We start from the raw sequence: 115,343 nt of genomic DNA on the forward strand, positions 1-115,343 counted from the left end.
ACTACTCTCGATTAGCCGGTGTATCTGATATCGATTCAACCGATGATACGATATTACAGACTGCACTAAAACGTCTACCGTGGTTGATGATTTTAACAGTACTTGGAATGATTACAGCATCTATTTTAGGGTCATTTGAAGAAACTTTAGAAAAAGTAGCGCTTCTTGCAGCATTTATTCCTATTATTAGTGGCATGTCTGGAAATTCTGGGACACAATCACTCGCCGTTTCGGTACGTAATATTTCAACTGGAGATATTAAAGAGAAAAGTAAAATTAAGCTTGCTTTACGTGAGTCCGGAAGTGGGTTTTTGACAGGGATAACGTGTGCTTTTTGTTTATGTATGATTATTATTTTAATTTACAATCAACCTTTTCTAGCGCTTATTGTCGGTACAAGTTTAACAATCGCGATGACTGTCGGGACAACAATAGGTTCAGTTATTCCACTGTTAATGAATAAAATAGGTATCGATCCTGCAGTCGCAAGTGGGCCATTTATTACAACAATCAATGATATTGTCAGTATGTTAATTTATTTTGGATTAGCTACTTCATTTATGACATATCTCATGTAAGGGGGACATTTATGGAATTTGTATCACTCGTTATCGTAATAATAGCGGCTGTTTTAACACCTATTATTATCAATCGTTTGAAAATTAGTTTTTTACCGGTAGTTGTAGCCGAAATATTGATGGGTATCGTAATCGGACATTCATTTTTAAACATCGTTCATGCTGATGAAACACTTAAAATTTTGTCTACATTAGGATTTATATTTTTAATGTTCTTAAGTGGACTTGAAATTGACTTTAATGCCTTTAAAAAAGAGAAAACGAATAAAAAGCAAGATGATACATCGGCACCTGGCCATTTTTCATTAGCTTTAGTCGTTTTTATATTCATTATGATTGTTTCAACGCTTTTAGCTTATATGTTCAAATGGATAGGGCTAATTGATGATGTTTTATTAATGGTTATTATTATTTCAACGATTTCACTAGGTGTTGTTGTCCCAACACTTAAAGAGATGAACATTATGCGTACACGTATCGGTCAGTTTATTTTATTAGTAGCTGTGTTAGCTGATTTAGCAACAATGATACTATTGACGGTATACGGCGCATTAAATGCGACAGGTAGTAGTACGATATGGTTAATTGGGATTTTAGCGATTTTTCCAATAGTCTTTTACTTTTTAGGTGTATTTCTTAAAAAAGCACCTATTTTTGAAAAGTTAATGAATGGGACAACGCAAATCGGTATACGTGCGGTTTTTGCACTGATTATTTTATTAGTAGCGCTTGCTGAAGGTGTCGGTGCAGAAAATATTTTAGGTGCATTTTTAGCAGGGGTTGTTGTATCGCTTCTCAAACCTAATCCAGACTTAATCGAAAAGTTAGATTCATTTGGATATGGCTTTTTTATACCGATATTCTTTATTATGGTAGGCGTGGAGTTAGACATCCCATCGCTTATCAAAAATCCATCATTACTCATTATTATACCGATTTTAATACTAGCTTTTATCATATCAAAGCTTATTCCAGTCTTGTTTATACGAAAATGGTTTGATAGTAAAACGACTATCGCGTCAGCCTTTTTGCTAACGTCTACTTTATCACTTGTTATTGCGGCAGCTAAAATTGCTGAAAAGTTAGGTACAATCAGTGATGAAACATCGGGAATATTGATATTAAGTGCAGTGATTACATGCGTTTTTGTACCGATTGTATTTAAAAAACTGATACCTGTTCCTGACGAAATGCAACGCTCAGTTAAAGTCGCGATGATCGGAAAAAATCAATTGTCAATTCCAATCGCTCAAGGGTTAAGCTCACATTTGTATCAAGTCACACTATATTATCGTGAGGATTTGTCAGATCAACGTAAATTATCAGACGATATAACCATGGTTGAGTTTCCTGATTATAATGAAGATATGCTCGAACGACTGGGTCTATTCGATAGCGATATAGTCGTATGTTCGACAAACGATGATAATATCAATCGTCGCGTTGCATTAATGGCAAAAGATCATGGTGTTGAACGTGTCATATGCCGTTTAGAAACAAATGATGAAGAGCATGAGTTATCAAGTAAAGGAATCGAGTTATTTAGTAACTTCCAAAGTAATCAAATCTTACTTAAAGGTATGATTGAAACACCAAATATGTTGAACTTATTGAGTAACGTCGAAACGTCCTTGTATGAAATTGGTATGTATAACTATGCTTTTGATCAGATGCAATTGCGTGATTTTCCATTTGGAGGGGACGTCATCTTTGTGCGAATTATTCGCAATAACGAATCTATTATTCCGCATGGCGATACTTATTTACAATATGGAGATCGTCTCATCGTCACAGGTACCAAAGAATACGTAGATCAACTAAAAATTGAGCTGGAAATGTTTTAAGAAAAACTGTTATTGAAAGCTTACACAAGTTATCAATAATATTTGTATAAAATTAAGACCTGATGTTAAAATGAATTAAACATTTATTTATTCATAAAGGAGTTATTAAAAGTGATGAATCTTGAGAATAAAACGTTTGTAATCATGGGGATTGCAAATAAAAGAAGTATTGGATTTGGTGTAGCTAAAGTTTTAGATGAACTTGGCGCAAAACTTGTTTTCACATATCGTAAAGAAAGAAGCTTTAAAGAACTTGATAAACTCATCGATCAGTTGAACCAAAGCGAAAAACATGTATATCAAATTGATGTGCAAAGTGATGAAGATGTGATTAATGGTTTTGAAAAAATCGGACAAGATGTTGGGAAAATTGATGGTGTCTTCCATTCGGTTGCTTTTGCACGTGTAGAAGAACTACGTGGACGCTATTCAGAAACATCACGTGATGGTTTCTTACTAGCTCAAGATATTAGTTCATATTCATTAACGATTGTAGCACGTGAAGCTAGAAAAATTATGAGTGAAAGTGGTGGAAGTATTGTAACTTCAACATATATTGGTGGTGAATTTGCAGTACCGAACTACAATGTAATGGGTATCGCGAAAGCAAGTCTCGAGGCGTCTGTTAAATACCTAGCAGCTGATTTAGGACAAGATAACATTCGTGTCAATGCGATTTCAGCAGGACCTATTCGCACATTAAGTGCACGTGGTGTTGGTAATTTCACATCAATATTGAAAGAAATTGAAGAGCGTGCCCCATTACAGCGAAATGTTGATCAAGAAGAAGTCGGTAAAACAGCAGCCTACTTATTAAGTGATTTTTCATCAGGCGTTACAGGTGAAAACATTCATGTTGATGCAGGTTTTCATGCGATACGTTAATTTCACAACGCATAAATGAGGTTAATAAAATAAATAGCGCTAAGATGTTTTTTAATAAAAATGCGTCTTAGCGCTTCCTTTTATGATAAAACTTGGTTCTATAGTAAATCGGACTGGTGTATAAATAATTTCATTTATTTGATTGTTCCATAAAGCCTAGCTTTTCTAGATGCCTCAGAAGTCTCGGCTTAGGAATCAATCAAATGTGCTATATTTATTCACACCCCTAAGTTATAAAGTATGTTTTACCAACTCAATTTTACTGATTTATGTCGTATTAAAAGAGGCATTAATGTTCAAGACTTTATGATCACACAACGAAAAAGGCGTTAAGCAATCCATTATTGCATAACGCCTTAATTTAATGCGACCAGTCCAATTTGACTGAGAGCCTAAAACTTTGTATGATAAGACTTCGCTTTCTGACGGAACAACTTCAGGAGTCTCGTCATCAATACTTTTTTATGCATAAAGATTGACTCAATTAATACTACTAATAGAAGCTCCCATTTGATTCCTAATCGTGATTGATCACGACATATACAATACCTGAGCATAAATTCAATGCATTTAAATACTATCGTGGTACGACTAAACGTATCATTAAAGTAAAAACTTCGAGATTTTTCGTAAATTCTTACAAAAACCTCGAAGTTTTTCGATTACTGAAATATTTATGTTCTAGCCTCGTTATTATGGATGTTTATAATTTGCTTTTATCATTAACATCGCTTTGTGCCGTTAGTATAATTTGATGTCTGTATTTAAAGACATTACGTACTAATGTTTTAATGACAGCATACAAAGGAACAGCTACCAAAATTAAAACAAATCCACCCAAACTGCCAGATGCTAAGATTACAATAATAATTGTTAACGGATGAATATTGAGCGATTTGCCCATTACATTAGGTGTAATTACATTTCCTTCAAGTTGTTGTGCAATTAAAGTGACGATACAGACCCAAACAAACGTAGTAGGGCTTTGGATTAATCCTAAAATACCAGCGGGTAAAAATGCCATCCATGGTCCCAAAAATGGAATCATATTGGCAACACAAGCAAACATAACGAGTAAAACCGTATACTCAAGTCCGATAATTGAATATCCAATGAATAGGATAACGCCTAAAATCAAACTGACAGTCACTTGACCTTGAATATAAGATTTTAATGTATGGTTTAAGTCTTTTAATAAGTTTACAACAAAAATTTTACGCTCCCCATTAAAAACTTGAGCAATCGCAGGGATAAAACGCTCATGATCTTTTAACATATAAATTAAGAAGAAAGGGACTAGAATTAATAAGAACAATGTCGAAATAATACTTGTAATAATATTAAGTGAATTTGATAAAATATCAGAAGTCATCGTACCGAAGTTATTGATCACTTCATTAATTTTATCAGTTACTTGTTCTGGTAAACGATCGCGTTGATCTAGTGCAAAATTAATAAAATCTTGCGTTTGATTTTGAATATATGGAAGCTGGTTAATTAAATTTTCAATTTGCGATGCAATAATCGGACCTACTAAACCAATCACAACAGCAACCATGCCTGTTAACCCTAACAAAATAATTGTAATACTTGCCCATCTTGGAAAATGCCATTTTTCAAGTAAATTTTGAAATGGTAAACATATGTAGAATAAAAAGCCACTTAATAGTAATGGTAAAAGAACAGATCCAACAATTGTAATAATTGGGGCAAATAAGTGATCAATGTCTAAAAATAGTTTGATCAGTAGAAATAAAATAAGTAAAGCAATACCTGTTCGAAACCAGACTTTATTTGTCATAAGTTGAACCTCCTTTTTCAATAAATACACATATTACAGTATAGACTAACTTAGTAGATGTTAAAAGAAATAATTATAATAAGCAATTACAATATTAATTTTGAAAGTTTTGTGAAAAAATTTTAATTTACAAGAGTAGCGCTATAAGGGTATACTAAAAGCATATTTATCAGAAAATTTTCAATATTGTAGTTTGGGATAGGGGAGATGTTTATGTTGGAGTCAATTGTTGGGTGGCTTAATGAAATTGTTTGGAGTAAGCCGCTTGTTTTTGGACTATTAATTACAGGTATAGCATTTAGTTTAATAACGCGATTTTTACAGTTAAGGCATTTTAAAGAAATGATACGGTTGATGTTTCAAGGTGAAAAGTCACCAACGGGTATTTCAAGTTTTCAAGCAATTGCATTATCTTTAGCAGGTCGTGTTGGAACAGGGAATATCGTTGGTGTTTCTACGGCTATATTTATTGGGGGACCGGGTGCTGTATTTTGGATGTGGGCGACAGCATTTTTAGGTGCTGGCACAGCTTTTATCGAATCAACATTAGGTCAGATTTATAAAAAAGAAGAAGATGGTGAATATCGTGGGGGGCCTGCTTACTATATTGAGCGAGGAATTAAAGGTCAATTTGGTAAGATTTATGGTCTTATCTTTGCGATTGTAACGATTATCTCTGTAGGGTTGCTTTTACCTGGTGTTCAATCAAATGCCATTGCGAGTTCAATGCAAAATGCGTTTGGTATACCGCCATGGGTGATTGCTTCTGTATTAATTGTGATTTTAGCATTGATTATTTTTGGAGGCGTTAAGTCTATTGCTAAAGTTGCTACAGCAGTGGTACCGTTTATGGCTATTATTTATATTGTTATGGCATTGATTATTATTATATTGAATATTGAGCAAATACCTGGGTTGTTTGCATTAATATTTAAGTCTGCGTTCGGCATGGAAGCGGCATTCGGGGGGATATTTGGTGCGATGATTGAGATTGGAGTGAAACGAGGTCTTTACTCTAATGAAGCGGGTCAAGGAACAGGGCCACACGCTGCAGCTGCTGCAGAAGTATCGCATCCAGCTAAGCAAGGTTTAGTACAAGCATTTTCAGTTTATGTTGATACACTGTTTGTATGTACAGCGACTGCTTTAATCATTTTAATTTCAGGAACGTACAATACAACTAATGGACAAACAGCAGCAAATGGTATGCCTCATTTAATTAAAGATGGTGGCATTTACGTTCAATCGGCTGACGGTGGAAAAGATTACTCAGGTACAGCAATGTATGCACAAGCAGGTATAGACAAAGCGCTCCAAGGATCTACTTATCACTTTGATCCTAATTTCTCAGGCTTTGGCTCATATTTTATTGCTATTGCGCTATTTTTCTTCGCATTTACGACTATACTAGCATATTACTATATCGCTGAAACGAATGTCAGCTTTATGACAAATCGCATAGCTAAGAAACAAAATAAGTTATGGCGTAATGTGACTCGTGTTGTACTCATTGCAGCGACAGCGTATGGTGCCATTAAAACTGCGGATGTAGCATGGGCAATGGGTGACTTAGGTGTAGGTATGATGGCATGGTTAAACTTAATTGCCATATGGATTTTATTTAAACCTGCTCTGAATGCACTACATGATTTTGAAAAGCATAAAAAACAATATGGATCGGGTAAAACAGCAATATACCGTCCTGATCCAGAAAAGTTTCCGACAGCCACATTCTGGTTGGAAGATTATCCAAAACGATTAAAAGAAGAAAATTATATCCAAAATAACGAATAAATAGAATATAAGCTTGATATATTAACAGCTTTCGCGTCTCTTGATACAATAAGGTTAATTCGTATAAGGGGGCGCTTTTTTAATGACAGAGTTTAAACCAGGTCAATTAACGCAAACACAATTTAAAAGTGAAATACTTGATAGGGAAATTACATTATCTGTATATCTTCCAGAAGACTATTCTGATTTATATAAATCTAAAGTTGTATTTTGTTTCGATGGTCGAGATTTTTTTAAATTTGGTCAAATCCATCGTCTATATGAAAGACTTCGAAAGCATAATGAAGTTGAACGTGTGATTATGATTGGATTTCATTATGAGAGTGTGACGAAACGACGTCAAGAATTCCATCCACAAGGTGAATTTGCATCGAAAACAGTTCAAGCTGTAGCAAAAGAAATTTTTCCTTGGATTGATCAGACTTTCCCAACTTATAAAGTGGGACATGCACGCATCGTGTTAGGAGATAGTTTGGCGGGAAGCATTGCGCTGCTCACGGCTTTATCTTATCCACGAATTATCAGTCAGGTAGGAATGTTGAGCCCGCACGTTGATGAGGTTGTAGAAATGTTATTGCACCGATGCCAATTCAAAGAAAACTTATCAATTTGGCATGTCATTGGTAAAGAAGAAATTGACTTTAAGTTGCCTACAAGTGGAGAGCAAGCAGACTTTCTAACACCGAACCGTACATTGAAAAAATTAATTGAGCCGACTGTATTATCTTATTATTACGAGGAATTAGAAGGAGGACATAATTGGAAAACATGGCGAAAAGAGCTGCCAAAATTACTGCAATATTTTTTAAGTAACCAATAATTCGAAATTTTGCTATAATATAGATAAATAAAACAAAGGAGGAATTTCAATGATTTTAGGATTAGCGTTAATTCCATCACAAAATTTCCAAGATGATATCAATGCATATCGTAAACGTTATGATAAGCATTACACTAAAATTCAGCCACATATTACCATTAAAAGTTCATTTGAAGTCGATGACAGTGAATTAGAAAAAGTAAAGTCAGAAATTCGCACTCGATTAGAAGGGAGCGAACCTGTAGAAGTACATGCGACGAAAGCATCTAACTTTGCACCAACAACGAATGTAATATATTTTAAAGTTGAAAAAACACCAGGTTTAGAGTCGCTATTTAGTGCATTTGATACTGAAGATTTCTATGGTGTAGCAGAACATCCATTTGTACCACATTTCACGATTGCTCAAGGTCTAACAAGTCAAGAGTTTGAAGATATTTACGGTCAAGTTCGACTAGCAGGTATTGACTACAAAGAAACCATTTCTACATTATCATTAATGCAATTTAATCAAGAAGAAGATAGATGGGAAGAAATCGAAACGTATCATTTAGGTTAATCAACGTAAATAAAACGAGTCTAGGGCATCAATCCCAAAATATAGCGTAGAGATGATTAAATCACCTCTACGCTTTACTTTTATCAATCATTCGTATTGTTTGGCTCGCATTTCCTAGTAGGATGGGTCGAGCCCTGGTCTCGACGCTCATCCTATTCCCTCAGGCGTCTCGCCAACAATACGACGTGATATACATGTAATTTTATATCAAAATACTTTTAAAAAAAGACGCTTTCGTATCATTGAATGAATCATCTCATTATAAGAAAACTTCGAGATATTTATGTTTTGTAAGCTCAATTGAATAATGGAGATTAGATTTTTTCCATAATACCTAAACTTGAAAAGATAATGGCGATGATAATAACGATGAATATTGCTCGGGTAGAGTTCATATTTTTACGTCCTAGTAACCAGTAAACTCCAAAAACAACACCTAAAGGTAATAATTTTGGCAAAATCATATCTGCATTATCTCTAAAATTAATTGTGACATCGCCTAGTGTTGGTTCAAAAGCAAATTGAACACGAATCATTGTGGCAACGAGTGCACCTACCATAAATACACCCATTAAAGTTGCTGCATTTGTCAGTGATTCTAAGCGATGTTGCATTGTTGTAACAAGAGAGACGCCCTCTTTGTAAGCAAAAGGTAACTGCTTCCATCTAAAACCGATAATGAATAATATAGCTACAAACCAGAGTACAATACCAAACGGATTCCCATCGGCAGCCATGTTTGCTGCGATGGCACCGAATATGGTTGGAATGAGGGAGCCAAATATAGCATCACCTACTGCAGCAAATGGCCCCATAAGACCAACTTTAATCCCTTTAACGGATTCTTTCGCTTTGTATCCTTCTTCTTCCTCCATCGCAAGATCTATCCCTGTAACGATAGTATTAAAGTAGTTACTTGTATTAAAAAATTGAACATGAGTACGCATCATCTCTTTTAGTTCTGGTGTATCATCACCGTATATTTTACGTAATTGAGGTAAAATTGTGAATAAATATCCAGATCCTTGCATACGCTCATAGTTCCATCCCCATTGGAAAAAGAACAAACTTCTTAAGTTAATTTGACGAAAATCCTTTTTTGTAAGTTCGTATGGCGTTTGAGGTGCAACACCATTGAGAGAATCATCTTTGAATGGATCGCTTAAAGCTAATGGTTCTTTTGGATTGGTCTTATTAGAGTTCGTCATCTTCAATTTCCCCCTCATCTAAATGATCTTGATGTGTTTGATTTTGACTATTGGACACTTTGACACTTGTTTGCTGATTGCGTTGATAGGCCATTGCAGCAAAGCTAAAACCGATTAAAGCGACAGCTAACATAGGTAGTGGGCTAAAAACAGTTGTGAAGTTATCATCTAGTCCTGCAACAGAAGTACCTATACTTGATAAGCCGCCATAAATAGTCGCAAATAAAGCTGTAATGATAAAGCCTAATATAAAGTACGGATAATGACGTTTAAGCGGTAGGTATTTTAATAAAATTGCAAAACCTACTGCAGGAAGTAAAGCGCCAGCAAGTGTTAAACCATCACCCAGCCATTTCAGATCAGAATTCAAATAATCAACGACAGGTTTCACAATGCTGCTTCCAAATGTAAGTGCTAAAAATACAGGTAAAGCACGAGATAATGACCAAGGGATCATACCGTATAAAAAGTTTCGTTCAATTCCTTTGTAATCCATTTGCTCGATTTTACTGTCAATACGATGTGCAAAAAACGTATTTGTAAAGCGAGCTAAAATGTCTGTCTGTATCATCAAGCTAGCCACAGGAACACCTAACGTCGCGAGTGCTTGTTGAGGGTTCATGCCGATTGCTACTGAAAATGCAACAGCTAAAACTGTGCCTGAGTTTGCGTCAATATGTGAGGCACCACCGAAAGTTCCTACACCTAAAATAGTTAATTGCATACCGCCCCCAATCATCAAACCGGTTGTAACATCTCCCATTACAAGACCAGTTATTAAACCTGCCATAACAGGTTGGGCTAAAAATCCAAATGATAAATTATCTAATATTTGAACACCAGCATAAATTGTTAATATGGCTATTTGCCACCATAGAATATCCATTGTAAATCCACCCCTTCATTTATTGATAACGCTTACATTATTAAGTATTAAAAAAGCGTATAAGACCATTAAAACTGACAAATAATTAAACGATGGTCCCCACGCTTTGATAAGTCAATTAAAGTATGTAAGCTATGACTTATTAACTTTTGCTTTTAAGTGGTCTAATGTTGGTTTTGTTGATGAAACAGTCTGGAGTTGTCCGTTTTTCACAAAACCTTCCTCTCGATTTGCCAAAACTTTAATGAGTTGGTTTTTGAGTTGTGTTTTAATATGTTGATAATCTTGCTCATCAATTAAATTATGTTTTTCATGTGGATCGTTTTGATAATTGAATAGTTGTTCAATTCCTCTTACGGGATACCACGTGTATTTCCACTCATCATTTAAAATAAATTGATTCGAATCTTTTCCAAAACTATGCTCTCCATGTAAAAAGTCACGTGTTTTGTAGTCTGATTGATAGAGTGCAGGTTTTAAACTTACGCCATCGATATTTTGTGGTATATCGATATTAGCTAAATCTAATAATGTCGGTAAAATATCTCTTAATTCTGCAATTTGATTTAAATTTTTGTGCTCACCTTTAAGTATATCCCCTTTGTCATAAATCATCATTGGAATATGAATGCTCCCTTGGTAGGGGTACGCTTTTCTGAAAAGGTTATGTTCTCCTAATTGATCGCCATGGTCTGAGACGAATAAAATAAGTGTATTTTTAGCAATACGTTGTTCATTTAAAGCAATCATGAAGCGTCCAATTTGATGATCAATATGAGTGATGTTTCCATAGTATCCTGCGCGCATTCGATCTAAATCATGTTGATGATAGTGACCTTTTTTCGCTGTAATACTAAAAGGTAATGTCTCCTCTATCTCTTTCCAATCTCCAATAATAATCTCAGGAAATTCATCCTTTAAATCCATATACATATCAAAATAATATTGAGGCGGATTTAATGGAGGATGCGGTCTTGTGAATGATAAATTCAAAAAAAAGGGCTTTTCAGGATCTCGACGTTGTAGGAAACGGATTCCTTCATGAACGACCCAATTTGTCGGATGGTACTTTTCCTCATACATCCAAGGGCGAGCGACCCAAGAATTTGGTTCGATACCGTCATCCATCAAATCTGCATGATGACCTAATTGCGCTTTTAACCACACGAGATAATCATCCACAAATTCAAAATTGCGTCCATAAGCTTGGGTGTATTTGCGTGCTTCATGTAGATATCCATCGTGAAGCATAACGTGATCAAAGCCGATACGCTTACGTTCAGGTGTCACATGAAGTTTGCCAATAGCCTCTGTTTGATAACCAGCTTCTCTAAAATAATCAGCCATAAATTGATCATATGCCCAGTCCACATTATCTTCATAACCCACTCGACCGTGGTTCACTTGATTAAGTCCTGTCATTAATGATGCACGTGAAGCGATACAGCTTGGAACGGCTGTATACATCTGCTTAAAGTGATAACCTTGATCAGCTAACATATCCAAATGGGGTGTTGAAACAACTGGGTGGTGATGATGTCCTAATGTATCATAACGTAATTGGTCAACACATATGAGTATGACATTTGGTTTTTCAGGTGATTGCATAGAACGACTCCTTTCTTATTTATATTAATTAAAAAATATCATGACTCACTTATTGTAACAATATAACCAATTTGAGCGATAATGGCTATTCATATTAGAATATTAAAAAAATAATGCTATTTTTTAAGGTGATAAAGCTTGTTATAAATATTTATAACAAGTGAAAAAATAATAAGATGGGATACTGTGAATTGTGTTTTCAATAGAAAATGGCTTTATTTGGAGGGGGAATTATGTAGAAAGTCGGAAGTACAAAAAAGAAAGAATAACTTATTCTTTCTAAAAAACAACTTTTAGGTGAGAAAAAAACAAACCTAAAAGTTGTAGGAAATTAACTATTAATATTGATTCATTTATGCTATATTTTGGCACGAGATTTGATGAAGTAGATACCGTAAAACAATGCGAGAAAAAGTATCAACGCTGATGCAAAATAAAATGAGAAAATAGGGTTACTGGTTACTTGTGAAATCTGACCTCCTAAAAATGCACCAATCATTGCACCAAAGCCTTGAATACTATTGATTACACCCCAAGTTTCTTCTTGTTCACTCGAATGGATAAATCCAGCCATAAATGTATTCCAAGCAGGTAATAATAGTCCGTATAACAAACCAATTAAAAATGCAATGACCCAAACAACTTCAATATGATTAATCATCGTGAGTCCTAATATAGACGTTCCGTATAGTATAAATCCGATAAATATGACCCAGTACATAAAGCGGATAGAGTGTTTATCAATTAACTTAGATAAGAATAACATTGAGATGGTGCAACCTATTGCTCCGATAACAATAGCGAGTGTATATTCAATAGTTGAAACGCCAACGATATTTAATGCATATTGTGGTAAAACAGGAACGAGCGCACTTATAGCGATGCCTTGTATTAATATCCCAGGAAATAATATAAGATGACGCTGAGTAACACTTACGATTTGTTTTAATTGCTGTTTGACATTTTTGGTATTGTAATCGGTTAATTTTACTTTGACAAAACAATAAAGTACGAGTGCAACAGCAATACATAGTGCCATTAAAAAGTTATAATGTGTTGGATGTGCTTTGAAGATTAAATTCATACTTATCATTCCGACTAATAAACCAGATAACCATGAAAAATAAACATATCCCATTTGTTTGCCACGTGTTGATTCATCTACACTTGCAAGCATAATAACCCAAATTGGACAGACAGCTATACCTAACATAATAGAACTACTTATTAAGACGATGGGAGATAAAGGAAAAAGAATAACCAATGTCAAACTCACTAAAGCAAGTATAAAACCCAATGTGAGTACAATACGAGGACCTAACCTTTTTAATACAAATCCAATCACAAAATTAGAAATTGAATCTGCAACAAAATGGATTGAAATCGCAGCAGAAGTAATACCGACAGCAATAGAAGTCACTGTCGGTAGAATTGTTAAATAACTTAAAACATACATACCTCTTGCAAGTTCCATTAAAAATAATATAATGAGCAAAATATAAAAGTTTTTATGATAATTGTAGCTATTTGACGAGTAATTTTGCATATAAAGGAACCTTTCCATAAATGTTTTCGCAATGAGACGCATTATGTAGCAAATCTAAAAGATCGAGACATAATCGTTGTGTCGAATATGTGATTCTTTCTTGTGATAGGTTATCTATCATAGATTGTATGCGTGCAGGATGTTGTGTCAGTTGGGTTACAATATCGATCGCTTCAGATGGTGTGCTTGCAATTTTGCCAAACCCTTTCATCTCAAAATAATGTGCGTTTTCAAGTTCTTGACCAGGTGCGGGGTTTAAAAATATCATTGGAACTTTACGTATAAATGCCTCTGAAATTGTAATACCGCCTGGTTTTGTAAGCATTAAATGACTTGATGCCATCCATTCATTCATATGTTGTGTATAACCTAGAATGAGAACGTTATGTTGATGTTTAAATGTAGCTGATAGTTGGCGTTTAAGTGTTTTGTTACGGCCGCAAATCATCACAACTTGTGCGTTTGGGCTTTCGTCAACTATGCGCTGTATCATGGTGTCAAATCCTTTTGATACACCAAATGCCCCTGCAGACATTAAAATAGTTTGTGCCTCTGGATTCAAACCTTGAGAACGAAGCCACGATTCACGGTCAATATCCATTTCGAACTTTTCTGATATCGGAATGCCCGTTACTTTAAGTTTTTCCTCAGGGATACCGATTGATTTGAATGATTCTTTTAAATCTTCAGTTGCAAGATAATAGCGCTCGGAAAAAGGTGTAATCCAGTTTTTATGCATACGATAATCAGTCATGACTGTAGCAATAGGAATATTCATATTAAACTGCTCAGTTAAAACCGACATTACCGGTGTAGGAAATGTCAACAAAATAAGGTCAGGCTTTTCTTTAAGTAATAAGTTAACTAATTTATTTAGACCATAATACTTATAAAAGCATTTATCTAATTGATCGGGGCGACTATAATAAAATGATTTATACATACCACGAAAATATTTAAAGCTATTAATATACCATTTTTTACATATTGTCGTTAAAATAGGATGTGCTTCAAGAAATAAGTCATGTTGGATGACTGTTAGGTTATTCAAGTTCATGTTATTGAGTTGTTCGATTATACTGTTTGTAACTTGAATATGGCCATTACCAAATGAGCCGGTAATAATCAAGATTTTCTTCTTTTGAGACACCATGTAGGCCACCCTCCATATCAATTTGAACATTGTCTATTCAGCATTAGTGTAACGTAATTCGATCCATTTGTAAGCGATTTTCCTAATATCTTACATAAAAGAAAATATTATGAAGATTCGGTAATGTTTGTAAAGATGTCAACTCAATTGTCTAACAGCCTGTCAACAGCTATGTGAAAGAATGGTGATATACATTCAATGCATTTCGAGAAGACTATTATTAATTTTACAATCATTAATCATTATAACATCTTAATATAATATAGGTTTGGATACAACAAATAAGTTAAAGAATCTTTATATTAATTTAAAGAACTGGTTATAATGTAGCATAACAAGGATGAGTGAGTATCATTTTAAGTGAAAGCATTGTTATGTTTTAGTCGAATCATGAGGGAGACGTCATATATTTACCCTTAATAATAGAAAGACAACCAATAAGTGGTTTAAACTATAGGTATTATTTATAGTAAAAAAGTTTGTCGACTTATATCATTTAAATGTAAAAAGTGTATAATACATGAGTGGATAATAAAGGAGAGATATGTGTGAACGCTCAAGAACTATTCGAACATATTTTAATTAAAGAAGTTAGCGGAAATTTAAATATAGAAATTGATGATATTACAACTGATTCACGTACTGCTAGAAATGGGAGTATTTTTGTTGCTTCTGTAGGCTATACTGTTGATAGTCATCGCTTTGCGCAAAGTGTTGTAGCACAAGGCTGTCAATTGATTGTAGTCAATCGTAAACTCGAAATTGAAGGCGATGTAACTCAAGTCATTGTACCCGATACGTTAAGAGTAGCGAGTCATATTGCACATAAGTTATATCATTATCCGAGTCAACAGTTAACGACAATAGGTGTGACTGGCACTAATGGTAAAACATCTATCGCAACAATGATTCACCATATTTTTCGTCACCTCGGAAAAGGGAGTGCCTATCTTGGGACGAATGGGTTTCAATTAAATGAAGATATTACGAAAGGTGCGAATACAACTCCAGAAACAGTATCCTTAATTAAAAAGTTACATCAAGCTGTTCAAGCTAATGCAGAAGCAATGACATTAGAAGTCTCTTCTCATGGATTGAGTTTAGGGCGATTGAATGGTGTTGAATTTGATGTAGCTATATTTTCAAATCTAACCCAAGATCATTTGGATTTTCACGGCACTATGGAAGCATATGGCCATGCTAAATCTTTATTATTTAGCCAGCTTGGTCAAGATTTGACACAAGATAAATACGCTATTGTGAACAATGATGATGCATTTTCTAAATATTTATGTACGGTGACACCATACGAAACGTTAACGTACGCTATTGAAAAAGAGGCACAGTTTACAGCGCAGAATATTCGCGAATCACTTCAAGGTGTTGAATTTGATTTTGTGACACCATTTGGAACATTTCCAGTAAAGTCTCCTTACGTGGGACGTTTTAACATATCGAATATTATGGCGGCTATTTTAGGTGTTTGGGTAAAAGGGACAGATATGCAACAAATTATAGATGTTATTTCAGAGTTAGAACCTGTGGAAGGGCGTTTAGAGGTACTGGATCCATCATTACCGATAGATTTGATTATTGATTATGCGCATACAGCTGACGGTATGACTAAATTGATTGATGCAGTAGCACCATTTGTAAAGCAAAAGCTCATCTTCTTAGTAGGAATGGCCGGAGAGCGCGACTTAACGAAAACGCCTGAGATGGGGCGAGTGGCTTCACGAGCAGATTATGTCATTTTTACACCTGATAATCCTGCAAATGATGATCCGAAAATGCTAACAGCCGAACTTGCTAAAGGGGCGACACATTCAAACTATGTTGAATTTACAGATCGTGCTGAAGGTATTCGCCATGCGATAGAAGTTGCTGAACCTGGAGATACAGTAGTGCTTGCTTCCAAAGGGCGCGAACCATACCAAATTATGCCGGGACATGTCAAAGTTCCCCATCGAGATGACTTGATTGGATTGGAAGCAGCGTATCAGAAATTTGGAGGTGGTCATCATGAAAATTAGAGAGAGTCATAGTGAGCACTATTCAGCCAAAGTATTTATATACCAAAATAAAAAAGAGGATTACTTTGTAGTCTCGATTCCAGACTTATTTTGGTCAATTCAAATTGATTATGATATTTACGGAGAGGCTTTAACCGAACATGTTATGGTGCATTTATTTAATATACTACCTGAAGACGAAGCCCATACATTAGCACTGAGAATTACAAATTGGATTCAAGAAGTATAAATTTTAAAGGAGTTTGTATATGAGTATTAAAAAAGAAGTCGAATCTCGAAAAACTTTTGCGATTATTTCCCATCCAGATGCAGGAAAAACGACATTGACTGAAAAGTTACTGTACTTTAGTGGTGCAATTAGAGAAGCGGGTACAGTTAAAGGTAAAAAAACAGGTAAATTTGCGACAAGTGACTGGATGAAAGTCGAACAAGAACGTGGTATTTCTGTGACAAGTTCAGTCATGCAATTTGACTATGATCATTATAAAATTAATATTTTAGATACACCAGGACATGAGGATTTCTCTGAAGATACATATCGTACGTTAATGGCTGTTGATAGTGCGGTCATGGTGATTGACTGTGCTAAAGGGATTGAGCCTCAAACGCTCAAGTTATTTAAAGTTTGTAAAATGAGAGGCATTCCTATTTTTACATTCATTAACAAATTAGACCGTGTTGGTAAAGAACCGTTTGAATTACTTGACGAGATAGAATCTACACTTGGAATTGAAACGTATCCTATGAATTGGCCTGTCGGTATGGGACAAAACTTCTTTGGAATTATTGATCGTAAGTCACGTACAATCGAGCCATTTCGTGATGAAGAAAATATATTACACATTAATGAAGACTTTGAGCTAGAGGAATCACACCCTATTTCAAATGATAGTGCGTTTGAGCAAGCAATTGAAGAATTGATGCTTGTTGAAGAAGCAGGAGAAAGTTTTGATAAGGACGCATTGATGCGTGGCGATTTGACACCTGTCTTTTTCGGATCTGCGCTGGCAAACTTTGGTGTACAAAACTTCTTGAATGCATATGTTGACTTTGCGCCAATGCCACACTCTCGTCAAACTGAGGAAGAAATCGAAGTGAGTCCATTTGATGAATCATTTTCAGGATTCATCTTTAAAATACAAGCAAATATGGACCCAAGACACCGCGATCGCATCGCGTTTATGCGTGTCGTAAGTGGTGCATTTGAACGCGGTATGAATGTTAAATTGCAACGGACAGGTAAAAGTCAAAAAATCACAAGGTCGACAAGCTTTATGGCTGATGATAAAGAAACGGTGAACCATGCGGTCAGTGGAGATATCATTGGCTTATATGATACAGGCAATTATCAAATTGGAGACACGTTAGTCGGTGGGACACAAAAATTTAACTTCAAAGCATTACCACAATTCACACCTGAAATTTTTATGAAAGTATCTCCTAAAAATGTGATGAAACAAAAACATTTTCATAAGGGGATTGAACAATTAGTTCAAGAAGGAGCGATTCAATTTTATAAGTCTCCACATACCAATCAAATTATTTTAGGTGCTGTCGGCCAATTGCAATTTGAAGTGTTCGAACATCGAATGAAAAATGAATATAACGTGGATGTTATTATGGAGCCAATCGGTAAAAAAATTGCACGTTGGATTGAAAATGAGGAAGATATTCAAGAGAAAATGAATACGAGTCGTTCGATACTCGTTCATGATCGTTACGACAATAAAGTCTTCTTATTTGAAAATGACTTTGCGACGCGTTGGTTTGAAGAGAAGTTTCCAGATATTCATTTATACAGTTTATTGTAAATCAATCAAATTAAGCGAAAGTACTGTTATTTTTTGACAGAGATGGGTATAATGGCTATATCATAATTAAATACCTATGACATTTTGTCAGAGGGGAGTAACTTGGTTAGCGTTTAATACGTTAATAGCGCTTTGTCGTCATTACGAAGAAGGATAGATTCTTCCGGTGAAGCGGGCATCAATCATGCTAAGTGAGACCTTTGCTAGTTTATTTAGCATAGGTCTCTTTAATTGTGTCCATATTATGATGTGACAATATATCTATGTCGTCATCAAAACAAGGAGTTGTTTCATTCATGGATCCAAGTTTAATCTTATCCTATGGTTGGGTTGTTTTAGTGCTAGTATTCTTAGAAGGTTTACTCGCAGCTGACAATGCAATCGTTATGGCTGTAATGGTCAAACATTTACCGCCTAAACAACGTAAGAAAGCGTTGTTTTATGGCTTGCTAGGTGCTTTTGTTTTTCGTTTTCTAGCGTTATTTTTAATTAGTATTTTAGCGAACTTCTGGTGGATTCAAGCTTTAGGTGCGCTCTATTTGCTATACATGTCTGCTAAAAACTTATATAGCTTTTTTAAACATAAGGATGAAGCACATGAGTACCCTGATAACGATGACCATCACTTTGATGAGTCTGGTGTTGAAAAAGAAGTCAGTGCAAAAGAATTTTGGGGTACTGTCGCAAAAGTTGAATTTGCTGATATAGCTTTTGCCATTGATTCGATGTTAGCAGCTTTAGCGATTGCGGTAACTTTACCGGCAGTTGGCGTCCATTTTGGTGGTATGGATTTAGGTCAATTTTTAGTCATGTTAACAGGTGGCTTAATCGGTGTTATTCTCATGCGTTTTGCTGCAACGTTCTTTGTAGAGCTATTGAATAAATATCCAGGTCTAGAAGTTGCGGCATTTGCTATTGTGGGATGGGTAGGTATTAAGTTAATAGTCTTAGTACTCGCTCATGACGATATCGGACTGATTCCACATGAATTCCCTCATTCAGCAACATGGCAAATTATCTTCTGGGTCGTTATGATTGGCTTAGTTGTAGCAGGATGGTTTACATCTGTAGTGCGTAACAAAAAAGATCAATCTAAACTATAAGTATAAGTAGACTGAAATTTTTCAGTAATAAATCGTACGACATAGGAATGGTACAACACAATCTAGACGAGAATTTAGATGTATGTACCATTCCTTCTTTTTTAAATTTTTTAAAATGTCATAATAAATATTACAGAAATTTAGTGAATGATATGTCATAATAGTAAGAAAGATAGTATAGGAGGGGCATGCCATGAAGAATGATGAAAAGCATGTGATTCCACGACGTAAATATAAAAGACAGCGCCGTGAATTTTTCCATAATGAGGAGCGCGAGCAGCGAATCAAAGAACAAGAACAAGCAAACGCATTAAAAGCACAAAAAGAAAAAGAGCAGATGAAAAATAATGAAGAACGTGTGAAAGATAATTTGAGGAAAGCACGTGTTGAAAAAATCACACACGAAGATTACGATAAATCACATTCTTCTCAAAAAATAGAATCCAATGATTTAAAAGCTCAAGCAAAATCATCGACTGAGCAAGCTCTTAATACAGAAGAGGCTCAAAAACAACAAAATCTCTATAAGCAACAAGCTAAAAATATTCAAAAAGCGCATAGTCCACATCATCAAGATACGAATGCCTCATCAGAAAAATATACAGATGGAGCGAGTCGTGAAGAGAATCAAGCAGAATCATCGAATTCAATTCATCACTATTCGACTCGAAAAGATTGGACTGAGAAAGTGACAGCGTTTATTTCTAAAGAATGGGCTAAAATACTTGTCGTTTTGGCTGTGATTTTAATCATTATATTACTTTTTGCTATTTTTAATAATGTCAATAAAAGTGGCCATGATACAGACGAATCCGTACAAGCTCAAAATAAAACAGTGACAAGTACGATGAAAAATGCAAAGGCAGCTACACACTCGGTCGTTTCAATCGAAAACAATCATATTCAAACACCTCCTGATACAGTTGGAGATGTTGAGGCGCAATCCCAAATAGAAAATGAAAGTGGGTCAGGTGTCGTCTACAAAAAAGTAGACGACATTCTTTATGTATTAACGAATGCACATGTTGTTGGAGATAGAGAAGAGCATGAATTAACATATGGTCAAAATCGGACTGTTAAAGGGAAAGTCATCGGAAAAGATAAATGGAGTGACTTAGCTGTCATAAAGGTTGAAGCCCCTAAAAATCACTTCTTAAAACCACTCCCAATTGGGGATTCGAAACAACTTATCTTAGGAGAGCCTATTATCGTTGTTGGAAACCCGTTGAGTATTGATTTTCAAAATACAGTAGGTGAAGGAATTGTTTCTGGATTAAATCGTAACGTTCCTGTTGATATTGATAAAGATAATCAGTATGATATGTTAATGCATGCATTTCAAGTAGATGCCCCAATTAACCCGGGAGATTCGGGTGGAGCGATTATAGATCAAAATGGAAATTTAATCGGCATTGCATCGCTGAAAATTAGTATGCCAAATGTAGAGAATATGGCGTTTGGAATTCCAATTAATGATGCAATCAAAGTAGCGGATACATTAGAAGAAAAAGGGAAAATTGACTATCCTAATACATCAATTAAACTTGAAAATGTTGAAGAGTTAACTAGCGCTACACGTCAAAAATTTAATACTAGCAATGACATACAACAAGGTGTGATGGTGAAAGAAATCAGCAAAGACAGCCCGACACAGCACAGTGGATTAAAAGTTGGGGATGTTATTATAGCCGTAGATGGCAAATCGGTTCAAAACACATTAGAATATAGACAGAAAATATTTCAACATACTGATGAAAAGAAAGCATTTAAATTAAAAGTATCAAGAGAAGGTGAGGTTAAAGAAATCTCATTCAAATTGAAATCATGATAGGGTGAGGAAATTGTCGATTGTTAAGCAATTATTAAAGAAGTCAAGCCCACAACAAGGTATAGTGATGTACTATATTGTAGCGATTATCGGTGCATTTTTATTATTAAATTTACCAGGGATACATAAGTCGGGTGTTTCAGTAAAGCCTATTGATACATTGTTTGTAGCAGTCTCTGGCGTCAGCGTAACAGGGTTAACACCTGTAAATATTTCTGAAACGTATAACGCATTCGGATATATTATTATTCTCATCATATTGAATATTGGTGGTATCGGTGTGATGGCGATAGGGACGTTACTTTGGGTTGTCTTAGGTAAGCGAATTGGCATTAGAGAAAGACAATTGATTATGCTAGATAATAATAGAGATTCGATGAGTGGAACGGTCAAGTTAATTTTGGATATTGTGCGTACGATTTTAGCGATTGAAGTTGTGGGTGCACTGTTTCTAACTTTTTATTTTTATCAAGACTTACACGATATGAAAGATGCTATTTTGCAAGGTGTTTTCGTATCCATTTCAGCCACTACAAATGGAGGTCTTGATATTACTGGAGAATCACTCATTCCATATGCAAATGATTACTTTGTTCAAACGATTGTCATGTTTTTAATTGTGCTGGGGTCGATTGGATTTCCAGTGCTATTAGAAATTAAAGCTTATATCAAAAATCGAATTCCTAACTTTAGATTTACATTATTCACTAAAGTAACAACCGTCACGTATCTTGCTATTTTAATTATTGGAACAGTAGGGATTTTATTTATCGAAGGACAAGGTGTTTTTGCCAATCAATCGTGGCATAAGACATTATTCTACGGCATGTTTCAATCTGTGACGACTAGAAGTGCTGGATTACAAACGTTTGATGTGTCCCAATTTTCAGATGCAACGAATTTATTTATGGGTGCGTTAATGTTTATTGGATCGTCGCCAAGTTCTGTTGGTGGTGGTATACGTACAACAACTTTTGCAATTCTTGTACTTTTTGTGATCAACTACAAACCGAATGCGGAAAGATCAGCGATTAAAGTTTTTAATCGAGAAATTCATTCTCAAGATTTGCAACGTTCTTTTGCTGTATTTACAATCGCCATTTTATTGGTCTTTTTAGGGACTTTCATTATTATGATTAATGAAGGTTCAACTGTACCGTTTATTCAAATATACTTTGAAGTGATGTCTGCTTTTGGAACATGTGGATTATCGACAGGTATTACATCCGACTTGACCCCTGTCTCTAAATGTGTACTGATGGTGCTTATGTTTATAGGACGTGTCGGACTGATATCATTTATTATTATGATAAGTGGTAACCGTGAACCTGCTAAATATCATTATCCAAAAGAGAGTATACAAATTGGTTAGTAGACCAATTCCACAAAATGCAAATGTTTCTTTTAACTTGAGTTCAATTCAGTTAGACAGAGGCATTTGCGTTTATATTTTAAACGGTTAAGGTGTGAAAGTAACAGCAAAGCAAAAAGAGAATGTTAAAGATTTGAAGTTGCCTTTGATGTGCAGATGTATTTAAATGATATCGCATATGGTAGAATGGACATATTAAATCGTTGAGGTGAGGGATATATGGTACAACATGATAATATACATATCCATATATTAGCAACATCTGATATGCATAGTCATGTACTGAACGAAACGAATGGCCCTAATATTTACCGGGCTGGAACATATATTGAGTACATTCGAAATCAATATCAAAATGTGCTTTTATTAGACAATGGCAGTAGTTTGGCCGGCAGCATCACCGCGTTTTATTATGCCGTTATAGCACCATACAAACGGCATCCAATGATTAAGCTAATGAATGAAATGGAGTACGATGCAAGTGGATTAAGTGCTAATGAGTTTAAATTTGGTCTAAATTTTTTGAATCGTTCTATTGCATTAGCTCGTTTTCCTTGGCTATCTGCTAATATTGAGTATGCTATGACGAAAGAGCCTTATTTTTCTACACCGTATATGATTAAAAATATTGAAGGTGTTAGTATTGCAGTTGTAGGATTAACATCTGAAGGGCTAATGCGAAATGAACATATTGAAATGGAAAGTGATGTTTCAATCGAAAGAGCAACACTTTCAGCGAAGCGGTGGATACGATATATATACGAAAAAGAAGAACCGGATTTTTTAATTGTGCTATATCACGGTTGTTTGTCAAAGATAAGCCGTGGGGCGGAAATGGAGGACATGAATCAGGCTGAAGAAATTATCAATCAAGTAGGTATAGCAGACTTGTTAATCACAGGACATCAACACGAAACAACAGTAGAGCATGATGGGCAAACATTATTTGTACAAGCTGGGCAAAATGCTGAAAAGATTGTCCATGTCGAAGCGATATTCAAAAAGCGTCGAAATAGCTATGAATTACTTGATTTGAAGCCTGAGATTGTGGAACTATCTGATTATGAAGAACATCCAAAATTACTTGAGATGACACATTATGATAGAAAAGCCATACGTAATTGGAAAAATGAATGTATCACTGATGAATACATTCAGGCGAGCTTTGACACATTACATGAAGTTTTATCGAAGCCACATCCGTTTACGCAATTGTTACACGCCAATTTAGCACAGGCGACACAGCTGGATATTACGTGTGTGCATATTCCTTTGCCAAATTCAAAAGGATTAAAGGGACCATTAAAAAATAAAACCATTTATCAAGCATACCCACACCCAGATAAACCCATTGATGTTACTTTAACTGGGAGTCAAATTAAAGCTTTAATTGAAGCAAGCGTAGCCCATCTCGAAGTCGTGAATAAGGAACTGACTATACAAAATATGGATCCTACCCTTTATTTATTTTGGAATGGGTTTGATTATACGATTGATTTATCTAGACCGATATATGAGCGAGTGACACAAATAGGCTTGCGACAAGACTATAGTTATCGTATCGCGATGACAGATTACAGTTACCGTCATTATCGTTATCTATTACAAGACGTTGCGATACATCAATGCTATCAACAATCAATACCTGAATTAATTTCAAATTATCTATCTAAGCATATACATTGTCCTGAACTGAAACATACTATGACAGTCAAAGGGTACGAAATATAAAAATAAAGGTAACACGAAAATTCACAGAATCGTGAATTGACTGTTACCTTTATGTGTGAGAAAACGCATCGTTTAGCCGTGAAAAATTAACAAGATAACAACTGCAACAATTTGTGCAACTGAAGTGGTAATAATACGACGTGTATACGCATAACTCAATCCTAAAATAATTTGACAAATAAAAATAAATATGACAATCCACCAACGATCAAGATAGATAAAAAATGAACTTGATAATAATGCACTTACAATAATACCAATCCATGGTTTATGAGTAATGGAAGTCAACTGTTTTTGTAAAATTGTGCGAATATATAACTCGTGACATGGCATCACAATGAGTAAAGTGACTAACATTTGCCACTTAAAGTATACACCAGTTCGTGAGAGTTGTTTGATTAGGGATGGATACGTTATATCACTTGTAAGCAATGTGAATATAACTTGGACGAGTACAAGTGCAACGCCCGTTCCTAGACCTATTGCAATTGATGTGAGTAAACGTTTAGACGTGAGGTCTCTTTGGTAAAAGACATAACTAATTGCAGCGATAAGCATAATACCAGTGTATAATTGCCAATAAACACCATGTTCACCCCACATAATAAGTAAAATGATATGAAAAGCTATAAAACTTAAAATAAACCATAAAAGTGGCTTGTTCATCTTTTTCATATGATCTTATCCTTTTTGTTCCACAATTTTATAGCGCTTGTGATTAATAACAGTTTTTTCTGGCAGATCTAAACTATTAAAGTTTTCCATAATAGTTAAATCTACAATGACAGAATTGTCATTAATTTTTTCAACTTTACCACGTATACCATCATGAAATTCTACGATATCTCCTATTTCAGCTATTGTCATCTACAATACCCCCTTAAGAAAATTAACTAGCATTTATTGTACTAAAATTTACAATTCAAATAAACAATTTATGCTTTATTTTGCTATTTAGACACATTATTTTGAAAGTATAAGCCGAAATATTGGAAAAAATACTATAAATATAGCATAACTGAAATGGGAATATGATAAAAAGGAGCGTTATAAAATGAAATTTATTGATAATAATAACAACAATGATCCAACACTGAATCTAGCAATGGAAGAGTATGTACTCAAAAATATGCCAATGGATGATGGTGAAAGCTATTTTCTATTTTATATCAATAGACCCTCTATCATTGTAGGAAAAAACCAAAATACGATAGAAGAGGTGCATCAATCGTATATTGATGAGCATGGTATCGATGTTGTGAGACGTATTTCTGGAGGAGGAGCCGTTTATCATGATTTCGGTAATTTGAATTTCAGTTTTGTGACTAAGGACGATGGAGAGAGTTTTCATAATTTCAAAAAATTTACTGAACCTATTGTGAAAGCATTAAATCAACTCGGAGTGGAAGCGGAATTATCTGGTCGAAATGATATTCAAGTCGGACAAGCCAAAATTTCAGGAAATGCGATGGTTAAAGTTAAAGATCGCATGTTTAGTCATGGGACTTTAATGTTGAACAGTGAGTTAGATGAAGTTCAAAATGCATTACGTGTTAATCCAGCTAAAATACAATCAAAAGGAATCAAATCTGTCAGAAAACGTGTCGCAAATATCCAAGAGTTTTTAGATATGCCAATGGATATTGAAACATTCAAAAAAATCATCCTCAAACAAATATTTGGGGATAAAGAAGTAGAAGTTTATCAATTAACTGATGAAGATTGGCAGCGTATTGAAAAATTAAGTAATGACAAATATCGAACATGGGATTGGAATTATGGAAAAAATCCTAAATATAATTTTGAGCGTGAGCAAAAATTTGACAAAGGTTTCGTTCAAATTAAATTAGATGTCAAAAAAGGACGCATTCAACATGCTAAAATTTTTGGCGACTTCTTTGGAGAAGGTGATGTAACGGAAATTGAGCGAGCATTAGAAAATGTTTTACACCAAAAAGAGTCCATTCAAAAAGCTTTAAAAGATTTTGATTTATATCATTACTTTGGAGATATTGATAGAGCGTCAATTATTAGTCTACTCGTGTAAAAAAAATAAGTAGGACTTTTATTCTTTATTTTAGAATTAAAGTCCTACTTATTTTAATCTGGAATGACTACAGGAATTAATCAACGTCTTGAACCTCCAATTTCAGATATTCGTCTGTGTACATTTGGAAAGCCTGTTCATTCTTGTTCATTAAGGCTTGATCGATTAGTGCTTCTAATTCAAGTTTACGTTGGTTTTTTAATGCTTCTTCAATAATCATTTCAGCACCTAACTGATTGACAATTTGCATAGGGTTAGTTGGAAGAGTGCTTTTCAAATTTGTCTGATGTTTCATGGTTCATCGCTCCTTTGTGTTTTTTAATTTGATGAGTGATAAGTTATTAAATAGTATAACGAAAGGGCAAAAAAAATGCAATAAGTTTTCTGAATTTTTTAAGTTTTTTAGACGAGAGAGGATAATTTATCACTTAATTACTAAATTTTATAAACATTATTGTTGACTAATACATAATTTCGTTTATAATCAAGTTTAGATAAAGAAAAATTATTACGAAAGGAGGAGTTAGAGGATGTCGCATCAGATAAAATGTAAAAGATCTATAAAGTCATCAGACATGCTTCTACGTCCTATTAAACAAGAAAACAATCATTTTATAACGGAGATCTGGGAATTTGATGGAAATAAAACGCTTATCGAATTGCCAGTTCAAAAAGTGATTGATTGGAGTTGTAGATTTTACGGTGATTCCTATATTAACCGGAAGAACCAAACAAAATATATAAGTGGAATAGCGAATAAATCTCCTATCTTACTGACTCCAATTTTTTCACTCTACTTTTTCCCTACGCATTCGGATAGAGTCCCAGAAAATTGCTGGATTAATCCCTTTTATGTGGACAAGATTAAGCCACTTAAAGGGACGCGATGTAAAATAATATTTGTGAATGATCAATCAATTATACTAAATGTGTCATATCATAGTTTGAAGCATCAAATGTTAAATTGTGCTTATTTACATTTTTTAATGCATCGTGAACTAGCAATTAAAACTGGGGACCCTGAAAAACCAATTGACTATGAAAAGTCAAATTTTAAGATTTTTGAAACACTAGCACAATATGCTCTAATCGAGAGAGCTAAAAATGCAAAACTCGATAAAGAATATGAAAGAAATTATCTTTCATCAAACAAAATGTTTTTCTAAGACAAATATTAATTTGGGTTAGGAATAACATTTTGAAAATTTAATTGAAATTCTCATTTTTCTAATCCTAAGATTCGTGTATAGATTTTACATTTTCAATTTTGTAACAGTGTATTAAGTTTTATAACAATATGTTTATGTGATCGTTGTTGAAAAAGTAACAGATTAACAGATCGAAGTGTTGTAGTTAAGGTAGTCACTTTTAGGGATATGCATTCATTATCGTTATTTAGACGCTTCATTTTTACTATCAAGTTTTTCTGACTCCTACTCGATAGTGGGAAAATAGTATCTATATAAGATATATGTAAATGTTATTGGGTGGGTAGGGGATGGGATAGGAAGTAGCATCAGATATAATATTTCGGGGAAGGAACCTTTTTATAGGTAAAAAGAGGCTGAGATAAGCGCATTGAAAATTTGAAAAAACGCACTATAGTATATGAGTGTTTATTGTTGGTTCAAATTTTAAAAAGTGCATGTTGTATCATCTCAGCCTTTCCCTATTTTAAATTAAATATAGTGATAAATGTATAGATTAGGAAACGTTATGTTGCTTAATCTTTTTTAGTGTGCGTGTATAAAACTTAAACAGAGAAGACTACGATTGTATAAGAGCTTCTATTGATAAAATTTCCTTACTTAAAATAGAAAGGGAGTGATTTAAATCATGACCTTTCTGACACAAGTAAAACAAAACGCCTTATAACAACAAGTGTTAGAGGAGAAATGATAGAAATAACCGTAGTAAATGCAGATAAGGTAAATACACCTAATGAAAATTTATGGATTAGTAAATACGTATTATAGAATTTAAATAACACGTACTTTGGGGCAGCCATTCGTAGTCGCCCTGTTTTATATAACATTTATGCAACTTAAATGATAGTTGTATAATAAAGGTGCGTAGTGGCAACCAATGCCTTTCCCCGATGTTGGTTGTTTTTTTAATATTTCCTATTTTTGTTGCGCTAAATCTATTGTATAATTATACTATTATATATAAAAAGAGGAATAGGGGAATGAATGAAGTGGAAAATAAATCAGATTATATTAATGATGAGAATTCAATAATACAAAAATTTTTAAATAATTCTAATGATATTACAATTGAATTTTACTTATTACGAATACTTAAAAATCAAAACAAAGTATATGAAACGCTAGAGTTATCTCTAGAAGACGATGTTATCGAATTTCTAAGAAATATATTATCGAAAAATTTAAATGAACTTATACAAAATGGCAAGTTTTCGATATCTTCTTATAATGATGAATTTCATATAAACGATTCATTAGCAAATATAAAGTTAGAAGAAAACAGAGAATTGCATGAAAAATTTAATAAAATGAAGGATAGTTTTTCTGAAAATGGTTTGACTGTAAAAAACGCCAAATTTCAAGCGATAAAATTGGTTGACCAAACAAAAGACAAGAGTTGCTATGTATTTTATTATCAAGCATTAAAGAAAACTTTAACTAATAAGAAATTAGGATTCATTAATTCTGAAAATTATAAATTAGTAAATAAAGATTTAATAAAGATAGGTGGTTTTTTTGACTTTATTATTGACGAAAATAAAGTACTATATATACATGCTCCAAGACCTTTTGAATGGGCGTTTGATTATGAAGATCATATAAATAAAAAAAGGGATGAAAATATTAAAAAGATACTAGAAAAGAAAATTTTTCTAAATGATGAAAGTGAAAAATTATTTAAAGAAGAAGCGAGTAAATATCTTAGATCAAGAGCTATGGCTACTATTAACGAAAATTTAATATTAAATTTAGAAAAGCATTTTAATGAGAGAATTAAAGAATTAGAACTATTAAAAAAAGAAAGAAATAATAATTTAGGGATTATAGATGACTTGTTCAATTTTATTGATTTTAAGGAACAGAAAATTAGTATAACAGTTGATAATAAAGAAAAAATGAACGCATTATTTTATTTATTACAAAATAAAATAGTTGAGTCTTTTTTGACAAAAGAATATAAAGCTAGCATCGGTTATTTAGAAAAAGGTGATTGAAATCAGCACAAATAAAATAAAGCAGTTTTTTTTATGGTTTTTAGCTTACTTGCCGATATTTATGATTATTGTATTTAGAGCTTTAAATAATTCATGGATATACTCAATTTTATTTTTATTTTCATCGATATTGATATATTTTGTTGTGGGTAAAGTTTATTTATATTTTGAAAAATGTAATGTGAACGAAAATACAAAAAAAGTTGGTATTGTAAAATCAAATAAACCACTATCGATAAGCGAATATAGTTACTTTATCTTAACATTGTTTATGCCATTACTCTTTGAAGATATTAACACAAAATTAGATTATACAGTTTTTTTAACATTACTAGTACTTATTATAATTATATTTATTAAAAATGATTATATAATTATAAATCCGTTATTTTTACTAGGGAATTTTAAAGTTTATAAAATTAGCATGGAAAGTGCTGAGATACCAATTGATGGTTATGGTATTGTTTGTAAAAATATAGATTTAGACAAAAAAATTTACTACAAAAAAATTTTCAATAATGCATATTTCATTTTTGATGAATACAGCAAAAGTGAAACTAAATGTTAAAAAGTAGAAGGATATATTCAAGGGTTAGCTAATTAACTATAAATACTTACTTTATTTATGAAAATCAAGATTAATTAAGTTAATAAGTGAGTTAATTATATATATGTTTTTTAGGAAGAAAAAAGTATAATTTTGAAACTAAGGGCAAGGTATGTAATTATTAATAATATAATATGCTGAGAAACACCTTGTGTGGCAGTGGCTTTACCAATTTTAGTGTTTATGAAGAAATAGGACCATTATGTTTGAGATATGTATTTGGAATGACATAATGGAATGTAGAAACTAAAAATAACTGTAATAAGAAAAATTAAATATGTTGAGTTACTAAGTTTTTAGCATGTATTTATGGCATTTCTTATTACGACATAATACCAGGTATGATCTCACACGTTACAAGTATTGAATACTTAAGTAGTTACCCACCACACCATTAGGGTGTGGTATTTTTTTATGTGTAAAGTCATAAAAAATCGTTGGCTATATTCCGTTTGGGTAGTATAATGGTATATGTAAGTTGGTTAGCAACTTACGAGTTTTGTGTAAGGAGGTGAAAGCCTTATGCAAGAGATAATAAAAATGCTCCTAGAGTATCCAGTATTAGCGGTACTGGTAATTCCAGGAACATTAAAACAACTTAGAATGTGGCATCTCGGTTACCTAGACCGAAAGCCAAACAACAAAGATTAATTTATCTGGAGCCTCTTGGCTCCTCCTTACACTTGAAGTATATAATAAATTTTGGAGGTTTTCAAATATGACAGGTCAAATGTATTTATCATTATTTATACTAAGCCTACCATTATTATTGTTTATAGGAAGAAAAACGCATTTCTATTACTTAGATAAAAAGAATGTGAAGAAAAATGACTGAGTTTAAAAAAACGATCAAAAAACTATTAGATAGTAATGTGTCAGGATATAGAATATTTAAAGATACCGGCATATCACAAGCGCGCATTTCTGATTTAAGACGAGGTGTTAGAGAATTAGGCGGTATCAGTTTAGATACTGCTGAAAAACTTTACAACTATCAAAAACAAATCGAGAAAGAGAATGAATAAAACGAACCCCGCCTGTAATAGGTGGGGGTTAATTAATGACTTCAGTCAGTTGATCACGTAAAACGTGCGAAACAATAAATCACCTGCTACGCGGGTGGCAACAAGAGCTATACTAAAAAATCCCTGCTTAGCGTTATAATTAAGGTGTTCAAGCCAAATTAATAACGAAAGTAGGGATTTTGTTATGGTTAATAAAGCCAAGAGTTTAACACATACAAAATGGATGTGTAAATATCATATTGTATTTACTCCAAAGTATAGAAGAAAAATCATATACAATCAACACAGACCATCAATTAATTGAAATGATAAAGTTGCTATGTAAATACAAAGCCGTAAAAATTATAGAAGGATATATGATGTCAGATCATATTCATCTATGAGTAAGTATTCCACCCAAAATAAACTTTTCAATTTTCATGGGATATTTAAAAGATAAAAGTGCACTAATGATATTTGATGACACGCGAATTTGAAATATAAATTTGAAAATTGTCACTTTTAGGCAGAAGAATATTATGTGAGTACAGTTGTATTAATACAGCAACAACAAGAAAGTATATACAAAACCAAGAAAAAAATGGTAAGATATTTGTAAATTGAGCAAAATATAATATTAAACGTTATTAAAATGAGTAAAATTCTTATTTAGAGGCTATCTAAAGAGACAATGGAGTATAGCCCAAGAGAAAACTACCTATTTTACAGGTGGTTTGCTCTTGGGCAATTTTAAAAATAAAAGATGTAAAGCTATTTCTATAACAATTTATATAATATTTATTTTTAGGAGGTTTTTAAATGAAAGTGAATTTTAAAAAGACTGCAGTGAGCATACTTACTATAAGCATGTTATCTAGCGCAAGTGCTGGTTTTATAGAAGCCAATGAATTGAGGAACGTTAATAGTAGTGATGTACAAGAAAATGTAAGTGAGGGGTTGATCCTATATGACAGAAATCCTACATATGAAGAATTAAAAAATGCTAAAGGTGACACTACCGTTTATTATAGTAATAGTGATGTTCTTCCATATACGGAAGAACGAGGCATAAGTTTTTATAAAGCTAAGAGCCCTATAACTAATAGGAAGAAACATACAAAAACTATTGACTTAGCAGCGTTAGCAGGCGGAGCAGGCAGTTCTGCAACAATAGTAGGGTTTATTAAACAATCTTTAGGAAAAAGTGTTAGGCTAGGACCGTTAGCTGCTATTTCAGCTACAGCAGGAGGTTTAAGAGCTTTAGGTTATAAAAAACTGATTATACATTATGAAACAATGTATACAAGTATTGCTCCTGATACTGGAGCAAAACTGAAGAAAAAACGAAAGATAACTAGGGTAACAAGTTATCAACTTAAGAAATAATAGTTAAAATTTAGAATTGAATCTCTTTGAACCTTAAAAGAACTGAACGAATTTATGGAAACGACTTCCTTTATTTCGTTCAGTTCTTTGTAATAGATAAGATTATTTTATTTTTTTATTGACATGATAAAAGTAAATACCTAGTAATAAAATATTAAATATATTAAACCAACCATACCAATATCCATCGAATTCGACCAATCTAAAAACAACTAGTAAATTAATTACTAAAGCTAAGATTAAAATAATAAATATAACGCGCAATAAAATATTCCCAATCATACTGATCCCCCTTAGTCTTATGGTGTTAAAAGTGATGATTACTTATACTTAATTTTAATTGATTTTATAACAATTGTTAAGTTATTTTGCAAAATATGAAGAAATGATTAATCGTGATGTAACGTAACATATACAGAAAGTTTAGAACGATATTTTATCGACATTGAAAATGACGTGGATATTCATTTCGATGTCAAATATACTTTACTTAATAAAGTAGGACATAGCAATAATAAAGTGTATTTTGAAATCGAAATCCACAGAACAAAAGAATTTTCGTCTGTGGATAAAATCGCAGAAAACGATATTGAAGAGTTTGAAATAAAATGGTTTGAGCTAGATTAATCAGCTGAAACTTATATCGAAAGTATATCTTTTTTCGAAAATGAGGAAGATGCGAAAGATGATATCAAGTTTGTTTTGAAAGGGGATGAAAATTTTGAAGCAGTAGCCGAAGCAATCGGTTTAATTGAATAAAATGAACCCTACTTGCAATAGGTGGGGACTGGTTTTGTTTGATAACGAATAAGCTTTGGTCAATGAGAGATATAAAAGACAAAAAAATTTTAATTTGACCACTTTATTTTCAAACAGATATTTACAAAAAATAAAAAGAACGCCGTCATAACAGCGTTCTTAGTAGTTTTGAGAAAACGAATATTAACCATTGTTCTCTATCTAGCGGAAACGAATGGAGAATATTTTGCGTCACCTTTAGCGAAACAATGGAATTCAAGTGCATTCATGAAAGTAGGTACACCAGAAAATGCGCACAAGTTTCAAGATAAAGCAGCAGCACAAAAAATGGCAAACTTGCAAAATATGATGAATGAAGCTTTTGGTTCAACAAGTCGTGTGTATGTAGTTGAAGGTGCAACGACTAACACATTGTATAACGACAAAGGCAATGCGATTGATTCAATAAATAACTATTTTGGTAACTATGCTACAATTTACAGAAACACTCCAGATTTTATTCCCCAGTTAGGAGATTTAGCGGTATGGACAACTGGTAGTTATAGTGTGTATGGTCATATTTCGATTGTTTATAGTGCAAATATGCAATCTTTTGTTTCTCTAGATCAAAACTGGAATGCAATAGGAAGTATGGGGAATCCAGCACATTTTGTAACACATTCTTATGATAATGTAACTCATTTTATTCGTCCTAATTTTACAAGTAGTATTGACGACGGTAACAATAATACAAGTGATAAAGATATTTCGTATTCAGAATTATATGGAAGGTTTACTGCAAATACTACATTAAAAGTGAGACGATTATCTCCTTCTACTAGCGCTCCAGAAACTAATGAAAGTAATTATTTAAACCCTGGAGATACGGTATATTTTGATAGAATTTATTCAAACGAAGGATATTGGTGGATTAGATTTCAAATTAATGGTGCAAATGTATATGCATATGTGGGAGATAAGACGAATGGAGCTACATTTAATCAAGATTTAAAAAATGGTAAAATTTATGGTTCAATTCCTTACATTGACGATGGTTCAAAACCAAGCGGAGAAGCTGAAATACCTGATCGTATTCCTAGACAAAACACTTATATATTTAAAGGTAACGCATCATCTTATAAAAACGTTCAAGTGATTAGATACGGTTCATTACAAGAAGGCTTTAAATTTGTACCAACAGCCAACACATTTTATGTTACTCAACCTTTAAACATATATGAAGTTCATAATGGTTTTTGTAGAGTACATCCTAGTGACAACTTGTGGATTAGTAAGTACTCATTAAAAAATGTAGAATTTAAATAACTAAGTATTTTGGGGCGGTCATTACGACTGCCCTGTTTTTTTTATAACAATTTATGCAACTTAAATATAGATGTAAATATTTGAGTAGCTTTGTTTATTGTTGTATAATAAAGGTGTGTAGTAGCAATCAATGTTGTACTGAACCCCAAAAGTTGTACTTTGGTTTAGTATACAATTTCAAAGGTTTGTTTCCTATATTGTGTAGGAGACAAGCCTTTTAATTTTGCTTTAATTCTTGTATTGTTATAAAAATTGATATATTTATGAATTGATTGTTCTAATTCTTGGAATGTTTCAAATGATTGTCCATAATACATTTCTTGTTTTAATAACCCAAAGAAGTTTTCCATTGAGGCATTATCTAAGCAATTACCTTTTCTAGACATACTTTGAAATACATCATGTTCTTTTAATGACTCAATATAGTTTCTATTTTGATAATGCCATCCTTGATCTGAATGAATTGTCATTCGATAAAAAAGTTGCGGTCTCATTGTTAGTAATTCAGTTAAAGGTTCAATAACAATATCTATAGTAGGACGCTTTGATATACGATAACTTAAGATTTCCAAGTTATATAAGTCCATAAAAGGTGATAAATAGGCCTTTGTTCCATCGCGTAATTTAAATTCTGTAATGTCTGTAACCACTTTTTGATAAGGTCGATCTGTATTAAAACGACGTTTTAATATATTTTTAGCTACTTTACCTATAGTTCCTCTATAAGAATTGTATTTTCTTGTTTTATGCTTAAATTTCGTACATGTTAAATGGTGTTCTTTCATAATTCGTCTTACTTTCTTATGATTGACTGTCATTCCTTTATTAGCCAATGCTTGAGTAACTCGACGATAACCATAAGTATAATCACTTTCTTTACAAATTTGCTTAATAGATTCAACTATATCTATATCTTTTTTAGGTTTTTTGAAACGTTCAAGCCAGTAGTAGTACACGGATTTAGCTATTTCTGTAACTTCAAACAGAAGGCTTAACCCAAATTGATACATTTCATGTAATTCTTTAATGACCTTTACTTTTTCGGATGTTTGCTTCCGTAATGTTGGGTCAAGCGTTGTAACTTTTTTTGATAAGCGATACCTGCTTTCAACATTTCATTTTCATTTCTAAGTCTTTCTAATTCTTCGCGTTCATCTTCTTTTAATGGTAAATGATTATCTGGTTTAACTTTTGTCTGCTTTCTTTTCATTTTAGAAGGACGTCCTCTCTGTTTATTGTCTAAACCGAGAATACCTTCTTCATTAAATTTACGCTGCCAAACGGCTAACATAGCTGGATTAGAAATTTTAAAGTGATTGGCTGTTTCTCGATAAGACAATTTATTTTCTTGTCTAAATCTTAAAACAGATACTTTAAAATCTCTAGTATATTCTTTATTCTGCAATTTTTTATCTAATCCTTTTGGTCCAAATTCCAAATACTGGTTAACCCATCTTTGGAGTATAGAATAATGAGATAGACTATATTTTTTAGCTAATTTCTCATATCCTAAACTACTATTTAAATATTCCTGAACTATTTTTAACTTGATTTCAAATTTATAATGTTTACCCATAAAAATGCACCCCATAAAGTTATATTTTTTAGTCCAACTTTTGGGGTGCACATCATGTTTTCCCCGATGTTGATTGCGTTTTTTTATATTTCCTGTTTTTGTTGTGTTAAATGTATTGTATAATTACATTACTACACATAGAAAGAGGTTAAGGGGAATGGCGAAGACTAAAGTAGTAAACTTTAATTTGTTTTTCGTATGTAGCGCGTTTCAAGAAGATTTACATGAGTATTTTCCATTAAATGATTTATTAGATACTTTAATTAATGACTATAGTAATGAACCTGAATACAAGGTGGTAAAAAATTATAATTTTGATCCTATTAGAATTAAATCAATTAGCCCACCTCAACAGAACGGCTACTACCACATCATAATGGAAAGATTAGACGATACTAAGCTTCAAAAGACTACAATTTACGGAGAATCGATTGACGTAGATTTAGAAGAAAATGAATACATCGGACATGAAGTAAGTATACTTTACGATCCACATAATAATACAATGCTTATTCAAAGAAATATAAGTTCATTAAGCCCTAGTGGAATAGAAAAGTTTTTTGATAGTGTTTTATTTGATTATACAGAAGAATACTGTAACTTAAAATTGGTTCCTGCTATTGACCAAAATGCTTATGGTAAAGCAAAAAGTAGTAATATATTTAGACAATTTTCTATAAAGGTTAAAGGTAACGAAGTAGATGACTTAATAAGGGGACTTAGTTCAAACAGTATATATGGGACTGAATATGTTGAAATAATTGTTTCTACCGATAGATCGAAAAATAGTGAACTAGATAATTTTGAAGTAAAAAAATTAATAGATGATTGGTCAGATAGTACCAGTGTCGAAAAACTATCTGTTAAAGTTAAGGAGAACTTTAATTCGAATATAGAAGTTATTGACTTAATGCATCAAGCAATAAAACGGTCTTTGATTTATGAATACAGAGAATCTAGTGAACTAAATGCTCAAAATATATTTTTAGATATGGTACGTATATATAGAGATGATGATAATGCACTTTCATTAATGATTTAAGAAGGTGAAAACAAAGTGATAAAAAAATACTTTACATGGGGGCTATTTGTTCTTTTTTTTATTATTGCAATAGTGATTTTTGCACTTTTATTTATCGTAGATTTAAATAGCGAAGGTAATATTAAACTTATTGAAATAGTTTTGAGCTCAATTAGTATAAGTATCGGTTTTTTTGGTACAATATTCACTTTTATATTTGGATTGAAAGATAATAATATCTTCAAAATAATTATGAAAAGCAAGAATAGTAAGTCACAGTTTAAATTTCTGAATAGGGTTTTAATATTTCTTGGTTTTGCTATTATCATTTTATGTATAACAACGATAGCATTTTTCTATATTCAGGATTTTGATATATACTATTATTTAAATGTGGCAGTTAAACTTATATTTTCTCTATTAATTTTGTATTATTTGTTCTTTGGAACGTATTTATTTATAATTAGTAGGTTGATTTTCAATAACGAAAAAAATGACCTTACTACAGCAAAAAGTCCGAAAATAAAAGAAGGGGTTGCGAAGAAAAAACTGAAAGCGCGTAATGATAATTCCAAACCCATGTAGTGATTACGTGTTGGTATTTTCATTTGTTTATTTACAACTGGGTTTAAGTAATCACCCACCACACCCCATCGGTGTGGTATTTTTTATGCGAAAAAATTTAAAAAAGTTAGTGAAAAGGGGTTGATATTATAGTTCATATGAGCTATAATATAATTAGGAGGTGAGGGGAATGAAGCGAAAACAACGAATAAAAAAAGAACACCGAGAAGATGTTGAGTACAAATTAAAGATTGCGACCTTTATCCTGTTACTCTTAACATTCATCTACAAGGTGTTCTAAGGTAAGACCCCGATAAGGGGTTCCTTACCTCTCATTATACAAAGGAGTGGTAAAAATGAAAAGAGAAACAAAACAGAAAATTTCTTTTGCATTATCTGTAGGAATCTTAATTTTAGTTATTTTGATTATATTTTTATAATAAAAAAATCGCTTCATTCCCATTATATGAATAGTTACAAGGATTTATATGAAACAATTGAAAAACTAATAAACAACAGAAGTATTTCAAGTTACCAAGTGAACAAAGATACAGGGGTAAGTTACGGAAATATTAATGCGATGCGTCGAGGTGAAAGAGCTATTGATAATTTAACGCTCAAAAATGCCGAAAAACTTTACAACTACCAAAAACAAATCGAGAAAGAGAATGAATAAAACGAACCCCGCCTGACACTAGTTGTGGCGGGGGTTTATTAACTGTTGAGAAGTTAGTTTGGTCAAAATTTGGTCAACGAAAGGGCAAAAAAATGAAAAAGCCTTTTATTTGACCATAATTTGACCACTTTATTTTCAAACAGATATTTACAGATATTTACAAAAAATAAAAAGAACGCCGTCATAACAGCGTTCTTAGTAGTTTTGAGAAAACGAATATTAACCATTGTTCTCTATCTAGCGGAAACGGAGGGATTCGAACCCTCGCGCCGCTTTCGCGACCTACACCCTTAGCAGGGGCGCCTCTTCAGCCAACTTGAGTACGTTTCCATGGCTCCACAGGTAGGACTCGAACCTACGACCGATCGGTTAACAGCCGATAGCTCTACCACTGAGCTACTGTGGAATAATGCATAATATTTTTTCAAGCACAAATATTATTATAGCAACATCATGAAAAAAATCAAGAGAAAGTTAAAAAAAGATAACAGAATATTTACATGATATGAATAAAAATCCTGTTATCTTTACACATTGTATCTTCCTTTTCATATTATTCAACATTGTAAAGTTCATTTAAATAAATAATGAGTTGATCTGTACATCGTTCATTTGTCACTAACATTTCGTGTGTCAATGTATCAATGCGATTGATATAACCTTGAATAGTATGAATGTGGCCGTTACGCCAATATTGAATAGATGCTAACGCATTCTTTGTTAGCTTAATATAAAGCATATAGTTGATATCTTGTATTTGACTGTCACTGAGTTCGGGTTGTTTGATTTTGAGTTGATCTTTTTCAAATTGTTTAAGTGCTTCAAATTGTTCAGGAAGTGTCGCAAAAGGAGCCCATTTTACAATGCCACGCCCGATAGGAATATTTGAATCAAGATATTGTTTGGGTATTTTTCGGTAGTCTGTTTCATAACGATAAGCTTCTGGAGCCTGTGGATTAATAATCATCAAAATCACCTCATCTCCATAATAGAACATATGTTCTGTTTGTGCAATAGGTTTTTCAAGTCTTAAGTAAATATAGTGTTAAAAATAATATGATATCAAGTATATTCATATTGATTACAAATATTTATGTAAGAGATGATTTGTTGTTTTACAGATATCTTGCAAACAGCGAATATATGAAAGAACGTGTGTTCCTTTTAGTTTTAATCTATTTCAAGTTGAGCTACAATATAAAGTAAATCATAAAAAAGGAAGATTATAAATGATTAGAAAAGCTATAAAAGAAGATTGTGATTCAATTGCGGAACTTATCTATATGATATGGAAAGATATGGAACTAGAAATCGTTCAAAAATATAGTCAAGCTCAAGTGATGGATGCTATTCGAAAAAGTCAAATAGATAGCCACTATCGTAATCATTTGAGTCATATTTGGGTATATGAAGTTAATGAACAAGTTGCAGCTATAATTGTCGTATATGATGGTAATCGTGAGAATGATTATGAACAACAATGGCATCATTTAGATCTACCAGATATCGTACTGACTCAAGGAACGCCTCTACCTGTAATGGAATCAAATCAAGGAGATATGTATATTGAATCGGTGGCGACATTCCCTGAGTTTCGAGGGAAAGGTATTGCGACACAATTAATAAGGCATGTTTTAGAGATGAATGATCAAGTGACATGGGGGTTAAATTGCGATGTTACAAATGAAAAAGCATTTTTATTATATAAAAAATTAGGATTTTCGACGGAAGAAGAAAAAGCATTATATGGACATCGATATTATTATATGACTTATCAAAAATAGGAGGTTCAATATGCTTCATTTACATAATATAGGTTATAGTGTTGAGAATCGGCGTATACTGAATGATATCAATATAACGTTTTCAAAAGGAGAGGCAGTTGCAGTGGTAGGGCCTTCAGGTAGTGGGAAAAGCACGCTTCTTCGTCTGATTGCTGACTTAATCAGTCCTACAGAAGGTGACATTACTTTTAAGGGACAGTTTTACAAAGATTATCCTCCTGAGAAATTAAGGCAAAACATTAGTTATTTGCCGCAAAGTGTAGAATTATTTGGTCAGACAATCGCCGATAATTTATCTTTTCCCGCACGGACGAGAGGAGAGTCGTTTGATCAAAAAAGAGCAAAGTCATTATTAAAACAAATGGGTCTTCAAAAGTATAAGTTGTCTGATTATGTACAATACATGTCAGGTGGCGAACAACAACGTGTTACAATAGCACGACAACTCATGTATGTTCCCGATGTATTACTCTTAGATGAAGCTACAAGCGCTTTAGATGCTAAAAATAGTCAATCTATTGAGAAACTCATCTTTCAAATGGTTAAAGAAGGAACAACTGTATTGTGGATTACACACAATCAAGAGCAGAGTCAAAGTCAGTTTGACCGCAAGATTACAATTAAAAATGGTGAGATTGTAAAGGAGGTCCAATTGACATGATGAGTACAACATCTCTACTTTTGACTTCACTGCTACTATTGATTCCTATTCTAATATCTTTTAAAGAACGCTTACATATTGCTAAGGATTTAATGATTGCTGCGGTTCGAGCAGTGATACAACTCATGATAATCGGTTATTTACTTGAGTTTGTTTTTAGATTAGAAGAGGTATGGATTGTATTGATACTTATTGTTGTCATTATGATTAATGCAGCATTAAACACAAGACGTCGAGCATCGCCAGTGATGAACCATGTGTTTTTAATTTCTTTTGCAGGTATTGCAACGGGAGCAGTATTGTCTTTAGGTGGTGTTTTATTGACGGGAGCAATCAGTTTTAAGCCCAATGAAATAATCCCAATAGCGGGTATGGTAGGAAGTAATGGTATGATAGCGATTAATTTAAGTTATCAAAACCTAAATCGTATTTTTACAAAGGAAACGGACTCAATCGAATCCAAACTCTCATTAGGTGCAACACCTTCCCTTGCAGCTAAAGATGCGATTCGTGAGAGTATCAAAGTCGCTATCGTCCCAACGATTGATTCGGTGAAAACATATGGATTAGTATCAATACCAGGTATGATGACAGGGTTAATTATTGCAGGTGTTCCACCTTTACAAGCGATTAAATTTCAGTTAATGGTCGTATTTATTCATACAACGGCAACAATTATTTCAGCGCTTGTCGCGACGTATTTAAGCTATAAACAATTTTTTAATCAGCGGCATCAATTGATTCAAATTAACCAAGGCGAGTAAATAAAACACCATTGTAAAATGAAAAAACTAGGAGAAACATTTGTGCATTGAGACACTGATTAAGTGTATCATTAGCACGTTTCTCCTAGTCTTTGAATTAAATACCACCTAATAAGGCACTAATATAAATACCTAATGCATACAGTAAGCCGAAAATCGTATTAGTTTTTCCAGACGCGGCCATTGCAGGCATCATTGTTTGAGGTGTGTCTGCACGTTTGAAACGGCGATATACTTTAATAGGTAAAGGGAAGCTTAGTAAAACCAATAAATAGAATAAAGAACCTCCATCTTTAAATAAAGCAGTAAAAATGACGAATAAGTATGCAAACGCGTAACATGATATTAAAAAGATAAGGGCGCCATTTTTGCCTAGCAGTATCGGAAGTGTACGTCTACCACTTTGTTGATCTTTGACGCGGTCTCGAATGTTGTTAGACATATTGATTAAACCAATTGTAAATACGATTGGAATGCTTATCCATACAGCATAGCCTTGGACATTGCCAGTTTGAATAAAGAAGGCAATCAAAATGATAAACATCCCCATAAATACGCCTGAGAATAATTCACCTAATGGCGTCCATGAAATAGGGAAAGGACCGCCAGTATAGAGGTATCCAACTGCCATACATATAATGCCAACTGGAATAAGCCAAAATGATGTTTGAATTGCTAAGAACAGCCCTAACAATGCAGCAAGACCATAAAAGATAATTGCTAAATTTAGAACAGATTGAGGTGTCATGCCATTACGAACAATAGCACCACCAATTCCAACTGATTCATGATCGTCTAGCCCTTTTCTGAAATCATAATATTCATTAAACATATTTGTTGCGCCTTGAATGAGTAGGCAAGCAAGTAACATAGCAATAAATAAAGTTAGGCTCAAGCGATCTTCACTGCCAAGTAAAAATAACTTAGCTGTAGCTGTCCCGACTAAAACAGGAACGACAGAAGCAGTTAAAGTATGCGGGCGCATAAGTGACCAATACTTATGAATTGTAGAATGTTGTTTGAATTGTTTTGTCATATATAAAGTAACTCCTGTTTTATAAAATTTTAATACAAAAATATTGTATTAAATATCGAAAAATAAAGCAATGAAAAATAGGTAAAAAATAAAGACATTTATACTTAATGACTGAGGGTGTTATGCAATCATTTGTAGTCCTATTTACACCACCATTTGCATTACTTGTTGTTAAAGCTATACCTAATAATTTAATACTAAAAGTAAAGAAATACAAGCTTGCCACTATAAATATCACATCAAAACAGAATAGATAAGTGAGAAAAATGAATAACGTATTTATTGAAAAATAAACGTGCAATTCTGAAGTTCGAAATTAAAATAATAACAACTCAAAACAAACACTCACACAATTTGCTACAAAAATGTTAAAATAACTTAATGGAGGCTGTAAATTTTTCTTGACTAAAATGTTTATTTTCGGGTAGTTTATGATGAAAAGCCTCAAAACTAGGCCTTATGACTATTGTATTTTAGAATATGAATATTAAGGGATTATGAACCTTATATGAACATACATTCATAAAATTGATAAAGGTTTGGACCATCACAGTGGATATGTTAATCAGTTCATTCACTGTGCTCCAACCTTCAACGATAAATAGTCTAGACATGATTATGATGAAAGAAGTGAGAGATAGATGACTGTTGACGTAGGTGAACAGGCAATCGTAGAAGCGGTCAATCAAACAAAGTTACAATGGGTTTCAGTCGAAGTTAAACTTGAACGTATATTGGATCCTATTACTTTATTTGAAATGACAAAAGAAGATGCAGGGAATCGTTTTTATTTTCGATTAAATGATAACCAAACATCTTTTTTTGGATATCGCGTTGCAACAGAAATAAAAAATGATTTTACAAATAAGCGTTCAATTTTTAAAGAATGGGAGAAATTTAAAAATAATATTGCATTAATTCATCCTGATTCTGAACGTCATCATTTGCGCATTTGTGGGGGATTTCAGTTTTCTTCTAAACGTATGGGGGATGAATGGCGTCGCTTTGGCGTGAATCATTTCGTTTTGCCTGAAATCTTAATATCACAAGTAAATGAAGAGACTTTTTTAACATATACGGTACCGAAAGCGCAATTTTCAATAAATGATTTAAATCGTTTAATCGAGCAATTGGACGAAGAGGAAGTATCTGTTTTTAATTTGACACCATCACCTCCTCCTATTAAGCGAATTGAAGATATTTATCAAGATGAATGGAAAACGTTAGTCAGTGAAACGATTGAGCGGTTGAGCGATGATGAAAAAGTAGTTTTATCAAGAAGACGTATGATTCAGTTTGACGAAAATTTAAATATTGCTAACGTATTGAAAAGAGCGTTAGAAAATGAAAAAAATAGTTATTTATTCGTTTTAGAGTCGGGTGAAGATATTTTTGTGTCTCAAACACCAGAACAATTATTTCATGTTGAAAATGGTAACTTGTATACAAAAGCTGTTGCAGGAACTATTCAACGAACACATGATGAAGTGCAAGATGATTTTCGAGTTAAAGCTTTTTTAAATGACGAAAAAAACTTAAGTGAACACCAAATTGTTGTCGAAAGTATCTTAGAAGATATACGCCCATTTGTAGAGTATGTTCATTACGACCGGAATCCTAAAATTTTAAAAAATGATCATTTATATCATTTGTTTACAGAGATTAAAGGGCCACTGTCTCACGAATCATATATTGAATTAATAGATGATTTACATCCAACGCCGGCATTGGGGGGCTATCCAAAAGATAAAGCGATGGCGTATATTGAGCATTATGAGTTTGGTGCGCGGGGATTATATGGTGCGCCTGTTGGCATGATTGATATGTATGATGATTGCGAATTTATCGTAGCTATTCGTTCAATGTTAATGAATCAAAACCAAGCCTTATTGTTTGCTGGAGCAGGTATAGTCAAAGAATCTGACCCTGCTGAAGAGTTGGCAGAAACGGCATTAAAATTTCGTCCGATGATGGGCGCACTTGGAGTGAAAGATGATGACTAATTCACAACATTATTTAACAGAACAAGTATTTCATTTTGTATCTGAGTTATATGCATATGGGGTACGCGAAGCTGTTGTTAGTCCTGGTTCACGTTCAACACCTCTAGCGCTTGCGTTTGAATGTCATCCGAATATTAAAACATGGATTCACCCAGATGAGAGAAGTGCTGCGTTTTTTGCGTTGGGTTTAATTAAGGGAAGCGAACGACCTGTTGCGATTTTGTGCACTTCTGGAACAGCAGCAGCAAACTATGTGCCAGCGATTGTTGAGAGCGATATTAGTCGCTTGCCATTGATTGTACTTACGAGTGATCGACCACATGAATTAAGACAAATCGGAGCACCGCAAGCTATCAACCAAATGAATATGTTTCAAAATTATGTGCGCTTTCAATTTGATTTTCCTGTTGCTGATGGCACATTTCATACAATTGAAACGACGCAATACCAATTGCAAAAAGCAAGTCAATATTTCGATGGTTTAAATCAAGGGCCAGTACATTTTAATATGCCATTCAGAGAACCACTCACACCCGACTTGTCACGCACAGATTTGTTAACATCTCATACTTATCATATCTCTCAGTACCAAAAAACGATGGATACGTCAAAGATTGAAGATGTTTTAAGAGATATGAGAGGTCTTATTGTTGTGGGAGATATGCAGCATCAAGATATTTCGCAAATATTAACATTCTCAACGATATATGATTTGCCTGTTTTAGCTGATCCTCTTAATGATATTAGACGTACGAAACATCCCAATGTGATTGCAACGTATGATTTACTTTTACGTTCTGGATTGGAAATAGAAGCGGATTTTGTCATACGAGTGGGTAAGCCAGTAGTGTCTAAAAAGTTAAATCAATGGTTAAAAACAACAAATGCAACTCAAATTTTAGTTCAAAATAGTATTAATGTAGATGCTTTTCCAAAAAGACCGGACTATTTCTTTGAGATGTCAGCGAATGATTTTTTTAGATCTTTGGATCATATTCCAAACGCATATCGCAAAGTATGGTTAAAGCATTGGCAAATGATGGAACAACAAGCACGTGTAGAAATCCAAAGCTATCAGAAAAATGTCAGTGATGAATCTGGATACATTAGTCGATTACTTACAAAATTAGCATCAGATGATTGCTTATTCGTAAGTAATAGTATGCCAATACGTGATATCGATAATTTGTATTTTGATAATGAAGCGCGCATCTTTGCAAATCGAGGCGCAAACGGAATAGATGGTGTTGTTTCGACAGCTTTAGGTATGGCCGTTCATCGTAAAGTGACTTTATTAATAGGTGATTTGGCATTTTATCATGATATGAATGGTTTATTAATGTCAAAACTGAATGATATCCAAATGAATATTATATTGATGAATAATGACGGGGGAGGTATCTTTTCATATTTGCCTCAAAAAGAGAGTCCTCCTGAATTATTTGAGCGTTTATTTGGGACGCCCACAGGACTTGATTTTGAACACGCAGCTTTACTGTATAATTTAAATTTTAAGCGATTCTCTGATATAGAGACTTTTGAGTACGTTAATTTACCTATGATGTCTTCAGCGTTATTTGAAGTGATGACCAACCGCGAAGAGAATTATCATGCACATCAGAACTTATATCAAAAGTTAGGAGCAATTGTAAATGCTACAATATAATTTCCATTCTTCGTGTCAAGAAACTGATCAATTGTTAGTGATGTTACACGGTTTTATTAGTGATCAGCGGACGTATGATTCGCATATTGAAAAATTATCTCAAACTGCGCATATCATCACTATTGACTTGCCCGGTCATGGTCAAGACAATTCATCGATGAATGCGACGTGGGACTTTAAATGGATAGCATCTCAAATTCATCAAATTTTAGAGCAATTTTCGCACTATCAAATCTATTTACATGGATATTCGATGGGGGCGCGTATTGCGCTGTATTATGCTTTACAATATCAAAAAATGTTAGCGGGATTGATTTTAGAAAGTGGCTCGCCGGGTATACAAGATGTGGAAGCGCGAACAAGAAGAATACAAGTTGATGAAGCGAGAGCGAAAGTGTTAGAGATTGCGGATCTTACAGTGTTTGTGAATGATTGGGAAAAGTTGCCGTTATTTAAATCACAGTATCGCTTATCAGATAGTGTTCGAAAATCCATACGTCAATTGAGATTAGCACAGCAACCTAAAAGGTTAGCTAAAGCATTGCGAGACTACGGAACAGGGAATATGCCTAATCTTTGGTCAAAGTTAAATACTTTAACATTACCTGTTCATATCATAGTAGGCGCATTAGATCAGAAGTTTATAGATATCGCAAAGACGATGTTAAACTATTTGCCGCATGCCCAATTGAACGAAGTCGATAATGTAGGGCATACAGTTCATGTGGAAGATAGTGATAAATTTGATACAATAGTAAGGGATGTTTTATTAGATAGTTAGAGGAGGATAACCATGTCAAGACAATGGGAAACACTTAAAGAATATAAAGAGATTAAATATGAATTTTTTGAAGGTATTGCAAAAGTGACGATTAATCGTCCTGAAGTGCATAATGCATTTACACCTAACACTGTTCAAGAAATGATTGATGCTTTTTCACGCGCGAGAGATGATGAGCGTATTGGCGTAATTATCTTAACAGGTGAAGGAGATAAAGCATTCTGTTCAGGTGGTGATCAAAAAGTTCGTGGACATGGTGGGTATGTTGGTGACGATCAAATACCTCGTCTTAATGTTTTGGATTTACAGCGTTTAATTCGTGTGATACCAAAACCTGTTATCGCGATGGTTAAAGGTTATGCTATCGGTGGTGGTAATGTACTCCAAGTTGTATGTGACTTAACAATTGCTGCTGATAATGCCCGATTTGGTCAAACTGGGCCAAAAGTAGGCTCATTTGATGCTGGATACGGTTCTGGTTATTTAGCACGTATCGTTGGTCACAAAAAAGCACGTGAAATTTGGTACTTATGTCGTCAATATGATGCGCAACAAGCATTAGAAATGGGTATGGCGAATACGGTTGTACCATTAGATAAAGTTGAAGATGAAACTGTTCAATGGTGTAAAGAAATCATGCAACATTCGCCAACTGCATTAAGATTCTTAAAAGCGGCTATGAACGCGGATACTGACGGTTTAGCAGGGTTACAACAATTTGCAGGGGATGCAACGTTGCTCTATTATACAACAGATGAAGCTAAAGAAGGTCGTGATGCGTTTAAAGAAAAACGTTCACCAGACTTTGATCAATTTCCAAAATTCCCATAAGCCTTATGCATTCAATTCACTATAGATAATAGAGCTATGAAAAGATCTTTGATGAAAGATTTTTTCATAGCTGTTTTTATATTCATAAAATGATAGAAAGCTTGGTTTAAAGTTGATAATCCATTCAACGACTACTATTTTGATAACTGCTTAAGATGAATATAACGTTTGAGTCGAGACATGCCTTCTTTTAAAGTTGCCATATCATATGCATACGATATACGTACAAAGCCTCTTCCAAATTCAGTAAAAGAAGATCCAGGCACCATTGCGACGCCCACTGTTTCAAGCACATCAACGCAAAATTGAAAGTCATCCACTTCAAACTTTTGAATATTTGGGAAGATATAAAATGCACCTTGTGGAATTGCCTCTATTTCAAACCCCATATCTGTTAAAGATTTAATTAAATAATCGCGTCTTTCGATGTAGGCCGCATTCATCGTTGTTGGAGCATCAATACCTTCATTTAGAGCCGCAATTGTCGCAATTTGAGCAGGCACGTTAGCACATATACAATTGTAAGCATGCATAAAAGTAAGCTGATTAATTAAATATTGAGGGCCTGAAAGGTAACCAATACGTAATCCAGTGGCTGAGTGTGATTTGCTCAATCCATTAATGAGTAAAAGTTGATCTTTGATACTCTGATAGCGCGCAAAAGAAACATGACGACTATGGAATGTGTTTTCTGCGTATATTTCATCACTAATAATAAAAATGGGTAATGTTTGTAGCACATTGACAAGTGATTCGACTTCATCTTGGTTCAGTGTCATACCTGTTGGATTTGATGGATAGTTTAATAATATTGCACGCGTTTTATTCGTCATATGCTTCTGAATTAAATCTGGAGTCACTTTAAATTGAGTCGCAGTCGTATCCATATAGACTGGTTGACCACCTAATGTTTGAATTAACGGGATATAACCGGCATAGACTGGACCAGGCACCAATATTTCATCTCCTGGATTGATAATACAACGTAAAGCAGTATCAAGTGCTTCAGAAGCGCCATTAGTTATAATAATTTCTTCAGGATGATAATCTACGTCAAATTGTTTGCGATAATAATCAGAAACTGCTTGGCGTGTTTCAAGTAAACCTTTGTTATGAGAATATGTTGTTTGATTATTTTGTATTGCTTGATGATAAGCTTCTTTCACTACAGATGGCATATCAAAGTCAGGCTGTCCTATAGTGAGATTAATGACATCATTCATCTTTTGAATTCTATTTGAGAATTGCCGAATACTCGGTGCTTTTAGGAAGCGAGATTGTGAGTTGAGTTCGAGTTTCATAAACACACATCCTTAACTGAGAATTATCTTTAAGCTTATCACAAAATTAGACCCTCTGCGCGAATTTTTAGAAAAATAATCTAAGTCAAGTATACCCTCCAAACAAAAAATACCCTTCAAAGTTGACATTGTAAAAATGAAAACTTTGAAGGGGTGACAGATACTTTATTTTATCAAGTGCTTTACGGTTGATAAGGTTTAAATGATGAAGGAGACTGCAAGTTAACGAATGGATTCGTCCATTTTGCGACAAAATTAGATGACCATAACAATACAATAATCAGGGACAATATAAAATTATAGATAAGGCTTAATAAAGGATGGTCCATAAATGGATAAATTTCATTTCCGCGAATAATGCCGATAAAAATACCATGTAGTAGGTAAACATACATCGTCCGAGATCCGATATAGGTAAATTTGTATTGCTTTTCTGGCATAAGATTTAGGAAAGCCATCATAGTAGCCAAAATAATTCCATATAAAATCAAGCGTTTGAGTGGACTTAATATAAGGTTTATACCTTGAATATTATCGTAAGAAGAGCTTGCTAATAACCATGATGAACTAATCGGATGAATATAATAAATGATGAAAAGTGTAACTAATATGATTATAGAAATAGGTACAAACTTTTTAAGACGTATATAATAGCTAAAATGATCATTTAATAAATACCCGATGTAGAAAATGGGAAAGAAAACAAGCGTTCGAGACCAACTTAAATAGCCACCCACATCAGTAGAGAACCCAGCTAATACAGCAATAAGAATGGCAATAGGTAATACGATATAAGGCTTGAAAGACCTAACAATGATGATAAAAACATTAAAAAAGAATAAAGATAGTAAAAACCATAACGCAAACACAGGATCAAAAGGATCTAAATCTAAAGAACTGTTTTTTCCAGTTATAAAGTAATAAGCAGAAAAAAAGGCAAAAAAGATAAGATATGGACCTAGTAATTTTTTCCCAACTTTTTCAATATAACCTGCTCGCCCTACATTATGTGCAAAGTAACCTGAAATGAGTATAAATGCAGGCATATGAAAACTATAAATTAATAAATAAAGAGCATTAATAAAAGGACTTGAATCGACGTAAGGCCTGATTAAATGTCCAAAGACAACTAAAAATATTAATCCGGCTCTTGCGTTATCAAAAAATGCATCTCTTTTTTTTATCTGCATCATAAAAGTGTAACTCCTTTTTTATACTTAAAATAAATGTAGTATAAACACTGTTATGAATGCAACGAAAAGCCACTTATGATAATGTATTGTTATATTTATGTAATATTAGAACAATATAAAAGATTTGTTCACTATATAAAAGGCACAGTAAAAGATAAAATTAAATGTAAAATATTAGCAAATATTCTCATTTTAGTCGATTTATGATAAATTGAAAGCTATATAGTACAAAAAAGAATTACATTTAAATTAATAGTAAGGGATATGAGGTTATGGCAAATAAAAGTTTTACTGGGCTAAAGAGACTTAAGAACCCTCCAAGATACTTGCCTGGTTTAGATGGACTGCGTGCCATTTCAGTGATAGGGATAATCATTTATCACCTTAACGCACAATGGCTATCAGGAGGTTTTCTTGGAGTTGATACATTTTTTGTCATTTCAGGCTATTTAATAACATCCTTATTAATGTTTGAATTTGAAAATTATGGACGCATCAATTTAGTGAATTTTTGGATTAAGCGATTTAAACGCTTAATTCCAGCAATGTTATTTGTGACAGCTTTTGCAGTAGTATATGTTTTAGCTTTTGAACATACATTATTAGAATCGATTAAAGGCGACGCTAAAGCGGCATTGCTTTACTATTCAAACTGGTGGTATATTTTTCAAGATGTTGATTATTTCGAACAGTTTAAACCGATGCCTTTAAAGCATTTATGGTCGCTTGCTGTAGAGGAACAATTTTATATTTTATATCCAATTATACTTATACTTATCTTAAAAATATTTAAATCACGTCAAAAAGTAATAATGACATTATTGATATTATCTATGATGTCAGCTATTTGGATGATAGTTGTATCGATGCTAGATACAAACCTTTCACGAGCATATTTTGGTACGGATACACGTTTGCAAACGTTATTATTAGGAGCAATATTTGCCTTTGTATGGCCTGCATTTAAGCTGAAAGCGAATCCCCCAAAGCTAGGACGAGCTTTTATAGATATGGTTGGAACTATAGCACTTACAGGTTTAATCGCTATATTTTGGTTTGTTAATGAAGAACAACAATGGCTCTACATGGGAGGATTTTATGTCATCTCACTCATTACATTAATAGTGATTGCGAGTAGTGTTCAGCCCAAAGGACTATTGGCCAAAGTATTATCAAATCCACTATTTGCGTATATTGGCAAAAGATCTTATAGTTTGTATTTATGGCACTATGTTATAGTAACGTTTATACATAAAAATTTTGTAGCTGGTCAATATCCATTTTATATGTACATGTTAGATGTCATGCTAACCTTTGTTATGGCTGAAATATCTTATCGGTATATCGAAACACCATTTAGACATTATGGCTGGCGTACTTTCTTTCAAAATCGTACATCAATGACATCTATGATTAGAACACCTGTGATTTTAATAGGCTTATCTTTATTGACGTTAACATTACTAGGGCAATTCGATAGTTTAGCTAAAACAGAACAAAAACAAACAGCTTATAAAACTGGAAAACATGAAAAAACAAATCCACCAAGTGATAAGAATGTATCAAGTAAAGAGAAAGAACGCTCTGCAAATGATTTTAAGCCTGAGGGTGAATCACCATTATTCATAGGAGACTCCCTTACAGTAGGGATGGGAAATTACTTGGATGAACACTATGATACCCCAACAATAGACGCGCGAGTAGGGCGGTCGATAGAGGAAGCGATTCAAGTAGCACCTCAATATGCCTCTTATAACCGAAAAGGTCAAGCTATTGTAATTCAAATAGGAACAAATGGGGATTTTAATGAAGAAGCGCTTCAAACGTTATTAAGCTATTTTGATAAAGCGAATGTTTATCTTATCAATACAACGGTACCACGATCATATCAAAGCCATGTGAATAAATTATTAGCAAAAGCTGCTAAAAAACATCAACATGTCGTTTTAGTGGATTGGCATCAAGTTGGTATTGGTCATACAGAATATTTTGCTTATGATGGTATACATCTAGAATATCCAGGTATTCAAAAATTAGTAGCAACTTTGGACGAGAAGATGTCAGAGCATCAAGGTCCAAAAGCGGAATAAGCCATATTGAAAAGTGCAAAAAAGAGTAGATGTGTATCAGAGATAATAGTAATGAATGTTTCATTTTAAAGGTTTGTTTTCTGCAATGATAGAAGGCAAGCCTTTTAATTTGGTTCTATAGTAAATCGGACTGGTGTATAAATATTTCATTTATTTGATTGTTCCATAAAGCCTCGCTTTTCTAGGCGCCTCACCTCAACTCATTTTAAGATTGAACTTACCCAATCTTAAAATGGATTTTCGGTTACGGCAAGATGCCTCAGAAGTCTTGGCTTAGGAAACAATCAAATTTGCTATATTTATTCACACCCCTAAGTTATAAAGTATGTTTTACCAACTCAATTTTACTGATTTATGTCGTATTAAAAGAGGCATTAATGTTCAAGACTTTATGATCACACAACGAAAAAGGAGTTAAGTAACCCATTATTGCATAACGCCTTAATTTAATGCGACCAGTCCAATTTGACTGAGCGCCTTTAATTTTATTTTGGCGACAATGCGTCTTTGAGGATTTGATAACGATGTTTATCATCATAGTAGGGCAAGGGGGCTATGAGGAGGTGTTGTTTACATGCATTGATGCATTTTTATCATTATTTAATCAAAAACCAGGCTGGGATACAAATATCTCGAAGTTTTCTTATAATGAGATGATTCATTCAATGACATGTATATAACGTAGTATTGTTGGCGAGACGCCTGAGGGAATAGGATGAGCGTCGAGACCAAGGCTCGACCCATCCCCTAGGAAATGCGAGCCAAACAATACGAATGATTGATAACAGAAAAGCGTAGAGGTGATTCATGATTGAACCATCTCTACGCTATTATTTTGGGATTGATATCCCAGACTCTTCCACTATACAAAAAGTTATTTATTTTTTGTAATTATCGATGTCAAAGTATTTACCTTTTTCACCAATTAAATCGTAAAATCCTTTAATTCGAGTTGCATTACTCTTTGCCCAGCTAATATCTGTAGCATATTGATGTGTAGCAGGATTTTGAGGGTTCCATCTCATACGGTATAGTGTGTTTTGTCCAACATCGATATAGCGCTCTCTAATAAACTGAGCTCCTCCGATAATTGCCTTACTTACTGTGTCCCAACCGTATCTTTCCGCTGCTTTAAAACCATTACGTAACGCATCTTGATCGTAAGCACCGATACCAAACATATTATAATATTTAACCTTGCCATTAGTGATAATATTATTGTTTTTATCAACATAGCCACCATTTGCTAACTTAGATGTTCCGTTACCTGTTTCTAAAAATGCATGTGAAATCAAGTAGATTTCGTTAATATTGTATTTTGAGGAAGCTTGTCTGAATGCTTCTCCTTGACCGGCAAGGATACCTTTACCTGCTAATAGTTTATTTAACTGACTAGCACTTAGTCCTTGAGATTGATCGAGTTTTAAAAATTGATACATTTGTGTTGGATCTTTAGCAGATTTTGTAGTATCCATAGCTTGGCGTGTTTCGTCAAGTGTTGCATCTTCCCATGTCCCTGGTGTGTGTTGTGTTTGTGGCTTTGGTGTAAGCGCATATTGTTTTTTCAATGCTTCATTCAATGTAAGTGGTGATTGATAATAGTGAACTAAAATTGAACGTAAGTCACTTGCTTTAAGCCACGCATTCCTACCATCATTGAAATGGCCATAGTACCAAGTAATACCTTGAGCTAATTTACTTTGTTGAATTGTAAAAAGCGTTTCAAAATAACTCGATAATGAACCAAGTTTTGTTTTGTTATCTGGTTTAGCGTAATAATAACCTTTTTTATTTGTTACAAAGTAATCTTCTTTAAGATTTGATTTTGCCGTTGTATTGCTAGGTGTAGTAGCAGTACGTAATGATGATGGTTTTGATGCTGTTGATTTTGGTGATACATCTTTTGCATTAATCCAGCCTGTTTTTTTGTTTACATTACCGAATAAGTATGTCATATCGCCTACGTTTACTTTTTTCGTTGCTGTAAACAAATTGTTGGTTAAGTTACGTAGAGTATCAATACGTTGTTTAGATGTACCCCAAGGTACTGCATATAAGCCACCATTTTGAGAATGAACCGTATATTGACCACTGATTTTTTGTTCTTTACTTAATGATTTTGTGTTAACATCGCTCGCTTTAAACCATCCAAGTGGTGTGTTGCCACTTTGCAATAATACATAGTTATCATTGTTCAGTGAAGCTTCTTTAACAACTTTATAGGCTTTGTCATTGTATCGAGATGTATCTTTAGATTGTTGATCATAAACAGATGTTTTCATTCCAGATGTTGACGGATGAACTTGTCCCATTTTTGATACTGCTTTTGTTACAAGTGATGAAGCAGTTGATGCTGAAAGTTTATTTTGATTAACCCAGCCAGATATATTTTTCACTTTACCAAACACATAAATAGCATTACCTATTTGTCTTTGTTGACTTGCTGTAAATATTTGAGAACCTTGACCAGACACAGTTCCAGCGACTTGTCTAGATGTGCCCCAAGGAACTTGATAAAGTTTTGTGCCACTTGGGATTGTGTACACTTTATGATGCGCTGTTGCTGGTTTAGTTGTGCGATAATCAACGTCAGACTGTTTTACCCATCCAATATTTGTACCTGTCGCATAGTCGGAAACTAAATAAAACGCTTTATCGTCTAACTTCGCTTTTTTACTTACGTTTAAAGTGAGGTTAGTTGAACGTGTTGTTTTACCTGCTTGATCATAAACTGACGCGTAAAGGCCACCATTTGTTGATTTAATTCGACCTACACCAGTATCTGTTGTAACCTTCAAAGCACTTGATTGCGGTGTCGTTTTTTGTACAGTATTAGCTGAATTAATCCAACCTGTTAATTTACCAACTGTTCCGTATAACCACTGAGTGCCACCAACGACTTGAGATTTGGTTGCTTTCAATGTTTGATTTGACGTTGCGTGAGTTGTACCAAGAACTTGAGATTTTGTCCCCCAAGGCACACTATAGACAACTGTTTTCGGCTTTACTTGATAGCTATGATTGATACTTTTCACGCCTTGAGCTACTTGATATGTTGCGTCTCCAGTTTTCACCCAACCGAGTAAAGCATTTGTCTTTGCATCAGATGCAAGATAAAAGTTTTGGCCATTTAGGCTTGCTTTTTTAGTGACTTTTAAAGTTTGATTAGTTGCGCGGGTTGATTTACCTGCTTGATCATATACAGTTGTATATAAGCCACTATTTTTAGTATTAATACGTAAATAGCCAGTATTAGCACTCACTGACAACTTGCTTTGAGATGACCCAGTCGATGGTGTGCTAGGCGTTGTTGAGCCAGTAGAGTAAGCAGGGGAAGCTAACCCCATTTTAACTTGATATTTTTCATTAATAAGATCGTATAATTCATCATAACTATAACCATGTGCACGTAAATAGCCATGTGGATCAACATGATCTGTACCACCAAGCCATTGAGAAACAGCATTATGTGTCCATACTGTACCACGACCATCGTTTTCAGCACTATCCGGCTTAAGTCCATAATATTGTAAGTTTGTGGCAGCATAATCAGCCATGTTATTCATTTGGCGTGCAAATGAATTAGAATCATGAACGTGTACAAGTTCAATATGAATATAGCGTTCATTAGCAATAGGTCCTGCACCCCAAGCTAGATAGTCAGTTGGCTGTGTTTCGACAATGCGTTGACCATCAATAAAGCCATGAACAAATGCACTTTGATAATTCCTTTTCATATAACTAATTTCATCGTTAATTGTGGAACGATCATTTGCTGTATCATGAATAATGATGCCTTCAGGTTTGCCCACTCCATTACGGTACCCGTATTTAGGGAAGTAAGATGAATAGTCTTCTTCATAACGAGGTACACTGAACTTCTGTTTACGGATGTAATCATTAATTTTAGACTTTACTTTAGGTTGATAAGCTGCAGGTCGATTTGAATTCATAGCATAAGCTACTGGTTTGCTTGTCGTTGCTGAACGAAAAGCAGTCCCGCTTGTTGGTATTCTTTTTTCAGCTGCAGTTTCTGTTGTTTTAGCTTGATTACTTGAGATGTTTTTGGGTTGTTGTACTGACTTTGCAACAGGTTGTTGAGTTGATTGAACTTGTTTTGTTGATGTAGGTTGAGTTGCTTTAGATTGTTCGACTGCTTGAGCACTGTCTTTAAGTTGAGCATCAGTATTTTGATTCACAGCTTGAGCTGCATCGGTTTGAGTATTGTCTTTAGACTGAGTGTCTGCATTTTGATTTACAACTTGAGCTGCATCGGTTTGAGTATTGTCTTTAGACTGAGTGTCTGCATTTTGATTTACAACTTGAGCTGCATCAGTTTGAGTGTTGTCTTTAGATTGAGTATCTGCATTTTGATTCACAGCTTGAGTTGCATCGGATTGAGTATTGTCTTCAGATTGAGAATCAGTATTTTGATTAGTAACTGGAGTTGTATTTGCTTTAGTATTATCAGTAGCTTGATTTTCTTGAAGGCTATTATACTCAGCTTCAGGAACTTCTGCTTCACTATGTGTGTCTATTGAATTTGTTTGTTCCTGAGATGTATTGTCATTGACTGATGAATCCTCTGTATCAAACAGTACGATTTCATCAGGTGTACTTTGTCCAGATGGAGAATCTTGGTCAAGTGTTTGAACTTGAGTTGGGTCTTTGTATTGCTGTGTACTCACGACACCTTGTTGTGAAGACGTGACATCACTTTTTGTTTGTTCAGCTTGATCTAATGATGTTTGGTCATCTAGAACGTTTTGTGGTGTTGCTTGTGATGTTGAGTTTTGTTCAGCTGCATCAGCATTGTGTGCTGTAATACCTGCACCTGCTAATGTTAAGGCAATGATAGAGGATGTCTTATACCCGATTTTTTTAGCCATTTCATTTCTCCTTTAAATTATAATATTATAAGTTGATTACTATAAGTATAATATTTAAGGAAGTAAAAATGGGTAATTTAATTAGATTGTAATTTAACTTTAATAATCGTTTGCTGTATAGTTATCTATTATGCATTAAAAGTTTAATTATTAATTTATAATTTTACTGATTTTTTTCATGTGATAATGCGGAATGCCTGCATCTATAAAAATATCTCCATCAATATGATATCCCAACTTCTCATAAAATGGTACGGCATGTAATTGTGCGCCTAATTTAAAATGATGATAGCCTTTTGCGGTAGCATCCTTTTCGAGTGTTTGCATGAGTAATTGACCTATATTTTGTCTACGTTGAGCTGGCATAACAGCGACGCGTTCAACTTTAACGATATTATTTACAAGTCGGTAGCGCGCAGTGGCAATAGGTGAGTGGTTATCATCATAACCGACAATATATTGACATTTATCTTCATATTGATCAATTTCTTCTGCTTTGCTGACGCCTTGTTCTTCAATAAATACTTTTTTTCTGATGTATAGTGCATCACGATAAATGGAGCGGTTAGTGCCTACTTTGAACATTGAAATCCCTCATTTATATTGTTGATTTTAATGGAAAATTTATAAAAAAAGAGTGATTGGGAGATAAAGCAAGTTGTATTTGGAAAAACCGATAAACGGTGTCCCAAATACTTTAATGCTTTAAACCAAGGTCACTCGAGTGAAAATATATTTGTTATTAAAATGCATTTTGGCGAACAATTGCAGTATATTGCCAGAAAATACGCATTTGCACCAAATTCCAGTTATTAAGTCCCATCGCATACCCAGAAGGTGTGAAAATATTGACATTAGTAACTTCTAATGCGGCAGCAACAAGGTATTGAATAGGTACACTTAATTTTTGCATTTCTTCAGTTAATCCCTTTTCATCGTAGACCCATGAAAAGGGTAAAGGTGATTTGAAAACATCAATAGCATCGAATATTTCAGGTAATGCTACAATGTAACAAGCCCCATTTAAAACAGGGTTTGTTTCGCTGTCGTTGTAAAAGAGGAGTAGCGCTTCATAATTTTCACGATGCTGATGATTAACATAAAAAAGCTCACCACGAAAGTGTGCCATATCTTTACTGTGGATGATTTGCTGTTCGAGCATTGAAAACATTCCATTAATGCGCTTAATCTTTTCAACTGTCAATGACATAGTAAGCCTCCTTTAAAAGCTAATAAAATTCATTAGTATTTGTTTCTGGATACGAATTAGGTTCTACGGTACTATTTTGAGATTGTTCAGGAATCGTATTTGGATTTTGAGTCGTATTTATATCTGGGTTAGAGGTGTCTTGACCATTGTCCAAAGATTCTTCACTTGATATACTACCAGGCTCTGACTCACCTTCATTTGATGTATCAGGTTGATGTGTGTCATCTAAAAGAAAAGATGGAATATCAACAAGTGGTGGGATTTCACCATAAGTTGTTTTGATCCGTTCAGTTAAATACTCATTATTATTTGTAATAGGACTTAAACCTAAATCTTTTCGTAATAAATTTGATGTTTTGATTAAATCGTCAATATTAGGATTAATATAGTATATACCGTTTAATAATTCATTATCTCCTTTAAGTTGTTGAGATTCAATATCTACATCACTAACTAAATACTGAATGGCTAGAGTGCGTATTTCTTTAAATGATAAATTATGCCTAGCGTTATCTCCTACAATTTCAATAATATCATCTAGTTTATGAAGGGATTCTGTTTTTTGAGCTTTTTGGAACAGTGCTTTTAAAATTTCCATTTGCCTTTGACCACGTTTTAAATCAGAGTCTTGCTTACGTGTTCTAGCGACAGCTAACACTTCGTCTCCATTAAGTTGTTGTCTTCCTTTTTTGAGTTTAATTCTTCCTTCGTCCATTGTATTTGGCTCATTTAGATCATAAGGAACATCAAATTCAATGCCTCCCAATTCATCAACAGCAGCAGCAAAAGCTTCCATATTAATGCGGATATAGTAATCAACCGGTACATTTAAAGTAGATTCGACGCTATCCATTGAAGCTTCTGGTCCACCGTATGCATGTGCGTGTGTAATTTTATCGTAGTAGTTAACTTGTGGAATGTAACTTAATGTGTCACGCGGTATACTTAATAAGCGTATTTTTTTAGTATCGGGATTCAATGTTGATAAAATCATAGCATCAGTTCTAGCATTTTCTACACTTTGACCATTTTGACGACGCGATTCATTATCATCAATCCCTAAAAATAAAATAGAGACAGGATCTTTGGAAATATCTACATTTGCATTGCGTAAGTGTGATTGGCGATGTTCAGTATCAGAAAATGAATGGTCAAAAGCAGACTTTGATGAATTAAACAAGATTATTACATAAATTGCAGGAACAATAACTAACATGAGTGACAGTAGGTATAATGATGCTTTAAACGCCTTATTCATGATTCATTGCTCCTCAGTATGGTTCTTTAGAATGAAATCAAATGAGACCTAAAAATGAATGAAATAGAGTTAAAACATTAAGTGGAATAAATAAAAAAACAAAAATCACCTTTCTTTATCATGTAGTAGAAAAATGACAAATGATTTTTGTAAACTCTATAACTTTGTCTCGATTTCAACTTATTGCTAGTCTCCAATATTATAGTGCTTGCTTGCATGAAATTATAGCTTAATTATTTTGGTATTGTCAATTTTTTAACAGTATAAAGTGTCTATAATAAGTTACACGAAACACTATTGATACATCGACAAAAATCTCCCAATTTATATGATTATAATGAAGAAAGTATGACAAAAAGAACAATATCAAATAAATATAAATGCATAGATATGTTTGATACGAATGAATCATGTATAATAAGAGGTGAATCGGGGCTAAGACATTTTACAAATTGAATATAAAATATACTGTTTTGTCGAGCCCATAGCTTTTACCTGAGAATTAAGATTATAACTATTGTTTTCATACGAACTAAAAAGCCAGACAAATCTTAAACTCAGTGACAGTTGATAAGGAAGGTGTTATAAATATGGAAGAAAATTGGAAAGCTTATTTAGAAGAGAGTTTAGTTAAAGACTTTTATGATTTGCAAAATGAAGAAGAACGTAAAGCAGCGTTTCAAGATACGTTAAAGTTTGGTACGGCAGGAATACGAAGTACATTTGGATTAGGACCAGGGCGTTTAAATAAATTTACAATACGCAAAGTGGCATTAGGTTTAGCTAGATATCTAAAAGCAGAGCATGCGCATCCAACTGTTGTGATTCACTTTGATACTAGATTCCTTTCTCAGGAATTTGCCTATGAAATTGCAAGTGTACTGGCTACGAATGAGGTAAAGGCGATCGTATCAGAAAGTTATAAATCTACTCCTGAACTTTCTTTTGCAGTACGCTATTTGAAAGCTGATGCGGGTGTAATGATTACTGCAAGCCACAATCCAAGCCACTATAATGGTATCAAAGTTTACGGAAGAGATGGCGGGCAACTACTTACTGACCCTTCAGAAATTTTAAGTAAATATATTAATGAAATAGAATCTCCCCTTACTATTGAAGTGGATGAGATCGAAGTGTTAAAAGATCGAGGATATATCCAAACTTTAAGTAGTGAAGTAACAGAAGCATACAAGGAAGGGGTTAAGGCTCTCGTAGGACCTATTACGGATTATGGTGAAAAGGTCGTCTTAACCAGTCTACATGGTACGAGCTTACCTATAGGGGCACAATTACTTGATGAACTAGGCTTTGAGAATTATGTCATTGAAGAAGAACAATCACGTCCAGACGGGCGCTTTCCTACAGTTAAAAGTGCTAATCCTGAGGAAGAGGAAGCATTTTCGTATAGTCAGCGTCTAGCCGAAGAAGTGGATGCATCATTGATGATTGCGACTGATCCAGATGCCGATCGATTTGGATTTGTCGAGCGTTATGCAGATGGTACAACACGTTATTTTACTGGTAACGAAATAGGGCTACTTTTAATGAAATTACGCTTTCAAGAGTTACAACAGCAAGCAACAAATCAATTTTTTATGATTAAATCGATTGTAACAGGTGCATTAGGAGAGGCGCTTGCACGTGCATTAAATATTGAAGTAGTAAATGTACTTACTGGATTTAAATATATATCTGAACAATTGAAATTGCGTGAAGCAAAAGATCAACAACTTATATTGGCTTATGAAGAAAGCCATGGTTATCTTGTGAAAGATTTATCAAGAGACAAAGATGCAATTCAGTTTATACCGCTTTTAGTAAAATACAAACAAACGCTAAGTCAAAATGGTTTGACATTTAAAGATGTACTTGAAGATATTTACCAGCAAATCGGTCGCTATCGAGATGTTACATTATCGCCAACATATGAAGGTGCAGCAGGCCAACAGAAGATTATTGAAATTATGAATCATTTTAGAAATGACACAAGTGATTCACTTTTAGGCTTAAAGATAAAAACGAAAGAAGATTATTTATCTAGTAGCATAAAAGATTATGAAAATAACTGTGAAAGAAAATTAGAATTACCCCAAGCAGACGTTTTGAGATTTACATTTGAAGAAGGTTTTATTGCTTTAAGACCATCAGGTACGGAGCCGAAAATTAAAGTATATTTCTCTTTAAATGCAGATCAATTTGATGAGATTGTTGCAGCATTTCAAACTCAATTTTTGTCATAGTAGCTTTAGAGAACACACAGAATAAATGAAGAAACGATAAAGAGCAGATACCCTAGATGATGATAGTCAGGGTGTCTGCTTTTTAATGTTCTATCAACTTCAGATAAAAGCAAAACATTAAAAAAATGTAAATTTTATTAAGTGATTGTATAACAAAGCATAAGAATATGTAAATGATATAATAATTAGCTGTTTTTAATTGAAATTTCAAAAGATATACTTAAAAATTAATATAGACTTAACAATAACTGAATTCAAAGTGAGTGATATTGTTTTTAATGATACTCAAAGTATCAATAAGTCAGATGGGTTTTATGAGCATCTCATAACAGTGAATTCAAGTAAAAAATTTTTAAAGTGTGTGTGAATGGTTTAATAATTTTTGAAAATCAATGAACTGTCTGATGTTTGAAAAGATGTTGTCATAAAACGAAAGTTGATATTTAGCTAAGTGTAAAACAAATAAAGAAAAGGGTGTATCAAAGTGAAATTAACTACGGTAGGATTAGGTTATATTGGTTTACCAACTTCAATTATGTTCGCTAAACATGGCGTAGATGTTCATGGTGTGGATGTGAATCAAAAAGCAGTTGAAAGGCTTAATGCAGGACATATACATATAGAAGAACCTGGTCTACAAGAAATGTATGAAGAGGTTATTGAAACAGGTAAATTTAAAGCCTCGTTAGAACCAGCCGAAGCGGATGCATTTATTATCGCAGTACCGACTCCAAACAATGATGATCAATATGAATCGTGTGATATTTCAATTGTGATGGCTGCAACAAAAAGTATTATACCTTATTTGAAAAAAGGCAATACTGTTATCGTAGAATCAACAATAGCCCCACGTACAATGGATGATCATGTCAAGCCGTTTATTGAGTCTCAAGGTTTTACAGTAGGAGAAGATATCTATTTAGTACATTGTCCAGAGCGTGTACTCCCTGGAAAAATTTTAGATGAATTAATCAATAACAATCGTATTATTGGAGGCATTACTCAAAATTGCGTCGAAGCAGGTAAGCGTGTCTATAGTACATTTGTTAAAGGAGAAATGATTGAAACGGATGCAAGAACAGCTGAAATGAGTAAATTGATGGAGAACACATATCGTGATTTGAATATTGCATTAGCAAATGAAATCGCAAAAATTAGCAATAACCTCAATATCAATGTACTAGATGTTATTGAGATGGCGAACAAGCATCCTCGTGTTAACATCCATCTTCCAGGACCAGGTGTAGGGGGGCATTGCTTAGCAGTGGATCCTTATTTTATTATTGCTAAAGATCCAGAGCATTCTCCATTAATCCAAACTGGACGCCAAGTGAACCGTTCTATGCCGGCATATGTAGTTGAAAAAACCAAAAACATATTAAAAGACTTAGATGCACATAAAGTCACTGTATTTGGACTCACATATAAAGGAGACGTAGATGATATACGCGAATCACCAGCATTCGATATATATGAATTACTAAAGCAAGAAGAACATCTTGAAGTTGTAGCGTACGATCCACACGTTGATATGGATTTTGTTGAAAAAGACATTAAAAAAGCTGTCGACAATTCATCGCTTGTTTTAGTTTTGAGCGATCATTCAGAATTTAAAACATTAACAGACCAACATTTTGAAACGATGCAAGATCCAATTGTTTTTGATACTAAAAATATCATGCGAAATGATTTTAACAAGGTAAAATATTATAATTATGGTAACTTATACGAGTTTGACAATAAGTGAGAAATATTTATAGATAGTAGGTCATAATGTGAAATCTTTATTTGTAATTTTACATGAGCAAATATCAAACTGGAAAACAATTATTCAACTTGCTGTATATAATATGAAAAGTCAATATTCCAACCACTATTTAGGAGTTTTTTGGAATATTCTACAACCTCTAATGCAAGTAGGCGTCTATTATTTAATATTTGGCTTAGGGCTAAGAGGTGGTGGAGATAGATTAGTAGATGGGGCTCCGTTTATTATTCACTTGATATCAGGTTTGTTTCCTTGGCTGTTTATTTCTCAAAGTATTAATCAAGGAGCTAACGCAATACAAGCTAATTTAGGCTTAGTGACTAAAATGAAATTTCCTTCATCAGTACTATTGTCGATATCTTTTACGAATACACTATTTAATTTATGTTTTATGACGAGTATTTTATTTGTAATATCACTTATTCAAGGATATGTACCTTTATGGAAATATTTATTATTTATTTATTTTATTATAGCTGCATTTCCAGCAATTTTTGGTATTTCACTTTTAATGAGCTCGCTCGTCATTGTAGTGAGGGATACTAAAAATTTACTGCAAAACATTTTAAGATTAGGTTTTTTTATGACACCTATCTTCTGGGGGATTCAATCCGTGCAACCTGTTTTGCAACATATTGCACGTCTTAATCCATTCACATATTTAGTTGAAATATATCGAAGTGTTTTTGTGCATTCATCACCAATCTTATATGGAAGCTTTGCAGATCACTTTTATTATTGGATGTTTACATTATTCATATTAACTTTAGGAGCTATGGTACATGAAAGGTTTAAAAATAGATTGTTAGATTTCTTATAGAAAAGAGGATTTTATGAAAGGTAGCGTATTATTAATTAGCCAAAACTTTTATCCAGAACTTGGATCAGCTGCTAATAGAATGAAAAAACTATTTGAACAACTTGATCAAAATGGATACAGCCCAGTTATTGTAACTACAGAGCCTTCATATCCAAATATAGAGTTATTTAAATCAGATCAGTACTTTAATGATGAATACTTAAATAGCTTAGAAAACCATAGAATCCATCGTATTAAGATGAGGTTTCAAAAACAGCATCCTAGTTTACTATTTCGATTGCTATATTATATAGAATTAATGATTAAAATAAGATTCTATTTGAAAAAAGCTCAAAAATTTCAAAATATAATTGTAACAAGCCCCAATATATTTTTGGCATGGGCAACGTTATTTTTAAAAAAGAACCGAAATGCGAAATATTTTTTAGAGATTAGAGATTTGTGGCCAGATAGTTTTTTAGATTTAACAAAGAATAAACTCAATGGAATTCGTCCTATCTTAAAATGGCTTGAAAAAAAGATGTACAAACAAGCTGATGAAATTATAATCAATAATCCATACTTTGAAACACATATCAATCAACTATTGGGTAAACAAAAGCAATATTTATATTTGCCGAATGCATTTACAAAAGACGAATGCAGATGTAATGAAAAGTTAGAAGATTTTTCAGTCATTTACACTGGCAACATAGGTTATGCTCAAGATGTAAATCAGCTTATAGATATAGCCAAACATTTAAATCAAAAAGGAATTCAATTTTCAGCTGTTGTATATGGTGTTCATGCGAATCGTTTTCGTAAATTTGTTAAGGATGAAAACTTAAAATATGTACATCTCATTCCACCTATGAAGAGGGAAGAATGCCTCAATTTAATTTCAAAGCATCACGTTTCTCTATCAATCTTGAAGCAAACACGCGTCTTTATGAATGTTATGCCTGGTAAAGTGATAGACAGTATATCTTGTTATACACCGATTGTTGCAAATTTAGGTGGTGATACATGTCAGTTAATTAATGACAACCATATTGGGTATTCCAAAGAAAATGCGACTACAGATGAAATTGTGAATTATATTGAGCTATTAAAAAAGGATAAAAAACGATTATCAGAGACTATAAAAAATACAAAGGGTGTAAGTGAGAATCAATTTATTTGGGAAAAAAACATTACAAAGTTAATCAAAGTTTTAAGAGGTGGTTAGTTGCTAATGCAAGTGAAAGAATTTTTAGCCACAGTCAGTTATGAGTGTATGTATGTCAAGGTTTATAGCGATAATGGGAATTTGTATATTGATAAAAATATGCAAAAAAAATATATTTTAGATGACCATCATGAAGGTATATTCGAAGTGATATACGAATTCGATTATAAAGAAAAACTAGCTATAAAAAATCAAAATCAAATATTGTATGCCAATAAACATGAAGTGATTCCTATGTTATTTTCAGACTATGACATTCGTACCAATAAGTGGACATTGTTTTTTTATCATAAGCAATGGATTAAATATAATAATGAAGAAAATAAATATTGTGAAGTCAATATATCTAATTTATGGGAATTACTAGCTAAACATTTAAAAATTTTAAATGAATTGCAAAATCAGAAATATGTCCTTTCAATGAAGAAACTACTTGGAGATAATATCAAAAAAAGAGAAGACATAATAAAACTTTCAAATGGGAAAGACAGTATTTTAAAAAGATATTTAAAGTTAAGACAATCAAAATTGGGTAGAATTCAAGTTAAACTATGGGAGTCGCGCTCATGAATTTTAAAGATTTAAAATATATTTTATTTGGAAAAATCAAACCGTTTCAAATGACCGAAGAACAAATAGAAATTAATCCTGAAGAGTTAGCTAAGTTAAAAAATCTTTCTGAATTGATAGATTCAAACCCTGGTCAAGTATCATATGAAATAAATGATTTAAGATTTTTATCAGAATATGTTGATTATCTTAAACAATTTCATCAGGTTGGTAAGGGTGACTTAAGTAAACTGTATAAACATCAATCAATGCATGATGCTATCACACGTGAAGATTTATTTCAGAATTATAAAGTTGGAATTATAGCAGATACGTTTTTATATAACGCATTAGAAGGTAGTTGTCATTTAAAATATATCGGTCAAGAGGGACAAAATGAAAATTATGATTTTGTAATTATTGCGTCAACATGGAGAGGGATTGATGGTTATTGGGAAGGAATTACGAATAGTAATAGTTCTAAATTTAAAGAGTTTAAAAATTTAGTTCATCATTTAAAAAGTAAGAAAATTCCCGTTATCTTTTTTAATAAAGAAGATCCAGTCAATTTTGATGTTTTCAAAGAGCATGCAAAAGAAGTTGATCACGTCATTACAACTGAAGTCGATTGTATTGAACAATATCACCACATAGGTATATCTAAAGTCCATCATTTGAAATTTCCAATTAATCCTAAAATCCATCATCCTATTGATGGATTATATTTTAAGAATAATCGCGGCATTATCTTTGCTGGATCTTGGATTGAAAAATATCGAGAACGCAATAAAGATGCAACGATATTATTGGATGGTGTAATTGAAAGTGATTATGATTTAACAATCTTTGATAGAAATCTGTGGTTAAATCAGTCGAAATATCAATTCCCAGCAAAATATTTAAACTATATTGCTGCGCCACTTTCGCATAAAACTACGATGAAAATGCACAAAATTCATCCGATTGCTTTAAATCTAAATACCATCAAATATTCAAAAAGTATGTGTGCAAATAGAGTCTTCGAGTTACAAGCAATGGGTAATTTTTTATTTTCAAATTATAATACTTTTGTCAATATGACAATGCCTCAAGTTCAAATGATATTTCACTCGAAGGATATCGAGCAAACACTAAAAATAGATGATATTTTAATCGAACGTGCTACAGCGTCAAGTATTCGAAGTATGATGCTTAATTTTAATCATTATCAATGGTTAGTGAAAGTTGCAAATTTCTTAGGATTAGCAGAAGACATAGAGTATCAACCTACTATAACCGTAATCATTGAGGAACATGATCAAAAAGCACTTCAACAATTAAAAATCCAGAACTATCATCATTACATCATAAAAAGACCTAATCAAAAAGTCGAAACAGAATATTACACATACTTTAGTAGTCAGCATAGTTATGAAGCAGAGTATTTAGAAAATATGGTTGCTGCAACAATTTATGCGAATGCTGATTTTATTACAAATAGCAAAGTATATCATCAATATGTTAATGACTATGATTCGAAAAATGTTACGCTATTTAAAAATAATAAAACGACATATGAGCACGGTTATTCATTAGGGTTAACGTATTTAGATAATGAAATAATAAGCAGAGCATTTAAGACACCAAAGCTAAGTGTGGTTATACCAGTTCACAACAATGGTAGACACTTAGAGCACAAATGTTTAAGATCAATTATTCGAAATAAAGATTTTGAACAATTCGAGATAGTCTTAGTAAATGATGGTTCGACTGATAAAGAGACTATAAATATTTTAAATTTCTTTAATAAAATGTATAGCAACATTAAACTTATCAATCTTGACACAGCTTCAGGTAGTGCATCAACACCAAGAAATGTAGGCGTTAAAAAAGCTAAAAGTGACTTAATCACTTTCTTAGATCCTGATAATGAATGGATTGGAGAAGGTATCAATGAATTATATGAGAAAATTGCTACCAATCAACAAATTGATATCATAATAGGGAATATGTTGAAAGTTGATAATCATAGAACGAAAACCCATCGTTATTACAGTCATTTTGTTGGCGCAACAAACGCTACATTTACAAAAGATACTCACACTTTATTAAAAAATACAAAACTTAAAACAGCCAGTATTCAAGCTTTAATTGTAAGAAAATCCTTAATTTTGAAGAATCAAATTGAAATGGTACCAGGTGCACTCGGTCAAGACTCATTATTTTTTTTAGAAATCATGAATAAAGCGAAGTATGTTGAAGTTCTAAATACGACTGTACATATATATTATGCTGCTGTTTCAAATTCTATGACCAATTCAATCACAACATCTTTTTTTGATAAGTATATGCTAATTGAAAAAGAAAGAATTAAATTTTTAAAAAAATATGGATATTTAGATATATACATGAGATTTCGCTTCAATTACTATATGAAAAATTGGTATTTATCTAGAATGGGTAAAGAAAATAGGAACAATAAAGAAATTATACTAAAATTTCTGGAAATTTGGAGTCTATACGATGGAATCTCAAGACCAGTGGATAATTCATTAAAACTTGAAATTGAAAAATTAAAAAGTGAGGTTTAAGAATGGAATATTTACTCATCACTAATGCGTATCCTAATAAAAATAAAATTTATGCAAATGCATTTATTCATAGACGTGTTAAAGAGTATTTAACACATCATCTTAAAATCACTGTTGTTGTTTTTACTACAAAAATTAAGAGAGATGAGTATTATGATGGTGTCTGGATAAAATATATGGATACATCACAACTGTATAATCATTTATTATATCATCACTATGATAAGTTATTATTTCATTTTATTAATTATAAAATGTTTAGCGCTGTAGAAATGCTTCAAACTAAACCTGACATTGTGGTTTGGTTACATGGTTTTGAAGCAGAAAATTGGTATACAAGGTATTATAACTATTTATCTTCTGCTGCATCACTAAAAGCACAATTAAGAAAAAAAGATGAGCACTATCCTTATCAGAAGTCTTTTTTAAAAAAACTTATGGAAAGAAAGGATATGAGGGTGCAATTTGTATATGTTTCACGAGGTTTAAAGGAATATTATGTTGACCCTTTTGTAGGTATTGAGCCAGACGAATTCTCAATTATTCCGAACATTATTGACAGAAAATTATTCCCTTACAGGCAAAAAAATGTAAATAATCGTTATCATATTTTAACTATTAGACCTTTTACCGCAAAAAATTACGCGAATGATTTAACTGTACGTGTAATACAGGAATTATCAAAAAAAAGATATTTCAAGAAGTTAACATTTTCAATATATGGAGACGGTCCTTTATTCGATGAACTTACAAAGCCATTGAAAAAAATGAAAAATGTACACCTTTATAAAATGTTTGTGCCACAACATGAAATACCTCAAATTCATGCTAAACATGGTATTTATCTAGGGCCTAGTCGTCATGATTCTCAAGGTGTTTCATTAAATGAAGCAATGAGTTCAGGTCTAGTACCAATTTCTAATGCAATAGGGGGCATTCCCGATTTCATTCACCACGGTAAAACAGGTTTTCTAGCTGAACGTAACAATGTAGAAGAAATGGTTGAATATATTGATAATTTAATAAAGAATCCTAATCTTTTTTTAAGAATAAGTCAGAATGCATCAAAATCTATTCAAGAGGTTACTGGAACAGATACCGTTATTAATAAAGAAATTGAGGTGATTACAGATGGGAAGTATCGATTATAAAAAAGCATATGAATATTTGGAAGCACAATTAGAAGATATTATGATAGAAACTGAAACACTTTTGGATCATAATCCTGCGACTTTAAAAATTGATAAAATAGCGACTAACCAAGAATCTGAAGGTCAAATTGATATTATCGTTTGTAGTTCAGGTGAAATGATGGAATATGCACTCTATATTTATAAAAAAGGTGAATCTACAGCTTTAGAAAAATTAATGTATCAACTTCCCAATGTGTTTACATTGAATTTGGAACCAGGTCGCTATAAAGTGAAAGCGTTTGTCAAGCAGAATAACGATCAAAAAGTATCAATGGATAAAGAGATTAGAGTTTATTAAAAGGAAGAAGGCAATGTTATGAATCAATATATCATTTCAAGAAACTTGTCTAATTTAAGAAAAAATCTCAAAGTTGTTTACGAAACGAAATATAATGAATCAATGGATTTAAATAATGTTTTTTCTGAGTTAGAGGATATTGATAAAGCGAGTTTGATTTTTAATGATACCATTAGCAATCAATCTATAAAAGAACTTCAAAGTATCATTAATCATCTAGGCAATCAAACTGTCATAGTAACTACTTTTAACTTTATTCAAATTAATGAGAATATATTATTTGAAATTCTAAATTTGATAGGCTCAACGCGAAGAATTAATTTATTTAATATCGAAAATGGGAAGTTAGTTGTTGAATTTCTCAGTAATAAACAAATTCAGTCTAACATGCAACACAATGAACATGTCCTTAAAATGATTAATAAAGAGATTCATAATCAATATCAAAAGCCATTATATAATGAAAAAAAGTTAATGCAAGAACTAGTGCGCTTAAAAGAAGATTATGAGGAATTGTATGAAAAATATCTAAATACGCATCAACGCATGCAGTATGCCTTTAGAGAATTACATAAATTTAAACGTAGTGCATGGACTTATAAAAGAAAATATTTACAGTATGAATTGATTTTAAGTAATTTAGATAGAATTAATATTTATAAAAGTAAAATTACAAAGAAGAACTTAAAAAAAATGCTAAAAGTTATTTTGAAGAAGGTGAAATAATTGACGCAATATGATGAATATACACCTGAACAATTAGAGGCAATGCAAGAACCTTTCAAAAAGAAAGAGCATACATTTGTAAATGAGTTATTTAATCAAACGAGTTCTTTTTACCCACAAGATCTACATAAAGGTATTGCATATTTAGGTTTTATGCAAAGTTTAGATTTAAGATATATTGAAAAGCTCATTAATTATTATGATCAAGTTATATTAATTTTTAAGAATATTGAAGATATGTCTGAATTCATGAATAATGAGTTAAGTGTGTATCAGTCAGTTGCTATCTACTTTGATAACGGAAGCTTTGATCAAATGTTTAGATTTGTTATAAAACAAATTAAATATACGCATTGTGTTATTAAGTTATATATTGACCAAGAACAAACAGTTTTAGATTTAGATAAGCGCTATTTAAAATCAAGTATTGTTTATCATTACAATGCGCTTACCATTTATCCTAGTTATATTATTCAAACGATGAATTTAAATTATACTATTAATCAATTTATTAGAGTTTATATTAACGAAATGTGCAATCATAGTATTGGTTTATCACATGCTAGTATAGGCATGAAAAGTAATGATCAAAATTTTGCAATAGATTCATTTAACGACATCATTGATGCAGTGGAAACTATAAATGCTGTTTATACAGAAACATTAACAGTAAACCCAATCATAGAAACAAAAGTTGAAGTTAACAGTCTCATTTATGGGATTAAATCGTATATAAACAAAGTGAATAAAAAGGAAAAGCAAAAAGTAAAATCATATATTATGAAACAGTGTCATTATTTTAATTATTCTCTTTTAAATAAGGATGACGCTGAAACTTTAGTGATTGCGTATTGTTTCCCGCCTTTTATAGATACAAGCGGAAATGTAATGGCTAAAAGAATTAGAGACAGAGATGAAGTTGTTGATATCATTTCTAATAATATGTCAAAAATCCGTAAAACAGATTTGAAATTGAATAGCTTGTCTGAACATTTAGTTGATAAACATTATTTGCTTGATGCGAAACAAGCATTCTCAAGTTGGGAAAGTATCTCTGGGTTTACTGAAAAAGGGCTCGAGGTATTAAAAATTCAAAACAAGAATTACGAAAAGCTTTATTCAAGGGCAATGTTTCCACAATCACATTTTTTAGCATTTGAGATTAAAATTTTAAACCCTAATATGTATTGGAGAGCAGAGTTTTCAGACCCGCTACATTCAACAGTAACAAGCGATATACGTTATGCACCTATTACTGACGAACAATATATACAAAAAATAAAGCATCAGTTGAAACCAAATCTTAGTCACTTAGTTGATGATAATGTATTTAATGTATGTGAGTTATTAGCATTATCACATGCTGATGAATTAATTTTCACAAATGAGAATCAGTTAGAGTACATGATTGAACGCTTTGATGATCAGTTAAAACAATCCATTAGAAATAGAGCAATCATTTCTCGCCATCCTATTCCGCATAAAGCTGATTACAATAAGGTGATTTCAAATTATCATGTTTCTCCAGATTATATTAATTTAGGTTATTTTGGAAATTTTTATGCTACTAGAGGCTTTAATGAAATTGAACTCGTTTGTAAATATTTAGAAGCAGCGGGGGAAAAAGATTTTCGAATCCATTGTTTTACCAATATCAATGGCAATGTGAAGAGAATGTATCAAGCAAGTGATTTTCAAGAATATATCGTATTACATCCACTCGTAGGGTATTTTGAGTTTTTAAATATTACAACTATGTTAGATGCATTATTATTATTTGATGCACATACAATTGGCATTAAACCGATTAACCCTTATATACCTTCGAAGTTAAGTGATTATAAAGGAAGTGGCAAATTAGTTTGGGCCTTTACCGAAGAAAATAGTGTTATGGATCGTGAATCAGATATATTACACACACATATGACAGACTATGAAGATTATAAAGTAAACTTTGAGAAGATTAAAAAGTCTGTTTCGCGCTTTAGTCATTAATAGTGGATACGAGGTGATGAAATGACATATAAAGTTAAAGTGAATAATGTTTCTAAAATTTATGATTTAAATAACAGTAAGTTTGATAAAATCATTTCCTTATTATCTTTTGGATATTTTTATAAACCCAAACCATACTATGCTTTGCATAACATTTCATTTGAAGTAGAGGAAGGGATGTCAGTTGGATTAATAGGGCTTAATGGATCTGGTAAATCAACGCTTTCAAACATTTTAGCTGAAGTATTATTACCATCAGAGGGTAATGTAGATATCAAAGGTAAATCCTCTTTGATAGCTATATCGGCAGGATTAAAAAACGATTTTACTGGTGAAGAAAATATTCGATACAAATGTTTAATGCACGGTATGTCTTCTCAAGAAATAAAGGACGTCTTTGAAGATATTGTTGCTTTTTCAGAATTAGATGAATTTATTTATCAACCAATTAAGAATTACTCAAGTGGTATGAAGGCAAGACTGGGTTTTTCAATTGCGATTCACACTAATCCAGATGTTTTAATTGTTGATGAAGCTTTATCAGTAGGTGATGAAACTTTTGCAAATAAATGTATTGATAAGATGAAAGATTTGCAAAAAGAAGGCAAGACTATATTTTTTGTATCACATTCAGCAGCACAAATTAGAAATATGTGTGATAAAGCGATATGGATTCACTATGGTGAAATGATAGAGTATGGTGATGTGAATTTTGTTGTAAACAGGTACAATACTTTGATTAGAGGATTTAAAGCCAGAAATAAAGAAGGCCAATTAGCCTATAAGAAAAAAATGTTAAAATTACAACAACAAAGAAGCGATTCGATTACTGATTCAGAATTTGATAAAGTGCATTGGACATCGTTCATACCAGTTTTAGGCACATTTGCGTTATTCTTATTAAGTATCTTTTGGCAATTAGGTGTTTTTTAAATAGATTTAATCAATGTAAAAAGGGGGAAAGGCTATGAAAAAAGTGGGGATGTTTGTATGGAATCATTTTACAAATGACGCACGTGTAAACCGAGAATGTACCGCCTTAGCTGAAGCGGGATATGATGTAGATTTAATTGCAATTAATGATCCTAAAAACCCTGCAATTCAAGCTTATGAAAAAATACAAGAGCGTTTTAGAGTACATCGAGTCAAAAGATATCCATGGATATTACAAGCATATTCGGATTATGGAAAGCGATTTCTATTAGTCGTTGGTGGTGTATCTGTAAGTATTGCGATTGGTTTATTTTATGTCAATTTTATGATTTTAAGCAGTTACCTCATATTATTATTAGTGGGGGCTGCAACTATTAAAATACGTAAGATCCGAAAGTTCCTCGTCAACAGTGCAATTATTACTAAAATGATTATAAAAGGTTACCTTATCAATCCAGATGTATACCACTCTAATGATTTGAATACATTACCCCAAGGTATTGTGTGCGCAAAACTACGCCTCAGACCGAAACCACTAGTATATGATAGTCATGAGGTACAGACAGATCGGACAGGCTATAATCCGAAAAAAATTAAATGGATTGAAAAGTTTTTATTACATTTTGTCGATGAGATGATGGTTGAAAATCATACACGTGCGAAACATAATGAATCCTTATATGGTTTTTACCCCAAAACACTTTATAATTATTCAGAGCTTTATGATATCAATCAACGTCAAAAAGTGAATTTGCATCGTAAGTTAGGTTTGTCCCCAAACGAAAAGATTTTATTGTATCAAGGGGGATTACAACAAGGTAGAGGTCTTGAGAAATTAATAGAAGCAATGCCTAAAATTAAAGAAGGCGTATTAGTTTTTATTGGTGCAGGTAAATTAACTGAGACTTTGAAAAAACAAGCAAGTCAATCTAGTGCACGAGATCGTATTTATTTCTTAGATAAAGTTCCATTTCAAGAGTTGCCCAGTATAACGCGAGAAGCTTATTTAGGCTTCCAAGTTTTGCAGAATATATGTTTTAATCATTATTCTGCTAGTTCAAACAAGTTATTTGAATATATCATGGCTCATGTGCCAGTTGTTGCGAGTGAGTTTCCTGAAATTAAACAAGTTGTCCAAGAGAATCAAATTGGCGTCACTATAGATCCACATGATTCTCAAAATATTGCAAATGCTGTAAATACATTATTGTTGGATAAAGAATTATATCGAAAATATAAAAATAATACATTAGAAGCTAAAAAAATATATAACTGGCAAAATGAAAAGGTCAAATTACTCGATGTATATCATAATTTGGAAGAGCGCTCTCTATTTATGGGTAAAATGAGTGCACTGTTAAAGTAAAGCGTACAACTTTTGTATGATATTTTAAAAAAATAAGGGTTTTGAATAGATATTCTATTGTAAAGCGGGTATAAATATATTGTAAAGAATTTGTTAATTCGGAGGGTATATTTATGAAATTTAAAATTTTAGGAATGCTGTTATCAGCAGGGGTTATATTAGCCGCTTGTGGTAACGATGATGACGATAACAATCAATCTAATAATAACCAAAATCAGAATCAAACTGAACAAACAAACAGCACAAATGATTCAGATGATGCTCAAGATAGTGATGATCAAACACAACAAAATTCAAATAGTCAACAAACGCGTCATGTTAGTGATATCCAAACTTCACCAGATCAAGCCATTGAAACAGCTAAAAAATCATTCGATGGTGATCTCAAAAGTATAGAGTATAAACAAGAGAATGGTGAATGGATTTATGAAGTAAACTTAGTAAACGGTAACGAAGAAGGAGAAGTTAAGGTTTCTGATTCGGACAACAAAGTGATTAACGTTCACAAAGAGCAAGATAATGATAATGAACAAAATGAAACAATTAATGAGAAAGATGCAATTAAATACGAGGATGCTGTGAAAAAAGCACAAGACGAAGTGTCTGGAGAGTTGAAACAGTGGACACTCAATGATGACGATGGCCAATTAGTGTATGAAGTTGAATTAATGGACGGTACACAAGAAAAAGAAGTTCAACTTGACGCAAAATCAGGAGATATTATCTCAACAGATCAATAATGCACTCATTAATTAAGATAAGCTATGAAGACAACAATAAATGGAAGTCTTCATAGCGCTTTTTTGTATCTATAAGAAGAGTTTAGATTTGAGATAACAAATGAGGTCATTAAAAAAACTTCGAGATTTTTCGTAAATTCGTACGAAAATCTCGAAGTTTTTCGATTACTGATATATATATCAGACTCTTTTTATTAGAAAGATTATAAGTGTGAACCGTGTCCACCTTGCATTACCCAGTACGTTCCAACGACAATGACTATTGTAATAATAATCGCAAAAATAACTTTCGCCAATTGTAAACGACCGTCTTTACCTTCAGTTAAATGCATGAACATTAAAAGTTGAAGGAACGCTTGAATAAATGCAAATCCAAAAATAATTGTAATTTTAGCATTTAATGCTAAAGATGTGTAAAGTGTCACGAATACGGCGAGTAACGTTAAAATGATTGAGGCGATAAAGCCTATTGTATGTTTAACTATTGTATTCATCCGCTATACACCATCCCTATCATATATACGGCAGTAAAGATGAAAACCCAAACGACATCTAAGAAGTGCCAGTATAAACTTACTATAAATAATTTAGGTGCATTAAATTTATTTAAACCACGCATTGCAACTTGGATTAATAAACAGATAATCCAAACAATACCGAGCGATACGTGGGCTCCATGTGTACCTAGTAAGATAAAGAAACTAGACCAGTAAGAACCAATTGTTGGATTAGCACCTTCATGAGCATAATGAGCAAATTCAAAGATTTCGAAACCTACGAAACCAATACCAAGTAAGATCGTAATGATCATCCAAATCATTAATAAATTTTTCTTTTCTTTACGCATGTAATAAATCGCAATACCACAAGTGTACGAACTTGCTAAAAGTAAGAAAGTCATTATTAATACAAGTGGTAGCTCGAATAATTCGGTAGTCAGCATACCACCGTAACCACCACCGTGTTGTAGTGTTAATAATGTTGCGAAAAGCGTACCGAAAAGGGCAAATTCAGCTGTAAGGAAGATCCAGAAACCGAGCTTATTTAAATTACCTTCATGCGTACGTGAATCAATAGTATCGACCTTATGACTCATGATTCATTGCCTCCCTTTCTTCTTGACGTGCTTTTCTCAAACGAGCTTCTGTTTCAGCAACTTCACTTGCTGGAATATGGTAGCCATGATCTTGTTGGAAACTTCTCCAAATCATAAGAGCAAAGATACCTACTAATGAAAGGATAGCTGGTAAGATTGTCTCAAATACTAAGAAGAAACCTCCAATTAAGAAGAAGAGACCCATCCAGAATCCAATATGAGTATTGTTAGGCATGTGGATATCACTATAATTATGATTATCTAAATAGTGACGACCTTGTGCTTTCATTTCAACAAATGAATCAATATCATCCCAATCTGGTGTAATGGCAAAGTTATATTTAGGTGGGATTGCTGAAGCAGTTGACCACTCTAGACCACGGCCTAAACCATCCCAGTTATCACCAGTTGCTTCACGTGGTGCTTTAATATGGCTATAGACAATATTACCAACAAAGATTAAGAAACCAATTGCCATTAATGCTGCACCGATTGATGAGATGAAGTTTAATAGCCACCAACCATCTTCTGGCATATAAGTGTACAAACGACGTGGCATTCCATCAAGACCTAAGATGAATTGAGGTAAGAATGTCACATTGAATCCAATCATAAAGATCCAGAAGAACCATTTGTTTGGTTTTTCGAATAATTTGTATCCCATTGCTTTTGGATACCAGAAAATCATAGCTGCAAAAGCTGCGAATACAACACCCGCTACAATTGTGTAGTGGAAGTGGGAAACTAAGAAATAAGTGTTGTGATATTGGAAGTCGGCTGATGCCATCGCCAACATAACACCTGTAACCCCACCGATAACAAAGTTAGGTATAAATGCTAATGAGAATAACATAGGTGACTCAAACGAAATGCGACCTTTGTGTAATGTAAATAACCAGTTAAAGATTTTTACACCAGTTGGTACGGCAATTAACATTGTTGTAATAGAGAAGAATGAGTTAACAAGTGCGCCGTTACCCATAGTATAGAAATGGTGAACCCAAACTAAGAAACTTAAGAATGCGATACCACCAGTAGCCCATACCATGCTTTGGTGTCCAAATAAACGTTTACGTGCAAAAGTCGGAATAATTTCCGAATAAATACCGAATGCTGGCAAGATAAGAATATAAACTTCAGGGTGCCCCCATACCCAGAAGAAGTTTGCCCATAACATTGGCATACCACCATTAGATAAAGTAAAGAATGCTGTATCAAAGATTCTGTCAGTAGTCATAAGCGCTAAAGCTACTGTTAATGGTGGGAAAGCTAAGATAATAATTAACATCGTAACAAATGTTGTTACAACGAACATCGGCATTTGCATGAATGTCATGCTAGGTGTTTTTAATCGCATAATTGTAACGAAAAAGTTAACACCAGTAGCTAATGTACCGAGCCCAGAAATCTGGATTGCAATTAAGTAGTAGTTTACACCTGGTCCTGGACTAAATTCACCAGCAAGTGGCGCATAGTTTGTCCATCCAGCAGCAGGAGATCCACCAATGATAAATGAAACGTTAAATAGTAACATACCTGCTACAAATAACCAGAAACTAACATTGTTTAATAACGGGAAAGCAACATCACGTGCACCGATTTGTAAAGGAATAATGATGTTCATTAAACCGATAACCAGTGGCATTGCCATGAAAATAATCATGATTACACCGTGAGTTGAGAAAATCTCATTATAGTGATGTGAGCTTAAGAACGGATTATCTGGTATAGCAAGTTGTAAACGAATAAGTAGTGCGTCAATACCACCACGTACAAACATTAAAACTGCGCAAATTAAGTACATAAACCCAATTTTTTTGTGGTCGACCGACGTGAACCATTCCTTATATAAATATCCCCAAAGCTTAAAGTAAGTAATGGCAGCGATGACACCAATTACTAGGAAAGGCGCACCAATTTGAGCCATTGTAATCATCCAATTACCTTTTACTAAAAGCTCATTCCATGGAAAGTCCAACATTAATGTCCACCTCCACTTTTGTGATCTTCTTGTGCATCTTCTTTAGCACCTTTTTGCATAGACTCCATTTCGTCCATCGTATGCTTTTCTTCTTTTTTGAACTCATTATCATAAGGTTCATCATTCTTTAGAAGATTGATAGCCATACCATGACGTTCGTAGTTAACATTAGTAATTTGTGGTTTACGTGCTGGTTTGTTTGGTTGATCTAACACACCTTTAGTTTCATCATAGAAGTTTGGATCTTTAGGTTCGTAATTGAAACGATCATATGCGTAGAAGATATAATCAGGATCAGCCGCTGGATCAACGAAATTCATATGTGTACCACTAAATGTCAACTCTTTGTTTTCAGTGATTGGTAAAAGTTGCTTATCAAAAGTATCTTGAGTCAATGTTGGTTTTGATTGAGCTTCTTTTACCCATTGGTCGTATTCACTTTGACTTACAGCGTCAACGTTAAATGTTTGACGAGAGAAGCCTTCACCGTTGAAGTTTGAGTTACGACCACGATATGTTCCTTCTTCATGAGCTTCATAAGTCCATTGCATTGTCATAGCAGTCATAGCATATTTTTGACCACCAAGTTGTGGGACCCAGAAACTTGTCATAGTATCCATAGATTGAAGTTTAAAGGTAACCGGACGATCAGTAGGAATTGTTAAATGATTGACCGTTTCGATTTTTTCTTCAGGATAAGCGAAGAACCATTTAAAGCCACCACTTACTGCATAAATGACGATAGGGTCATCTTCAGATTTTGGTGGTTCTTCATAAAGATACAATGATCTAACAGTAGGAATCATTAATGCAATTAAGATAACTACAGGGATGACGAACCATACTGTTTCAAGTAAAACGCTGTGATGCATTTTACCCGATTCGTTGTTTTTCGTATAACGATACTTATAAGTAAAAACAGCGAATAAAATACATACTACGACAACAATGACAACCATAAAGATAATTGAATAGATAATCAAAAATCTTGAATCATTTGCCATTGGCCCTTTTGGGTTAAGAACTTCCATGTTAGAACAGCCCGCAAGTAAAAATAGTGTTCCAACTGCAAGAAGTATAGACTTAAATTTTGACACTTTTTTGACCTCCTAATACTACAATTGTAGGGCTTATATCAATTTTAAAATAATATGTAATATTTACAAGGGGCATTTTAATATTTTATAACAACAAATTAAAGAAAACCCTTGTGACTCTAAGGATAGCAAGGGTTTTGGCGAATATAAAAAATATGTGTACATTTTGTGAAAAAGCAGGAAGTGGTTATATTAATGAAGAAATACGATTCAAAATGCTCTTATTAATGGAGTAATAAAGGGAGTTTTAAGATGTTTTATAGGGAATGTACCCATTTAAGAATGAATGATTAAGATGTATACTTCAAATGTAAGTTTGAAAAGATAGGTGAGAAAATCAGTGGACAATTGTATTTCTGGTAGTACTGAAAACCATATACTTTAATAACCATTATTTGGATATAAAGTAATTGATTGTTCACAACTACCAAAAATACAATAATTAAGAGGTTTCAAAGTCCGATTTGAATTGATAATAGGACTAGAACATGATTTAAGCATTAGTATTAAAAAGCTGAATCCGAAAGAGAATCAACAACTTTGATTGTACGCTGAGATTTTTGCATAGCCCCATTTGAATCGGTAACTTGATACTCAAGTTCATATACACCTTGTTTGGAAGTATCAACATATCCATTGACTTTTATCTTATCAGTAAGATCACCATCTTCTTTATCATATGCTGACACGCCTTCAAGTGGATTGCATGTTTGTCCTACTTGTAATACGGTGTAGTCAGGACCTTTAATTGAAGGAATGGTGTTAGTCGTAGCTTCGGCACTAAGGTTAGGTGTAACAAGTGTGGCAGAAACACCGATAGCTGATAAAGATTGAAGTAGTTTTTTCATAGGATTATTTATCCTCCATTCTATGTATCATCAATAATGATTATATATTGAATGCATATGAAAAAAATCATTCGTAAGACCTATAAACTTTAAAAATTTTGTAAATGTATGTATTATTTTATAACTTGTTTAAAAAATCAGGTGAAGCTTTTAATAAAGTTGTAAGATGGTATACGAACAATTATACGGGAGTGATTGTATGTTAACTCAAGAAGAAAAACAAATCATTTTAGAAACAGTTCCAGTATTAAAAGAAAAAGGGACAGAAATTACTTCAAAGTTCTACAATAGAATGTTCACACAACACCCTGAATTACGTAATATGTTTAACCAAACAAATCAAAAGAAAGGATTCCAATCAACTGCTTTAGCACAATCTGTTTTAGCGGCAGCAGTTAATATTGAAGATTTTGCACCAATCATCCCTATTGTTAAGGAGATTGGATATAAACACTGTGCTTTAGATGTACGTGAAGCACATTATCCAATTGTTGGTGAGAACTTACTTTTAGCAATTCAAGAAGTTGTCGGTATTGAAGCGGATCATCCAATTATTCAAGCGTGGGCGAAAGCATATGGCATTATTGCAGATGCGTTTATTTCAATTGAAAAAGATATTTATGCTAATATGCTATGGCAAGGATTTAAGCCTTTCAAAGTTGAAAAAATAGAAGTAATTACCCACAATATTAAAGCATTTACAGTTACTTCTAATGCGTTTGACTTAAGTCAATATGAGGCGGGGCAATATATTACTGTAGATGTTGAAAGTGAAAAACTTCCGTATCGTGCAAAGCGTCATTACTCTATTGTTGATGGAGGAAAGGACTTTTTGACATTTGGTGTTCGTAGAGAAACAAGTGAGAATCATGAAGGGGAAGTATCAACGATTTTACATGATGAGTTTAAAGTAGGAGATATGTTAAACCTTTCGGCACCAGTCGGTGGTTTTAAAGTACAAAATCTTGATAAGCCCCAATTATTCATAGGATCAGGCGTGGGTGTCACGCCATTAGTATCAATGTACAGAAAAGCAGCTCTTGAAGGTTCAAAATCTCAATTTATCAATGTAGCGGCTACAAAAGAAGATGTAGCGTTTGATAATGTTTTACAAAAAGTGACAGATGAAAATGCAAACGCTTCATTACATGTTCATTTACGTGACCAAGAAGGATATTTAAAAGCAGATGAATTGAAAAACTATTTATCAGAAGGTACAGAGATTTATATTTGTGGTGGTACGCCATTTTTACAATCAATGATTAAAGAACTTGAAACATTAAATGTAGGTGATGAAAGCATTCATTATGAAACATTTGTGCCACGTTTAAGTGTTGAGGTGTAAAAATTGCATAACTTGTTGAAAATAGCGATGAAGCATGACTATCAAAGTTAATGCTTCATCGCTATTTTTAATAAAAATGTATTGAACTTTTCATTTAAATGATTCTCTTAAGGATACATATAATTAGTATTTTGATAGTATTAAAAGAGCAGGATTTAAATGATATGTTTTTTCTAGATATTAGAGAGTAAAAGCAAGTTTTGAATAGATTATTTAGTTTTATTAAGCTCTTTAATGACATCATCTTTAATGATTGGACCGAGTGATCTTGAGTATGAGTCGGTGATATGTTGTGAATCAAAGTAGACGAATATATTTCCTCTCACCGCTTTAAATTCATGATTAGGAGCAAAGTATTTTGTGTAATCGTAATATGCTGTTTTTTGTAATTGATCGCTTTTCCATGAACTATCATTTAAAATTTGAGAAACATCATAGGTCCAGGTTTTATTTTTTTCATATTCTTCTATTGGATTGACTTTCAATCTCGGTGTATCTCTTACAGCGAATATAGGTATATCTAAAGATTCTACAAATTTGAATTCCTCTATAAATCCTTTGGGAACTTCTTTACTATTCACATCAGATACATTAGCAGTTGTAAACACCATATCAATTGTAGAACTATTTTCCTTTATGTACTGATTGACATTTTTCATCCATGCAGTAGATAATGCGTCTTCATTGTTTGTACTGAACCTGGCGTTTGCTTTGCCAAGATGAATAATTCGTATATGTTCGTCAGATGCAAAACTTTGAAGAGCTCCTAACCAATGACTTGAATGTGAACCACCTACTAGTAATATTGTCTTTTTATAATTTTGAGTATCTCCATAAGACTTTGGTTTTACTTGACTACCTTGATATATCATAACGCCGTCAGCATATGCTTGAGATTTATCATCTTTTACATTCGTGATAGATTGAGCTGTTGCATTTGAATTTTGACTAGTGTTGTAGGCTAATGCCCCTGGAAATTTATTATTTGGAATGTCATGATGTGAAGTGCTTAATGATGAGATAAAATAAACCGAAAGTAATCCAACTATTAATAGTATATTGGCTATAAAAGGGTATAATAATTTTTTTGTAGGAAATATTTTAGAGTGTCGGATAGGTTTTTCGATAAATTGAGTCATCAACCAACTTAAAATAATAGAGAATAAAATAATGAGTATTCCGGAAAAAAATGACGGTGTGTCAGAAATTTTATACTTATAAAATGATAGAATAACCCAGTGCCAAAGATAGATACCAAATGAAATACTTCCTAAAAAGACGAGTAATTTACTTGCTAATAACTTTTCTACGCCAAATTTGGAAGGATGGTTACCTGAAATTAAAATAAATGTAGCACATAACATTGGCCATAATGAAATATAACCTGGGAACATTTTTGAAACATCAAAAAGAGCTCCAGTCAATATCAAACCAATCAAGCCCAACCAACCTAATACATTGGATAATAAAGAGCTTATTTTGAGTTTGTTTAAATTTAGACAAAGCAGTCCACCTAATGCAAATTGCCATACTCGTGCTAGAGGATTAAAATATGCAAAAGGTTGATTAACATGAGTTTGATAAATTGAGAATGTAAAAGAAATAATAAATAATAATAATAAAATTGTATTAGTTAATTTAAAACCGTTTTTAATTTCAATTTTATGACATAAATAAACAATGAGTGTAAAAATAAGAAACCATACGATATAAAATTGTCCTTGAATAGACATAGCCCAAAAATGTTCTACGGGTGTTTTCATTTGTTCTGAGTCTAGATAATTAGTATTAGAGAAAGCAAGTTGTATATTTTCGAAATAAAATAAAGATGCGAATATTTCTTTTGAAGTCTTCATTAGAATATTTCTAGGTAGTATAAAAAAAGAAAATATACTAACAAAGAATAAAACAGTTAGCACGCCTGGAAGTAATCGTTTAAGTAAATTACCGAAGTAAATGGATGGTGAAAGGTAACCATTTTTATTTACTTTCGAAATAATTGACGTCGTAATAAGAAATCCAGAAATAACGAAAAAAACATCTACGCCTCCTGAGACTCTCCCAAACCATATATGATATATTGCTACTAATAGAGCGGCAACGATACGAAGGCCTTCAATTTCTGGTCTGAAATTTTTTTCTATTGAAATAAATTGGTTTTGATACATGACAATATCTCCTGTTGTTATAGTTTTTATAATATTTGTTATTATAAAATTTAGCATACCAATATTTAAGATTTGTAAATTGATTGTAAATATTGTAAATATTACTATCACTATAAAAACCGACTTTATCTATGTTTCAGTATGTCATATTAAAATCAGGCTAGGATATCAACCCCAAAATAAATAGCGCTAAGATGATTTATAATAAAATGCGTCTTAGCGCTTCCTTTTATGATAAAACTGTGTATGGTATGACTTCACTTATGCATGTAATTATTCAGTATTATCCTTTAAAAAATATACACTTTTGTATCAATCAATTAATCACAATAAAAACTAAATGAACGAGGATTTTTATATATAAAGGTTATAACATGACGTAATTAACCTTCCCAATAGAAGCCCCTTTTTGATTCCCAATCATGATTTATCACAGCATTTAAATAATATGGTTGAAACAATACTCGAGCATGAATTCAATGAACTTAAACACCGTGTCATACGACTAAACATATCATTAAAGGCAAAACTTCGAGATTTTTCGTGAATTCGTACGAAAACCTCGAAGTTTTTCGATTACTGATATATCAGACACATACATATATTTAATAAATAATCCAATGAGTCTTTCAATCTTTATTCAAGTCCTCGACGCATTTTTTCAGCAATGAGTGTGTTGTTGAGTACCATCGTAATAGTCATTGGGCCAACGCCACCCGGAACTGGTGTAATAGCCCCTGCAATATCTTTAACTTCGTCGTATTCAACGTCTCCTTTAAGTTTACCGTTTTCATCAGGTGTATTTCCGACATCAATCACGACCGCGCCCTCTTTGACATCGTTTTTTGTTACCATACCTGGGCGACCTACTGCACTAACGATGACATCAGCATTTTTAAGATGTTCACTTATATTCTGACTACGTGAATGCAATACAGTAACAGTTGCATTTTTTTGAGTGAGTAGTTTGGCAACGGGTTGGCCAACAATGTGACTACGGCCAATCACGACCGCGTTCTTTCCTTCTAAATCAATGTCAGCATGTTTTAGTAATTCCATCACACCTAATGGCGTACATGGAATCAGTTTAGCTTGATCTAAATATAAGCGTCCAATGTTAATCGGGTGAAATCCATCTACATCTTTAGCAGGATCAATAGCATCTAATACTTTTTGTTCATCAACTTGATCAGGTAGGGGCACTTGAACTAATATGCCGCTAACGCTTTCATCTTTATTTAAACGCTCTAACTCTTTTAATACGTCTTTTTCAGGTGTATCTTCATCTAAATGAATGACTTCTGAAATCATTCCAATTTTTTCTGCTGCTTTCTTTTTAGAACGAACGTAGCTTTGGCTTGCACCGTCATTACCTACAAGTATAACTGAAAGCTTAGGTGTATAACCTTGTTTTGTTAATTTCTCCACTTCATCTTGTAACCCTTGACGGTAATCCTTAGCGATTTGTTTACCATCTAAAATTTTTACACTCATAATGAAATTATCCTCCTTTGATTAGAACGAACTTTACGAATGGTACATTTTGAATTATACCAATTTTACGCCAAAATACGAAATATAATATCATTTTATGGAATAAAGTTCGATTTTTGCGTTGAAAAAAGCATGCAACCTTGTTATGCTATACCTGTAATATACATCGAGTAATCATGAAATTTCAAATTTTTGAAAGGGTGTTCATAAGTGAAGGTAGCAGTCATTATGGGAAGTTCTTCAGATTGGGATGTGATGCGTGAAGCTTGTGAAATGTTAGATGAGCTAAGGGTTGATTACGATAAAAAAGTCGTATCTGCCCACCGAACGCCACATATGATGGTTTCGTTTGCCACTGAAGCACGTCAAAATGAATATTCTATTATCATTGCAGGAGCAGGAGGAGCAGCGCATTTGCCTGGTATGGTAGCCTCAATGACGACATTACCTGTAATAGGGGTGCCGATTGAATCTAAAAGTTTAAAAGGACTTGATTCGTTATTATCTATAGTACAAATGCCAGGTGGTATTCCAGTAGCTACCACAGCAATTGGTAAAGCAGGTGCTAAAAATGCAGGCATTTTAGCTGCTCGTATGATAGGTATGACAGACCAAACTGTACAACGCAACTTAGAAACTTACGAAGCATCATTAGTAGATAAGGTGGAGGCTATGCAAGATGAACTTCGATAAACTAAAATTCGGACAAACGATTGGCATTATTGGAGGGGGACAACTCGGCAAAATGATGGCACAATCAGCTCAAAAAATGGGTTTTCGTGTCATTGTTTTAGATCCGGATCCAGATTGTCCGTGCCAATATGTTGCACATCAGTTTATAGAAGCGGCGTATGATGATATAGAGGCGCTAAATCAGTTAGGTGAATTGTCTGATGTCATTACTTATGAATTTGAAAATATTGCAGCAGAACAGCTTAAACATTTAGTTGAGGCATACAATGTGCCTCAAGGTTCTCAGGCTATACAACTTTTGCAAGATCGTTTAACAGAAAAACAATCACTCCAAGATGCGGGGGCTCATGTCGTACCATTTGAACAAGTGACTAGTCAACAAGATTTAGAACAAGTGATTCAAAATCTTGGATATCCATTTATGATTAAAACGCGATTTGGTGGATATGATGGTAAAGGACAAATATTAGTACGTTCTGAAGCAGAATTGGAAGAAGCAACTCAATTGGTTATGCGTGAAGAATGTGTTGCTGAACAATTTTTAGAGTTACATCAAGAAGTTTCGCTTACAGTTACCGTTGGACAAAATCAACAAACGGTATTTTTCCCATTGCAAGAAAATGAACATCGTGATCAAATTCTATTTAAAACAATCGTGCCAGCACGTTCTAATCAAGAAAAGCGTGCTCGTCAAGAAGTTGAGAAAATTATCAATGCGATTCATTTTATAGGAACATTTACGGTAGAATTCTTTATTGATCAAAATCAAAATCTCTATGTGAATGAGATAGCACCTAGACCACACAATTCCGGACATTATTCTATAGAAGCTTGTGATTATTCACAATTTGATACTCATATTTTAGCAGTCACAGGACAGCAATTACCTACGCAAATCGAATTACTCAAGCCTGCTGTTATGATGAATTTACTTGGCAAAGACTTGGATTTACTTGAAGATGTGTTTCATGAACATCCAGAATGGCATATCCATATTTATGGTAAACATGAGCGTAAAGCGTCAAGAAAAATGGGACATATGACCATTCTTACTCATAATGTTGAACAAACTGAACAACTGATGCTAGAAACGTTTGAAGGGAGAGACTAATAAATGAGCTTATTGTATGAAGGCAAAGCAAAACGTGTTTATACAACAGATGAATCTCACCAATTAAGAATAGAGTATAAAGATGAAGTAACAGCTGGCAATGGCGCCAAAAAAGATCAAATGGTTGGAAAAGGACGATTAAATAACCAAATCACATCTAAGATTTTTGAATATATTAAAAATGAAGGTGTTAGCAGTCATTTTATTAAGCAGCTATCTGAAACAGAACAGCTTGTAAAGGCGGTTGAGATTATACCTTTAGAAGTTGTAGTGAGAAATGTTGCGGCTGGATCAATTACAAAACGTCTAGGTTTTCAAAAAGGCGAAACTTTCGAACAACCGCTTGTAGAGTTCTTTTATAAAAATGATGATTTAAATGATCCACTGATTACAGAAGACCATATTAAATTGCTTAATATTGCAACTGACAAAGAAATTGTAACGATTAAAGAAAAGGCTTTACAAGTGAATACTGCGTTAGTGAAATTAATGGATGAAATGGGGCTATTACTAGTTGATTACAAAATCGAATTTGGCAAAGACGAACAAGGTCAAATTTTATTAGCTGATGAAATTTCACCTGATACATGTCGTATTTGGGATCGACAAACAAAAGAAAATTTTGATAAAGACGTATACCGAGAAGAAACAGGTTCATTAATCGAAACATACCAAACATTTTTAAATAAATTGGAGGCACTTTAATTATGAAAACGATTGAATTACATGTCACTTTACAACCACAAGTATTAGATACACAAGGTCAAGCGCTAAACAGAGCTGTACATGACTTAGGATATAAACAAGTGAATGATATTCGCGTTGGGAAAGTTCTGTATATGACTATTGATGAAGCAACAGACGAAGCTGTTCATAACGTTGTGACAACTTTGAGTGAAAAATTATTTGCGAATACTGTTATCGAAGAGTATAGTTACAAAGTTTTGGATGAAAAGGAGAATGCATAAAATGAAATTTGCTGTCCTTAGATTCCCTGGATCTAACTGTGACCGTGATATGTATAATGCTGCAGTTAAATCAGGTGTAGAAGCAGAATATGTTGATTATAGAACTGAATCTTTAAAAGGTTTTGATGGTGTTCTTATTCCAGGAGGATTCTCTTTTGGGGATTACTTGCGCTCTGGTGCTGTTGCTAGCGTAGCCCCAGTAATAAAAGAAGTCAAACGTTTGGCAGATGAAGGTAAGCCGGTATTAGGTGTATGCAATGGGTTCCAAATTTTAACGGAAATTGGTTTATTGCCAGGTGCTTTGCTTCATAATGATTCTCATTTATTTGTAAGCCGAAATGAAGTCCTAAGTATAGTCAATAACCAAACGCCTTTTACAAGATTATATGATGAAGGCGAAAAAGTTGTATATCCTGTTGCCCATGGTGAAGGGCATTATTATTGTACCGATGAAATATACGACCATTTGGTAAAAAACAATCAAATTATTTTGAAATATACAGACAACCCGAATGGTTCATATGATGATATTGCTGGTATTGTCAATGAAAAAGGAAATGTATGTGGGATGATGCCACATCCAGAGCGTGCTTTAGAGAAAATTTTAGGAACTGATAGTGGTGTTAAACTATTTGAATCAATGGTGAAAAGCTGGAGGGAACAAAATGCCTAAATTTTTAGAACCGACTGCAGAAGAGGTCAAAATCGAGAAACTTTATCGTGATATGGGATTGAGCGATTCGGAATTTGAAAAAGTACAAGCGATTTTAGGTCGAGATCCAAATTTTACTGAAATTGGTATTTTTTCGGTAATGTGGAGTGAGCATTGTTCGTATAAACACTCTAAGCCTTTTTTGAAACAATTTCCAACTACTGGTGAACATGTTTTGATGGGACCTGGTGAAGGTGCAGGCGTTGTCGATATTGGCGATCAACAAGCGGTAGTATTTAAAGTTGAATCTCACAATCATCCGTCAGCAATTGAGCCATATCAAGGTGCGGCAACAGGTGTAGGTGGTATTATTCGCGATATCGTATCAATTGGTGCTAGACCTATTAATTTATTAAATAGTTTGCGTTTTGGTGAGTTAACAGAAAAGACGAATCGTCGTTTATTACGTGGTGTAGTTGCGGGTATCGGTGGTTATGGCAATTGTATTGGTATTCCAACAACAGCTGGAGAAATAGAATTCGATGAGCGCTATGATGGTAATCCATTAGTTAATGCGATGTGTGTCGGCGTAATTGATCACGATATGATTCAAAAAGGAACTGCCAAAGGTGTTGGCAACTCAGTTATTTATGTTGGATTAAAAACTGGGCGAGACGGTATTCACGGTGCGACATTTGCTTCTGAAGAGTTAACAGAAGAGAGTGAAAGTAAACGTCCGTCGGTGCAAATTGGTGACCCATTCGTTGGTAAAAAATTGATGGAAGCTACACTTGAAGCAATCACTTATGATGAACTTGTAGGTATCCAGGATATGGGAGCGGCTGGTTTAACGTCATCATCATCAGAAATGGCGGCTAAAGGTGGAAGTGGAATTCATCTCGAGTTAGATCGAGTACCTGTGCGAGAAGAAGGCATTTCACCATACGAAATGATGTTGTCTGAAACACAAGAACGCATGCTACTTGTTGTGGAAAAAGGGACAGAACAAAAGTTTTTAGATTTATTTGAAAAATATGAATTAGATAGTGCTGTGATTGGCCAAGTTACGGATAATGACCGTTTTCTTTTAACATATGAAGGAGAAGTTTTTGCTGATATCCCTGTTGAACCCCTTGCAGATGAAGCGCCAGTGTATGTTTTAGAAGGGGAAGAATTAGAACACAACAAGCCAGCTCATAACTATGATGATGTTAACGTTGAAGATGTGTTTGATCGTCTTTTAACACACCCTACAATTGCGTCCAAACGTTATTTATATAGTCAGTATGATCAACAAGTTGGAGCAAATACTATTATCAAACCAGGTTTACAAGCTTCTGTAGTACGTGTTGAAGGAACGAATAAAGCGATTGCTTCAACAATTGATGGTGAAGCAAGATATGTATTCAATGATCCTTATGAAGGTGGAAAAATGGTCGTCGCTGAAGCATATCGAAACTTGATTGCTGTAGGTGCAAAACCTTTAGCAATGACAGACTGTCTTAATTATGGTTCGCCTGAGAAAAAACACATTTACCAACAATTAATTGATTCAACACGTGGTATGGCAGAGGCATGTGAAGCGCTAGCAACACCGGTTGTATCAGGAAATGTGTCTTTATATAACGAAACGAGAACATCATCTATCTTCCCAACGCCAGTTGTAGGTATGGTAGGACTAATTGAAGATATTGATTATTTGAATGACTTTACACCTCGTGCAGGTGATCGCCTGTTTGTGATTGGTGATACGAAAGATAATTATGGTGGAAGTCAAATTGAAAAATTACTCTATAGTCAAGTGAATCATGAAGTTGAGCATGTTGATTTAAGTGAGGAAGCGAAAAAAGGTGAAGCCATTCGCGATGCAATTCGAAAAGGCACTATTTCTCATGTGCAAACAGTTGGTAAAGGCGGCCTTTTAATGACACTAGCGCGTATGAGTGCTTACTATCAATTAGGTATTGAGGCAAACGTTGATTTATCTAATGCACAACTCTTTAGTGAAACACAAGGGCGCTATGTTGTTGCTGTAAAAGAGGGACAAACTTTTGATATTGAAAATGCAACAGAAATCGGAAAGCTAACAGAAAGTGATGAGTTTAAAGTAGTTGCTCAAACACATACAATCGAACGTCGTACATCCGAACTTAAACAAAATTGGGAAGGGGCAATTGAGTCATGTATGACATCCGTGGACTAAATGAAGAATGCGGAGTTTTCGGAATTTGGAACCATCCCCATGCAGCTTATCTCACATATATGGCGCTACATAGTCTACAGCATCGTGGTCAAGAAGGTGCAGGTATTGTGTGCTCGAATGGTGAACAACTATTTGGTGCACGTGGGATGGGGCTTTTAACTGAAGCGATATCTGATGCGCAGCTTCAATCCTTAGAAGGTTACCATCACGCTATAGGCCACGTACGCTATGCGACAACAGGTGCGAGTGAGATTTCAAATGTACAGCCTTTTTTATTCAAACATTCAAAAGGTGATTTAGGTTTAGCGCATAATGGTAATTTAACGAATGCGAGGCAAATTCGCCGTGCAATTGAATCTGAAGGTGGTATTTTTCAAACGACAAGTGATTCTGAGGTGCTTGCGCATCTTCTTATTAAAGGGAAATCAGACAATATTAAAACCAATCAAAAAGCAGCATTAAATCAAGTTAAAGGGGCTTTTAGTTGTGTCATTTTGAATGAACAACAGTTATCGGTGACTCGTGATAACAGAGGGGTAAGGCCACTGATGCTTGGAAAAGTAGATGGTGCTTATTGTGTCGCGAGTGAAACATGTGCTTTTACTGCAATTGGTGCGGAATACATTAGAGACATTGAGCCTGGAGAGCTGATTACATTCAAAGGCGAAGATGAAGTGGATTATGATACCTATACTATGGACATTGGTCATCGTATGTGCTCAATGGAGTATGTATATTTTGCACGTCCAGATTCAGAATTTCGTAAACATTCTATATACAACGTCAGAAAAGCGTTAGGACGTCGTTTGGCACGCGAGATGGGTGTTGATGCGGATATTGTGATTGGTGTACCTGATTCTTCACTGCAAGCGGCTAAAGGCTTTTCAGAAGAAACAGGTATTCCAAACGAACAAGGGCTACTCAAAAATCGATATATTGGACGTACGTTTATTACGCCTGATCAGTCAGTGCGTGAACGTCAAGTAAGAATGAAGCATGCACCGATAAGAGATGTTATCGAGGGCAAACGTGTTGTTGTCATTGATGACTCCATCGTCCGTGGAACAACGAGTAAATATATCGTTAAAGCGCTCAAAAATGCAGGTGCCAAAGAGGTTCATATGGGCATTTCGTCCCCACCCCTTCAAGATCCATGTTATTACGGTATAGATGTTTCAACACACTCAGAGCTAATGGCAGCACAGTACACAATTGATGAAATTAAAGAGATGATAGGTGCTGATTCTTTAACGTATCTATCAGTTGAAGGAATGCATGACGTGTTTAAAAGCTTTGATTCAAAGGGTGAATGTGACGCGTGCTTTACAGGCAATTATCCAATTGAAATTGTGGACCATCAATTACCAGAAGCAAAAGAAATGAAAAGAAGAGGAGTGTAATAAATGGCTGAATCATATAAGAAAGCAGGCGTTGATATCGAGGCAGGATATGAAGCTGTAAAACGTATGTCAAGCCACGTTGAGCGCACAATGCGTAAAGAAGTATTAGGCAGTTTGGGTGGTTTTGGCGCAACATTCGATTTATCTCAACTGAATATGAAAGCGCCTGTTTTAGTGTCGGGCACAGATGGCGTTGGAACAAAGTTAAAATTAGCAATTGATCATAATCGTCACGATACAATAGGTATTGATGCTGTTGCAATGTGTGTCAATGACATATTGACAACAGGAGCTGAGCCTCTTTATTTCTTAGACTATATTGCCACGCATAAAGTAGTCCCAGAAGTGATTGAACAAATTGTTAAAGGTATTAGTGATGGTTGCGTGGAGACAAACACAGCGTTAATTGGTGGCGAAACAGCTGAGATGGGTGAAATGTATCATGAAGGTGAATATGATGTTGCAGGTTTTGCTGTTGGTGCTGTCGAAAAATCAGAGTATGTAGACGGTTCAAATGTACAAAAGGGTGATGTCATTATTGGTCTAGCTTCAAATGGTATTCATTCAAATGGGTATAGCTTGGTGCGTCGATTAATAGACGAATCAGGTATCAATGTGAACGATATTTTTGAAAATAACCGCACATACTTAGATACATTTTTAAAGCCAACAGCGCTATATGTTAAACCTGTACTTAAAGTCAAAGCATCTGTTAAGATTCATGCAATGACACATATCACAGGTGGAGGATTTTACGAAAATATTCCAAGAGCACTTCCAGAAGGTAAAACAGCGGTTATTGATACACAATCATTCCCAACGCCTAAAGTGTTTAATTGGATACAAGAAGTAGGTAGAATCGAAACTAAAGAAATGTATAACATCTTTAACATGGGAATTGGATATACGTTAATTGTTGCGCAAGAAGATGAAGCGAAAGTGCATGATATTCTAAAAAGCGAACAAGTTGATGCCTATACAATTGGCCATATTACTGAAGAAGAGGCATCGATACGTTTAATGGAGGCATCATTGTGAAAAAAGTAGCGATATTTGCATCAGGTTCTGGGACGAACTTCGATAATATAATGAATCGTATTGAATCTGGTGTGTTATCAGGTATCAAGGTAACGGCACTTTATACTGATCAACCTTCAGCACAATGTATTCATCTTGCAAAGCAACACGGTGTTGAGGTTCATATATATGAACCACGTACATATCCAAATAAAAGTGCGTACGAGGAAGATGTTTTAAATCAGTTGAATGAAGAGCATGTAGATTGGATTATTTTAGCAGGATACATGCGATTAATCGGACATACCCTTTTGAAAGGCTATGAAGGCAAAATTTTAAACATCCATCCATCATTACTTCCTAAATACAAAGGTAAAGATGCAGTAGGACAAGCGTTAAACAGTGGGGATAGGGAAACAGGTTCTACGGTACATTACGTAGATGAAGGTATGGATACAGGTCAAATTATTGAACAGAGAACGTGTCCTATATATCAAAATGATACAAAAGAAGAATTAGAAAATCGTATTAAAGCATTAGAGTATGAATTATATCCAGCAGTTATACAAAAGATTATTCTATAAGGAGCTATATTCAAGATGAAAAAAGCAATTTTAAGCGTATCTGATAAAACAGGTATTGTAGAGTTTGCACAATCATTAGTTAAGGAAGGCTATACGCTTTATTCAACAGGGGGCACTTTTCGTCAAATTAAAGATGCCGGAGTAACAGTACATTCAGTATCTGAGTTAACGCAATTTGAAGAAATTATGGATGGACGTGTTAAAACATTACATCCAGCAGTACACGGTGGAATTTTAGCAGATCGTCATAAGCCTGAACATTTAGAACAACTTAAAGCTCAAAATATAGATTTAATTGACATGGTCGTTGTCAACTTATATCCATTTAAAGAAACGGTGGCGAACCCTGATGTCACTGAGATGGATGCAATCGAAAACATTGATATTGGTGGTCCAACAATGTTACGTGCAGCAGCGAAAAATTTTAAACATGTCACTACAATTGTGCATCCATCTGACTATGAAGAAGTGATAGCACGCATACAAAATGATACTTTAGATGAAGCATATCGTAAATCCTTAATGATTAAAGTATTTCAACATACTTATGAATATGATCAAGCGATTGTACAATTCTTTAACCCAAATAGTGAAACGTTACGCTATGGTGAAAATCCACAACAATCAGCAGAGTTTATTCGTACATCAAATGCTAAACATACATTAGCAGGCGCTAAACAATTACATGGGAAGCAATTAAGTTATAACAATATTAAAGATGCGGATGCAGCGTTAAATTTAGTTAAGAAGTTTGAATCTGCTGCAGCTGTTGCTGTAAAACATATGAATCCATGTGGTGTCGGAGTGGGGAACTCTATAGAAGAAGCCTATCGTCATGCATATGAAGCGGATATTCAATCTATTTTTGGTGGTATTGTCGCATTGAATCGCCCTGTAACAGGCGTATTAGCAGAAGCATTACATGAAATCTTTTTAGAGGTGATTATCGCACCTTCATTTGAAAGAGAAGCGCTTGAAGTATTACAAAAAAAGAAAAATATTAGACTGCTTGAAGTGGATATGACTGAAGACCTTGATGAACAAGAGTTTGTTTCAGTGTCTGGTGGCTACCTCGTGCAAGACAAAGATCATTTCGATGTCAAAAAAGAAGATATGAAAGTGGTCACTGATGTAAAACCAACTGACAAGCAATGGGAAGCTTTATTATTAGGATGGAAAGTCGTAAAAGCAGTTAAAAGTAATGCCATTGTTTTGGCCAATGACCATCAGACAGTTGGCGTAGGGGCTGGACAAATGAATCGTGTTGGATCAGCAGAAATTGCAATTGAAAGAGCAATTGAAATGAATGATAATGTCGTACTTGCTTCGGATGGATTCTTCCCTATGGATGATACTGTTGAAACAGCAGCGAAAGCAGGTGTTAAGGCAATTATTCAACCAGGTGGTTCAATTAAAGATCAAGACTCGATAGATATGGCAAACCGTTACGGTATTGCAATGGTGACAACAGGTATGCGTCATTTCAAACATTAAAAGAAGGAGGCACTCCCATATGCATGTTCTTGTAATTGGAAGCGGTGGCCGCGAGCACGCGCTTGCATACAAATTAAATGAATCTCATTTAGTCTCAAAAGTATACGCTATCCCTGGTAATGATGCGATGATAGAGGTGGCAGAAGTCCATACAGAAATTGCAGAAAACAATCATGAGGATATTTTAAAATTTGCGAAAAACCATCAAATTGAATGGGTAATTATTGGACCTGAGCAACCGCTCACAGATGGATTAGGCAATCTATTGAGAAATGCTGGAATGAAGGTGTTTGGTCCAAATAAAGAGGCAGCACAAATAGAAGGGTCTAAATCGTTTGCCAAACGTTTGATGAAAAAATACAATATTCCAACAGCAGATTATCAAGAAATAAGTCAGAAATCTGAGGCTCTTAATTATGTTAAAAACTGCGAATTACCGATAGTTCTCAAAAAAGATGGACTCGCTGCAGGTAAAGGTGTCATTATTGCGCAAACTCGTGAAGAGGCGATAGATGCAGTCGAAACACTTTATCCCGAAGAAGAAAGTAAAGTCGTGTTCGAACAATTTCTTGAAGGTGAAGAATTTTCATTGATGACTTTTGTTAATGGAGATTACGCGGTTCCTTTTGATACGATTGCACAAGACCATAAACGTGCTTTTGATCACGACGAAGGACCCAATACTGGTGGCATGGGCGCATATTGTCCAGTGCCTCATATTAGCACAAATGTTTTAAAAGAAACAAATGACAAAATTGCGCAGCCTATTGCACGTGCGATGAAAAGTGAAGGTTATGACTTTATGGGACTTCTATATATCGGTGCGATACTGACGAAAGAGGGACCCAAAGTAATAGAATTTAACGCACGATTTGGTGATCCTGAAGCGCAAGTATTGTTAAAGCGTTTGGATAGCGATTTAATGGAACATATCGTTCAATTAGAAGCTAAGCAGCCTATTGATATGGTCTGGAAAGATGAAGCAGTAGTGGGTGTAATGTTAGCGTCTAAAGGCTATCCAGGATTGTACGATAAGGGGCATACCGTAAGTGGTTTTGAACAAGATTCGGATTATTATTTTGTAAGTGGATTAAAGTGTGAACAAGACCAATTCGTCACATCAGGAGGACGTGTTATCTTGGCAATCGGAACAGGAGATTCTATTGTAAACGCTCAAAAAAATGCATATGAACGAGTTCGAAAAATTCAGAGCGACAATCTCTTTTATCGAAATGATATAGCACATAAAGCGATAGACAGTTAAAAAATAAGGAGTGTCAATGAAAACTTTTAATTGAAGATTTCATTGGCACTCCTATTTGATTTTCTTAGCAGATGGTATAAACGGGAAATCAAGAAAATCAGTGATGCCTTTTCATATCATCGAGATCATGAAAACGCATTTTCGGGCTATTATCTAACATCAGTGATATGTGTTATGGGTACGAAATGCGCCATCGTAAAAGCAAGTATAACAAACAAAATAATTAAAAGGACCAATATAACATCTCTATATGAAAATGGGACGTGATAATAGTAAGTACGAGGCCCATCTTGAAACCCTTTTTTCTCCATAGCGACAGATAAACGATGCGCTTTACGTATATTTTGGCTTAATAAAGGGATTAATAAATGATTGAGCCTTTTAAACCCCGAATAGTTTTTGTTGTCAATCATTTGATAACGCATTTTTAAGGCATTTCTAAGTTGAAACACAGATTCAATCATCAATGGAATCATTCGAAAAGCCGCCATAAAGGCATATGCGATTTTAGGTTTAACTTTGAGATGTTGCATCAAGCTATAAAAAATCATGATAACTTGTGAAGTAAATGCAATCGATAAGCCAAAGAAACTAATAACCATTGTACGTAAAGACAAATGAAGTCCACGTACAAGGCTCTCGCTACTGATTTGTACAAACCCAAATTTGAATAATACATGTTGACCCTCACCATAAAAAATCATAAATAACGATGAGGTAAGGGCAAACACAATGGAAAAACTCAAAAACAGTAATAATACTTTCCATTGTGTGCCGCTCACTAGAAGTAAAAACAATAACATCATGAAGGCAAGATAAATCATAAAGTCAAAGTTGTGAATAAAGATAATAAAGAAAAAAAGTGCAATACCTAGAAACAACTTAGTAATAATATTGACCTTGTCCATAAATGTGTATTTAAGCTTCCAAGATTCAACCATGATGTGTCACCTCGCATTCAACAAGTTGAGCATTTTGAATTGCAAAGTGACGCGTCGGATAACGATGAATAATATGTGGGTCATGTGTAATCATCATAATGGTTTGCCCTTGCTGCATTCTTTCGTGAAACAACTCAATTAATTTAAACGTATTATGACTATCTAAACCAAATGTTGGCTCATCCAGCAAGATAATATCCGCATTAGTACTTAAGGCAGTTGCGACACTTAATCGTCTCTTTTGCCCCATTGATAATTCAAAAGGATGTTGATTTTTGACATGATGTAAATCTAGTAATTCAAGCATAGATTCGGTTAATTGTTTCGCATTGTCATGATTTGAATGGTCATAATTAACAAAGATTTCATCAAAAACAGTGTTTTGAATAAACTGTAACTCTGGATTTTGATAAACTAAATACATATTATTCGCTGCATCTTTTAACTTATTTAGTTTCTGATTATTGTAGCGCATTGTTCCTCTGTATTTAATTAGTTGCATCATCGACTCAAATAAAGTTGTTTTACCTGTTCCATTTTTTCCAGTTAATGTAATCCATTCACCTGGATGTATATCGAAATGTGATACATTGTATAGTTTTTTATTTCCTCTTTGAATAGCGCCTTGATTGAATTGATAATAAAATGACTTTGAAATATCTGATGGTTTTTCAATGGGGTTAGGCGCCTTATCCCACGCATTCGGATGCCAAACACCGTATTCGCTTAAAACATCCTCAAAATGTTTTAAAATGTAATCTGGCTCGCCTTGTTGAATGATTTGACCTTGGTGGTTCATAAGAATCACACGATCTACATAATCCCATATGTGTTCAACTTTATGTTCTACGATGAGCACAGTTTGATCTTCCCATAAATCTCTAAGTAAAGACCAAAGATTTTCTGTTGCTTCTACATCAAGCATTGCAGTTGGTTCATCTAAAAATAACGTATTTGCATTTTGTAAGAGTGTCCCCGCAATCGCTAATTTTTGCTTCATTCCACCACTCAACTGATTGATATTTTGCTTAGGATTCACATCCAGTTGAACGCGTTGTAATGCTTCATTTATTAAATGATCCATTTCTTGACGCGCAACTTGGCGGTTTTCAAGTATAAAAGCAAGTTCTTCATTTACTTGTGGCATGCAAAATTGTGAGTCAGGATCTTGAAAGATAACTCCAGATTGTTTTGAAATGTGCAGTTCATCATATTTCATTGGCAAGTCAATTAAATGAGGAACTATGCCGCTTAATACATTGAGTAAAGTACTTTTACCAGAACCTGATGGTCCAAGTAAAAGTACTTTTTCTTTATCTTTAATTTCAATATCTAGACCATCGAAAATTTTGTAATCAGCACTTGGATATTTCAAGCGCAAATTTTTAACTTTTAACACTTTTAATACTCCTTATAAAGTATCATAATCATCTTTTGAAGCAGGTCTGAATAGCTTAGTTACACCAGTTTGATCAAGTGCTTTGACTAGATAATATGGGAAAATACCAGCTAAAACAGCACCACTAATCACTCGAAAGGCAATTAATAAAATTAAATTCCATTTTGCAACTTCATTAAGGTAACCATAGTACCAGTCAATGGGTAAGCTGATAATAGCAGCAGCCATACCGGCTAAAATAGCAACCATTAATGCACGTGATTTGTATCGGAATATAGCAAATACAATTTCACATGCTAAACCTTGAAGTAATGCATAAATAATTGTTGGTATATCAAAGCGACCCATCATAATGGTTTCGCCAGCACCTGCTGCAAACTCGGCAAGTAATGCAATTCCCATTTTTGGAATAATCAAATATGCAACAACAGCAGCACTAAACCACATACCATACATCAGCTGATCGATATGTAAACCGAGTGGCTGAACTGTATTATTAACAATCCACCATAAATTATAAATGACAGCAAAAATAACAGAAATTAAGACTGTCACTAAGATATCAGAAAGTGTTAACCCCTTCTTCATCATAAATGTCCTCCTTAAAGTTGATATCATCAGCAATGATCATTGTTTGTCGAATCCAATTCATTTAAGACAACGGATAGTAATGGTCATTGTGATAATGTGATGAAAATAAAAAACGCACAAGTCTCGTACTGAGATGTGCGTAGGAATTGTTACAATAAATAAACATCATAAAAAAGCGGCTACTCCAATAACCGCATAGACCATGTTTATGAATCATAAACGATTACACTTTCCTACGCTAGTATCATCTAGTTCAGGTTCAAAGGGTTTGAGGATTGACTCCTCATCTCAGCATACACACCCCTAGTGCGAATTTAATTGTTATTGATAATGTACACTGTTAGGTGACAAAAGTCAAGAAGTGGTGACTATGACGTATTAAGGAGGCGCTTTATCTTATCACTTTAGTCGCTCACCAAAATATGGGAATCGTTAAGGTGACTCAGAAAAATGATGGGGAATAGTTGCCAAAAAAATGGTGAAATAATACGGCTCTCAGTCAAATTGGACTGAGAGCATTAAATTAAGGCGTTATGCAATAATGGATTGCTTAACGCCTTTTTTGTTGTGTGATCATAAAGTCTTGAACATTAATGCCTCTTTATAATACGACATAAATCAGTAAAATTGAGTTGGTAAAACATACTTTATAACTTAAGGGTGTAAATAAATATAGCAAATTTGATCGATTCCTAAGCCGAGACTTCTGAGGCGCCTAGAAAAGCGAGGCTTTATGGAACAATCAAATAAATGAAATTATTTATACACCAGTCCGATTTACTATAGAACCAATAATACTCGGAATCAGAATAACACTCACATGTTTTAATGAACTCAAAAAAGTGTTACATTCCTAGTACGTATTATTTCACCATTCAGATTGTCTTATTCAAAAGTGTCTTGAATATTATCTTTTGTTTCTTCTAAACCTTTTTTAGTATCTTCTTTTTTATTTTTTAAATCTTGCTCTTTTTCTTTAGCTTGTTCTGCTGCTTTTTTTAAATCTTTTTCAGACATTGAATATGCACTCCTTTGAAAAGTATATGTCTATGTTATGCCCGAAAAATAGAAATCTAAACATGACTTTTAAGTTTGGATTTAATGACACCTATGATTATATAGATTTGGTAATGGTTGTAAATTAAAGTGAAGACGTTTTAATATGGATAATATAGGATAATAGTTTATCAACACAAATATATGGTGAGATAGGATAATAGTTTATCAACACAAATATATGGTGAGATAGGATAGATGATATTGGATAGTTGCGACAAGTGAAGTCGTACTATAGACTGAATTTCTGAAAAATTACAGACATATCTTTTGGGATTGTTTATAATAGTTGTGAGGTGAGCGCATGTCATTGTTCAACAAATACACCGAAGTGATTTATAGCTATATTATTGGTGTACTTTCTATTCTATTGAGCATTATTATTTTCATTAATATACCACTTATACATCAACTCAACGATGGTAAGCGTAAAATACCTGACATTGATAATGCTTGGGATTTTACAATGGCGTTTTTTAATGAAATTATTCGTGTAATGAGTAAATACATTGGTGATGTTCCTTTAGCGAGCGGAATTATCATACTTTTATTTGGGGCATTAATGGTTTTGATAGGGCGAACTTTAACGAATACAACACGATTTGATTATGATATCTCAATCTTCTTTTTGCTGATTGGTATTATTTATTTTGTGTTAACGTTAATTTTTATGTCTCAAGTTTATAGTTGGGTTGCTTTTGTTTTTGTGATACCTTTTTTAATACATATCGGGTATATCGCATATAAGGATGAGTTAAACCCAGCACACCGCAAACAACATTACTTATGGATTATATTTAGTTACGGTTTGAGTTATGTAATGACTCAGCTTTCATTGTATGGTCGTATTGATGCACGTGAAATTACAGCTATTGATGTATTAAGTATTAATACTTTTTTTATCTTATTGTGGATTTTAGGACAAATGGCGATTTGGAACTTTTTGTTTTTACGTCGTTCATTACCTGTGTCAAATGAAGAGTTAACAGGAGAAACGAATGAATATTCAAGAAGTAAAAAGTACCAATTTAATGATAATACTAAATACCATATTAAAGATATTCAACATCGCACATCAGAACTTACACAAGGCATTACTCGAAAAACACGTCGAAGTATTGATCTTGAGAAGATACGACGTCAGAAAGATACAATAAAAGAAAAGTGGTTTGGTTGGGCTAAATTAGAAGAAGATGATATTCCCTCTTTTTTACATCGTCCAAAGTGGTTGAAAAAAAATTATGTCATACTTGCGTGTGGCATTATCATTTTATTCTTCATACTGCTCGAGTTTAATAATCGGAATAGCTTATTTATGTCGGGAGATTGGAGACTTTCTCAAACACAATATGTATATGAATGGGTAAGCTTATTTTTATTGTTAATAGTGGGAATTATTTACATCATTACAACAGTCACTTATATGTTAAAAGGAAAGTACTATTACTTACAATTATTCATGATTAGTATTCTATTTTTTAAGTTACTTACAGAATACATTGTTATACTTTTTAATGGGTTATTACTTTCAATTTTTATTACACCTATTTTATTATTAATGCTTATTCCTGCGATTGTCGCATTTATTGTACAACTTAGACAAAAGTCTCCGGATGAGCAGTAAAGATTAAAGACCTGAAGCATGGGAGAGGTTATCCTATCTTCAGGCTTTTTCATGTTAAAATGAAAATAACGTTAAAAGAGAAGGGCTGATATCAATGAAAACGGCTATTTTAAATAAAGGAAAAGAGGATAAATATTTTAATCAATATCCTTTGATTGAAGAAGAAGATATCTTTCGAAGTCACAATTTGAAAGAAGGTGATCTATTCTACTTGATGACGTCGACAGATGTATATATCGCGACATGTTACGTAGGACGACAGCATAAAGGATTGGGTTGGGTGCTGAGTTATGATAAGGATGAGCAAATCAATCGCACATTCTTTCACAATAAATTTGAACTGGCACTTGAAGAGCGTCAATACTTTTATCATATTGATGGAACGAACGCGTTTCGATTATTCAATGGAGAAGGTGACGGTGTCGGTGGGTTAACAATTGATAATTACGATGGCCATTTACTGATTCAGTGGTATTCTGAAGGGATTTATGCATTTAGAGATGATGTGATCAATGCGATAAAATCAGTATTTAATTATCGTTCCATTTATGAAAAGACACGATTTAAAAATGACAATATTCATTCGGGCTTTGTTTTAGGAGAGAGTGCTGAGTTTCCAATTGTCATTGAAGAAAATCACACCTTTTATAATGTCGATTTAGATGAAGGCCCAATGACCGGAATCTTTTTGGATCAAAAAGAAGTCAGAAAAAAATTAAGAGATTATTATTCACATGAACGAAAAGTATTAAATTTATTTAGTTATACAGGTGCTTTCTCTGTGATAGCTGCAAAGGAAGCCGTCGAAACGACAAGCGTTGATTTAGCCAATCGTTCAAGAACATTAACTGAAGAGAATTTTGGTATCAATGCAATTGACCCTAATACTCAAAAGATTTTTGTAATGGATACGTTTGATTTCTATAAATATGCACTTCGCCATAACTTGAAATATGACACGATTGTAATAGATCCACCAAGTTTTGCTCGAAACAAAAAGAAAACTTTTTCTGTAATGAAAGATTATAGCAAGTTGATTAAAGGAGCGTTAGATATTTTAGCATACAATGGCAGCCTCATTTTAAGTACTAATCATAGTATGTACAGCCTTAAAGCATTTAAAAATATGGCAAAACGTGTGCTTGATGAAGCAGGCGTAGACTATACCGTAGATGAAGTGATGGGGTTACCAAAAGATTTCAAAACACATCCACATTATAAGCCATCAAAATATTTAAAAGTTATTTTTATAACAGTCAAGCATTAAACTTCGCAAAATGGGTATAGTGTCATATCTATTTGTTTGAAAGGCGGTAACAGAAATGAAATTTTCGAATAAAATTGCACAATCTGTTGGAAATAAAGTATTAAATATAGATGAAATTACGCAAAAAGATCAATTACCCCAAACAATCGAAGACCTCAATCAAAGAAGAAAATATGCTGAGAATATTGTTAAGAAGAAAGCACTCTTGTCTTCTAGTGCGACACTTGTTCCGGTACCGGGCTTTGATTTTGGTGTAGATGTTAAATTAATGAGAGATATTATTGAAGATATCAACAAAATATATGGTTTAGATCATAAGCAAGTTAATAAACTTTCAGATGATGTAAAAAACAGAATATATGTTGCAGCAGGCATTCAAGGGAGTCAGTTGATAGGTAAAAAAGTTACAAACGGTATAGTAAAAATATTTATCAGAGATTTAGCAAAACGCACAGCTGCAAAGCAAACACGCTGGTTTCCGTTGGTTGGACAAGCAGTTTCAGCGTCTATTAGTTATTATTTTATGACTAAGCTAGGTAAAGAACATATTCAGAAGTGTGAAGACGTTGCTAAAGCTTTAGTTTAAATTTTTCGAAATTATGTCAAAAGTTAAATGAAACCACACTGCGACAATGATTTACGAATTGAATTTGAGGATGGATTTTGGTAAGGTTAACCTATGTAGCAGGATTAGTAATAATTTTCAGCTAATAAATTGATTTAATTAAAGGAGTAAGATATAAAATGGAACAACAATCATATGTAATTATCGACGAGACAGGGATTCATGCTCGCCCAGCAACAATGTTAGTACAAACAGCTTCAAAATTTGATTCTGATATTCAATTAGAATACAATGCTAAAAAAGTTAACTTAAAATCAATCATGGGTGTTATGAGTTTAGGTGTTGGTAAAGATGCAGAGATCACTATTTATGCTGACGGTAGCGACGAATCTGAAGCGATTAAAGCGATTACTGAAGTATTAAGTAAAGAAGGACTTACAAAATAATGTCTGATATTATTAAGGGAATTGGCGCTTCTGATGGTGTTGCCATTGCCAAAGCATATTTACTTGTAGAACCTGATTTAAGTTATAGCAGTGAAAAAACCGATAATCCTGATGCAGAAGTATCTCAATTCAAAGATGCGATTCAACAATCAAAAGTTGAATTAACAAAAATTAGAAATAATGCAGAAGTACAACTTGGTGCCGATAAAGCGGCTATTTTTGATGCGCATTTACTCGTTTTAGATGATCCAGAACTGATTCAACCGATTGAAAGTAAAATCAAAGATGAACAAGCGAGCGCGCCACATGCACTCACTGAAGTAACTCAGAACTTTATTACCATTTTTGAATCTATGGATAATGAATATATGAAAGAGCGTGCTGCAGATATTCGTGACGTATCTAAACGTGTACTTGCACATTTATTAGGTGTCGAATTACCGAATCCGAGTATTGTTGATGAAAGCGTTATTATTGTAGGGAATGATTTAACGCCTTCAGATACTGCTCAGCTCAATAAACAGTATGTCCAAGGCTTTGTGACAAATATTGGTGGACGTACATCTCACTCAGCGATTATGAGTCGTTCATTAGAAATTCCAGCTGTAGTAGGAACTAAAACAATTACTGACTCTGTCCAACAAGGAGATATGATGATTGTTGATGGCTTGACTGGAGATGTGATTATTAATCCAACTGATGATGAAGTACGTGCTTATCAACATAAGCGAGAAACATTTTTCGCTGATCGTGAAGCATTAAAGCAATTGCGTGACGAACCATCAAAATCTAAAGATGGCAAACATGTTGAACTTGCTGCAAACATTGGTACACCTGATGATTTGGCAGGTGTGAAAGACAACGGTGCTGAAGGTATTGGATTATATCGTACTGAATTTTTATATATGGGGCGCGATAAGATGCCGTCAGAAGACGAGCAATTTGAAGCCTATAAAAAAGTTTTAGAAGAAATGGACGGCAAACGTGTTGTCGTGCGTACATTAGATATTGGTGGAGATAAAGAATTACCATATCTTAACTTACCTGAAGAGATGAATCCTTTCTTAGGATACCGTGCGATTCGTTTATGTTTAGATCAACCTGATATTTTCCGTCCACAATTACGAGCGCTTTTACGTGCTTCAACATACGGAAAGTTGAACATTATGTTCCCAATGGTTGCGACTGTTCAAGAGTTTCGTGATGCTAAACAGTTACTATTAGAAGAGAAAGAAAACCTTAAAAATGAAGGTGTTGATGTAAGTGATGATATTGAATTAGGTATCATGGTTGAGATTCCATCGACAGCTGCTTTGGCTGATGTATTTGCTAAAGAAGTTGATTTCTTTAGTATCGGGACAAATGACCTTATTCAATATACGATGGCTGCTGATCGTATGTCAGAGCGTGTTTCATACTTGTATCAACCATACAATCCTTCTATCTTAAGACTTGTTAAACAGGTAATTGAGGCTTCTCACAAAGAAGGAAAGTGGACTGGAATGTGCGGAGAGATGGCTGGAGATGAGACAGCTATTCCGTTATTACTTGGTTTAGGACTTGACGAATTTTCAATGAGTGCAACTTCAATCTTAAAAGCACGTCGTTTAATTCAAAATTTAAGTACAACTGAGATGACACAACTCGCAGATCGTGCTGTGAATTGCGCAACTGTAGATGAAGTTGTGGAATTAGTTAAGGATGCAACTTCGAATCTTAACAGTTAATAATATTAAAGCAGTTATCCATATAAAAGAGGTTGGGGCATCAACCCCAAAATAAAAAGTGCTAAGATGATTTTTAATAAAAATGCGTCTTAGTGCTTTTTTTATGGGTTCTATAGTAAATCGGACTGGTGTATAAATAATTTCATTTATTTAATTGTTCCATAAAGCCTCACTTTTCTAGGTGTCTCACCTCAACTCATTTTAAGATTGAACTTACCCAATCTTAAAATGGATTTTCGGTTACGGCAAGATGTCTCAGAAGTCTTGGCTTAGGAAACAATCAAATGTGCTATATTTATTCACACCCTTAAGTTATAAAATATGTTTTACCAACTCAATTTTACTGATTTATGTTGTATTAAAAGAGGCATTACTGTTCAAGACTTTATGATCACACAACGAAAAAGGCGTTAAGCAATCCATTATTGCATAACGCCTTAATTTAATGCGACCAGTCCAATTTGACTTAGAGCCTTTTTATGATAAAACTTTGTATGATATGACTTCGCTTTCCGGGGGGATAGTCTCAGTCTATAGTCTTCGTCATGACTCACTATTATATTTTAAAAACAAGACACGTTCGTATTTTTGTACACATTATTAAATTAAAATAGGAATTAATGAAGTTGAGTTAATTTGCTTAGAAATACTTAACTTATAAGAATTGAGATTTAATATCCTTAATTTAATAATAGTAACAATCAGTAAGAGTATAAAGAAAAACGAAAAAAACCGATACATAGAAGCGTATTATAAGTGATTTAACTTATCAATATATGAAGATTGATTGTGATATCATATTATTATTGGGAGGCGATAATATATTACAATTGATTCGTAAAATTGCATTTAAAAAATGAAATATACAGCAATTTTTCAAAAGGAATACCTTATAAATTCGAATTTACTTCGTGCCAAAACACTGGATGAATTAGAGCAACTTGAGAAAGTTGTTTTTTATATTACAGTGAATCGTCTACACTTAGTTGGACAAATTCTATGAGAATAGATATTGTTAAATTAAGAAAGTAGGCGATTTTTATGACAAGAGAAAGAAGAACTTTTAGTCCTGAATTTAAATTACAAATGGTAAAGCTTTATGAAAATGGTAAGCCTAGAAATGAAATTGCTCGTGAATATGATTTAACACCTTCGGCGTTAGGGAAATGGATTAAGCAACATCAAAATACTGGTTCATTTAACCATCAAGATAACTTAACTAATGAAGAAAAAGAACTAAGAAAATTACGTAAAGAAAATCAACAATTGAAAATGGAAAATGATATTTTAAAGCAAGCAGCGCTGATCATGGGACGAAAATAGATGTCATTCGAAAGAATGCCAATAAATATTCAGTATCAGCAATGTGCAAAGTCCTGCAAATCTCTAGAAGTAGTTACTATTACGAAATTAACAAATCACCCAACGTTGAAAAAGATGATCGAGATAAGGAAATTAGCGATAAAATTATCGAGATTTTCAATTCTAATCGCAAATGTTTTGGAACAAGAAGGATTAAAAATGAACTTATCAAAAATGGTTTAAATGTCTCAAGACGACGTATAGGACGCATTATGAAAGCAAATAAATTAGTATCTTCTTATACGACATCGAAGTATAAATCATTTCCTTCTCGCTCAAGTGAACGCGAAATCAATAATGAATTAAATCAAAGTTTCAATAGAAAAGAACCATTGGAAGTTCTTGTCAGTGATTTGACATATGTAAAAGTGGCTGGAAAATGGCATTACATATGTTTATTTATTGATCTTTTTAACCGTGAGATTGTTGGGCATAGCGCAGGCTCAAAGAAAGATAGCACGCTTGTATCCAAGGCACTTAGTAGCATTAGACACGATTTAAGAGACGTACAAATGTTTCACACTGACAGAGGAAAAGAGTTTGATAATCACATGATTGATGATGTACTAGATACCTTTGGTATCAAAAGATCTTTAAGCATGAAAGGATGTCCATATGACAACGCAGTAGCTGAAAGTACATTTAAAGCGTTAAAAACTGAATTCATTAAACAGTATGATTTTAAATCTATTAATCACTTAAAACTCGAATTGTTTGATTATGTTAATTGGTATAACAACATTCGACCTCATAGTGCATTAAATTATCTGACGCCGAAAGCGTACAAAGATAGTTTCTATAAAAACTGTCTAGAAATCTGTTGACATACCACAGAAGGGTTAATGGAGCAAGAAGGATACGAATTTTTATTTCCATGATCAATAACTTCAACTAAGCTATTGCATAAAAAATGGTTTGAATGGCGTACGGATTTATTAGAATGAGAAAAGTATATAGATGCTATGAGAAAATCAAGTTTGGATGAAAACACTTAAAAATAATATTTGAAAATACGTTAGTCTCGTTAGATTAAACGATTGAAGATAAAGTATGAGAAAAGACCTATCTTGCTATGTTTGATCACGAGGATAGAGGCGAAAGGCATTGTCGACTAGACATGTCTTTTTCTTTTAACTAAATTTACCGCATCATTATGATATTAATTCTAAAAAATTATTTAAAATTCACAGGGGTGATCTTATTGATGATGTTAATGAGCTCCTCTATACTTTCTTGTCTGCCACTTCTAACCCATTCCTGAATAATGCCAAAGATTGCATTGCTCATAAATACTGCGAAGTAATGAACTTCCTGCTTAGTTTGAAATTGAAAATCTATATACTTTAATATATTTTTCTTAGCATTTTCACGGATCATCATTTTAAAAGTTTCTTGCACTTCTGGAGAGCCATTCATAGAGATTAGCAATAGGAAGAGCTCATCTTGTTGAGTGATAAGAGAAAGTAATTTTTTAAACAGGGCTACTTGATTTTTCCTATCATCATTAGCAATTACTCTTGTAATCTTTTTGATTACTGTCATACGATACTTTTTAACAAAGTCATTTTTATCGTTAAATTGGTTATAGAAAGTTGCGCGTGATATTTCAGCTTCGGTACATATATCTTTTACAGTTATTTTGTCATAACTTTTTTCAGTAAGTAATGTAATCATTGCTTTTTCTATATCATTTTTAGTTTTTACAATTCGCGCATCTTCAATGGAAACATTCTGCATAGCTATCTCTCCTAAAATTAATATACATATTTTTAAATGTGTAAAGTAAAAAATGTTTAGTCTATTGAATAATCCTTTATATATTTTATACTCAAAGTGTAATAGATAATAGACACTGTGTAAAATAATGAGAGGTGAGTATAATGGAATCAAAATCAATCGCAAATCTATCTCATACTGTAAAAGTATACGATAAACGTACAGTCCTGAATGATGTGTCATTATCGGTAAACAGTGGAGAAATATTAGGTATTATAGGACCTTCAGGCTCAGGAAAGACCACATTGATTAAATGCTTACTCGGTATGGAAAATTTAAATAGTGGATTAGCGACAATACTAGATACCACAATGCCGAACAGAAAAATATTAGGACGCATAGGATATATGGGACAAAGTGATGCGTTATACGAGAATTTAAGTGCTTATGAGAATTTAATGTTCTTTGGTAACCTTATTGGTTTAAAAGGAAAACAATTAGAAAAAATGATTGATGAGAATTTACAACTCGTAAAGTTAAGTGATTTCAAGAAAAAGTTGGTCAATACGTTCTCAGGCGGAATGAAACGTAGACTATCTCTTGCAATTACGTTATTAGGACATCCAGAACTGATTATCTTGGATGAACCTACTGTAGGAATTGATCCAAGTTTAAGAAAAGATATTTGGGAGCAATTGAAAATATTATCTCAACAAGGTAAAGGTGTTATTGTTACAACACATATGATGGATGAAGCCGAAAAATGTGATTTAGTGGGTCTTATTATTGATGGGAAATTATTTGAAATAGGAACACCTGAAACATTAAAAGAAAAATTTAATGTAACATCTATCGAAGAGGTATTCCTAAAAGCGGAGGTGAGAGATGATGCTTAGATTTAATGCAATGTTAAAACGAGTTGTAAAAGAAATCATTAGAGACAAACGTACACTTGCGTTAATGATGGTCGCACCGATGCTGATTTTATCACTGATGTATTTTGTATTTAATTCAAATAACGAACAAAATTTAAAAATAGGAATAGATCACACAGTACCATCAAAAATAGTTGATGTCATGTCAACAAAAGATATTGATTATAAACACTATCAAGAGAGAACAGCGAAAACACATATCAAAAATGATAATTTAGACGCTTATATTCAATTTCATAATAAGAAAATAAAAGTAACATATAAAAATGAAGATCCAACGAAAACGGCCCAAATAAAAATGATTGTAAACCAATCACTTGTAGGTGAAAAAATGAATTTACTTACTGATAATATGCAAGTGATGAAAGAAGCATTAAAAACACAATCAAAAACACTTCAAGAAGTGTTACCACCGCAAGCAAAGATAAAAATGATGCAGCAAATGAAACAGCCAGAAATGACTAAACCAACACAATACGAAATTGAAAATGCATATATGTACGGTGATGCAGACGGAACATTCTTTGATAAAATCTTTCCTGTGCTAATCGGTTTCTTCGTATTCTTCTTTGTATTTTTGATTTCAGGGATAGCGTTATTGAGAGAAAGAACAACAGGGACATTAAACCGATTAATCGCCACGCCTATTAAGCGCAGTGAAATTGTACTTGGTTATTTAGTTGGATTTGGGATATTTGCAGTTGTCCAGACATTGATAATCGTGACGTTTGCGATATTTGTATTAGACTTGCATATTGAAGGGAATATTTTATGGGTGTTTATAACGAATATCTTATTAGCACTTGTTGCATTATCCATGGGTATCTTTGTATCAACATTTGCCAATTCTGAATTTCAGATGATTCAATTCATCCCGATAGTTGTAATACCACAAGTGTTCTTCTCAGGGATTATTCCGATAGAACAGTTAGCAAGTTGGGTGAAATCACTATCAATGATTTTCCCATTAACATATGGCGGCAAAGCACTTACGGCGGTAATGGTAAGAGGCGAGGGGTTAGAGGGTATATGGATGCAATTACTCATACTAATCGGGTTTATGATAATATTTACCATATTAAATATTATAGGGTTGAAACGATATAGAAAAATATAGATATTAAGGAGTTGGGATATAATTCCTAGCCAAAACAGGGAATGAGTCTGAGACATAAATATCTCGAAGTTTTCTTATAATGAGATGATTCATTCAATGATACGAAAGTGTCTTTTTTAAAGTGTTTTAATGTAAAATTACATGTATATCACGTCATATTGTTGGCGAGAATCCTGAGGGAATAGGATGAGCGTCGAGCCCGGGGTTCGACCCATCCCCTAGGAAATGCGAGCCAAACAATACGAATGATTGATAAAAGAAAAGCATAGAGGTGATTGAATTATCTCTACGCTATTATTTCGGATTGATGTCCCACGCTTTTTGGGTATGGATAGAAAAGCGTTATTACTGTACAGCTTTTTAATCTTTAAGTGGTAAGGTGATTCTAAGACTTGATACCGAACTTTTGATTGATTTTATCTAAATCGACTTGATACATCGGTTCGCCATCAAGAACTATAAAGGGTGTCGAAAACGCATCATAATTAATCATTTCATTTCGATAATTGTGATTTGAAATGTGTCTTTCTTCAAAGTTGATTTGATGTTCAGAGAGATAGTTTTTAATAAAAGTACAAGGTGGGCAATCATCTTGAGTATAAATTGTAATGTGTGGCATCGCATAACCTACTTTTTCTTTTTTATTGATATATAGTAAGATAAATTGCAAAAAAAATCAAATTAATTTTATGGATAAATTTGACTAAATTAAGTCAAAGACAAGAATTTGTCATATTTTGAAAGTCCCAAAAGATTTATTAATGTTTATATAACGCTTATAATATTTAAATAAACATCTTTTATATAAAAGAGGAGGGATTAAATGGATGCAGTGGATATTAGCCGGTTTTTAACTGCTATGACACTGGCTGTTCATATTATTTTTGCAACAATTGGTGTGGGGATGCCTTTATTTTTTGCTATTGCTGAATTTTTAGGGATTAAGAAAAAGAATGATAAATATATTGCATTGGCTAAACGTTGGTCTAAAGGGTATACAATTACTGTTGCAGTTGGTGTTGTAACAGGGACCATTATTGGATTGCAACTTTCATTATTATGGCCTACTTTTATGCGTATAGGAGGTCATGTTATAGCATTACCACTTTTTATGGAAACATTTGCTTTCTTTTTTGAAGCGATTTTCCTTAGTATTTATTTATATACGTGGAGTCGATTTAAGAATCAATGGATTCACTTTTTCCTAAGTATTCCAGTGATTATTGGTGGAACGTTTTCAGCACTCTTTATTACTTCTGTGAATTCGTTTATGAATACACCTGCTGGTATGGAAATGAGAGATGGAAGAATGGTTAATGTCGATCCAGTTGAAGCGATGTTTAATGCTTCATTTATGGTTCGCTCTTTTCATGTTGTCGCTACAGCAATTATGACGATGGCTTTTATTTTAGCAAGTATTGCAGCATTTAAATTGCTGAAGAATAAAGTCCTTAAAGATCGTGAATATCACAAGTCAGCATTAAAAATAACAATGGTAGTTGGCCTGATTTTTTCTATGTTATCTATGTTAGCGGGAGACCTTTCAGCCAAATTTTTACACGAACATCAGCCAGAAAAACTTGCAGCATATGAATGGCATTTTGAGACTGAATCGCATGCAGATTTAGTATTATTCGGTGTTTTGGATGAATCATCCCAAGAAGTCAAAGGTGCCATTAAAATACCAGGGGCACTTAGTTTCTTATCCGATAATCGTTTTTCAACAGAGGTTAAAGGGTTAAATGAATTCCCTCAAGAAGAAATACCACCGCTCATTGTACATTATTTCTTTGATTTAATGGTAATTTTTGGTATTTTCTGTTTTGTGATTTCAGCAATCTATGTTTTATCATTATTTATTAAGCGAATTAAATCAGATCATAAGTGGTTATTATATGCCACAATTTTAACAGGCCCTGCAGCAATGTTAGCTATTGAGTTTGGATGGTTTCTAACAGAGCTCGGACGTCAACCTTGGATTGTTAGAGGTATTTTAAAAGTTCAAGACGCTGCGACACAAGCAAGTGGTTTAACTTTTGTAACTATATTATTTGCGATATTGTATTTTGTATTGTTATTTTCTGCTACTTTTGTTCTATTACGAATGTTCAAAGATCAACCGGCTTACAAGGATATTCGAGCATTGGAACTTAAGAGGGGTGAACAATAATGGATTATGGAATGATAGGAATAGGTGTACTCTGGCTGTTTTTATTTGGATATATTATCGTTGCAGCCATTGACTTTGGAGCTGGATTTTTCTCATTGCATGCGAGATTAACAGGTGAAGATCATAGAATCAACGGATTAATTGAACGCTATTTAAACCCAGTATGGGAAGTAACGAATGTATTTTTTGTATTTTTCTTTGTAGGAATTGTAGGTTTTTTTCCTGATACAGCTTACTATTATGGAACAGTCATGTTAATTCCGGGATCTATCGCTTTAATACTCCTTGCTGTACGTGGTTCTTTTTATGCATTTGAAAACTACGGTCAAGACCAAAAGTTGTCTTGGCTTATGATTTATGGCTTGTCTGGGTTGTTCATTCCAGCAGCTTTATCTACAGCGTTAACGATTTCTGAAGGCGGGTATATTATTCG

The 115,343-nt window shown here is 33.5% G+C and carries 99 protein-coding genes, 2 tRNA genes, 2 pseudogenes and 1 riboswitch (2 of these 104 running past the window's edge); of the genes and pseudogenes, 69 read left to right on the forward strand and 34 right to left on the reverse strand.

Annotation, left to right across the window (positions count from 1 at the left end):
- From mgtE to fabI, 3 genes are all read left to right on the forward strand, one after another.
- Positions 1-578 carry the final stretch of a magnesium transporter gene (mgtE, locus tag C7J90_RS06740; RefSeq protein ID WP_103210353.1) on the forward strand. The gene continues 808 nt to the left of window position 1, outside the view, so 578 of the gene's 1,386 nt are visible here — the last part of the coding sequence; its start codon lies off the left edge, out of view; the stop codon is at positions 576-578.
- 11 nt (positions 579-589) lie between these two features.
- Positions 590-2,422: a monovalent cation:proton antiporter family protein gene (locus C7J90_RS06745; protein WP_103210351.1), complete on the forward strand. Its 1,833-nt coding sequence runs from the start codon at positions 590-592 to the stop codon at positions 2,420-2,422.
- A 111-nt stretch (positions 2,423-2,533) separates the two neighbouring features.
- A complete protein-coding gene (gene fabI / locus C7J90_RS06750; protein ID WP_103210349.1) occupies positions 2,534-3,307 on the forward strand; it encodes an enoyl-ACP reductase FabI in 774 nt (257 codons plus the stop codon).
- Between the two features lie 703 nt (positions 3,308-4,010).
- On the opposite strand, the gene cozEa is transcribed toward fabI, so the two are convergent.
- The gene (gene cozEa, locus C7J90_RS06755) at positions 4,011-5,108 is read right to left on the reverse strand and encodes a lipoteichoic acid biosynthesis protein CozEa (protein ID WP_103210347.1); all 1,098 of its coding nucleotides are present in this window, start codon (positions 5,106-5,108) and stop codon (positions 4,011-4,013) included.
- 213 nt (positions 5,109-5,321) lie between these two features.
- On the opposite strand from cozEa, the gene C7J90_RS06760 reads away from it, so the two are divergent.
- The 3 genes from C7J90_RS06760 to C7J90_RS06770 all read left to right on the forward strand — a co-directional run bounded on the left by C7J90_RS06760 (position 5,322) and on the right by C7J90_RS06770 (position 8,281).
- Entirely contained in the window at positions 5,322-6,902 is a 1,581-nt protein-coding gene (locus C7J90_RS06760) for an alanine/glycine:cation symporter family protein (RefSeq protein WP_103210345.1), read from the forward strand.
- 82 nt (positions 6,903-6,984) lie between these two features.
- A complete protein-coding gene (locus C7J90_RS06765; RefSeq protein WP_103210343.1) occupies positions 6,985-7,722 on the forward strand; it encodes an esterase family protein in 738 nt (245 codons plus the stop codon).
- A 49-nt stretch (positions 7,723-7,771) separates the two neighbouring features.
- Positions 7,772-8,281, forward strand: a complete 510-nt coding sequence (locus C7J90_RS06770) for a 2'-5' RNA ligase family protein (protein WP_103210341.1) — start codon at positions 7,772-7,774, stop codon at positions 8,279-8,281.
- Between the two features lie 314 nt (positions 8,282-8,595).
- Here the strand turns inward: C7J90_RS06770 and C7J90_RS06775 are convergent, their stop codons facing one another.
- From C7J90_RS06775 to C7J90_RS06795, 5 genes are all read right to left on the reverse strand, one after another.
- A complete protein-coding gene (locus tag C7J90_RS06775; RefSeq protein ID WP_103210339.1) occupies positions 8,596-9,489 on the reverse strand; it encodes a PTS system mannose/fructose/sorbose family transporter subunit IID in 894 nt (297 codons plus the stop codon).
- Complete coding sequence (locus C7J90_RS06780) at positions 9,476-10,375, reverse strand: PTS mannose/fructose/sorbose/N-acetylgalactosamine transporter subunit IIC (RefSeq protein WP_103210337.1); 900 nt, start codon at positions 10,373-10,375, stop codon at positions 9,476-9,478. Before C7J90_RS06780 ends, C7J90_RS06775 begins: the two co-directional genes overlap by 14 nt.
- A 132-nt stretch (positions 10,376-10,507) precedes the next feature.
- Positions 10,508-11,983, reverse strand: a complete 1,476-nt coding sequence (locus C7J90_RS06785) for an arylsulfatase (RefSeq protein ID WP_103210335.1) — start codon at positions 11,981-11,983, stop codon at positions 10,508-10,510.
- Positions 11,984-12,341: 358 nt separating this feature from the next.
- Positions 12,342-13,529: a lipoteichoic acid biosynthesis MFS flippase LtaA gene (gene ltaA / locus C7J90_RS06790; RefSeq protein ID WP_103210333.1), complete on the reverse strand. Its 1,188-nt coding sequence runs from the start codon at positions 13,527-13,529 to the stop codon at positions 12,342-12,344.
- The gene (locus tag C7J90_RS06795) at positions 13,507-14,682 is read right to left on the reverse strand and encodes a diglucosyl diacylglycerol synthase (RefSeq protein ID WP_103210331.1); all 1,176 of its coding nucleotides are present in this window, start codon (positions 14,680-14,682) and stop codon (positions 13,507-13,509) included. Before C7J90_RS06795 ends, ltaA begins: the two co-directional genes overlap by 23 nt.
- A gap of 548 nt (positions 14,683-15,230) precedes the next feature.
- On the opposite strand from C7J90_RS06795, the gene C7J90_RS06800 reads away from it, so the two are divergent.
- The 7 genes from C7J90_RS06800 (at position 15,231) to C7J90_RS06830 (ending at position 24,560) form a co-directional block, all read left to right on the forward strand.
- Positions 15,231-16,715: a UDP-N-acetylmuramoyl-L-alanyl-D-glutamate--L-lysine ligase gene (locus C7J90_RS06800; protein WP_103210329.1), complete on the forward strand. Its 1,485-nt coding sequence runs from the start codon at positions 15,231-15,233 to the stop codon at positions 16,713-16,715.
- Positions 16,705-16,944, forward strand: coding sequence for a YueH family protein (locus C7J90_RS06805; RefSeq protein ID WP_103210327.1), 240 nt, complete (start codon positions 16,705-16,707; stop codon positions 16,942-16,944). The genes C7J90_RS06800 and C7J90_RS06805 overlap by 11 nt, the downstream gene beginning before the upstream one ends.
- Positions 16,945-16,963: 19 nt before the next feature.
- Entirely contained in the window at positions 16,964-18,526 is a 1,563-nt protein-coding gene (locus tag C7J90_RS06810; protein WP_103210326.1) for a peptide chain release factor 3, read from the forward strand.
- 296 nt (positions 18,527-18,822) lie between these two features.
- Positions 18,823-19,629 carry a TerC family protein gene (locus C7J90_RS06815; RefSeq protein WP_103210324.1) on the forward strand — a complete coding sequence of 269 codons (807 nt, stop codon included), beginning with the start codon at positions 18,823-18,825 and terminating at the stop codon, positions 19,627-19,629.
- 193 nt (positions 19,630-19,822) lie between these two features.
- On the forward strand, positions 19,823-21,457 hold the full coding sequence (locus tag C7J90_RS06820; RefSeq protein WP_103210322.1) for a trypsin-like peptidase domain-containing protein: 1,635 nt from the start codon (positions 19,823-19,825) through the stop codon (positions 21,455-21,457).
- Between the two features lie 13 nt (positions 21,458-21,470).
- Positions 21,471-22,829: a TrkH family potassium uptake protein gene (locus C7J90_RS06825; RefSeq protein WP_103210320.1), complete on the forward strand. Its 1,359-nt coding sequence runs from the start codon at positions 21,471-21,473 to the stop codon at positions 22,827-22,829.
- A 219-nt stretch (positions 22,830-23,048) separates the two neighbouring features.
- On the forward strand, positions 23,049-24,560 hold the full coding sequence (locus C7J90_RS06830) for a bifunctional metallophosphatase/5'-nucleotidase (RefSeq protein WP_103210318.1): 1,512 nt from the start codon (positions 23,049-23,051) through the stop codon (positions 24,558-24,560).
- Positions 24,561-24,632: 72 nt separating this feature from the next.
- Here the strand turns inward: C7J90_RS06830 and C7J90_RS06835 are convergent, their stop codons facing one another.
- Both C7J90_RS06835 and C7J90_RS06840 read right to left on the reverse strand, forming a co-directional pair.
- Complete coding sequence (locus C7J90_RS06835) at positions 24,633-25,235, reverse strand: CPBP family glutamic-type intramembrane protease (RefSeq protein WP_103210315.1); 603 nt, start codon at positions 25,233-25,235, stop codon at positions 24,633-24,635.
- A gap of 6 nt (positions 25,236-25,241) precedes the next feature.
- Positions 25,242-25,427, reverse strand: coding sequence for a YkvS family protein (locus C7J90_RS06840; RefSeq protein WP_103210313.1), 186 nt, complete (start codon positions 25,425-25,427; stop codon positions 25,242-25,244).
- A gap of 187 nt (positions 25,428-25,614) precedes the next feature.
- Between C7J90_RS06840 and lplA the strand changes: the two genes are divergently transcribed.
- A complete protein-coding gene (lplA, locus tag C7J90_RS06845) occupies positions 25,615-26,607 on the forward strand; it encodes a lipoate--protein ligase (RefSeq protein ID WP_103210311.1) in 993 nt (330 codons plus the stop codon).
- 76 nt (positions 26,608-26,683) lie between these two features.
- Here lplA and C7J90_RS06850 read toward each other — a convergent pair whose 3' ends face one another.
- Positions 26,684-26,902, reverse strand: coding sequence for an IDEAL domain-containing protein (locus C7J90_RS06850; RefSeq protein WP_103210309.1), 219 nt, complete (start codon positions 26,900-26,902; stop codon positions 26,684-26,686).
- Between the two features lie 235 nt (positions 26,903-27,137).
- On the opposite strand from C7J90_RS06850, the gene C7J90_RS06855 reads away from it, so the two are divergent.
- The 9 genes and pseudogenes from C7J90_RS06855 (at position 27,138) to C7J90_RS06900 (ending at position 34,870) form a co-directional block, all read left to right on the forward strand.
- Positions 27,138-27,773 (forward strand): competence protein ComK, encoded by a 636-nt coding sequence (locus C7J90_RS06855; protein WP_103210467.1) that lies wholly within the window; start codon positions 27,138-27,140, stop codon positions 27,771-27,773.
- Between the two features lie 1,022 nt (positions 27,774-28,795).
- Positions 28,796-29,809 carry a Kiwa anti-phage protein KwaB-like domain-containing protein gene (locus C7J90_RS06860; protein ID WP_158701915.1) on the forward strand — a complete coding sequence of 338 codons (1,014 nt, stop codon included), beginning with the start codon at positions 28,796-28,798 and terminating at the stop codon, positions 29,807-29,809.
- Positions 29,802-30,377: a KwaA family protein gene (locus C7J90_RS06865; protein ID WP_106465118.1), complete on the forward strand. Its 576-nt coding sequence runs from the start codon at positions 29,802-29,804 to the stop codon at positions 30,375-30,377. Before C7J90_RS06860 ends, C7J90_RS06865 begins: the two co-directional genes overlap by 8 nt.
- Positions 30,378-30,915: 538 nt before the next feature.
- Positions 30,916-31,067 (forward strand): annotated as a pseudogene (locus tag C7J90_RS06870) (hypothetical protein).
- 67 nt (positions 31,068-31,134) lie between these two features.
- Complete coding sequence (locus C7J90_RS06875; protein WP_103210810.1) at positions 31,135-31,251, forward strand: hypothetical protein; 117 nt, start codon at positions 31,135-31,137, stop codon at positions 31,249-31,251.
- On the forward strand, positions 31,244-31,441 hold the full coding sequence (locus C7J90_RS06880; RefSeq protein WP_103210808.1) for a hypothetical protein: 198 nt from the start codon (positions 31,244-31,246) through the stop codon (positions 31,439-31,441). The genes C7J90_RS06875 and C7J90_RS06880 overlap by 8 nt, the downstream gene beginning before the upstream one ends.
- 184 nt (positions 31,442-31,625) lie before the next feature.
- A pseudogene (gene tnpA, locus C7J90_RS06885) lies at positions 31,626-32,044 on the forward strand (IS200/IS605 family transposase).
- Positions 32,045-32,239: 195 nt separating this feature from the next.
- The gene (locus C7J90_RS06890; RefSeq protein WP_103210806.1) at positions 32,240-32,806 is read left to right on the forward strand and encodes a hypothetical protein; all 567 of its coding nucleotides are present in this window, start codon (positions 32,240-32,242) and stop codon (positions 32,804-32,806) included.
- A 927-nt stretch (positions 32,807-33,733) separates the two neighbouring features.
- Complete coding sequence (locus C7J90_RS06900; protein WP_142380745.1) at positions 33,734-34,870, forward strand: SH3 domain-containing protein; 1,137 nt, start codon at positions 33,734-33,736, stop codon at positions 34,868-34,870.
- 164 nt (positions 34,871-35,034) lie between these two features.
- Here the strand turns inward: C7J90_RS06900 and C7J90_RS06905 are convergent, their stop codons facing one another.
- Complete coding sequence (locus C7J90_RS06905) at positions 35,035-35,880, reverse strand: IS3 family transposase (protein ID WP_232618845.1); 846 nt, start codon at positions 35,878-35,880, stop codon at positions 35,035-35,037.
- A 23-nt stretch (positions 35,881-35,903) separates the two neighbouring features.
- Positions 35,904-36,446, reverse strand: coding sequence for a transposase (locus tag C7J90_RS06910; protein WP_232618855.1), 543 nt, complete (start codon positions 36,444-36,446; stop codon positions 35,904-35,906).
- A gap of 157 nt (positions 36,447-36,603) precedes the next feature.
- Here C7J90_RS06910 and C7J90_RS06915 point away from each other — a divergent pair, with 157 nt between their 5' ends.
- The 3 genes from C7J90_RS06915 to C7J90_RS06925 all read left to right on the forward strand — a co-directional run bounded on the left by C7J90_RS06915 (position 36,604) and on the right by C7J90_RS06925 (position 38,707).
- Entirely contained in the window at positions 36,604-37,488 is an 885-nt protein-coding gene (locus C7J90_RS06915) for a DUF6731 family protein (protein ID WP_103210455.1), read from the forward strand.
- A gap of 15 nt (positions 37,489-37,503) precedes the next feature.
- Positions 37,504-38,052 carry a hypothetical protein gene (locus C7J90_RS06920; RefSeq protein ID WP_103210453.1) on the forward strand — a complete coding sequence of 183 codons (549 nt, stop codon included), beginning with the start codon at positions 37,504-37,506 and terminating at the stop codon, positions 38,050-38,052.
- Between the two features lie 445 nt (positions 38,053-38,497).
- The gene (locus tag C7J90_RS06925) at positions 38,498-38,707 is read left to right on the forward strand and encodes a hypothetical protein (RefSeq protein WP_106465120.1); all 210 of its coding nucleotides are present in this window, start codon (positions 38,498-38,500) and stop codon (positions 38,705-38,707) included.
- Positions 38,708-38,948: 241 nt separating this feature from the next.
- On the opposite strand, the gene C7J90_RS06930 is transcribed toward C7J90_RS06925, so the two are convergent.
- The 3 genes from C7J90_RS06930 to C7J90_RS06940 form a co-directional block, all read right to left on the reverse strand.
- Positions 38,949-39,037 (reverse strand) — tRNA-Ser (locus C7J90_RS06930).
- A 1-nt stretch (position 39,038) separates the two neighbouring features.
- Positions 39,039-39,113, reverse strand: a tRNA-Asn gene (locus tag C7J90_RS06935).
- Between the two features lie 147 nt (positions 39,114-39,260).
- A complete protein-coding gene (locus C7J90_RS06940; protein ID WP_103209797.1) occupies positions 39,261-39,674 on the reverse strand; it encodes a YolD-like family protein in 414 nt (137 codons plus the stop codon).
- A gap of 262 nt (positions 39,675-39,936) precedes the next feature.
- Here C7J90_RS06940 and C7J90_RS06945 point away from each other — a divergent pair, with 262 nt between their 5' ends.
- The 3 genes from C7J90_RS06945 to C7J90_RS06955 are packed head-to-tail and all read left to right on the forward strand — an operon-like array spanning position 39,937 to position 41,916.
- On the forward strand, positions 39,937-40,491 hold the full coding sequence (locus C7J90_RS06945; protein WP_103209796.1) for a GNAT family N-acetyltransferase: 555 nt from the start codon (positions 39,937-39,939) through the stop codon (positions 40,489-40,491).
- 10 nt (positions 40,492-40,501) lie between these two features.
- Positions 40,502-41,152: an ABC transporter ATP-binding protein gene (locus C7J90_RS06950; RefSeq protein WP_103209794.1), complete on the forward strand. Its 651-nt coding sequence runs from the start codon at positions 40,502-40,504 to the stop codon at positions 41,150-41,152.
- Positions 41,149-41,916: an ABC transporter permease gene (locus C7J90_RS06955; protein ID WP_103209793.1), complete on the forward strand. Its 768-nt coding sequence runs from the start codon at positions 41,149-41,151 to the stop codon at positions 41,914-41,916. Before C7J90_RS06950 ends, C7J90_RS06955 begins: the two co-directional genes overlap by 4 nt.
- A 97-nt stretch (positions 41,917-42,013) precedes the next feature.
- On the opposite strand, the gene C7J90_RS06960 is transcribed toward C7J90_RS06955, so the two are convergent.
- Complete coding sequence (locus C7J90_RS06960; RefSeq protein WP_103209791.1) at positions 42,014-42,952, reverse strand: 1,4-dihydroxy-2-naphthoate polyprenyltransferase; 939 nt, start codon at positions 42,950-42,952, stop codon at positions 42,014-42,016.
- Positions 42,953-43,593: 641 nt separating this feature from the next.
- Between C7J90_RS06960 and C7J90_RS06965 the strand changes: the two genes are divergently transcribed.
- The 4 genes from C7J90_RS06965 to menB are packed head-to-tail and all read left to right on the forward strand — an operon-like array spanning position 43,594 to position 48,233.
- Positions 43,594-44,955, forward strand: a complete 1,362-nt coding sequence (locus C7J90_RS06965; RefSeq protein WP_103209789.1) for an isochorismate synthase — start codon at positions 43,594-43,596, stop codon at positions 44,953-44,955.
- Positions 44,948-46,621 (forward strand): 2-succinyl-5-enolpyruvyl-6-hydroxy-3-cyclohexene-1-carboxylic-acid synthase, encoded by a 1,674-nt coding sequence (gene menD / locus C7J90_RS06970; protein WP_103209788.1) that lies wholly within the window; start codon positions 44,948-44,950, stop codon positions 46,619-46,621. The genes C7J90_RS06965 and menD overlap by 8 nt, the downstream gene beginning before the upstream one ends.
- Positions 46,608-47,402 carry a 2-succinyl-6-hydroxy-2,4-cyclohexadiene-1-carboxylate synthase gene (menH, locus tag C7J90_RS06975; protein ID WP_103209786.1) on the forward strand — a complete coding sequence of 265 codons (795 nt, stop codon included), beginning with the start codon at positions 46,608-46,610 and terminating at the stop codon, positions 47,400-47,402. The genes menD and menH overlap by 14 nt, the downstream gene beginning before the upstream one ends.
- A gap of 12 nt (positions 47,403-47,414) precedes the next feature.
- Positions 47,415-48,233, forward strand: coding sequence for a 1,4-dihydroxy-2-naphthoyl-CoA synthase (menB, locus tag C7J90_RS06980; protein ID WP_103209784.1), 819 nt, complete (start codon positions 47,415-47,417; stop codon positions 48,231-48,233).
- Between the two features lie 134 nt (positions 48,234-48,367).
- On the opposite strand, the gene C7J90_RS06985 is transcribed toward menB, so the two are convergent.
- A complete protein-coding gene (locus C7J90_RS06985; RefSeq protein ID WP_103209783.1) occupies positions 48,368-49,534 on the reverse strand; it encodes an aminotransferase class I/II-fold pyridoxal phosphate-dependent enzyme in 1,167 nt (388 codons plus the stop codon).
- A gap of 182 nt (positions 49,535-49,716) precedes the next feature.
- Positions 49,717-50,727, reverse strand: coding sequence for an acyltransferase family protein (locus C7J90_RS06990; protein WP_103209781.1), 1,011 nt, complete (start codon positions 50,725-50,727; stop codon positions 49,717-49,719).
- Between the two features lie 272 nt (positions 50,728-50,999).
- On the opposite strand from C7J90_RS06990, the gene C7J90_RS06995 reads away from it, so the two are divergent.
- Positions 51,000-52,817, forward strand: a complete 1,818-nt coding sequence (locus tag C7J90_RS06995; protein ID WP_103208150.1) for an acyltransferase family protein — start codon at positions 51,000-51,002, stop codon at positions 52,815-52,817.
- Positions 52,818-53,695: 878 nt separating this feature from the next.
- Here C7J90_RS06995 and C7J90_RS07000 read toward each other — a convergent pair.
- The 4 genes from C7J90_RS07000 to C7J90_RS07015 form a co-directional block, all read right to left on the reverse strand.
- Complete coding sequence (locus C7J90_RS07000) at positions 53,696-57,706, reverse strand: glucosaminidase domain-containing protein (RefSeq protein WP_103208152.1); 4,011 nt, start codon at positions 57,704-57,706, stop codon at positions 53,696-53,698.
- Between the two features lie 150 nt (positions 57,707-57,856).
- Positions 57,857-58,291 (reverse strand): GNAT family N-acetyltransferase, encoded by a 435-nt coding sequence (locus tag C7J90_RS07005; protein WP_103210273.1) that lies wholly within the window; start codon positions 58,289-58,291, stop codon positions 57,857-57,859.
- 157 nt (positions 58,292-58,448) lie between these two features.
- The gene (locus tag C7J90_RS07010) at positions 58,449-58,916 is read right to left on the reverse strand and encodes a DUF2538 family protein (RefSeq protein ID WP_103210271.1); all 468 of its coding nucleotides are present in this window, start codon (positions 58,914-58,916) and stop codon (positions 58,449-58,451) included.
- A 19-nt stretch (positions 58,917-58,935) separates the two neighbouring features.
- Positions 58,936-60,174: an LCP family protein gene (locus tag C7J90_RS07015; protein WP_103210269.1), complete on the reverse strand. Its 1,239-nt coding sequence runs from the start codon at positions 60,172-60,174 to the stop codon at positions 58,936-58,938.
- 590 nt (positions 60,175-60,764) lie between these two features.
- Here C7J90_RS07015 and C7J90_RS07020 point away from each other — a divergent pair.
- From C7J90_RS07020 to C7J90_RS07080, 13 genes are all read left to right on the forward strand, one after another.
- Complete coding sequence (locus tag C7J90_RS07020; RefSeq protein ID WP_103210267.1) at positions 60,765-62,414, forward strand: phospho-sugar mutase; 1,650 nt, start codon at positions 60,765-60,767, stop codon at positions 62,412-62,414.
- Positions 62,415-62,898: 484 nt separating this feature from the next.
- On the forward strand, positions 62,899-64,161 hold the full coding sequence (locus tag C7J90_RS07025; protein ID WP_103210708.1) for a nucleotide sugar dehydrogenase: 1,263 nt from the start codon (positions 62,899-62,901) through the stop codon (positions 64,159-64,161).
- Between the two features lie 28 nt (positions 64,162-64,189).
- Positions 64,190-65,002 (forward strand): ABC transporter permease, encoded by an 813-nt coding sequence (locus C7J90_RS07030; RefSeq protein WP_106465121.1) that lies wholly within the window; start codon positions 64,190-64,192, stop codon positions 65,000-65,002.
- A 13-nt stretch (positions 65,003-65,015) separates the two neighbouring features.
- Entirely contained in the window at positions 65,016-66,209 is a 1,194-nt protein-coding gene (locus C7J90_RS07035) for a glycosyltransferase family 4 protein (protein ID WP_106465122.1), read from the forward strand.
- A 6-nt stretch (positions 66,210-66,215) separates the two neighbouring features.
- Positions 66,216-66,779 (forward strand): hypothetical protein, encoded by a 564-nt coding sequence (locus tag C7J90_RS07040; RefSeq protein WP_158701916.1) that lies wholly within the window; start codon positions 66,216-66,218, stop codon positions 66,777-66,779.
- Positions 66,776-69,328 carry a glycosyltransferase gene (locus C7J90_RS07045; protein ID WP_103210412.1) on the forward strand — a complete coding sequence of 851 codons (2,553 nt, stop codon included), beginning with the start codon at positions 66,776-66,778 and terminating at the stop codon, positions 69,326-69,328. Before C7J90_RS07040 ends, C7J90_RS07045 begins: the two co-directional genes overlap by 4 nt.
- 2 nt (positions 69,329-69,330) lie before the next feature.
- Positions 69,331-70,479 carry a glycosyltransferase family 4 protein gene (locus C7J90_RS07050; protein ID WP_103210414.1) on the forward strand — a complete coding sequence of 383 codons (1,149 nt, stop codon included), beginning with the start codon at positions 69,331-69,333 and terminating at the stop codon, positions 70,477-70,479.
- The gene (locus C7J90_RS07055; RefSeq protein WP_103210416.1) at positions 70,460-70,819 is read left to right on the forward strand and encodes a hypothetical protein; all 360 of its coding nucleotides are present in this window, start codon (positions 70,460-70,462) and stop codon (positions 70,817-70,819) included. Before C7J90_RS07050 ends, C7J90_RS07055 begins: the two co-directional genes overlap by 20 nt.
- 18 nt (positions 70,820-70,837) lie before the next feature.
- Positions 70,838-71,545 (forward strand): hypothetical protein, encoded by a 708-nt coding sequence (locus tag C7J90_RS07060; protein ID WP_103210418.1) that lies wholly within the window; start codon positions 70,838-70,840, stop codon positions 71,543-71,545.
- Positions 71,546-73,540 carry a hypothetical protein gene (locus C7J90_RS07065; protein WP_232618853.1) on the forward strand — a complete coding sequence of 665 codons (1,995 nt, stop codon included), beginning with the start codon at positions 71,546-71,548 and terminating at the stop codon, positions 73,538-73,540.
- A 21-nt stretch (positions 73,541-73,561) separates the two neighbouring features.
- Positions 73,562-74,473 carry an ABC transporter ATP-binding protein gene (locus C7J90_RS07070; RefSeq protein ID WP_103210725.1) on the forward strand — a complete coding sequence of 304 codons (912 nt, stop codon included), beginning with the start codon at positions 73,562-73,564 and terminating at the stop codon, positions 74,471-74,473.
- A 34-nt stretch (positions 74,474-74,507) separates the two neighbouring features.
- Positions 74,508-75,839, forward strand: coding sequence for a glycosyltransferase (locus tag C7J90_RS07075; RefSeq protein WP_103210727.1), 1,332 nt, complete (start codon positions 74,508-74,510; stop codon positions 75,837-75,839).
- A 113-nt stretch (positions 75,840-75,952) separates the two neighbouring features.
- The gene (locus C7J90_RS07080; protein WP_103210729.1) at positions 75,953-76,579 is read left to right on the forward strand and encodes a PepSY domain-containing protein; all 627 of its coding nucleotides are present in this window, start codon (positions 75,953-75,955) and stop codon (positions 76,577-76,579) included.
- Positions 76,580-76,782: 203 nt separating this feature from the next.
- Here the strand turns inward: C7J90_RS07080 and qoxD are convergent, their stop codons facing one another.
- From qoxD to C7J90_RS07105, 5 genes are all read right to left on the reverse strand, one after another.
- Complete coding sequence (gene qoxD / locus C7J90_RS07085; protein ID WP_103210730.1) at positions 76,783-77,073, reverse strand: cytochrome aa3 quinol oxidase subunit IV; 291 nt, start codon at positions 77,071-77,073, stop codon at positions 76,783-76,785.
- Entirely contained in the window at positions 77,070-77,675 is a 606-nt protein-coding gene (gene qoxC, locus C7J90_RS07090; protein WP_103210732.1) for a cytochrome aa3 quinol oxidase subunit III, read from the reverse strand. Before qoxC ends, qoxD begins: the two co-directional genes overlap by 4 nt.
- Entirely contained in the window at positions 77,665-79,653 is a 1,989-nt protein-coding gene (qoxB, locus tag C7J90_RS07095) for a cytochrome aa3 quinol oxidase subunit I (protein ID WP_103210774.1), read from the reverse strand. The genes qoxC and qoxB overlap by 11 nt, the downstream gene beginning before the upstream one ends.
- 2 nt (positions 79,654-79,655) lie before the next feature.
- Positions 79,656-80,753, reverse strand: coding sequence for a cytochrome aa3 quinol oxidase subunit II (gene qoxA, locus C7J90_RS07100; RefSeq protein ID WP_103210733.1), 1,098 nt, complete (start codon positions 80,751-80,753; stop codon positions 79,656-79,658).
- A gap of 506 nt (positions 80,754-81,259) precedes the next feature.
- Positions 81,260-81,601, reverse strand: a complete 342-nt coding sequence (locus C7J90_RS07105; RefSeq protein WP_103210735.1) for an immunoglobulin-like domain-containing protein — start codon at positions 81,599-81,601, stop codon at positions 81,260-81,262.
- A 199-nt stretch (positions 81,602-81,800) separates the two neighbouring features.
- Here C7J90_RS07105 and C7J90_RS07110 point away from each other — a divergent pair, with 199 nt between their 5' ends.
- Positions 81,801-82,946: a globin domain-containing protein gene (locus tag C7J90_RS07110; protein WP_103210737.1), complete on the forward strand. Its 1,146-nt coding sequence runs from the start codon at positions 81,801-81,803 to the stop codon at positions 82,944-82,946.
- A gap of 209 nt (positions 82,947-83,155) precedes the next feature.
- On the opposite strand, the gene C7J90_RS07115 is transcribed toward C7J90_RS07110, so the two are convergent.
- On the reverse strand, positions 83,156-85,225 hold the full coding sequence (locus C7J90_RS07115) for an acyltransferase family protein (RefSeq protein ID WP_232618851.1): 2,070 nt from the start codon (positions 85,223-85,225) through the stop codon (positions 83,156-83,158).
- Positions 85,226-85,750: 525 nt separating this feature from the next.
- Entirely contained in the window at positions 85,751-86,608 is an 858-nt protein-coding gene (gene folD / locus C7J90_RS07120) for a bifunctional methylenetetrahydrofolate dehydrogenase/methenyltetrahydrofolate cyclohydrolase FolD (protein ID WP_103210740.1), read from the reverse strand.
- 210 nt (positions 86,609-86,818) lie between these two features.
- Between folD and purE the strand changes: the two genes are divergently transcribed.
- Genes purE through purD form a run of 11 tightly spaced genes read left to right on the forward strand, consistent with a single transcriptional unit; the run spans position 86,819 to position 97,994 of the window.
- Positions 86,819-87,301 carry a 5-(carboxyamino)imidazole ribonucleotide mutase gene (gene purE / locus C7J90_RS07125; RefSeq protein ID WP_103210742.1) on the forward strand — a complete coding sequence of 161 codons (483 nt, stop codon included), beginning with the start codon at positions 86,819-86,821 and terminating at the stop codon, positions 87,299-87,301.
- Positions 87,288-88,412: a 5-(carboxyamino)imidazole ribonucleotide synthase gene (gene purK, locus C7J90_RS07130; protein ID WP_103210744.1), complete on the forward strand. Its 1,125-nt coding sequence runs from the start codon at positions 87,288-87,290 to the stop codon at positions 88,410-88,412. Before purE ends, purK begins: the two co-directional genes overlap by 14 nt.
- A gap of 3 nt (positions 88,413-88,415) precedes the next feature.
- On the forward strand, positions 88,416-89,117 hold the full coding sequence (gene purC, locus C7J90_RS07135) for a phosphoribosylaminoimidazolesuccinocarboxamide synthase (protein WP_103210746.1): 702 nt from the start codon (positions 88,416-88,418) through the stop codon (positions 89,115-89,117).
- A gap of 2 nt (positions 89,118-89,119) precedes the next feature.
- Complete coding sequence (gene purS, locus C7J90_RS07140) at positions 89,120-89,380, forward strand: phosphoribosylformylglycinamidine synthase subunit PurS (RefSeq protein WP_103210748.1); 261 nt, start codon at positions 89,120-89,122, stop codon at positions 89,378-89,380.
- Position 89,381: 1 nt separating this feature from the next.
- The gene (gene purQ / locus C7J90_RS07145) at positions 89,382-90,053 is read left to right on the forward strand and encodes a phosphoribosylformylglycinamidine synthase I (RefSeq protein ID WP_103210750.1); all 672 of its coding nucleotides are present in this window, start codon (positions 89,382-89,384) and stop codon (positions 90,051-90,053) included.
- Positions 90,046-92,235 carry a phosphoribosylformylglycinamidine synthase subunit PurL gene (purL, locus tag C7J90_RS07150; protein WP_103210751.1) on the forward strand — a complete coding sequence of 730 codons (2,190 nt, stop codon included), beginning with the start codon at positions 90,046-90,048 and terminating at the stop codon, positions 92,233-92,235. Before purQ ends, purL begins: the two co-directional genes overlap by 8 nt.
- The gene (gene purF, locus C7J90_RS07155; RefSeq protein ID WP_103210753.1) at positions 92,214-93,635 is read left to right on the forward strand and encodes an amidophosphoribosyltransferase; all 1,422 of its coding nucleotides are present in this window, start codon (positions 92,214-92,216) and stop codon (positions 93,633-93,635) included. The genes purL and purF overlap by 22 nt, the downstream gene beginning before the upstream one ends.
- 3 nt (positions 93,636-93,638) lie before the next feature.
- Positions 93,639-94,673 (forward strand): phosphoribosylformylglycinamidine cyclo-ligase, encoded by a 1,035-nt coding sequence (purM, locus tag C7J90_RS07160; protein WP_103210755.1) that lies wholly within the window; start codon positions 93,639-93,641, stop codon positions 94,671-94,673.
- Entirely contained in the window at positions 94,670-95,236 is a 567-nt protein-coding gene (gene purN, locus C7J90_RS07165; protein ID WP_103210756.1) for a phosphoribosylglycinamide formyltransferase, read from the forward strand. Before purM ends, purN begins: the two co-directional genes overlap by 4 nt.
- A 15-nt stretch (positions 95,237-95,251) precedes the next feature.
- On the forward strand, positions 95,252-96,730 hold the full coding sequence (gene purH / locus C7J90_RS07170) for a bifunctional phosphoribosylaminoimidazolecarboxamide formyltransferase/IMP cyclohydrolase (RefSeq protein ID WP_103210758.1): 1,479 nt from the start codon (positions 95,252-95,254) through the stop codon (positions 96,728-96,730).
- 19 nt (positions 96,731-96,749) lie between these two features.
- Positions 96,750-97,994: a phosphoribosylamine--glycine ligase gene (purD, locus tag C7J90_RS07175; RefSeq protein ID WP_103210760.1), complete on the forward strand. Its 1,245-nt coding sequence runs from the start codon at positions 96,750-96,752 to the stop codon at positions 97,992-97,994.
- Positions 97,995-98,143: 149 nt separating this feature from the next.
- Here the strand turns inward: purD and C7J90_RS07180 are convergent, their stop codons facing one another.
- The 4 genes from C7J90_RS07180 to graF all read right to left on the reverse strand — a co-directional run bounded on the left by C7J90_RS07180 (position 98,144) and on the right by graF (position 101,942).
- Positions 98,144-98,935, reverse strand: coding sequence for an energy-coupling factor transporter transmembrane component T family protein (locus C7J90_RS07180; RefSeq protein ID WP_103210761.1), 792 nt, complete (start codon positions 98,933-98,935; stop codon positions 98,144-98,146).
- A complete protein-coding gene (locus C7J90_RS07185; protein WP_103210763.1) occupies positions 98,928-100,334 on the reverse strand; it encodes an ABC transporter ATP-binding protein in 1,407 nt (468 codons plus the stop codon). Before C7J90_RS07185 ends, C7J90_RS07180 begins: the two co-directional genes overlap by 8 nt.
- 12 nt (positions 100,335-100,346) lie before the next feature.
- On the reverse strand, positions 100,347-100,922 hold the full coding sequence (locus C7J90_RS07190) for an ECF transporter S component (RefSeq protein ID WP_103210776.1): 576 nt from the start codon (positions 100,920-100,922) through the stop codon (positions 100,347-100,349).
- Between the two features lie 216 nt (positions 100,923-101,138).
- Positions 101,139-101,240: riboswitch (TPP riboswitch) on the reverse strand.
- A 570-nt stretch (positions 101,241-101,810) separates the two neighbouring features.
- The gene (gene graF, locus C7J90_RS12115) at positions 101,811-101,942 is read right to left on the reverse strand and encodes a glycopeptide resistance-associated protein GraF (RefSeq protein WP_198456229.1); all 132 of its coding nucleotides are present in this window, start codon (positions 101,940-101,942) and stop codon (positions 101,811-101,813) included.
- Between the two features lie 343 nt (positions 101,943-102,285).
- On the opposite strand from graF, the gene auxA reads away from it, so the two are divergent.
- The 6 genes from auxA (at position 102,286) to C7J90_RS07220 (ending at position 109,796) form a co-directional block, all read left to right on the forward strand.
- Positions 102,286-103,605 carry a lipoteichoic acid stability factor AuxA gene (gene auxA / locus C7J90_RS07195; RefSeq protein ID WP_103210765.1) on the forward strand — a complete coding sequence of 440 codons (1,320 nt, stop codon included), beginning with the start codon at positions 102,286-102,288 and terminating at the stop codon, positions 103,603-103,605.
- A gap of 94 nt (positions 103,606-103,699) precedes the next feature.
- Positions 103,700-104,872, forward strand: a complete 1,173-nt coding sequence (locus tag C7J90_RS07200; protein ID WP_103210767.1) for a class I SAM-dependent rRNA methyltransferase — start codon at positions 103,700-103,702, stop codon at positions 104,870-104,872.
- 55 nt (positions 104,873-104,927) lie between these two features.
- A complete protein-coding gene (locus C7J90_RS07205; RefSeq protein WP_103210768.1) occupies positions 104,928-105,458 on the forward strand; it encodes a DUF697 domain-containing protein in 531 nt (176 codons plus the stop codon).
- Between the two features lie 158 nt (positions 105,459-105,616).
- Positions 105,617-105,883 carry a phosphocarrier protein HPr gene (locus C7J90_RS07210; RefSeq protein WP_103210770.1) on the forward strand — a complete coding sequence of 89 codons (267 nt, stop codon included), beginning with the start codon at positions 105,617-105,619 and terminating at the stop codon, positions 105,881-105,883.
- A complete protein-coding gene (gene ptsP / locus C7J90_RS07215; protein WP_103210772.1) occupies positions 105,883-107,610 on the forward strand; it encodes a phosphoenolpyruvate--protein phosphotransferase in 1,728 nt (575 codons plus the stop codon). Before C7J90_RS07210 ends, ptsP begins: the two co-directional genes overlap by 1 nt.
- 1,041 nt (positions 107,611-108,651) lie before the next feature.
- Positions 108,652-109,796 (forward strand): IS3 family transposase gene (locus C7J90_RS07220; RefSeq protein ID WP_103209691.1). Its coding sequence is split into 2 segments (ribosomal slippage): positions 108,652-108,898 and positions 108,898-109,796, totalling 1,146 coding nucleotides; the frame shifts between segments, so codons are not numbered across the junction.
- 349 nt (positions 109,797-110,145) lie between these two features.
- Here the strand turns inward: C7J90_RS07220 and C7J90_RS07225 are convergent.
- Complete coding sequence (locus C7J90_RS07225; RefSeq protein WP_115924817.1) at positions 110,146-110,709, reverse strand: TetR/AcrR family transcriptional regulator; 564 nt, start codon at positions 110,707-110,709, stop codon at positions 110,146-110,148.
- Positions 110,710-110,852: 143 nt separating this feature from the next.
- Between C7J90_RS07225 and C7J90_RS07230 the strand changes: the two genes are divergently transcribed.
- Together C7J90_RS07230 and C7J90_RS07235 are read left to right on the forward strand one after the other, a co-directional pair.
- Positions 110,853-111,584: an ABC transporter ATP-binding protein gene (locus C7J90_RS07230; RefSeq protein WP_103209802.1), complete on the forward strand. Its 732-nt coding sequence runs from the start codon at positions 110,853-110,855 to the stop codon at positions 111,582-111,584.
- A complete protein-coding gene (locus tag C7J90_RS07235; protein ID WP_103209805.1) occupies positions 111,577-112,740 on the forward strand; it encodes an ABC transporter permease in 1,164 nt (387 codons plus the stop codon). The genes C7J90_RS07230 and C7J90_RS07235 overlap by 8 nt, the downstream gene beginning before the upstream one ends.
- A 385-nt stretch (positions 112,741-113,125) precedes the next feature.
- On the opposite strand, the gene C7J90_RS07240 is transcribed toward C7J90_RS07235, so the two are convergent.
- Positions 113,126-113,359, reverse strand: a complete 234-nt coding sequence (locus C7J90_RS07240; RefSeq protein ID WP_103209804.1) for a glutaredoxin family protein — start codon at positions 113,357-113,359, stop codon at positions 113,126-113,128.
- 204 nt (positions 113,360-113,563) lie between these two features.
- Here C7J90_RS07240 and C7J90_RS07245 point away from each other — a divergent pair, with 204 nt between their 5' ends.
- Together C7J90_RS07245 and C7J90_RS07250 are read left to right on the forward strand one after the other, a co-directional pair.
- Positions 113,564-114,910, forward strand: coding sequence for a cytochrome ubiquinol oxidase subunit I (locus C7J90_RS07245; protein WP_103208857.1), 1,347 nt, complete (start codon positions 113,564-113,566; stop codon positions 114,908-114,910).
- Positions 114,910-115,343 carry the 5' portion of a cytochrome d ubiquinol oxidase subunit II gene (locus C7J90_RS07250; protein WP_103208855.1) on the forward strand. 586 nt of this gene lie beyond the right edge of the window, so the window shows 434 of its 1,020 coding nt (coding positions 1-434); the start codon lies at positions 114,910-114,912; its stop codon lies beyond the right edge, outside the window. The genes C7J90_RS07245 and C7J90_RS07250 overlap by 1 nt, the downstream gene beginning before the upstream one ends.

Origin of the sequence: Staphylococcus felis (assembly GCF_003012915.1) — a bacterium.
Lineage (GTDB): Bacteria > Bacillota > Bacilli > Staphylococcales > Staphylococcaceae > Staphylococcus > Staphylococcus felis.

Coding starts and splice junctions, on each gene's coding strand:
- C7J90_RS06945 (WP_103209796.1), top strand. CDS start 39,937: ATGATTAGAAAAGCTATAAAAGAAGATTGTGATTCAATTGCGGAACTT.
- C7J90_RS07005 (WP_103210273.1), bottom strand. CDS start 58,291: ATGTTCAAAGTAGGCACTAACCGCTCCATTTATCGTGATGCACTATAC.
- C7J90_RS06775 (WP_103210339.1), bottom strand. CDS start 9,489: ATGACGAACTCTAATAAGACCAATCCAAAAGAACCATTAGCTTTAAGC.
- C7J90_RS07040 (WP_158701916.1), top strand. CDS start 66,216: ATGCAAGTGAAAGAATTTTTAGCCACAGTCAGTTATGAGTGTATGTAT.
- C7J90_RS06780 (WP_103210337.1), bottom strand. CDS start 10,375: ATGGATATTCTATGGTGGCAAATAGCCATATTAACAATTTATGCTGGT.
- menD (WP_103209788.1), top strand. CDS start 44,948: ATGACTAATTCACAACATTATTTAACAGAACAAGTATTTCATTTTGTA.
- C7J90_RS06760 (WP_103210345.1), top strand. CDS start 5,322: ATGTTGGAGTCAATTGTTGGGTGGCTTAATGAAATTGTTTGGAGTAAG.
- C7J90_RS06770 (WP_103210341.1), top strand. CDS start 7,772: ATGATTTTAGGATTAGCGTTAATTCCATCACAAAATTTCCAAGATGAT.
- C7J90_RS06855 (WP_103210467.1), top strand. CDS start 27,138: ATGTCGCATCAGATAAAATGTAAAAGATCTATAAAGTCATCAGACATG.
- cozEa (WP_103210347.1), bottom strand. CDS start 5,108: ATGACAAATAAAGTCTGGTTTCGAACAGGTATTGCTTTACTTATTTTA.
- C7J90_RS06785 (WP_103210335.1), bottom strand. CDS start 11,983: ATGCAATCACCTGAAAAACCAAATGTCATACTCATATGTGTTGACCAA.
- C7J90_RS06795 (WP_103210331.1), bottom strand. CDS start 14,682: ATGGTGTCTCAAAAGAAGAAAATCTTGATTATTACCGGCTCATTTGGT.
- C7J90_RS06850 (WP_103210309.1), bottom strand. CDS start 26,902: ATGAAACATCAGACAAATTTGAAAAGCACTCTTCCAACTAACCCTATG.
- C7J90_RS07070 (WP_103210725.1), top strand. CDS start 73,562: ATGACATATAAAGTTAAAGTGAATAATGTTTCTAAAATTTATGATTTA.
- purL (WP_103210751.1), top strand. CDS start 90,046: ATGCCTAAATTTTTAGAACCGACTGCAGAAGAGGTCAAAATCGAGAAA.
- C7J90_RS06880 (WP_103210808.1), top strand. CDS start 31,244: ATGACTGAGTTTAAAAAAACGATCAAAAAACTATTAGATAGTAATGTG.
- purC (WP_103210746.1), top strand. CDS start 88,416: ATGAGCTTATTGTATGAAGGCAAAGCAAAACGTGTTTATACAACAGAT.
- C7J90_RS07110 (WP_103210737.1), top strand. CDS start 81,801: ATGTTAACTCAAGAAGAAAAACAAATCATTTTAGAAACAGTTCCAGTA.
- C7J90_RS07050 (WP_103210414.1), top strand. CDS start 69,331: ATGGAATATTTACTCATCACTAATGCGTATCCTAATAAAAATAAAATT.
- C7J90_RS07205 (WP_103210768.1), top strand. CDS start 104,928: ATGAAATTTTCGAATAAAATTGCACAATCTGTTGGAAATAAAGTATTA.
- C7J90_RS06990 (WP_103209781.1), bottom strand. CDS start 50,727: ATGATGCAGATAAAAAAAAGAGATGCATTTTTTGATAACGCAAGAGCC.
- purD (WP_103210760.1), top strand. CDS start 96,750: ATGCATGTTCTTGTAATTGGAAGCGGTGGCCGCGAGCACGCGCTTGCA.
- C7J90_RS07105 (WP_103210735.1), bottom strand. CDS start 81,601: ATGAAAAAACTACTTCAATCTTTATCAGCTATCGGTGTTTCTGCCACA.
- C7J90_RS06860 (WP_158701915.1), top strand. CDS start 28,796: ATGAATGAAGTGGAAAATAAATCAGATTATATTAATGATGAGAATTCA.
- C7J90_RS06965 (WP_103209789.1), top strand. CDS start 43,594: ATGACTGTTGACGTAGGTGAACAGGCAATCGTAGAAGCGGTCAATCAA.
- purF (WP_103210753.1), top strand. CDS start 92,214: ATGTATGACATCCGTGGACTAAATGAAGAATGCGGAGTTTTCGGAATT.
- C7J90_RS07055 (WP_103210416.1), top strand. CDS start 70,460: ATGGGAAGTATCGATTATAAAAAAGCATATGAATATTTGGAAGCACAA.
- folD (WP_103210740.1), bottom strand. CDS start 86,608: ATGAGTGTAAAAATTTTAGATGGTAAACAAATCGCTAAGGATTACCGT.
- purQ (WP_103210750.1), top strand. CDS start 89,382: ATGAAATTTGCTGTCCTTAGATTCCCTGGATCTAACTGTGACCGTGAT.
- C7J90_RS06820 (WP_103210322.1), top strand. CDS start 19,823: ATGAAGAATGATGAAAAGCATGTGATTCCACGACGTAAATATAAAAGA.
- menH (WP_103209786.1), top strand. CDS start 46,608: ATGCTACAATATAATTTCCATTCTTCGTGTCAAGAAACTGATCAATTG.
- C7J90_RS07015 (WP_103210269.1), bottom strand. CDS start 60,174: ATGAATAAGGCGTTTAAAGCATCATTATACCTACTGTCACTCATGTTA.
- C7J90_RS07245 (WP_103208857.1), top strand. CDS start 113,564: ATGGATGCAGTGGATATTAGCCGGTTTTTAACTGCTATGACACTGGCT.
- purH (WP_103210758.1), top strand. CDS start 95,252: ATGAAAAAAGCAATTTTAAGCGTATCTGATAAAACAGGTATTGTAGAG.
- C7J90_RS07200 (WP_103210767.1), top strand. CDS start 103,700: ATGAAAACGGCTATTTTAAATAAAGGAAAAGAGGATAAATATTTTAAT.
- C7J90_RS07240 (WP_103209804.1), bottom strand. CDS start 113,359: ATGCCACACATTACAATTTATACTCAAGATGATTGCCCACCTTGTACT.
- C7J90_RS06810 (WP_103210326.1), top strand. CDS start 16,964: ATGAGTATTAAAAAAGAAGTCGAATCTCGAAAAACTTTTGCGATTATT.
- C7J90_RS07080 (WP_103210729.1), top strand. CDS start 75,953: ATGAAATTTAAAATTTTAGGAATGCTGTTATCAGCAGGGGTTATATTA.
- menB (WP_103209784.1), top strand. CDS start 47,415: ATGTCAAGACAATGGGAAACACTTAAAGAATATAAAGAGATTAAATAT.
- C7J90_RS06830 (WP_103210318.1), top strand. CDS start 23,049: ATGGTACAACATGATAATATACATATCCATATATTAGCAACATCTGAT.
- auxA (WP_103210765.1), top strand. CDS start 102,286: ATGTCATTGTTCAACAAATACACCGAAGTGATTTATAGCTATATTATT.
- C7J90_RS07210 (WP_103210770.1), top strand. CDS start 105,617: ATGGAACAACAATCATATGTAATTATCGACGAGACAGGGATTCATGCT.
- C7J90_RS06745 (WP_103210351.1), top strand. CDS start 590: ATGGAATTTGTATCACTCGTTATCGTAATAATAGCGGCTGTTTTAACA.
- C7J90_RS06805 (WP_103210327.1), top strand. CDS start 16,705: ATGAAAATTAGAGAGAGTCATAGTGAGCACTATTCAGCCAAAGTATTT.
- C7J90_RS06910 (WP_232618855.1), bottom strand. CDS start 36,446: ATGGGTAAACATTATAAATTTGAAATCAAGTTAAAAATAGTTCAGGAA.
- C7J90_RS07180 (WP_103210761.1), bottom strand. CDS start 98,935: ATGGTTGAATCTTGGAAGCTTAAATACACATTTATGGACAAGGTCAAT.
- C7J90_RS07235 (WP_103209805.1), top strand. CDS start 111,577: ATGCTTAGATTTAATGCAATGTTAAAACGAGTTGTAAAAGAAATCATT.
- C7J90_RS07075 (WP_103210727.1), top strand. CDS start 74,508: ATGAAAAAAGTGGGGATGTTTGTATGGAATCATTTTACAAATGACGCA.
- qoxC (WP_103210732.1), bottom strand. CDS start 77,675: ATGAGTCATAAGGTCGATACTATTGATTCACGTACGCATGAAGGTAAT.
- lplA (WP_103210311.1), top strand. CDS start 25,615: ATGAAATTTATTGATAATAATAACAACAATGATCCAACACTGAATCTA.
- C7J90_RS06985 (WP_103209783.1), bottom strand. CDS start 49,534: ATGAAACTCGAACTCAACTCACAATCTCGCTTCCTAAAAGCACCGAGT.
- ptsP (WP_103210772.1), top strand. CDS start 105,883: ATGTCTGATATTATTAAGGGAATTGGCGCTTCTGATGGTGTTGCCATT.
- graF (WP_198456229.1), bottom strand. CDS start 101,942: ATGTCTGAAAAAGATTTAAAAAAAGCAGCAGAACAAGCTAAAGAAAAA.
- C7J90_RS06915 (WP_103210455.1), top strand. CDS start 36,604: ATGGCGAAGACTAAAGTAGTAAACTTTAATTTGTTTTTCGTATGTAGC.
- C7J90_RS07045 (WP_103210412.1), top strand. CDS start 66,776: ATGAATTTTAAAGATTTAAAATATATTTTATTTGGAAAAATCAAACCG.
- C7J90_RS07020 (WP_103210267.1), top strand. CDS start 60,765: ATGGAAGAAAATTGGAAAGCTTATTTAGAAGAGAGTTTAGTTAAAGAC.
- purM (WP_103210755.1), top strand. CDS start 93,639: ATGGCTGAATCATATAAGAAAGCAGGCGTTGATATCGAGGCAGGATAT.
- qoxD (WP_103210730.1), bottom strand. CDS start 77,073: ATGAATACAATAGTTAAACATACAATAGGCTTTATCGCCTCAATCATT.
- C7J90_RS07000 (WP_103208152.1), bottom strand. CDS start 57,706: ATGGCTAAAAAAATCGGGTATAAGACATCCTCTATCATTGCCTTAACA.
- C7J90_RS07060 (WP_103210418.1), top strand. CDS start 70,838: ATGAATCAATATATCATTTCAAGAAACTTGTCTAATTTAAGAAAAAAT.
- C7J90_RS07035 (WP_106465122.1), top strand. CDS start 65,016: ATGAAAGGTAGCGTATTATTAATTAGCCAAAACTTTTATCCAGAACTT.
- C7J90_RS06890 (WP_103210806.1), top strand. CDS start 32,240: ATGAAAGTGAATTTTAAAAAGACTGCAGTGAGCATACTTACTATAAGC.
- C7J90_RS06835 (WP_103210315.1), bottom strand. CDS start 25,235: ATGAAAAAGATGAACAAGCCACTTTTATGGTTTATTTTAAGTTTTATA.
- purK (WP_103210744.1), top strand. CDS start 87,288: ATGAACTTCGATAAACTAAAATTCGGACAAACGATTGGCATTATTGGA.
- C7J90_RS06905 (WP_232618845.1), bottom strand. CDS start 35,880: ATGTATCAATTTGGGTTAAGCCTTCTGTTTGAAGTTACAGAAATAGCT.
- C7J90_RS06840 (WP_103210313.1), bottom strand. CDS start 25,427: ATGACAATAGCTGAAATAGGAGATATCGTAGAATTTCATGATGGTATA.
- purS (WP_103210748.1), top strand. CDS start 89,120: ATGAAAACGATTGAATTACATGTCACTTTACAACCACAAGTATTAGAT.
- C7J90_RS07230 (WP_103209802.1), top strand. CDS start 110,853: ATGGAATCAAAATCAATCGCAAATCTATCTCATACTGTAAAAGTATAC.
- C7J90_RS06875 (WP_103210810.1), top strand. CDS start 31,135: ATGACAGGTCAAATGTATTTATCATTATTTATACTAAGCCTACCATTA.
- C7J90_RS07010 (WP_103210271.1), bottom strand. CDS start 58,916: ATGTCATTGACAGTTGAAAAGATTAAGCGCATTAATGGAATGTTTTCA.
- ltaA (WP_103210333.1), bottom strand. CDS start 13,529: ATGCAAAATTACTCGTCAAATAGCTACAATTATCATAAAAACTTTTAT.
- C7J90_RS06815 (WP_103210324.1), top strand. CDS start 18,823: ATGGATCCAAGTTTAATCTTATCCTATGGTTGGGTTGTTTTAGTGCTA.
- C7J90_RS06960 (WP_103209791.1), bottom strand. CDS start 42,952: ATGACAAAACAATTCAAACAACATTCTACAATTCATAAGTATTGGTCA.
- C7J90_RS06940 (WP_103209797.1), bottom strand. CDS start 39,674: ATGATTATTAATCCACAGGCTCCAGAAGCTTATCGTTATGAAACAGAC.
- C7J90_RS06765 (WP_103210343.1), top strand. CDS start 6,985: ATGACAGAGTTTAAACCAGGTCAATTAACGCAAACACAATTTAAAAGT.
- C7J90_RS06925 (WP_106465120.1), top strand. CDS start 38,498: ATGAATAGTTACAAGGATTTATATGAAACAATTGAAAAACTAATAAAC.
- C7J90_RS06995 (WP_103208150.1), top strand. CDS start 51,000: ATGGCAAATAAAAGTTTTACTGGGCTAAAGAGACTTAAGAACCCTCCA.
- C7J90_RS06955 (WP_103209793.1), top strand. CDS start 41,149: ATGATGAGTACAACATCTCTACTTTTGACTTCACTGCTACTATTGATT.
- C7J90_RS07190 (WP_103210776.1), bottom strand. CDS start 100,922: ATGAAGAAGGGGTTAACACTTTCTGATATCTTAGTGACAGTCTTAATT.
- C7J90_RS06950 (WP_103209794.1), top strand. CDS start 40,502: ATGCTTCATTTACATAATATAGGTTATAGTGTTGAGAATCGGCGTATA.
- C7J90_RS07225 (WP_115924817.1), bottom strand. CDS start 110,709: ATGCAGAATGTTTCCATTGAAGATGCGCGAATTGTAAAAACTAAAAAT.